Below are 115343 nucleotides of genomic sequence, written 5' to 3' on the forward strand. Positions count from 1 at the left end.
GATCCAAGACCATTTCTTGCGCTTCTCAGGTTCTCCTTTTGAAATGACCGAAACAATGATTTCGAGCATGGAGAATGCAGATGTTAACGCTGCGAACAAGAACAGAACAAGGAACGCAATAAAGAAGAACATCCCAAAAGGAATTTGACTGAAAACGGTTGGTAAAACATTAAACAGTAGTACAGGGCCAGCCCCAGGTTCTAAATCAAAGGCAAAGACCGCAGGGAAAATGGCCAATCCTGCTAACAGTACAATGAAAATATTCATAGCCACAATGGAAATGGCTGATCTGGGCAGACTCTGTGTTTTCGGCAGATAAGAACTGTATGTCACCATCACCGATACACCTACACTTAGTGTGAAGAACGATTGTCCCATCGCTTCCAAAATCGTTTGTGATGTCACTTTTGAAAAATCTGGTTGCAGCAGGAATGTGATTCCATCCACCGCATTATCAAGGGTTACAGCACGAACGACCAAGAGAATAAATAAAATAAATAATGCCGGCATCATGATTTTACTGGCCAGCTCAATACCTTTTTGAACCCCTTTAGCAACCACGAAGATGGTCATCAAGATGAAAAGGAATTGAACGAATACACTTGTTACAGGATTTGAGATCGTCGCACCAAATACTTCTGCGTATTGGTCAGAGGAAAGATTGTTCAATTGACCCGTAATGGCTTTAAATAAATAAACAACAATCCATCCCCCGATCACGCTGTAGAAGGAAAGTAAGATAAAGGATGTAACCATTCCAAGAATCCCGACCCAGTGCCAGTGCGTACCAGGAGCGATTTTTCGATACGAATCAACGGCATTGCTTCCGGCTGTCCGTCCGATTGAGAATTCTGCCAATAGTAATGGAAGTCCGAGTAATAAAGTAAATAGAATGAAGATCAGGAAGAATGCTCCACCTCCATTTTGACCAGCGATATAAGGGAATTTCCAAATTGCCCCCAATCCAATCGCAGACCCTGCTGCCGCTAATATAAAGCCAATCTTTGATGACCATTGTTCGCGTTGACTCATTCTCATTCTCCTTTCTGTTTTCTGTATTATTGACGTGTGGGGGGAGCCGATGCCAAACAAAATAAAAAAATCGCCCCTACATATCGTAGGGACGATTTGGATATCGCGGTACCACCCTAGTTATGAGAAAACAATTCTCATCACTCTTCACACATAACGGCCTTAACCGTCTTTTGATCTCGTCAAAAGAAGCTCCGGAATCGAAATTCACCAATCATCTTTGTACCGGTTCACACCAACCACCGGCTCTCTTTAACAGGGAAATGTATGCTACTTGTTTCCATCAAAGCTTATTCAATATTAGGTTATACAATTTTTATCATGAATCAAAACAACTTGTCAATCTATTTCGGAAAAAGTAGTGAGAATTGTCTGGAATTGTTGGTGGTTTTTGGTGTTGTCATGATGTATGTGTACCGCGGGATAGATGCTTTGAATTGTACCTGGTACAACTAAATCCACTCGCTGAAACCCGCACCTCCATTGAGTTCACCCTCCTTCTCAAGTAAAATAAAGAAAAAACGTAATGAAAAGGTGTTTTAAATGAAATCATATATTGTTGTGGGTGCGGGAATACTTGGTGCTTCTACGGCGTATCATCTTGCTAAGGCAGGGGCAGAGGTCACAGTGGTAGATCGTCAGGACCCTGGACAAGCAACGGATGCAGCGGCGGGGATTGTTTGTCCATGGCTGTCGCAGCGTCGGAATAAAGTGTGGTATCGACTGGCCAAAGGTGGGGCGAAGTATTATCCGAGCATCATTCAACAGCTGGAAGCTGACGGAGAATCAGAAACAGGGTATAAGCGAGTAGGAGCGATCAGTCTGCATACAGATGAAAATAAGCTTCGAAAAATGGTTGAGAGAGCGGAAAAGCGCAGGGAAGATGCACCTGAAATCGGTGAACTCACTATTCTTACGGCTGAGGAAACACGTCAACGTTTCCCGCTTTTATCTGAAGAGTATCAAGCTGTTCATGTAAGTGGGGCTGCACGAGTTGATGGAAGAGCGATGCGGCAGGCGCTTATTAATGGAGCCAAAAAGAACGGGGCGATATTCCGGCAAGGGGATGCCAAGCTTCTGAAAGAACAAAACAGGATCACAGGTGTCACGATAGGCGAACAAAAGCTTGCAGCAGATGAAGTGATTGTCACAGCAGGTGTTTGGGCGAAGGAACTTTTTGAACCGGTGGGAATAAACTTCTTGGTATCTTCGCAAAAAGCGCAAATTCTTCATTTACAGGTAAAGGGTGAAGAAACGAATGGGTGGCCTGTTGTCATGCCACCGAATGACCAATACCTTCTCGCGTTTCCTGAGGGAAGAGTTGTCGCAGGTGCGACCCATGAAAATGATGTCGGCCTCGACCGCCGGGTGACAGCAGGTGGTTTACATGAAGTTCTTCACAAAGCGATGGAAGTAGCACCCGGCATCCATGACAGTACAGTGATGGAAACAAGGGTGGGGTTTCGCCCGTTCACTCCAGGTTTTCTCCCCGTTTTCGGAACGATGCCTGGACTTCCTGGGGTGCTGGTAGCGAATGGACTTGGGGCATCCGGACTGACGGTCGGCCCATATCTTGGTTCTGAGCTTGCGAAGCTTGCACTCGGTGAACCTACAGAACTGGATCCTTCCGACTACGATGTAGCGGGTGCGATGGAGTAAAGGAAGAAAAAAGCATCAGCTCATTTCCCTCTATCTTCTAAGCAAAATGACCCTTATAATAGAGAGAGCGAAGTTTAGTATATAAAGAAAAGGTGTTTACTATATGAGTTTATTAACAGTCAAAAATTTAACTCACGGGTTCGGTGACCGTGCGATTTTTAATGACGTTTCTTTCCGTTTGTTAAAGGGTGAGCATATCGGCTTGATCGGTGCCAATGGAGAAGGAAAGTCTACATTTATGAATATCATTACAGGTAAGCTTGAGCCCGATGAAGGAAAAGTGGAGTGGGCGAAGCGGATCCGTATCGGTTATCTGGATCAACATGCACAGTTGAAGCAGGGCATGACAATCCGGGATGTGTTGAAGACAGCCTTTCAATACCTGTTTGATATGGAAACAGAAATGAATGAGCTCTTTGCCAAAATGGGGGAAGCATCTCCGGAAGAGCTGGAAGAATTGCTCGAGGAAACAGGGACACTACAGGATGCCCTGACAAATAATGATTTTTATATCATAGACGCAAAAGTAGAGGAAATTGGCCGTGGCCTTGGATTAGATGATATAGGGTTGGATAAGGATGTCCACGATTTAAGTGGAGGGCAACGAACGAAAGTCTTACTGGCCAAGCTTCTACTGGAAAAACCGGATATTCTTTTACTCGATGAGCCTACTAACTACCTTGACGAGCAGCATATCAATTGGTTGAGACGCTATCTGCAGGAATATGAAAATGCGTTTATCCTGATCTCACATGATATTCCATTCTTAAATAGTGTCATTAATCTTATTTATCATATGGAAAATCAAGAATTGAATCGTTACGCGGGAGATTATCATGAATTCAAACGGGTTCATGAAATGAAGAAGCAGCAACTCGAATCTGCATTCAAGAGACAACAGCAGGAAATTTCAGAGCTGAAGGATTTCGTTGCCCGCAATAAAGCGCGTGTGTCGACCCGTAACATGGCGATGTCACGTCAGAAGAAGCTGGATAAGATGGATATGATTGAACTGGCTGCCGAAAAGCCGAAGCCAGAGTTTCATTTCAAACAAGCGAGAACCGCTGGCAGGGTCATTTTTGAAACGAAAGACCTTGTAATTGGATATGATGAACCATTGTCGAAGCCACTCAATCTCAAGATGGAGCGCGGTCAGAAGATTGCCCTATCTGGAGCGAACGGGATCGGGAAGACGACTCTTCTACGCAGTATTTTAGGAGAAATCAAACCAATATCAGGCTCAGTGGAATTGGGAGACTATCTTCATATTGGTTATTTTGAGCAGGAAATCAAGACAAAGAATAATAATACGTGCATCGAAGAGGTGTGGAATGAGTTCCCATCCCTAAATCAAGCAGAAGTGCGTGCCGCCCTTGCAAAATGCGGACTGACGACAAAGCATATCGAAAGCAAGGTAGAAGTACTGAGCGGGGGAGAAAAAGCAAAGGTACGACTATGTAAATTGATGAACAAAGAATCGAATGTCCTGGTGTTTGACGAGCCGACCAACCACTTAGACGTAGAGGCAAAAGAAGAATTGAAACGTGCCCTTAAAGAATATAAAGGTACCGTCCTTTTAATCAGTCACGAACCTGAATTCTATCAGGATGTGGCGACGGAAGTATGGAACTGTGAAAACTGGACGACGAAATTATTCTAAATGAAAAAGCGGATTCACAAGCATTTAAAGCTTGAGAATCCGCCTTTTTATGTTAGTCCTCCAAAACATCTTCCAATGATGAATATCCATTATCCTCTAAACGTAAGTCATCAAAACTATGCTTCATATGAAGGTCGATTAATTCCAGCAGGGTTTGTTGATCGCGGTTTTCGATGGCTTTGACCATTTCTTCGTGTTCTCTGAAACGTACGTTTTCGCCGGGTTCCACATGATAAAATACATCAAATAAGAATAGATAGACGTTGGACTGAGTAAGCATTTCATCCATGTAGCGCATCAGGAATTTATTCCCGCTGACTTCGGCCAGGAATAGATGAAACTGCTTATTGAGTTCTACATATTTTAACAGGTCCTTTTGTCTATAGGTTTCCTGTTCATCCTTAAGAAAGGTGTAGAGCCTCGGCATGTCGGTTTTTTTAACTTTAGGCAGACCATACTTAACGGTAAGGTATTCAAGTTCCTTCCTTAACTCGAAGAAAGAGATGATCTCTTCTCTTGTGGGATGGACGACAAAAGCTCCCCGGTTTGGGATGATCTGAACCAGTCCTTCTAATTCAAGTCTTTTCAACGCATGTCGAATGGGGGTTCTGCTTACAGCCATCTTCATAGAGATGACTTGTTCGACAAGCTGGGTTCCCGGGGCGATCTTTCTGGCCAGTAAGGCATCCTTCAGTTGCCCATATACTCTAAACTCTGCGGTTTGTCTCTTCTTCACGTTCATCATCCATTCAATCTAATATTTCATAGTACCTATCATATACGAAAAAGAGGAGGATCCATAATCACGTGTCTTCAAAATCGGTTGAGATTTGAGAAAACACCTGACTGAATCATCCACTTAAAAACCTCTTAAGCGAAGGATTTAAAATTCTGTCCCCATATTTCATTCATGCTGTGTACGGTAATAAATGCTTTTTCATCGGTTGATTGAATATATGATTTTAATTTCGAGAAGTCTTTGCGATCAAGAATGGTCGTGATGACTTCTTTTTGATCATCTGAAAATGCGCCTTTAGCTGAATGCAGCGTTGCTCCTTTTTCCAGGTCTCCGACAATAAATTGCTTAATTTCCTCACTATGCTCGCTGATGATCACTACTTCTTTGTTTTCATTGAAAAACTGAAGAGTTCTGTCAATCATCATTCCCTTCAATAGCAATCCAAAGAATGCATACAAACCAATCTGAAGTCCGAATAAGTAGGCAGACGAAATGACGATCAGAATATCAGATGCGAGGACTGCGCGTCCCAGCTCAAGACCTGTGAACTTGTGAATGATCTTGGCAAGAACCCCCGTTCCACCGGCGGAAGCTTCTTGATTAAAGATCATTGCGACTCCAATGGCCCCAATGAGCGTACCAATCACAATTTGAATGAGAACATCATGACCAATGGGATTATGGAGGGGATGATACACCTCTAAAGCCCATACCATGCCACTTAGTGAGAGGCTTGCGAAGACCGATTTCAGACCGAAGCTGGGGCCGATCAGAAGTAAGCCGAGAATAAATAGAATCATATCGAGTGCAAACATAATCACTCCAACAGGTAAATCCATGAATTGTGATAGAACGATGCCTGCACCACTGGTCCCACCTGTGCCGATCCTATTTGGTGATAAGAAAAAATGTATATTCAGCGCAATCAAAAAAGCGCCCAAAGTTATATTTAGTAAGGATTGAACTTGTTTCATCTTGGAGCAAGCTCCTTTCAGTAACGGTAGTTTTAAAAACAATCAACCCGATTATAAAGAGTGGAAACTGGGATGTAAATGGAAAAATCCAATGTAAGCATTTACTTATAAAAGTTTTTATTATGGATTTTTTCTGACTTTTTTTAAGCAGAATACATGGAGAAAAAAGGATTGACTTTTTTACGTAACCTAATTAATATTTAAACAGGTTAAATATTAATGACATGAAAAGAGATGGAGGGGTAAAGTGGACTTAGAACATATTAAACATTCCTATATAGATCGTTTATTTACAGCTTTTCAAATTTCGAATCGTCATATTCAACAAGATCTGGCTTCCTCATTAAAAGAAATGAACTTAACAGGTCCCCAGTTTTATATTCTTTATCTCCTTTCCACATCGGAAGGAACAAAATCAACGGAACTTGCGGATAAGCTCGATGTAAAACCCAGTGCGATCACGGTGATGATCGACCGTTTACTTAAAAACAATTTTGTTATCCGGGAAAGAGATGAGAAGGATCGCAGAATTGTGAAGCTGGAACTAACCTCTGAAGGACATGAGGTTTTCGAGAAAGGAAAAGCTAAAAGGAAAGAAATTTTTTCAAAGTATCTCGCTTATCTTGATGAAGAAGATGTAAATCAACTGGTAACGATTTACGAGAAGCTCGCTGCAGCTGTTGAGAACAATACAGAAGAATAAGGAGAGAACACATATGTCAGTACAACCAGGGATTAATAAACGCTTAGTGCTAACCGGTTTAATTATCGGGATGTTCTTTAGTGCACTTGAACAAACCGTAGTTGGGACAGCAATGCCAACTATTATCGCTGAGCTAAACGGTTTTTCTATTTTTGCGTGGGTAACCACGGCTTATTTAATTACTTCCACCACTGTTACACCAATCGTGGGGAAACTATCGGATTTATATGGTAGACGTTTATTGTATTTGATTGGGGTCATCATTTTCATTATCGGATCGGGCTTGTGTGCAACGGCCACTTCCATGGAGCAGCTCGTTCTATATCGCGGTCTTCAAGGGATTGGCGGAGGAATGATCATGCCCCTGTCCCAAACGATTATTGGGGATATCTTCACAGCTGAACAGCGTGCAAAGTGGCAGGGGGTATTTGGAGCATTATTCGGATTAAGCTCCGTGATCGGTCCATTTATTGGCGGTTTCATTGTGGACACCATCAGCTGGCACTGGATTTTCTTGATAAACGTACCATTTGGTTTATTATCGGCACTCCTATTGTTCATCGGTTTGAAGTATGAAAATGTAGGACGCCCGACAGATAAGGTAAGCATTGATTACTTGGGGATCATCACCCTGATTCCGGCGTTAGTGCTATTACTGATAGGGTTGAATTTCGGAGGAGACAAATTCGAGAGGACGTCAGGAACTAGCTTTCTGATTTTTGGTGGTGCCATCGTGTTACTGCTTCTGTTTGGTTTCATCGAAAACAAAGCAAAAGAACCAATCCTGGATCTAAGCCTGTTTAAGAATAGAGTGTTTGCGACGACGAATGCGTTAGGTTTCCTTCTTGGTCTGGGAATGTTCGGAGCGATTATGTTTGTACCGATGTTCATGCAGGGTATTCTCGGAGTTACACCAACCCAGGCAGGTTCTACGATGACTCCAATGATGATCGCGATGATTATGGCAAGTATCATCGGAGGCAGATTATTGCTGAAACTGAAATACCGCACCGTCCTTACGGCAGGTATGCTCACTACTGTAGTCGGCTTTTTCTTGATGAGTACGATGGGTCCGGATTCTAAAGAATATACAGCATACTTTTTTATGGTGGTCATGGGATTTGGAATGGGTCTGGTGATGCCAACACTTATGATTGCTGTTCAAAATGAATTTCCTAAGTCCCGATTGGGGGCTGTCACATCATCGGCCACCTTCTTCCGCTCGATCGGTGGAACGATTGGGATTACAGTATTGAACGCCGTTATGAATCAGTCACTTCAAGAGAATATGAAGGAAGTGACGGCACAGCAGGATAATCCAGCTGCAAGTCAAATCCTTGCAGGGTTAAGTGAGAAAACAGATGCCCTGTTCGGCCTGCTTGTCACACCTGGTTTACTGGAAGTTCCGAAAGAGATTGGCAGCATCGTGATTGCTTCCATTGAAACAGCATGGTCTGATGCCTTCACAACTGTATTCTTGACAGGTTTAATCTTTATCGCGATTGGCGTGGGAGTGGCCCTGTCAGTCGGAAATGGAAGAATCAAACGAGATAAAGAGTTGCAGGAAGAAGCGATCAAAGAGGAGACAACGCTTAAACCGGCCACTGAATAATAAGAAAAGCCTGCTTTGGAGTGATTTCAAAGCAGGCTTTTTGTTGGTTTTTCCGGCCTCGGTTGGCATAAGTAAGAATCCTATGCGAGAAAATCGTTATTTTATAGAAAATGATATAATCTTTTTACTCACTTATCAAATAAAAGCTATATTTTACTTGGTTCATAGAAACCTCCGATAGGATAACGGCGAAATTTTCATTTTAACGGCGATATTCCAAATATAACGGCGAAACGGATTCTCACGCCCCTCTATGCCTCGCACCAGAAAGATACCTTTCCCCAAGATCTCTTCTCACTCAGCAGCCTATGAATGCGTTTTGATGAAATTTTCTGAAAATATATTGACAATTTCCAACAGACACGTTATCTTTTGAGTAGATAAATATAACACATAATTACATAAACGAATTAATAACGTTATATAAATATATTTTTATATAGTGACAGGAGGCCGATACGTTGATTTTGCATGAGATTGAAACTGCCAGTCGATCGCAAATGGAACGCCTTCAACTGGAGAGATTACAACATATTGCTGCTTATGTGTATGAACGAGTCCCTTTTTATCGTGAGCAATTTGATCAGAGAGGTCTGAAGCCACAGGATATAACGTCTTTGTCAAACCTAAAAATGTTACCGCTTACAAAAAAGAATGATTTACGGGAGCATTACCCTTTTGGCCTGTTCGCGGTCAAGCGTAAAGAAATGGTAAGGGTCCATGCTTCTTCCGGAACAAGTGGCAAGCCAACGGTTGTAGGGTATACCCAGAACGATATCAACATGTGGGGGGAAATTGTGGCCCGGGCCATTGCCATGGCAGGTGGAAAACCGGGGGACGTCCTGCATAATGCATACGGATATGGACTGTTTACAGGAGGTTTGGGACTTCATTATGGAAGTGAGAAGCTTGGGATGATCACGGTGCCGGTATCAGGCGGAAACATGTCCAGACAAATTACATTATTGGAAGATTTTCAGCCCACGGTCATATGCGGCACGCCATCTTACGTTCTCAATTTAGCAGAATCAATGGAGGCACAGGGGAAGGATCCGGCTTCACTATCCTTGCGATATGGAATATTCGGGGCCGAGCCTTGGTCTAATGCGATGAGAGAAACATTGGAGAGAAAGATGGATATTAAAGCGTGCGACATTTATGGCTTAAGCGAAGTCATTGGACCAGGGGTTGCGATGGAATGTCACCAAGTCCAGGATGGTCTCCATATTGCAGAGGATCATTTTCTCGTGGAAGTTATTCATCCTGATACATTAGAGCCTCTCCCAGAAGGGGAAATTGGTGAGCTTGTGTTTACAAGTTTAACAAAAGAAGCCTTTCCAATCATCCGCTATAGAACCGGAGATATCGCTTCGATTCAGAACGGAACATGCTTATGTGGGCGAACAACGGTAAAGATGTCCAGAGTGAAAGGAAGAGTGGATGACATGCTCATCATCAGAGGTGTGAACGTGTTTCCATCTGAAATGGAACACTTCCTGCTTCAAATAAATGAGCTTGCACCACATTATCAGGTTCACTTAAAGAAGAAAGGGGCACTCGATTTAGTGGAGCTGCAGGTTGAAGTCACAGATGAATGCTTTCAAGGAGTGTCTAACGATTTAAATCATGAACACTTGAATCAATTGGAAGCAAAAGTGAAAAGCCTCATGAAAGATCGTTGCTATGTTTCCATGGATGTGAAAATCAGGGGACCGAAAGAAATCCCCCGTTCAGAAGGGAAAGCCATCCGGATTGTGGATCTTAGAGGAGAAGCCATGTATCAATAAATTTTTTTGAGAAAAAAAGTTATCACACAATAAAGTTCCCGCGTAGTAACTGTGTGATAAAGGAGGAGATACAATGAGTGACGTATTATCAAATCAACAACTGACGGACGAAGAGCGTATGGCTCATTTTATGAGAAAGATTGAAAATGACGAAAAGATCGAAGCGGATGATTGGATGCCGGATGAATATCGAAATGCACTGATCAAGCTGATTTCCATGCATGGGATCAGTGAAATCATGGGGGCACTTCCCGAGAAGGAATGGGTACCGAAAGCACCTACACTAAGAAGGAAGCTTGGAATCATGGCGAAGGTTCAGGACGAGATGGGCCATGGACAGCTTTTGCTTCGTGTAGCAGAAGATTTAATGAAGCCTTACGGGAAAACACGTGAGCACATTATGAGAGATTTGTTTTCAGGAGATTTAAAGTTTCATAACGTCTTTCACATGGAGGCACCTACCTGGGGAGACGCTGGATTGATCGGCTGGCTTGTGGACGGGGCAGCGATCATCACACAGACGAATATGCTCCATGCTTCATACGGTCCATATGCCCGTGCGCTAAAGCGGATTTGTGCGGAAGAAGTGTTCCACGCACAGCATGGTGAAGCCATCATCATGGCCCTGGCAGAAGGAACTCCCGAGCAAAGGGCATTAGTTCAGGATGCAGTGGACCGCTGGTGGGAATCGCTTCTTATGTTCTTTGGACCGGGTGATGCGAAAACGACAGGTTCCTCTAAACAGGACATCACTATTAAATACAACATCCGGACGAAAACAAATGAACAGCTGAGACAGGACTTTTTCACGAAATATGTTCCAAGGATGCTGTCGTTAGGACTGACACTTCCCGATGAGACAATGTATTTCGATGAAGAGCAGGATTTATGGATCTATAAGCAGCCCGACTGGGACCGCTTCAAGGAAATCATTCGGAACAAGGGTCCGAAATCAAAGGATCGCCTTCGTTTAAGAGAACTATCCTACGACAATAATGCGTGGGTTCGGGAAGCATTAAGCCCTAGTGACCAAGTAAGCTAGAAAGGAATGAGTTGGATGTCTGACAAGGGGCAGAACTTTTATCAGGAATTTGAAGTGTTTAGTAAGAGGACGGACGGTGCGCAGATGCAGCATCAATTCAGTCTGTTGGCACCCAACCATGAGCTTGCCATGGTGATGGCTCAAGAGAATTTCATGAGAAGAGAGCCGGTCTCGGATATATGGGTTGTGAAGCGGTCGGACGTCCGGATGATGACACCCGAGGAAAGAGAGAGTGTCGGTCGTCTTGATAATAAAGATTACCGAAACGCCAAAGGCTACGGTTATCTGAAGAAGAAGTGGAGACAGTACGAACAGGAAATGCTGGATGAGAAAGAAATCATGTCATGGGGAGAGTTGGTGAAGAAGAAATGAAAGTGAAAAGTCCAAATGACCTTCCGAACGCAGATTATAAAGAAGCGCTTCTGAGCCTGCTCTATCAACTGGCCGACGATGATTTCATCCTTGCTTACCGCGGTTCTGAATGGCTGGGACTCGCTCCTCATATTGAAGAGGATGTCGCGTTTTCCTCCATTAATCAAGACACGATGGGGCATGCCACCATGTTCTATCAGCTCCTTGAAGAATTAGGGGAAGGGGATCAGGACCATCTGGCACATGGAAGGAAGGCGTCAGAACGCAGAAATGCCATCTTACTGGAAGAAGTGAATGGTCCCGGAAACTACTTACAAGAACCCCGTTACGACTGGGCCTTTGCTGTTGTAAGACATTATTTCTACAGCGTCGCCAAAAAGGTGCGAATTGACTCGTTAAAGAACTCCTCCTATGAACCACTTGCCGAAATGGCGATCAAAATCAACACAGAATTATATTATCACCTGCTGCACTGGAAAACCTGGTTCATTCAATTAATGAATGCCGGCGGGGAAGCAAGGGAGCGAATGAATAAGGCGATTGAACGAGTATTAAATGAATTCCAGGGAGTTCTGACCCTGGGGCCAATGGGGAAAGAAATGTCCCTTATGGCTCTGATCGAAGGAGAAGAAAGCTTAACGAAACGATGGGAGCTGGCCCTTCAACCTGTCTTCCAATCTACTCAACTATCCTTTCCTCCGAATGTAAACATGAAAAAAGGGAATGGTCGCTTAGGTGAACACACCCCTGAACTGGATACGGCACTTTCTACATTAAGCGAAGTCTATAACACAAATCCCGCAGCAAGCTGGTAAAGGATGAAGGAATATGACTGCAACCGTTTTAGAAGTTCTTCAAACAGTGAAAGATCCTGAAATTGATTCCATCAGCATTGTAGATCTTGGAATGGTCAATCGCATACATCACCAGGAAGATGCCCTGATGATTGAACTCCTGCCAACCTTTGTAGGCTGCCCTGCATTGGAAATAATTAAAGGGAATGTGGAGAAGGCGTGTCGGGATCAGCTTGGAATTCAATCCGTGCAGGTTCAGTTCGTTTATTCTCCTCCCTGGACATCAGACAGGTTAACCGAAAATGGCCGGGAGAGACTGAAGGAATTCGGCATTGCACCTCCGCCTGAACAATTCAATGGGGAAGAATATTGGGAGATTCATTGTCCATATTGCGATTCCCCCTATACCTCCATGGAGAATCTGTTCGGTCCCACCGCCTGCAGAAGCATTCTATACTGCAAGCAATGCCGCAACCCGTTCGAAGCCATGAAACCAATATCGACAATGATGTGAAGTATCTATAAAACTACTGAAAATCAAAGGAGAGATTCCACTATGGTAAAACTAATCGCATTGTATAAGCACCCTGAAAACAAAGAGAAGTTCGATGAACATTACTTCAAAACCCACGCTCCGATCACAGCAAAAATTCCTGGCCTTAAAAAGATGGATGTAACGAAAATCGTCGGTTCACCTATGGGCGGAGAAGGCAAATACTACTTAATGTGCGAAATGTATTATGACAATCATGAAGCGATGAAAGCAGCCATGAAATCCGATGAAGGCAAAGCTTCCGGGAAGGACCTTATGGGCTTCGCCGCAGAGTTAGTCACTCTTATGATCGGTGAAGAAGTGAATGAGTAAAGAGTACGAATATATCGTAGTGAGCGAGAGGGACGGACTTGGTTTTATTGAATTGAATAGACCTAAAGTTCTTAACGCCATCAATCGTCCTATGGTATCGGAGTTAGTCAATGCTTTCGAGGCATTCGACCGGAACGACAGTGTAAAAGCAATTGTTTTATCTGGTAGGGGCAGAGCCTTCGCTGCAGGAGCAGACATTGATGAAATGGCGGAAGACGGTGCCATAGATTTAGAGCTCTTGAATCAATTCACGGAATGGGACCGCCTTGCCTGGATCAAGAAACCGATCATCGGGGCGGTCCAGGGGTTTGCGTTAGGGGGCGGGTTTGAGTTAGCTCTTTGCTGCGACATTCTATTCGCTTCTGAGGATGCAAGCTTCGGATTCCCTGAAGTGAATCTTGGAGTCATGCCTGGAGCGGGCGGAACCCAGAGGCTCACCAAGCTGATAGGTAAATCAAGGGCGATGGAATGGTTGTTGTCGGGAGACATGTTTACAGCAACTCAAGCCCTTGAGTGGGGAGTCATCAACCGCGCGATTCCGAAAGAATTATTAATAGAAGAAACAGAGAAATTTGCGAAGAAATTAGCTGCCAAGCCACCGCTTTCCTTGAGATTGATCAAAGAATCTGTTCATAAAGCCGTTGATTCTTCGATTTATGAAGGGATGCAATATGAGCGGAAGAACTTCTATCTTCTTTTTGCCTCTGAAGATCAGAAAGAAGGCATGAAGGCTTTTGTGGAAAAACGCAGACCGGAATTCAAAGGAAAATAAGGGGGCTGCATCATGTTCGAAACCATTAAATATGAAGTGAAAAATAACGTAGCCTGGATTACCTTAAATCGCCCGGATAAACTGAATGCTTTCATTCGTCAACTCAATCTGGAAATCCAAAAGGCCATGAAGGACTCTTCACGAAATGAAGAAGTGAGAGCCATCGTGATTACAGGTGAAGGCCGGGCTTTTTGCTCGGGGCAGGATTTAAGTGAAGTAGATGAATCCATGGATCATGGAGAGGTGCTTAGAAATAATTACGGCCCTATGGTGAAAGAAATTGAGCAGTGTGAGAAACCGGTGATTGCCGCCGTCAATGGAGTGGCAGCAGGAGCGGGATTCAGCCTGGCCCTGGCGTGTGACTTCAGGCTCGTTTCAGAGAAGGCGAGCTTTGTGCAAGCATTTGTTCACGTTGGATTAGTACCGGATTCAGGTAACCTCTATTACTTATCGAAGATTGTTGGCTATGCAAAAGCGCTGGAACTGGCTGTTTTTGGCGAAAAAATAAAAGCAGAAGAGGCTGAAAAGCTTGGCTTGGTCACAAAAATCATCTCTCTCGACCAGTGGCAGGAAGAAACAGCTGCATTTGCCGAAAGAATCGCCGCCATGCCGACGAAAGCAATCGGCTTGATGAAGCGCTTATTAAAGGGAAGCGCGGATCTATCCTTTAACGAATACTTAGAAAAAGAAGCCTGTGCCCAGCGGATCGCAGGTCAGACAGAAGATCATCGCGAAGGTGTGGCAGCCTTCATGGAGAAACGAAGACCAGCCTTTCACGGAAAATAAATCAACCTAAAAGGAGATGGAGTTATGTCTACAGTTAAAGAGCAAAGCTTTGAAGTCCTTGAAATGAAAAGAGAGCATTATTCATTGGTGATCAACGGTCAACGTATGGAAAGCGTTTCGGGTGAAACCTTTACGACGTATAATCCAGCAACAGGTGAAGCCATTGCCACCGTATCACTTGCATCCGCCCAAGATGCTGAAAAAGCGGTTGAAGCAGCGAGAAACGCGTTTGACTACGGTAAGTGGAAGAAGTTCCCGATCAATAAGCGTTCCCGCGTGCTCAATAAAATTGCAGGCATTATGAGATCACGTTTTAATGAACTTGTCTCTCTTGAGATCATGGATAGCGGGAAATCACTATCCGCTGCACAAGGTCAAGTGATGCAAGCGATCGAAGACTTTGAATTCTATGCAGGAGCGATTGTGGGCCATCGTGGCACGGTCAATAATGTACCGGGTCAATTCATGAATGTTGCGGAGAAAGAGCCGGTCGGTGTATGTGCTCAAATCATTCCGTGGAATTATCCATTGATGATGGCAGCGTGGAAAATTGCACCGGCGATTGCTACGGGCTGCTCGGTTGTCGTAAAACCTGCAACTCTTACACCGTTGACAGCCATTGTACTTGGTGAAATTTGTATTGAAGCAGGAGTTCCTGAAGGGGTTGTAAACGTCATTCCTGGTGCAGGTTCCACTGTCGGGAATTACTTAGTTGAGCATGAAAAGGTTGATAAGGTTGCCTTCACAGGGTCAACACCTATCGGTAAAAACATTATGGAAAAAGCGTCCCAAACGTTAAAGAGAGTGACTCTTGAATTAGGAGGGAAATCACCTAATATCGTTTTTGAAGATGCAGATGTTGATGCAGCAGTGGATGGTTCCCTGTTCGGAATCTTCTATAATACAGGTCAGTCCTGTGAAGCACGCTCCAGATTGTATGTACACGAAGATATCTACGATGAGTTCATGGAAAAGTTCGTTGAAAAGACGAAGAAACTGAAACTGGCTGACCCCAACGATAAAGGAACTCATATCGGTGCGATCATCAACCAGGAGCAGCTGGATACGATCGACGGTTATGTTCAATCTGCCAAAGAAGAAGGAGCCACAATCCTGGTTGGTGGAAGTCCTGCAAAAGTAGAAGGTTTCGAAAAGGGCTATTGGTATGAGCCGACCATCATTACGGACGTGAATCACGATATGAAGGTTGTAAAAGAAGAAATCTTCGGACCAGTCGTTGTGGTAATGAAATTCAAAGATGAAAAAGAAGGGATCAAAATGGCCAACGATAGTGAATATGGTCTCGGTTCAGCTGTTTGGACTCAAAACCATGGCCGTGCGACAAGAGTATCGAAAGCGATCCAAGCCGGAATCGTGATGGTGAACTGCCCGTTCTCCGCATTCCCGGGTACTCCATTCGGAGGCTACAAGCAGTCCGGATTCGGCCGTGAGCTTTGCGTTGAAACGCTCGACCTTTACACAGAAACAAAGAGTATCATTTCTTACTTCGGTAACCGTCCGTTAAATCCATTTGGTGTATAAGAAGACATTAACAAGCAGGGGTTGTCCTATCAGGGTCAACCCCTTATTGCAAGAAAGGGGAAACAAAACATGACACAGCATATTGTGGTAGTAGGTTCCGGTGTAATGGGAAGAGGAATTGCCTATGTAAGTGCAGTTGGAGGCTTCCGGACCACACTGGTTGATATTAAACAAGAACAGTTGGATCATGCCAGGAATGAGATTCAGCATATTTTTCAAAAAGGAATAGAAAGGAATAAGCTCACTCAGCAGCAGTACGTAGAAGCAAAAGAGCTTATGAGTTATTCAACGAATCTTTTGATTGCCGTACGGGATGCCGATGTGGTCATCGAAGCCGTTCCGGAAAAGACAGACATCAAGCGTGGCGTATTTGAAGTGCTGGACGCGCATGCCCCGGACTATTGCTACCTGGCAACGAATACCTCCACCATGAGCCCGACTGAAATCGGCTCCTTTACAAAACGGCCTGACAAAGTCATTGCCATGCACTTTTTCAACCCTGTACATAAAATGCCACTCGTTGAAATCGTGAAGGGATTGGAAACAAGTGATGAAACGGCGGAGGTCATCCAGCAAGTTGCCCGCCTGATGGGGAAAGAAACGGTGGTCATCAATGAGTTCCCTGGTTTTGTCACAAGTAGAATCTCTGCCCTCGTTGGGAATGAAGCCTTTTACATGCTCCAGGAAGGACTCGGTTCTCCTGAAGAAATCGATAAAGCGATCAAGCTCGGGTTAAATTATCCCATGGGTCCGTTTGAGCTGGGAGATTTAGTCGGACTGGATACACGATTGAATAATCTTAAGTACCTTCATGAAAAGCTTGGAGAAAAGTATCGCCCGGCCCCTCTTTTAGAAAAGTATGTGAAGGCAGGACGTCTTGGCCGAAAAACTGGTAAGGGCGTTTACGATTACTCGGAAACAATGGAAAAGGAGCACCAGTCATGAGAGAGGTTGTGATTGTCGATGCTGTCCGTACTCCGATTGGAAAGTACAAAGGCTCTTTAAAAGAGGTGCGTCCTGATGATTTGGGTGCACATGTTATTAAAGCCCTCGTCGAACGAAATCCCCTCGTCCCGGTGGATACGATTGAAGAGGTGGTACTTGGAAATGCAAACGGTGCCGGGGAAGACAACCGGAACGTAGCACGGATGTCGACACTCCTGGCAGGCCTCCCAGTTGAAGTCGGGGCTACCACCATCAACCGTTTATGCGGTTCTGGACTGGACGCTGTGAACTATGCGGCTAGAGCCATTTTGGCTAATGAAGGGGATGTTTTTATTGCAGGCGGGACTGAAAGTATGACCCGTGCTCCCTACGTCATGGCAAAGCCTTCAAAGGATTTCCCAAGGGGCAATATGGAAATGTTCGATACGACGATAGGGTGGCGCTTCGTTAATTCCCGCCTGAAAGAAAAGTACGGAACCGATTCTATGCCGGAAACAGCCGAAAACGTGGCAAAACAGTTCGGCATTTCAAGGGAAGAACAGGATCACTTTGCTTACTGGAGCCAAATGAAAGCGAAACGTGCCATGGATGAAGAACGGTTTAAAGGAGAGATTGTTCCCGTCGAATTACGGGACCGTAGAGGGAATATCTCAATCTTCCAGATCGATGAACACCCAAGACCCGATACCAATAGTGACAAACTGCAGAAGCTTAAACCCTTATTCCAAGGAGGAACAGTGACGGCAGGGAATGCATCCGGAGTCAATGATGGTGCATCTGCTCTCTTATTAATGAGCAGAGAGAAGGCTGAAGAATTAGGCGTTACACCGCTGGCCCGCTACATGACATCAGCCACCTCAGGGCTTGAACCTTCAGTGATGGGACTGGGACCGATCTATGCCACACAGAAGGTACTGAAACGGTCTGGCCTTGCCCTGGACCAAATCGGCTTAGTGGAGCTCAATGAAGCATTCGCTGCTCAATCCATCGCCTGCATCAGGGAGCTTGGGCTGAAAGAAGAAATCGTCAATGTGAATGGAGGAGCGATTGCCTTCGGTCATCCCTTGGGAGCAAGTGGAGCACGTATCCTTACCACCCTTCTGTATGAAATGAAAAAGAGAAAGGTACGGTACGGCTTGTCTACCATGTGCATCGGTGTAGGCCAGGGAATCGCGACATTAGTAGAGAATATAGAGTCTTAAGAGCCCAGTTTGTCCAGGGCTCTTTTTGTGATTAGAACATTTGATTTTTAGAAAAGATAGAAGTGAGGTGAGAGAATGGAATTTGAAATCATGACAAAAGAAAGTGAGATTCCATGTCTGGTCGTCGCTGATGAGGACAACGGCAGGTTCATGGTAAGAAAAGCCGACACGAGCGGGGAAGTGTTCAACAGCCAGGAAGAGCTTGTGGAATGGATCGAGACGAATTGGTCAAAAGAGCAGGTTGTAAATACGTATGATTTTGTGAAAATGCTGGAGATGTTGAGGATGTATCATTGAGGGTCGGGCTCTGTAAATGAGCCTGATTTTTTTGTGCTGTAGAAATAGAAAAATCAAGAATATTCATTTATTTTCATAGAATGTTTATGATAATATATAAACTAAACGTAAATTAAACGTCATAAACAAACGGAATATATCTAAAGGAGAGGCACCGATGAATACACGATCAATGATCTTTACACTATATGGGGATTATATACGACACTATGGCAACAAGATATGGATTGGCAGTTTGATTCGCTTGCTTAATGAATTTGGTCACAACGATCAAGCGGTCCGGGCAGCTATTTCGAGAATGAATAAGCAAGGTTGGGTTCAGGCAGAGAAACAGGGGAACAAAAGCTACTACTCCCTGACTGAACGCGGAGTGACCCGTATGGAAGAAGCGGCAAAGAGGATTTTTAAGCTCAAACCCGAACAATGGGACGGTAAATGGAGAATCCTTATGTACTCGATTCCTGAAGAGATTAGGAGCATCCGGGATGAACTGAGAAAGGAACTGGTTTGGAGCGGATTCGGAACTCTTTCGACGAGCACGTGGATTTCTCCCAACAATCTAGAAGTACAAGTACAAACCCTAATTGGAAAATACGATATTAAAGAATACGTCGATTTCTTCATTGCTGGATATGAAGGGCCCAATGAGAATCAACGATTGATCGAGAAAAGCTGGGACCTTAAAGAAATCAATGACCGCTACCAGGAATTCATTTCTCACTACAGTCAAAAATACATGATTGATAAAAGTAAAATCGGAAAAGGACAGATGAGCGATGCTGAATGCTTCGTTGAACGAACGAAGCTTGTCCATGAATACCGCAAATTCCTTTTCGTCGATCCAGGCTTACCAGAAGAGCTGTTGCCTGAAAAGTGGCTGGGAGCACACGCAGCCTCCCTGTTCGGAGAATACTACAAAGAACTCGCAGAACCAGCCTCCCGTTTCTTCGAAAGTGTCTTCGAAGACGGAAACGAGCTAAAAAACAAAGACCAAAGCTACAACGTCATGACCCATCCATTATTACTAGACTGACAAAAAACCACTTGCTGCTTCGGCAAGTGGTTTTTTTGAGGGACGGACCTCCGGAATCTACAAAATATATACTTGTCTAACAATTCCAAAAAGTATAACATTAATTTAACGAAGGGGGATTTTTATGAATAACCTATCCGAACTATTACATATAAAATATCCAATTATTCAAGGGGGAATGGGGAACATCAGCAATGCCCAGTTGACCGCAGCCATCTCGGAAGCCGGGGCACTCGGTACGATCGGAGTCGGAACGATGAGTATGGAGGAAGTGGAAGGGATTGTTGTTGAAACCAAGAAACGAACAAACAAGCCATTCGCATTAAACATCCCGATCTCCATCACCCCACACCTGCAGGAAATGATTCGCATAGTGGTGACTCATCGAATACCAGTCGTTTCCCTGTCAGCTGGAAATCCCGCCCCACTCATCCCGTACTTTCATGAGCACAATGTTAAGGTGATTTGTGTCGTCGCATCTAAAAAGCAGGGAAAGAAAGCGGAAGACGCAGGTGCAGATGTGATCGTGGCGGAAGGTTATGAGGCTGCCGGGATCAACTCCAATCTGGAAACGACAACGCTTGCCCTAATTCCACAACTCGTGGATACCGTGGACATTCCTGTGGTCGCAGCAGGAGGAATAGGTGATGGAAGGGGACTCGCTTCCATGCTCGCGCTAGGTGCCAGTGGTGTGCAAATGGGAACGAGGTTCATTGCTACACAGGAAGCTCCTTTTCATGAAAACTATAAATCGACACTAGTGGAAGCAAAAGATGATAGCACGATCATCGTCGGGCGTTCTATCGGAAGGGTAAGAAGGGTCATGAAAACGCCTTATGCTGCACAACTGATTCAAAAAGAACAAGAGGGGGTCGAACTTGAAGAGTTCAGTCAAATGACCTCGGAGGATTATCATCGTGTAGGGGCACTTGAAGGCAAGCTGGATCAAGGCTTTATCAACGGAGGGCAGGTGTCTGGCCTTGTGTCAGATGTTCCGACTGTGAAGGAACTGGTAGAGAGAATGATAAATGATGCCCAGGGGATTTTTAGGAAGCTTTCGGGCAGCGGTGTGGAATCTTAATAGATTGTTGTGAAAGGCGCTTTTCCTTAATTGGGAAAGTGTCTTTTTTATGGTGGTGTTCACAATTTGGCACAAGTTTTGGTGAAAGTGGCACAAGTTTAGTAGATTTCAGCACAACAGTATGAAAAGAAGAGCGTGAAGTAGAAAAACTATAGCAAGAAACTATCGAATATCCAGGATAATTGGAGTCCTTCAGAAAAATTTCCCCCGAATCCCTCTAGAAATCACTGCTAATACCGACTATACTAGTATTAATTTTTAAATTTTCGGAATATTATTGACTATTTTGTGACAGGAGTGATAATATAACGTTGTATTTACGCTGAAGATCATTTTTATCATACTTGGGTTTGCTAGTCTACTAGACTACTGATCATAAATTAGGAAGAGAAAAAGGGGGATTTCTGTGAAGAAGAAGAGTTTATTACTTGTTGTCATCTCAATGATGCTGGGAATGCTGGTTTTAGCGGGCTGTGGTAGTGATACAAGCTCAGGTGGAGGAGATGGTGAAAAACAATATGTTATCGGGGTAACCCAAATTGTGGAACATCCGTCTTTAGATGCAGCGTTTGAAGGTTTTAAGAAAGCTTTAGCTGAAAATGGCCTTGAAGAAGGTAAAAATGTGAAGTTTGATGTTCAAATTGCTCAAGGGGATCCTACAAATTCACAAACGATTGCCAAGAACTTCGTTGGTGATGGCGTCGACCTCATCTTTGCAAACTCAACCCCAAGTGCTCAGCACGCATTAAATGCTACAAAGGAAATTCCAATCGTGTTCACGTCAGTGACTGATCCCGTTGGTGCTGAATTAGTGAAATCCTTCGAGGAGCCTGGTGAGAATATCACAGGAACCACAGATACTCATCCTGAAGCAATCTCTAAGACAATTTCATTTATTACAGATGAAATGAAAGCGAAAAATATTGGTGTTATTTATAACTCAGGTGAACAAAACTCCGTTGTACAGGCTGAAGAAGTGAAAAAGCTTGCTGAAGAAAAGGGAGCAAAAGTTGTTGAAGCTTCTGTATCTACGTCAGCTGATGTAAAGCAAGCGGCAGAATCACTGGTAGGTCGTGTGGATGCGATTTACGTTCCTACTGATAATACGGTAGTATCTGCATTGGAATCAGTCATCAGTGTCTCAAATGATAAAGATATTCCTTTATTTGTGGGTGAACTGGATTCAATGAAAAAAGGTGCGATTGCAGCTAGTGGATTCAGCTACGAAGATCTTGGGTACGAAACGGGATTGATGGCTGCAAAAATTTTAAAAGGTGAAAAGAAACCTTCTGAAATCAATGTTGAGTATCCAAAGAATTTTAAGTTAATGATCAATAAGCAAGCTGCTGAAGAGCAAGGTGTAGAAGTCCAGGATGCATGGTCTGATTTAGGAGAGTTTTACGAAGAGAAATAAGAGAGGATGATGATTCGTGCCAACAGCAATATTCGCATCCTTTGAATCTGGAATCATTTACGCTATTATGGCCCTCGGAGTCTACTTGTCCTTTCGGATATTGGATTTTCCTGATTTAACAGTCGATGGCAGCTTCGTTACGGGAGCCGCTGTCGCTGCCACCATGATTGTCAGTGGCGTAAATCCAGTCATCGCAACCATTACAGCGATTGTCATCGGATTTGTTGCAGGATGTATAACAGGATTACTTCACACATTTGGAAAGATTAATGCCTTATTATCAGGGATTTTAATGATGATTGCTCTTTATTCAATCAATCTCAGGATAATGGGACGATCGAATGTACCTTTACTTAGTCAGGATACTGCTTTTACAGGGGTGGAAGGATTCTGGTCACCACTCGGGATCGATGCCGCTCTCAATAAATTGTGGATGGCGGTCGGACTCGGGGAGCCTGTACCGGGAACATGGAGCATTTTATTCATCATGACGATCATTACCCTTGTCATTAAATTTTTAACGGATGGCTTTTTGAAAACGGAAGTTGGATTGGCCCTTAGAGCGACAGGAGATAATCAGCGAATGATCCGCAGCTTTTCCGCTAATACGAATCTAATGATCATTCTTGGCTTGGGAATCTCGAACGGGATGGTTGCACTATCCGGTGCGTTGATTGCTCAGTATAGCCGTTTTGCAGATGTTGGAATGGGTATCGGGATGATTATCATTGGACTTGCTTCCGTCATCATTGGAGAAGCCCTATTTGGAACGAAAACAATCGCCCGTACTACATTGGCTGTCATTGGAGGAGCGATCATCTACCGATTGGTCGTTTCCATGGCACTTCGTGTCGATTTCCTGGAAACGGGAGATATGAAGCTGATCACGGCGACAATCGTGATTCTTGCACTTGTGATGCCTAAAGTGATGGATCGCTACAAGGATAAGAAACGAAAAGCTCAGCGAATGGCAGAACGAATAAACAAGGCTCCTATCACAGATGGAAAGGGTGAGAGCGGTGTTACAATTAAATAGAATTCACAAAGTATTTAATGAAGGGACACCTGACGAAAAAATCGCCCTTGATGACATCCAGCTGACTCTGAAACCAGGGGATTTCGTCACTGTGATTGGAAGTAACGGAGCTGGGAAATCGACATTGATGAACATCGTTTCAGGTGTGCTTCTGCCAGATATCGGAAATGTTCTCATCGATGATCATGACGTCTCGAAGGTTTCCGAGTATAAACGATCAAAGCTCATCGGTCGCGTGTTCCAGGATCCCATGGCAGGAACGGCGCCTTCCATGACCATAGAAGAAAACCTGGCTATGGCGTATTCACGAAATCGTACGCGTACCTTTAAAATGGGGGTAACCAAAAAACGGAGAGTGTTTTTCAAAGAAGTACTGGAAACTCTTCACTTAGGGTTAGAAAACCGATTGAATGCAAAGGTAGGATTATTATCAGGCGGGGAAAGGCAAGCGCTCTCTCTACTGATGGCGACATTTACCGAGCCGTCGATCTTATTGCTGGATGAGCATACGGCGGCATTGGATCCTGCTAGAGCTGATCTGATTACAAACCTGACAAAAGAGATTGTAGAGAAGTATAAGCTCACGACCTTAATGGTTACCCATAACATGCAGCAGGCGCTTGACCTTGGCAACCGATTGATCATGATGGATAAAGGTCAAATCATATTAGAGGTAAATGAAGAAGAGAAGAAGCACCTCACAGTCGAAGGACTTCTACATGAATTCCAACGGATCCGTGGAAGCAAACTCGCAAGCGACCGGGCACTTCTTTCATAAGATTAACAACCTTCTACAAAAAGCAACGGGACTTTGTTCCGTTGCTTTTTTGTGTTTAGAATATTTTAATTGTTTATCTAGAAAAGGGAGTCGTCTAGCTCCGGCGGCTAGAGGCTCGAGGTCATAAGGTGAACCTGCCAAAAAGGCAAAGAACGCGCCTTTCCGGCAGGTTCACCTTATGCTTGTCGCCTCTGAGCAAGCCGCCTTCGCATTTGAGTGGGGGACGGACCTTCGGCTTCGCCGATAGGTCCGTCCCTCTGCATAAATTATATTAATATAATATTTTAAATTTTAACAATTTATTGACTATTTATAAAACAAAATGTTATTATATCGTTGAATTAACGTTATATAAAAATATATAATTTGTTGGTTTAAAGGGGGAAAGCAATGAAGTCTGGATTAGCAGAAGGACATACGGCAGTCGTCACGACAGAAGTAATCCCCAGCATGTATGCCCAGTTTGAAGGAAACGTCGTACATCCTGTGTATTCAACCGTCTCGATGGTTTACCACATGGAATGGGCATCGAGAAAAATCATTCTACCCTATTTAGAAGAACATGAAGAAGGTATGGGAGCCAAAGTGAACGTTGAGCATATGGCTCCGGCGAAAATCGGTTCCTCTCTTGAAATTAAAGCGAGCGTTATTAAATATGAACGAAATATCATCGTAACCGAAGTGACTGTCAGAGATAGAGAGAGTGACAGACTCATTGGAAAAGGTGAAGTAAAGCAAGTGGTCCTGCCAAAAGAAAAAATCAAAGAAAGAATAAAAGAAAACTAGTTTTGACCACTTCTTGAATAAGAATGTAAAAGGAGGAAGCTTTAGTGCCTAACGTAACGACAAAAATGAAAGCGGTTCCAACAAGAGAGCTTGTGGGGGGAATAGAAATGGATATGTTTCAGAAAATACAAAATCATGAGCAGGTTGTATTCTGCAACGATGAAGAAACAGGACTCAAAGCCATCATCGCCATACATAATACCACTCTCGGCCCTGCACTGGGCGGATGTCGAATGAGACCTTATGCATCAGTGGATGAAGCATTGGAGGACGTTTTACGTTTATCAAAAGGAATGACTTACAAATGTGCCGCGGCCGATGTGGACTTTGGAGGAGGAAAAGCGGTTATTATCGGGGATCCTGAAAAAGACAAACATCCGGAACTGTTCCGTGCCTTCGGTCAATTCGTTGAATCCCTTAACGGACGATTCTATACAGGGACAGACATGGGGACCACGCCTGAAGATTTTGTTTATGCATTAAAAGAAACGAATTGTATTGTAGGCGTTAATGAAGAGTACGGAGGTAGTGGAGATTCATCCATCCCGACTGCCATGGGAGTGATCTACGGCTTGCAGGCAACCAACCAAAACGTGTGGGGTTCAAAGGATCTTCATGGAAAAAGCTACGCCATTCAAGGGTTGGGAAAAGTGGGATATAAGGTAGCCGAGCGTCTACTGGAAGAGGGAGCGGACCTCTACGTAACGGATATTAGCCAGAAATCCATCGATCAGTTGGTTTCCAAGGCGAAAAGTATGGGAGCAGCGATCAAGGTCGTAGGCGGGGATGAAATCTACTCAGTTGATGCGGATGTATTCATACCATGTGCAATTGGCGGGATCATCAACGATCATACGATTGATCAGCTGAAAGTAAAAGCGGTTGTAGGATCTGCCAACAACCAATTATTGGACCTGTCTCATGGAATGCAGCTGCATGAAAAAGGGATTCTTTACGCACCTGATTATATCGTCAATGCAGGCGGATTGATTCAAGTAGCTGACGAATTATACGAACCTAACAAAGAACGCGTACTCCAAAAAACAAGTGCCATCTATAACAGCCTCCAGAATATTTACCTGCAATCAGAAAACCAGCACATGACCACAGTCGAAGCAGCCAATCGTTTCTGTGAAGACCGCATTCATTCACGCACAAGAAGAAACAGCTTTTTCTCCCACGCAAAACGTCCGAAATGGTCGGTTAGGACATAAAAAAGCAAATCAAGAGTTTACCGTAACGACAAAAAAGCACCACAAGAGGTGATGAAATGATCGAGGAATTTAAATTGGTTCAGGTAATTGATCAACAAGGAGAATTACTTCAATGGGAGTATGAAAAGGATATTTCAGAAGACTTGGCCCGTACATTTTATCGGCATTTAATCAGGATCCGTACCTTTGATAGGAAGGCGGTGAGTCTCCAACGTCAGGGAAGGATCGGGACGTATGCTCCTTATGAAGGACAGGAGGCGTCCCAGGTGGGGAGCGCACTTGCCCTAAAGGACAAAGACTGGTTATTCCCATCCTATCGTGATCATGGCGCAACCATGACATTCGGACATTCCCTGCTTCATATCCTCCTATTCTGGAAAGGCCGGAATGAAGGATGTGTGCCCCCGGAAGGAAAGAATATTTTCACTCCCGGTATTCCGATAGCGACCCAGCTTCCACATGCGGTAGGGGCGGCTTATGCGGAGAAGAGAAAAGGAACACGTAATGCAGCTATTGTTTATTTTGGAGATGGTGCCACTTCAGAGGGTGATTTCCATGAAGGATTGAACCTGGCAAGCGTCTGGGAGGCCCCGGTTGTCTTTTTTAATCAAAATAACCACTATGCCATATCCGTTCCCATGCACAAGCAAATGAAAACGAAAACCATTGCCCAGAAGGCTCTTGCCTATGACATTCCAAGTGTTCGAATCGACGGCAATGATATTTTTGCTGTTTATTTTGAAACGTTGAAAGCATTGGAGAGAGCGAGAAATGGGGACGGACCTACCTTGATCGAGTCCGTGACGTGGAGATATGGTGCCCACACGACTGCCGATGATCCGACCAAATACCGTGATCAGCTGGAAAGTGAGAGCCGTCGCAGGGAGAACGATCCTGTTGATCGCTTAACGAGATTCATGAAGCATAAAGGCTGGATCGATGAAGAGTGGATGACGTCTGTTCAAAAGGAATGTGCGAAGGAAGTGGATCTTGCCGTCGAGGAGTTAGAAGCCTATCCAGCAGCAGATCCGAGTGTGATCTTTGATTATGTGTTTGCCACCCCAACGTGGACGATTCAAGAACAAAAAGAAAAGCTCCTTGAGCTATTGAGAGGTGAGTAGAATGAGCACCTTAACAAAGATGAAGACGCTGACGATGGTTCAAGCCATCACGGACGGTATGAGGGTGATGCTTGAGGAAAACGAGGATGTCCTATTGATGGGTGAAGACATCGGAACGAATGGTGGTGTGTTTCGGGCAACGGACGGTCTTCAACAGGAATTTGGGGAAGACAGGGTTCTCGATACACCTTTAAGTGAAGCAGGGTTTATTGGAGCGGCTATTGGTATGGGGTTAAACGGTTTTCGTCCTGTAGCTGAGGTCCAATTTCTGGGGTTCATCTATCCAGCATACGAACAAATCATGACCCATGCTTCCCGGTTGCGTTCCCGTACTCTTGGTCATTTCACCTGTCCATTGGTGATACGCGCTCCTTATGGTGCTGGAGTCAGAGCCCCTGAAATTCACTCCGATAGCACGGAAGCGCTATTTACACATATGCCGGGAATTAAAGTCGTTTGTCCCGCAACACCGTATGATGCGAAGGGACTGTTGATTGCTGCCATTGAAGATCCGGATCCCGTTCTCTTCTTGGAGCCTATGAGATGCTACCGATCTTCACGTGAAGAAGTACCGGAGGAAAAGTATACGGTGGAAATCGGGAAAGGAAAAGTAGTCAAGGAAGGTGAAGATGTCACGATCATCGCATGGGGGGCCATGGTGAAGATAGCTGAGGATGCTGCTAAGGAAGCGACAGGTAAAGGCATTTCCTGCGAAGTGCTTGATCTAAGGACACTCTATCCCCTGGATAAGGACCTCATTTCAAGTTCTGTCCAGAAAACGGGAAGAACCGTGATCGTCCATGAAGCCCATGCCACCGGTGGAGTCGGAAATGATGTGCTGGCGATTATCAATGACACATCCTTTTTATATCAAAAAGCGCCGACTGAACGGGTGACTGGATTCGATACCCCTGTTCCTTATTTCGGATTTGAAGATTTCTATCTACCTGACAGCAAACGTGTATTAGCTGCAGTGGAAAAAGTAGCACGCTATTAGACAAGGAGGGAGTCCATGGAAGTTAAGCTTCATGATATTGGGGAAGGCATGACCGAAGCCAATATCAATCACTTTCTTGTAAAAGTGGGAGATGTCGTAAAAGCCGATCAACCATTAGTAGAGGTTCAAACAGATAAAATGACTGCGGAGATTCCGGCACCTTTTTCAGGTGTGATCAAGGAATTTACGGTAAGTGAAGGGGAAACGATTCCAGTGGGATCCACTGTTCTGTTAATGGATCATGAACAAGTGAAACAGACTGGAGGCGAGCGATCCATTTCACAAACAACTCAAGTGTTGAAGAAAAGAAGGATCCTTGCATCCCCGTATACGAGGAAAATAGCAAGGGAGAATGGTATCAACATAGAGGAAGTGGTTGGTTCCGGAGTGGGAGGCAGAATACTTGATGAAGACATTTTCCTTTATATGAAAGGAGAAAGTCATACATCTCAACAGCCAGTGGAAGAATCTAAATCCGTCACACCTGCAGCATCAAAAGAATCCGGCACAAAGACCATTCCTTTTCGAGGCAGACGCAAACAAATTGCTTCTAAAATGTCACAGTCACTCAGAACGATCCCGCACTGTACCCATTTTGAAGAAATCGATGTTACGAATCTGCTATCCTGGAAAGATACCATGAAAGTGAGCGGCGGGTCCATTTCCGTTGGAGCTTATTTTATCAAAGCCATTTCTATCTGTTTGAAAGAGTTTCCAATCTTCAATGCCCGTCTCAATGAACAGGAGGAGTGTGTCGAGCTCCAGTCCCATCACAATATTGGAATCGCTGTAGATGCAGACGAAGGACTGATTGTCCCCGTCATAAAACATGTTGAAGGGAAAACAATGAAGGACATCCACAGAGAAATGAAGACACTGACCATTAACGCACAGGAAGGCAAGTTAACGATGAAAGATATCAAAGGCGGAACCTTCACGGTCAGTAACGTAGGGCCCCTGAACGGGTCGATCGGAGCCACTCCGATCATTAACGAACCGGAAGTTGCCCTCCTCGCTTTCCATAAGACGAAGAAACGCCCTATGGTGAATGATAAGGATGAAATTGTCGTCCGCTCCATGATGAATGTGTCTATGTCGTTTGACCACAGAGTGGTAGATGGCGGAACGGCCGTGAAGTTTACAAATCGATTACGGGATTTGATCGAACAGCCCGAGTCCATGCTTTTGGAGTTGATGTAAATGGTAGTGGGAGAGATCACAGAAGATAAAGAGATTGTCGTCATCGGGGGAGGTCCAGGCGGCTATCATGCAGCCATTCGAGCTGCGGGTTTAGGACTGAATGTGACGCTGATCGAAAGAGAAGAGCTGGGCGGGACCTGCTTGAATAAAGGCTGCATTCCATCAAAAGTCTTTACCCATTTTGCCCAAGAATTCAAAAAGACGAAGCACCTGAAAGAGATGGGGATGGAGTTTGGGGAAGTAGAAGCAAATCTTTCTACTCTTCAAAGCTATAAAAATAAAAAAATCACACAGCTTCGAAAAGGTGTGGAATCCCTTTGTAAAGCGAATAAGATTGAGATCGTAAAGGGTTCTGCATCCTTCCTGTCAGAATCCCGCATTGGAGTTGAAAACGGTCATGAGTTTTCCCTCTTTAATTTCAAGCAGTCCATCGTCGCGACTGGTGGTGAATTTCATTACCCGGAGGGGATAGAATTTGATTCGACTCTTGTACTGAAGGAGAGAGAAATTTTTCAGCTGGAGGAAATACCAGAGGAACTCATCGTATACGGGGGCGATTATATTTCCTTAGAGATCGCGTCTGTTTTCTCCCTATTGGGCAGCAGCGTCACGCTTATTTTAAATGATGAATTTTCATTTGACTCTTCTATTTCAAAAGAGCTATTCAGGCAATTGAAAAAGCAGAAAATCAATGTGATCAAGAATTCGACCGTGCAAACTGCGAGCCAAACAGAAGGGAAAGTCATGGTGAGGCTGGACAAAGAGAACGGGGAAGTGGTTTCTTTGGAAGGCTCTCATTTTGTGGGGAGCGGAATAGTAAAGCCGAATATAAGCGACCTTGGCCTTGACCGTCTGGGCCTTGAGCTGACAGAAGAAGGCTATATCCATACGGATTATCAGGGAAGAACCTCCATTCCAACTATATGGGCGATCGGCGATGTAACGGAAGGTCCGTCCCTCGCAGTCAAAGCGATCAAACAGGGGAAGGCGGCTGCAGAGGCGATGGCTGGGCTAGAGGTGGAGGTAGATCTGCAGTTTGTGCCGACGGTGGTGCAGATGAGCCCGCCAATTGCGTGTGCGGGCCTTACCGAGGAGGAAGCACGAGAGGAAGGTTATTCGGTTAGAGTGAGTGAGAACCCTGTCAGAGGAAACGGGTACGCTCAGCTGACGGATGAAAAGGATGGATTCGTGAAAGTCGTGTCAGACAGTGAAACGGATTTGATTCTTGGGATTCATATAATGGGGATGGGAGCAGCCGAGTTGATCACCTCAGGGGTGCTTGGCCTTGAAATGGCAGCGAGAGATGAGGACTTTCGCTTTCCTGTATATCCTCATCCAAGTATGAACGAAAGCTTATTAGAAGCGGTTGAAGGATTAAAGGGAGACGCCGTGCACATGCCTCCCCGAAAAAAAGAGCTGGCGAGATAAAGTGAGGGACACGCTTTTACGCAGAGAAGCGTTTAAGCTTTACTAGCGACTCTTGAGAAGTTCTAGAAAACTATTTAATATAATATTCAGAATAAATTAACGTTTAATGGAGGGTTCAGGATGCAAGAGAATGTAGCAAAAAAGCAGGTTAAAGTAGAAGATGTCTTCCCGGTAAGAGATGTCGATTATTTAGAGTATTATACGGGAAATGCAAAGCAGGCCGCCCACTTCTTCTGTACGGCATTCGGATTTAAGACCGTTGCCTATTCAGGACTGGAAACAGGAAATCGTGACACAGTATCCTATGTACTGCAACAAAATAAAGTACGATTGGTGATTACAGGAAGCCTGCACGAAGGCAGCCGGGTGTCCCAATTCGTGAAGCATCACGGGGACGGCATTAAAGATATCGCCCTTGTGGTGGATGATGTTGAAAAGGCTTACACTGGAGCGGTGTCCCGCGGCGCGATTGAAATCATGCCCCCTTCTACGCTCGAAGATGATAACGGAAAACTGAAAAAAGCCATCATTGGTACATACGGGGATACGATTCACACCCTTGTAGAACGTAAAGATTATAAGGGGATCTTCATGCCAGGCTTTGAAAAGTATGATTCTTCGCTGAAAAATGAAGATGCAGGCATCATCGCTGTCGATCATGTAGTAGGAAACGTGGAGCGCATGGAAGAGTGGGTGGAGTATTACGAAAAAGTGATGGGCTTTAAGGAAATGCGTCATTTTACGAATGAAGATATTACAACAGAATACTCTGCCCTTATGTCGAAGGTGATGCATAACGGCGGTCGAATCAAATTCCCGATCAATGAGCCGGCCGAAGGAAAACGCAAATCACAAATCCAGGAATACCTTGAATTCTATGGTGGTCCCGGCGTTCAGCATATTGCCATCTTAACCGAAGACATCGTGAAAACAGTCGGTATTTTAAAAGAAAACGGGGTGGAATTCCTTAACACGCCGGATTCCTATTACGACATGCTTTCAGAGCGTGTAGGGGAAATCGACGAAGAGATTTCTAAAATCAAAGAGTTGAATATTTTAGTAGACCGTGATGACGAAGGCTACCTGCTTCAAATTTTCACAAAACCAATCGTGGACCGTCCAACCCTATTCATTGAAGTGATTCAACGAAAAGGTGCAAGAGGATTCGGAGAAGGAAACTTCAAAGCATTATTCGAATCCATCGAGCGGGAGCAGGAACGCAGAGGAAACCTATAAAAATAAAAAAATAGATAGATAGAACATATATAACGGGGGTCAAAGGACCGGTCAGGGGGTTAACTCATGAAGAGATTAGCTGCTTCTACTCATAATATCGTACAGATTGCGGGTACTATATTTGAACGAGAAGATAAGCTAACACGTGAGTCAACCCCCTTCATCCATGAGGAAGGCGGGGATTCATGTATGGCACTGAAGTTCAAAACAAGAGAAGCGGTCTCACATATCGCTCCATATGTGCTGGGGAAAACGCTCTCAGACTTACAGAAGGAGCATGGTCTGAGCTCTATCAGAAAGCTATCAGAAAATGAAAACATATATGGCTGCTCTTCAAAAGTGAAGCAGTGGTTTAAAGAAAACGGAAGCGACTTGTTTTTGTATCCAGACGGAGCTGCCGTCGACCTTAGTCATAAGGTAGCGACATTTTTAGGAGTGCCTAAGGAACAGCTCGTGTTTGGGAATGGCTCGGATGAAGTGATCCGATTATTGACGAGGGCCTATTTGAGTAACGGTGACGCAGCCATTATGGCGGACGTTACTTTTCCCAGGTATCAAACCAATGTGTTCTTAGAAGGGGGCACCCCGATTATCGTTCCTTTAGTCAACGGTACTCATGACCTGCAAGCGATGCACGACCAGATCACCCCGAGCACCAAGATGATCTTTGTGTGTAATCCCAATAATCCTACCGGGACCATCGTCGGAAAGAAAGAGCTCCTGGAATTTATCGGGAGGGTACCGTCGCATATATTGGTGGTAGTGGATGAAGCCTATATGGAATACGTCACAACCGATGATTATTTAGAAACCTTGCCGCTGCTGTCAACATTCGAAAATCTGATTGTTCTTAGAACATTTTCAAAGATATATGGCCTTGCGGGATTAAGAGTCGGTTTCGGCGTCATGAACCAAGAAATAGCTGAACAGCTCCGAAAAGTGAAAGATGTCTTCAATGTAAATACGGTTGCTCAGAAGTCAGCGGTCATCGCCCTTGAAGATCAGGCATTTATAAGAGAGTGTACTCATAAGAACGAGCAGGGTCGCCTCTTTTTAGAAGGGGAGTTTGACCGTCTGGGTGTATCCTATTTCCCCTCTCAATCGAACTTTATCATGGTGGATACCGGATTGAATGGTGACACGGTCTCATATGAGCTTGTGAAAAGGGGATTGGTCGTCCGTTCAGGAACTCTTCTTGGGTACCCAACGACCGTACGGGTCACGATTGGAACAGAAGAGGATAACAAGAGGTTCATACAAGCGTTGGAAGATATTTTACAAAGTGAAGGGGTGAAATAGATGGATATCAAACCGCATACTCTTCAGTGGCAGGATGCTTATAAATTAATGATTGGCTCGATTTTACCGCGTCCGATTGCGTTCGTTTCATCTCTTGATGAAGGAGGGAATGCGAATCTTGCACCATACAGCTTTTTTACGGCCATTTGTGCCGACCCGATGCTCGTCTGCTTCTCTCCCATGAGAAAGGGAAAGGATGGCAGCAAAAAAGATACCCTTGAAAATATCGAAAAGACGAAGGAATTCGTCATCAATATCGTCAGTGAAGAGTTCGTGGAGAAAATGAATAATTGTGCCATCGAATATGAATCTGGCGTTGATGAATTCGAACAAGTCGGTCTGACGAAGGAAGAGTCCATCATGGTAAAGCCTCCTGGAGTATCTGAAAGCAAGGTTCAATTAGAATGCGTTCTTCATGAGGTTCTCCACTTCGGCGATCATCCTGGTGCAGGGAGTCTTGTGATCGGGAAGGTAGAATGCGTCAGAATCGATGACGAACTCTATTACGACGGCAAAATAGATTCAGAGAAGTTAAAGCCGGTAGGAAGACTGGCTGGACAAATGTACACCAAACCATTATCCGATTCATTTGAATTGATCCGAAAAAGGTGATGACACGTGAAGCTGGTTAGCTTTTTAAAAGAAGGAGAAGTAAGAGCGGGAAAAGTTCAGGATGAACTTGTCGTAGACATCCATGCTGTGAGCGGAGGTTTGCTCCCTAAAGATATGTTATCCATCATCGAGCTTGGAGACGAAGGCCTAAAACGGATGAAGGAGCTCGGCACCTTTTCAGAAAAAGACAAAGGAGTGTATTCACTACGTGATGTCACCCTGTTGTCGCCGATTCCAAGGCCTGTCAGCATACGTGATTTCTATGCATTTGAAGAGCATGTGAAAACGGCACGTAAACGGAGGGGACTCGATGTGGTTCCAGAATGGTATGACATCCCCGTCTTTTATTTTACCAATCACTTAGCTATAAAAGGTCCTGGCGATCACATCGCAAAACCTGCTGGATGTGAGTGGCTCGATTATGAATTGGAAATCGCCTGCGTTATTGGCAGAGAAGGAAAAACCATTTCAAAAGAAAACGCAGAAGACCATATATACGGCTATTTCATCATGAATGATTGGAGTGCCAGAGACATCCAGAAGCATGAGATGAAAGTAGGACTTGGACCCGCGAAAGGAAAGGATTTTGCCACTTCTTTCGGTCCTTATTTAGTGACGAAGGATGAACTGGAAACCTATCGCAAGGGAAACCGTTTTGATCTTCCTATGTCGGCAAAAGTGAATGGGATACTTTTATCCGAGGGGAATTATCAGGACATCCATTATACTTTTGCAGACATGATCGAGCGCGCCTCGCAAGACGTCACCCTGTATCCCGGCGAAGTGATTGGATCTGGAACTGTTGGAACAGGATGTATATTGGAGCTGGGTCCTGAAACGCATCCATGGTTGAAGTCGGGGGACTTGGTGGAATTAGAGATTAGAGGATTAGGAGTCTTGAGTAATACGATTGCAAAGAAAAGAGAGGAGGAGAACCATGTACTATCGTCAACTGGGGAAAATACCTCACAAACGTCACACCATGTTTAAAAAGGATGATGGCACGCTCTACAGGGAGCAGGTCATGGGGACGAAGGGGTTCTCGGGAACACAGTCGATTCTGTATCATCATCATTTGCCGACGGCTGTGGCGAAGACAGAGTATTTAGGGAGTTATATGCCGGAGTTTGAGGAAGAGGGTGCTCTCCGTCATCGACATTTCTTTACAGACAGAGTCGAGAAAAAAGGCTGTGCCTTAAAGAGCCGTGAATATTTACTCGGTAATTCGGACTTATTGATTGGAACAGCCTATGTCACAGAAAAGATGACAAGCTTTTACCGAAATGGTGATGGAGATGAAATGCTATATATCCATTTTGGTAAAGGGCAGGTAGAGACGATGTTCGGAACCCTCACCTATGGAAAAGGGGATTATGTGGTGATTCCGATCGGGACCATCTACCGTGTCGTTCCTGAAGAAGAGACGAAGATGCTGATCGTCGAGTCCTTCAGTCAGATTACCACACCTCGCCGTTATCGAAATGAGTACGGACAATTACTGGAGCACAGTCCGTTTTGTGAGCGGGATTTACGAGGACCTGAGAGGCTTGCAACGATGGATGAAGAAGGAGAATTCGAAGTGATCACCAAATCAAGGGGAGCGCTTCATTCCCATGTGTTAAATCATCATCCACTGGACGTTGTCGGCTGGGATGGTTATCTTTATCCTTGGGTATTCAACATTGAGGACTTTGAGCCGATCACAGGGCGTGTGCATCAGCCGCCTCCTGTTCATCAAACGTTTGAAGGGCATAACTTCGTTGTCTGCTCATTTGTTCCAAGACTATATGACTACCATCCGGAATCGATTCCGGCTCCTTATAATCACAGCAACGTGAACAGCGATGAGCTGCTGTACTATGTGGAAGGAAACTTCATGAGCAGAAAGGGAATCAAAGAAGGATCGATTACCCTCCATCCGAGCGGGATTCCACACGGTCCACATCCAGGAACGACAGAAGCCAGTATCGGGAAAAAAGAAACCCTGGAGCTTGCCGTTATGATCGATACTTTCAAACCGTTGAAGATCGTTAAAAAAGCAAAGGATGTCGAAGATCCGAATTATATGTTTACATGGGTGTAAAGGAAGAATCAATCCAAAGACCGTCCGGTTACTTGGGTTGATTCTTTTTTATTTATATACAGTTTAAAATAGTGGCGACTGCTTTTTGGGAGAATATATTTCTTTATGAAAGATTATTCATTCCTGTAGAAAAAATAAAATTACATTCTGGTTTGAAAGGCATTACGGATTATGGGAATGAAAGGTTTTAATAGAATTCATTACATATTGGTGATCGTCTTACCAGATTAATAATCATTCATCCCTACAAATTAATAGAAAAATGAATTCTCAATTATGAAAAAGAAGTGAGAATATATCAGTCAGATACACACAGGTCTAAACTCCCCTAAACCCCCATTCCCATAGGATTTTGTCGAAAAATATCTGATTGGGCTCCTCATGGGATCTGAAGCGTCATTCACCCTGTTAATAAAAAAAATCCAAAATATTTTTTTCTCCCAATAAACTCTATAAGGACAAAGATGTAAGCGTTTACTTATAATCAGATAAATCTAAATAGTCAAAAAATTTACGAAAAGCCTGTTGACCTTCCCGGGAAACGGGAGTAATATTGTCCTCAATAAAAAAATATGAACCAGCAGGAAGCAACAACCACAACTTATTCCAAACTGCTGTTCAACAGGCTCCAAAGCAACTGGAGAAATCGTCCTTCAGTGCAAAAATAAAATTCGAAAAATTAAATAAATTCTCACCAGGAAAGGAATGATTAACATGAACGAACAATGGATCTACTTAGACGGGCAATACGTAAAAAAGGAAGACGCAGTTGTATCTGTGTACGACCATGGTTTTCTATATGGAGATGGAGTGTTCGAAGGGATTCGAATGTACGATGGGAATGTGTTCCGTCTAGAAGAACATGTTGATCGCCTTTATGACTCTGCGAAATCAATCATGTTGCATATCGAAGTATCGAAAGAAGAGATGTGTGACATTATCGTCGATACATTGAAAAAGAATCAACTAGAGAATGCCTACATACGTGTGGTCATTTCTAGAGGTGTTGGAAACTTAGGGTTGGATCCATTTACTTGTAGAAAACCACAAATCATTGTCATTGCAGAACAATTAGCCCTGTTCCCTAAAAGCTTATACGAAACAGGCATCGATATCGTTACAGTAGCAAGCCGCCGTAACCGTGCAGATGTTCTTTCACCAAAAGTTAAATCCTTAAACTACTTAAATAATATTCTGGTAAAAATCGAAGCCAATCTGGCTGGTGTAAGTGAAGCGTTAATGCTTAACGATCAAGGATATGTAGCTGAAGGATCAGCCGACAATATCTTCATTGTCAAAAAAGGAAAAATCTTAACCCCGCCCGGATATGTAGGGGCCCTTGAAGGAATCACCCGTAATGCAATCATCGAGATTGCCGAAAAGCTCGGATTCGAGATGAAGGAAGAAGTCTTCACCCGTCATGATGTATATACAGCGGATGAAGTGTTCTTAACTGGGACAGCCGCAGAAGTCATTGCCGTTGTAAAGGTTGATGGCCGCGTAATCGGTGAAGGGAAACCTGGAAAGTATACAACCCAATTATTGCAGGAGTTCAGAAACACTGTCACGCAAGATGGAAGAAAAGTTTACAAACAAAATGCTCAAGTTGGCTAAGTTGGAGGTGATGACGTGCGAAGTGACATGATCAAAAAAGGAATCGACCGGGCTCCTCACCGCAGTTTACTGTACGCTACGGGAGTGAAGCTTGAAGACTTGGAAAAACCATTCATCGGGGTGTGTAACTCATACATTGATATCATTCCCGGTCATATGCATTTAAACGGATTTGCCCAAGTGGTAAAAGAAGCGATCCGGGAAGCGGGCGGCATTCCATTCGAATTCAATACAATCGGTGTTGACGATGGGATCGCCATGGGACATATCGGGATGAGGTACTCATTACCAAGTCGGGAACTGATCGCCGACTCAGCAGAAACCGTCATCAATGCTCACTGGTTTGACGGAGTGTTCTACATTCCAAACTGTGACAAGATCACACCGGGAATGCTCATGTCGGCAGTCCGGACGAATGTCCCTTCTGTCTTTGTATCGGGAGGCCCGATGGAAGCGGGGGTTTCGAGCGAAGGGAAGCCATTATCACTCGTATCCGTTTTCGAGGGAGTTGGGGCCCATCAGTCAGGAAGGATGACGGCTGAACAGCTTCTTGACATAGAAGCCAATGCATGTCCGACTTGCGGATCATGCTCGGGGATGTTCACAGCGAACTCCATGAATTCCCTGATGGAAATGCTCGGGATGGCTCCTCCGGGAAATGGAACAATCGTTGCCACCTCTGATGAGCGACATCAGTTAATCAAGGATGCGGCCAAATATTTAGTGGAAATGGTAAAGAAGGATATTAAACCAAGAGACATCATTACGGAAGATACAATCGACGATGCATTTGCTTTAGATATGGCTATGGGAGGTTCCACCAATACCGTCCTTCATACACTAGCCATTGCGAATGAGGCGGAGATTGATTACGACATCAACCGTATCAATAAAGTCGCAGAACGAGTACCTTATTTATCCAAGATAAGCCCAGCCTCTGATTACTCCATGCAGGACGTTCATAATGCTGGAGGGGTCAGCGCCATTATTAAAGAATTATGTGAAATGGGGGCTGTACACAAGGATCGAATCACGGTAACAGGAAAGTCCCTTTATGAGAACGTACAAGATGCTCATATTCAAAATGACGATGTCATCCGTCGCAGGGACAACGCTCACAGTCCAGTCGGAGGATTATCCGTACTCTTTGGAAATATTGCTCCAAATGGTGGGGTCATCAAAGTCGGAGCAGTCGACCCGTCCATCAAAACCTTTATGGGTGAAGCGATTGTATACGAATCCCAGGATGACGCCCTTGCTGGAATTGAAAGTGGAGAAGTGAAAGAAGGGCATGTAGTGGTGATCCGTTATGAAGGGCCAAAGGGTGGTCCGGGGATGCCGGAGATGCTGGCACCAACGGCAGCCATTGCAGGAAGAGGCCTGGAAAAGAAAGTGGCACTCATGACAGACGGTCGATTTTCAGGAGCATCACGAGGCATTTCAATCGGTCATGTCTCACCGGAAGCTGCTGAAGGAGGACCAATCGGTGTTGTTGAAAATGGAGATCCCATCTTCATAGATTTAACGAATCGAACGATTTCCCTCATGGTTTCAGAAACGGAACTTCAGTTCAGGCAAAAGGAGTGGGTACAGCCCCCTCCGAAGATCAGAAAAGGTTACTTAGCACGATATGCCAAGCTTGTAACATCAGCTAGTACAGGTGGAATTTTGAAAACGGAATAAAGTAAAGCGTTGAAGAGGTAAAAGGGTTGGAAATCGTATTTTCAGAGAGCTGGTGGTGCTGCAAACCAGTAATACATCCAATACCGACATCCCCTCTGAGTATCGTTCTGAACCTCTAAAAGTAGGAACGATCGAGTAGATGCTACTCGTTACAAAAACAAAGGCTGGTGAAACCGATCAGCCTGCAAAGGGAGATGATATCCGTTATCTCTGAATTAGGGTGGTACCGTGGAAAGGATGAAGACCTTTTCGCCCCTGCGAAAGATGAACTCTGTCGTAGTGGGTGAAAAGGTCTTTTTTGTTTGGGAAATTGGATTGATATAGCTCAGGCGGTTCCCCGCCGGTGCTTTTAATATATCCAGCTCCGGCGGCTAGGCCCTCGAGGTCATAAGTCAATCTCGCCAAAAAGGCAAAAGGCGCCTTTTCAGCGACCTTGCCTTATGCATGTCGGGCCTGACCAAGCCGCCTGTGCTTTTAATAAAAGGAGGAGATAGGAAATGAGAGCGAAAGTAGAGGCAGAACCGGCTTCACAGACACTAACAGAAAACGTCAACGGTGCTGATATGCTCATGAAAGCTTTAAGGGAGGAAAAGGTTGAGATTCTGTTTGGATATCCTGGGGGAGCGGTCTTGCCGATTTACGATGCTCTTTACAAAGCCCCGATCAAGCACGTACTTGCCCGCCATGAGCAGGGGGCCATCCACGCGGCGGAAGGATATGCCAGGGTGTCAGGGAAACCGGGTGTGGTGATTGCCACATCGGGACCGGGAGCTACGAATCTTGTGACAGGGATTGCAGATGCCATGATGGATTCATTGCCTCTGGTGGTCTTTACTGGGCAGGTGGCTTCAGGGGTGATCGGAACTGATGCATTCCAGGAAGCGGACGTTGTTGGCATTACGATGCCGATCACAAAGCATAATTATCAGGTTCGGGATATTAAAGACTTACCGAGGATTGTGAAGGAAGCCTTTCATATCGCATCAACCGGAAGGCCTGGACCCGTACTCGTCGACATTCCGAAAGACTTGACCCTGCAGCAAGCGTATCCGGCACACGAAGTAGAAATGGACTTACCGGGGTATCAGCCTAACTTTTATCCAAATCCCCTCCAAATCAAGAAACTGGTGGATGCCATTAAGGTTTCCAGACAGCCGGTCATCTTAGCCGGGGCAGGAGTACTTCACGGAAAGGCAACAGAAGAACTGAAGAGTTTCGCAGAGCAATATGACATTCCTGTGATTCATACCCTTTTAGGTTTAGGCGGATTTCCTGCTGATCATCCGTTGTTTCTAGGTATGGCAGGGATGCACGGATGCTATGCAAGCAATATGGCCATTCATGAATGTGACTTGCTCATCAATATCGGAGCAAGATTTGATGACCGGTTAACAGGGAATCTTGCTACCTTTGCACCACGGGCCAAAGTGGTCCATATCGACATCGATCCAGCTGAGATCGGGAAGAATGTTGAAACACAGATACCAATCGTTGCCGATGCGAAACAGGCACTTGCTAAACTCCTTCAACATGAAACGGAAAAGCCCGATTTCGATGCCTGGCATCAGCATCTTAAGTCATATAAACGGGAATATCCTTTCTGGTATAACCAGGCTCACGATGTGCTCTCTCCTCAACGCTTGATTGAACAGGTATACGAAATGACGAACGGGGAAGCGGTTGTCACCACGGACGTGGGACAGCATCAAATGTGGGCGGCACAATACTACTCCTTCAAAAAGCCGAATAATTGGGTCACATCCGGAGGGCTTGGCACGATGGGATTCGGATTTCCGGCAGCAATCGGAGCCCAGTTAGCAAACCCATCAAGTACGGTGGTTGCCTTTGTAGGAGATGGCGGATTCCAAATGACTCTGCAAGAGCTGATACTGCTAAAAGAGCTGAACCTTCCCGTTAAGGTGGTTATTCTTAATAACGGTACACTGGGAATGGTGAGACAGTGGCAGGAAACCTTCTTTGAAGAAAGATACTCTCAATCGGTGTTCTCCACCCAGCCTGATTTTGTGAAACTGGCTGAATCGTACGGAATCAAGGGGTATCAAGTGAAAACCCAGGAGGAAGTCGATTCTGTTTTAAAAGAAGCCTTAACGAGTGATGAACCAGTGCTCATTGATTGCTGGGTGAATCCAAAGGAAAATGTCTACCCGATGGTAGCTCCAGGTAAGGGATTACACGAAATGTTAGGAGTGAAACCATGAGGAAACGGATTGTAACGGCTCTCGTTCATAACCGGAGCGGTGTATTAAATCGAGTAACCGGATTGTTTACAAAGCGTCAGTTCAACATCGAAAGCATTTCAGTCGGCTATACAGAAGTCGAAGGAATTTCAAGAATGACTTTTGTCGTCAATGTAGAAGACGATCGCAAAATCGAACAGCTTTTAAAACAGCTGCATAAACAAATTGATGTCCTCAAGGTTTCAGACATCACCGATCAAGGAGTCGTCGCAAGAGAATTGGCACTCATCAAAGTGTTAAGTACAGGGCAGACGAGATCCGAAATCAATGGGATCGTAGAACCCTTCAGAGCCGCCATCATTGATGTGGCAAGAGACAGCGTAACCGTCCAGGTAACAGGTGAAACATCCAAGATAGAAGCCATCATTGATCTATTAAGACCTTATGGCATCAAAGAAATCGCCCGAACAGGCATCACAGCTTTCGCAAGGGGCAATGGGAAATCAGTTACGGAAATAAAACAGTATTCAATCGTGAATTAGAAGCTGTAGCGATGAAAATCACATTTAAAAAAAACTTACTATTCAAAAAATGGAGAGGATGAGGGAAATGGTAAAGGTATATTATAACGGAGATGTGAATGAAGAGGTTTTAAAAGGGAAGAAGGTAGCGGTTGTTGGTTATGGCTCACAAGGTCACGCACATGCTCAAAACCTGAAGGAAAGCGGATTTGATGTTGTAGTGGGATTGAGAAAAGGAAAGTCGTGGGACCAGGCGGAAAAGGACGGATTCGATGTCTACTCCGTCCGCGAAGCAAGTGAACAGGCAGATGTCATCATGGTTCTTCTGCCGGATGAGCATCAGCCGAAAGTATATGAAGCAGAAATCAAACCGGCCCTGTCACCAGGTAAAGCACTGGCATTTGCACACGGATTTAATATCCATTTCCATCAAGTCGTTCCTCCGGAAGATGTAGATGTATTCCTGGTAGCGCCGAAAGGACCGGGACACCTGGTAAGAAGAACATTTGAAGAGGGAGCCGGAGTACCAGCACTCTTTGGGGTTTATCAAGATGCTTCAGGTCAAGCAGGTGAACTGGCCCTTGCGTATGCAAAAGGGGTAGGTGCCGGACGTGCAGGGATTCTTGAAACATCCTTCCAGGAAGAAACAGAAACCGATCTATTCGGGGAACAGGCGGTTCTGTGTGGAGGAGTGACATCCCTTGTAAAAGCAGGATTCGAAACGCTGGTCGAAGCCGGTTATCAAAAAGAGGTCGCCTATTTCGAGTGTTTACACGAATTGAAGCTGATCGTTGACCTAATGTATGAGCAAGGATTAGAAGGAATGCGTTACTCGATCTCCGACACAGCCCAATGGGGAGACTTCGTTTCAGGTCCGCGAGTTGTGAACGAAGAAACGAAAGCCCGCATGAAGGAAGTATTAACGGATATCCAAACAGGGAAATTTGCGAAGGGATGGATCTTGGAGAATCAGGCGAACCGTCCAGAGTTTAACGCGATCAACCAGCGTGAAAGTCAGCACCCGATTGAAGTGGTTGGAAAAGAGCTTCGTAAAATGATGCCTTTTGTACAGAAACCTTCTACTAAAGAAAAGGAAGTGGTTGCGAGTGCGAACCATTGAGATTTTTGACACAACCCTACGAGATGGTGAACAGTCAGCGGGCGTAAATCTGAATACGATTGAAAAAATCGAGGTTGCGAAGCAGCTTGAAAGGCTGGGAGTAGACGTCATTGAAGCCGGGTTTCCTGCAGCTTCCAAAGGAGACTTCGATGCCGTGCAGCGGATCGGTTCCACGATCAAGAACAGCTCTGTTACGGGGCTTGCTCGTGCTCAACAGCGGGACATCGATGCGGTATGGGAATCGCTTAAAGGAACGGCAGAACCAAGGCTGCATGTGTTCCTGGCCACCTCTCCCATTCACATGACTCATAAGCTGAAGATGACACCGGATCAGGTCATCGATACAGCGGTCCAGGCCGTTCAGTACGCGAAGAAATTTTTCCCGGTGGTTCAGTGGTCGGCAGAAGATGCGTGCCGGACAGACTTGAATTTCTTGGTGAAGATCATGGAGAGAGTCATTGCAGCAGGGGCTTCGGTCATTAACCTTCCTGATACGGTAGGGTATATTACCCCTCATAAATACGGTGAATTGTTTCGGTACGTAAGAGAAAACGTTCCGAATATCAACGGAGTAAAGCTATCTGCTCATTGTCATGATGATCTGGGAATGGCCACAGCCAATTCACTGGCTGCCATTGAAAACGGAGCGGATCAAATCGAAGGAACGATCAATGGGATCGGGGAAAGAGCTGGGAATGCTGCTCTGGAAGAGATCGCAGTCGCTCTTAGAATCCGGGAAGATTTTTACGGTGCGACAACCCGCCTGAAGCTGGATGAAATTAAGAAAACAAGCTCTCTTGTCAGTAAGCTGACGGGGATGAGAGTACCGGCTAACAAAGCGGTTGTTGGTGATAATGCTTTCGCTCATGAATCAGGCATTCATCAGGACGGAATGCTGAAGGAAAAAACTACGTACGAAATCATCACCCCTGAACTGATCGGAGTGAATGCAACCCGACTGGTACTGGGAAAACACTCAGGACGTCACGCCTTTAAAAATAAAGTGGTTGAATTAGGATTTGAACTTTCAGATGAGAAGCTTAATGAAGCATTTCATGCATTCAAGGATCTGGCTGATAAGAAGAAGGAAATCGTCGATGAAGATCTCTTCAGCATCCTGACGAATAAGCAAACTGAAATGGCCGAAGCTGTCGGATTTACATTAGAAAGAATGCAGGTCCAATACGGCATGGGCAATATCCCGACGGCTACGATCGAATTGAAGTTTGAAGACGGCAGCGTAACCCAGCTCGCTTCAACGGGGTCAGGAAGTGTAGAAGCCATCTACAATACAATCGAAAAGATCCTGCCGAGTCCTTCCAGATTATTAGATTACAAGATCAACTCAGTCGGAGGGGGCCGGGATGCCCTTGCAGAAGTATATGTCCGACTCGAATATAACGGAGAAAACACTAGTGGACGAGGAACCGCCCAGGATGTATTAGAAGCATCGGCACGGGCTTATTTAAATGCCGTGAATCGCTCAGCTCAACGGAAATCACACTCCAGGGAGCCCGAAGCGGTGGAAGCGAGCTTATAAACTATGGGAGCCTTGTCATTCTAGGCTCCTCATACAAACCAAAAACAGGAGGTAATTCTAATGAAGAAAAAAATCGCTGTACTACCAGGAGACGGTATCGGTCAAGAGATCATGGACGGGGCATTAGAAGTACTGAAAGCAGTGGGTGATTGGTTCGGTCATGAGTTCGAGGTAGAAAAGGGTCATATCGGTGGCTCTGCCGTTGATCGCTTCGGTACACCATTACCTCCTGAAACAATCAAGCTTTGTAAAAATAGTGATGCCGTATTGCTTGGGGCTGTAGGAGGACCAAAATGGGAGCATCTTCCGAAAGAGCTTCGTCCTGAAAAAGGGCTCCTGGCCATCCGTAAAGAGTTCGACTTATTCGCGAACCTGCGCCCGGTTAAAGCATTTGAAAGTTTACTTGGTGCTTCCCCGTTAAAGCGTGACATCGTTGAAGAAGTAGACTTAGTGATTGTCCGGGAACTGACAGGGGGATTGTACTTCGGTCAGCCGTCGGGTCGTCAAGGAAAAAGGGATGAAGTAGCCGTCGATACACTGGTCTATGAAAAAAGTGAAATCGAACGGATCGTTCATAAAGCCTTCAAGCTGGCTCAAAAACGCAAGAAGAAATTAACGTCCGTTGACAAGGCAAATGTTTTGGAAACAAGTCGAATGTGGCGCGAAGTCGTGAATGAAGTGGCGGCTGATTACCCGGATGTGGAAGTGGAGCACATGCTGGTCGATGTCGCTGCCATGAAGCTGATGTATCAGCCGAAGCAATTCGATGTACTGGTGACTGAGAATATGTTCGGGGATATCCTGAGTGACGAGGCCTCCATGATCACAGGCTCACTGGGAATGCTGCCTTCCGCCAGTTTAAGAGGAGACTCCTTCGGTCTTTACGAACCGGTACACGGGTCTGCACCTGATATCGCTGGAAAAGGAAAAGCAAATCCACTGGCTATGATTCTATCGGTTGCCATGATGCTGCGTCATTCCTTTGGCTTAAAAGAAGAAGCTGAAATGATTGAAATGGCCGTTCAGGAAGTATTGAATGCCGGATACCGTACAGGAGATCTTTGGACGATGGGTCGTGGAACCGTTGTAGGAACGGGTGCCATGAGTCAGCTGGTTGTGGAGAGGTTGGAAGCGGATCATGCGCTGTCTTCGATCTTGGCGGCGTACTTGTAGGATAGAATTTGCTGGGATTGCTTTTGTGTAAGCAATTAGATAATAAAGAAGTTGATTGGAGCGGAAAGCAATCACTACTCACTCAGCAACCATTCAACCAAAACAGTCTTAACTGAATAATAATCTTACGAAACCAGGAGGGAGTTCATGGCAGGGAAAAATATCATCGAAAAGATATGGGAAAAACACATTGTGCACAGAGAAAAGGGAAAGCCGGATTTATTGTATATTGATCTGCACCTTGTACATGAAGTAACGTCTCCCCAAGCATTTGAAGGTCTTCGCTTAAAGAATCGCAAGGTGAGAAGACCGGATTTAACGTATGCCACGATGGATCATAACGTACCGACGAGAGAGCGTCACATCATCAGAGATGAAATTGCTCGGCTGCAAATGGATACGTTGAAGAAAAATTGTCAGGAATTCGGCGTCACTCTAGCCGATATTCACCATCCTGATCAAGGGATTGTCCACGTTATCGGACCTGAGCTCGGTTTGACACAGCCAGGAAAAACGATTGTATGTGGAGACAGCCATACTTCAACACACGGAGCGTTCGGAGCACTGGCCTTTGGGATTGGGACGAGTGAAGTGGAACATGTATTGGCAACCCAAACCCTCTGGCAATCGAAGCCAAAAACACTTCAAGTCGAAGTGTCCGGAGAGTTGGGATTCGGTGTCACGGCCAAAGACGTAATCTTAAACATCATCTCTACCTACGGGGTAGGATTTGGAACCGGTTATGTCATCGAATTCACGGGTGACGTGATCCGCAATCTATCAATGGAAGAAAGAATGACCGTCTGTAATATGAGCATTGAAGCAGGAGCCAAGGCAGGTTTAATCAGTCCCGACGAGACGACCTTCGAATATTTAGAAGGAAGAGAATATCTGCCTAAGGATAAACCGTTTGAACAATGTAGAGAAGAGTGGCGATTGCTAACGAGCGACAGTGACGCAACTTATGATCACAAAATTGAGGTGAAGGGTGAAGAAATCGAACCTCATGTAACTTGGGGAACGAACCCTGGAATGGGCGCGGGGATTTCAAGGTCCGTCCCTCACCCAGGGGAGTACCGGGATCCTTCTGAGAGAGAAGGGGTTGAAAGGGCGCTTCAATACATGGGGCTCGAGGCGGGAATGAGAATCGAGGACATTGAGGTTGACTATGTGTTCATTGGTTCGTGTACGAATTCACGCTTGAGTGACTTGAGAGCGGCGGCTGAGGTGGTAAAAGGGCATACTGTAAAGCAGGGCGTGACCGCTTTGGTTGTTCCGGGCTCGTTTAAAGTGAAGAAAGAGGCTGAAGAGCAAGGCATTGATACCATTTTTAAAGAAGCAGGATTCCAGTGGAGGGAAGCTGGCTGCAGCATGTGTCTGGCTATGAATGATGATATCGTGCCCCCAGGCAAACGCTGTGCATCTACTTCCAACCGGAACTTTGAAGGCAGGCAAGGTAATGGCTCTAGAACGCATCTACTCAGCCCATCCATGGCCGCTGCGGCTGCCGTGACCGGAAAACTGACAGATGTACGAAAGCTTGAAAAAATGCCGATTTCTTAGGAGGTGAAAAGATGGCAATCAATCATGTGGAAGGAAAAGTGTTTCCTCTTAGGAGAGACAATGTAGATACCGATCAAATCATACCAAAACAGTTCTTAAAAAGGATCGAGCGTAAAGGCTTTGGTCAGTATTTGTTTTATCATTGGCGGTTTGAAGACGACGGGAAATCGCTAAGAGACGACTTCTCATTAGATACACCTCAGTATCAAAACGCCGAGATTCTCCTTGGCGGAAAGAATTTTGGGTGCGGTTCTTCGAGGGAACACGCCCCCTGGGCCCTTCAGGACTATGGGTTTAAAGTGATCATAGCGAAAAGCTTCGCAGATATTTTTTATAACAATTGTTTGAAAAATGGGATCCTTCCGATTCAACTGGATGAAAAAACAGTGGATGCCCTTTTGAAAAATGAGAGCCATGTAGATTTATATAAAATTGAAGTGTCCCTTGAGCATCAGACGATTTGTGATTCAGAAGGATTACGCGTCTCTTTTGACATTGATCCTTACTGGAAGACGATGCTTCTGAAAGGACTGGATGAGATTGATTTGACGTTACATTACGGAAATAATATTGAAGAATACGAAAAAAATTATGAGGTGAGTAGCTTGGGAATTTAATGGATAACACTGAAGTTGTAGAAGCGATGGAAAGAATCAGTCATCAGGTGCATCGAACACCGTTAAAGCAATCATCGACGCTGAATACGTTCACTGGTGGAGAGATCTATTTGAAAATGGAGAACCTGCAGCGAACAGGTTCCTTCAAAGTAAGAGGCGCAATGAATAAAATCATGTCATTGTCTGAAGAAGAAGCGGGAAGAGGCATCATTGCCGCATCTGCAGGAAATCATGCCCAAGGTGTGGCACTGGCTTCCTCCCTGCGCGGAGTTCCGTCGAAAATCTTCATGCCGAAACGAACACCTTCCACAAAAATAGCGGCAACGAAACATTACGGAGCTGAAATTGTCCTGACTGGAGACACCTATCAGGAAGCTTACGGGGCAGCACTTGAAGAGAAAGTCAAAAATGGCTCAACGTATGTTCATGCATTTGATGATCATAAAGTGATGGCTGGGCAAGGGACAGTCGCACTGGAAATGCTTCAGCAACTCAGTGATTTAGACATGATCCTGGTACCTGTTGGCGGAGGCGGTCTGTTGGCCGGAATGGCACTGGCCGTTAAAACCTTTAACCCGCGAGTGAAAATCGTTGGCGTACAGGCACTGGGAGCACCGGCTACGTATAACTTTTTTACAGGCAGAAACAAAGGATCCCTGGAGCATGTGCACACCATTGCCGATGGCATCCTGGTGAAGAAGCCTGGAGAACTCACGTTTCCGATCATCCGAGAACTTGTAGACGATATGGTCACCGTTACGGATGAAGAAATCTCCTATAGCATCATGTTTATGCTTCAACGGGAAAAAACGCTGGTTGAAGGAGCAGGAGCAGCATCCTTAGCGGCAGCCATGTGCCAAAAGCTCAAGGTACATGGAAAGAAAGTCGGCTGTGTCATCAGTGGCGGTAATGCCGATCCAAGCAAGATTCCTGTGTATCGGGATCTATCCAAAATGGCCAGACAGCTGCATCATATTGTGTAAAAGAAGGGCGGCTCTTAACTGCGTGTTAGTTAGGAGCGGTCCTCTGTTATTAATAGGGGTTTTTACTTTGTTCACAATTTGGCGCAACAAAGTCGGAAAGTGGCACAAGTTTGGCGGGAAGTGGCACAACAACCGAGGGATAGCACTCTAAGGCGTACAAAATCAGCTCAAATTTTGCCTGAAGTTCCCTACGAAACACTGTTCATGTCACAAAAGAGTGAAAATAGAAAGATTTATAAACAAAACAAGCTTATAATCTACCGGAATTGAAAGCTCTTACATTCTAAAAATACGTAAATACCTATTGTAATAGGTAATTTTTTCTACTATAATGTCCACTATAAAAGAACAAATGTACATCAGAAATAAACAAATGGAGGTTTTCGGCTTATGGAATCAATTTCAATCGGACTTTTAGGACTCGGAACGGTGGGAGCCGGAGTGGTGAAGATTGTAGAGAATCATCAGGATAAACTGTCCCATCAAATTGGCTGCCCTGTAAAGGTAAAGAAAGCCCTTGTTCAGGATTTAGAGAAAAATAGAGGGCTGGAAATGGAAAACAACATACTGACCTTAAATCCTGAGGAAGTCCTGTTTGATCCTGAAATTGATATTGTGGTCGAGGTAATGGGAGGAATTGAAGAAACGAAGGAACACCTCCTCCATGCGCTGCACCAGAAGAAGCATGTCGTAACGGCAAACAAGGATCTTATGGCGCTTCACGGACCGGAATTATTGAGAGCAGCCTCAGAAAACGGCTGCGACCTATTCTACGAAGCCAGTGTCGCAGGCGGTATCCCGATTTTAAGAAGTTTAGTAGATGGCCTCGCCTCGGATCGAATCACTAAAATGATGGGAATCGTCAACGGAACAACCAACTTTATTTTGACGAAGATGACGAAAGAGGGACGGACCTTCGATGATGTCCTCCGGGAAGCCCAGGATTTAGGCTATGCAGAAGCGGATCCGACGGCAGATGTCGGCGGTTTGGATGCGGCGAGAAAGATGGCCATCCTTTCAACGTTAGGGTTTTCCATGAACGTTGATTTAGCGGATGTGAAAGTGAAAGGCATTACAGAAGTGACGGGTGATGATATCCAATATGCCGAGCAATTCGGCTACACAATGAAGCTCATCGGCTATGCTCACCGTGAAGGGGAAAGTGTCGAGGTGAGTGTGGAGCCTACCTTGCTACAAAATGAGCATCCACTGGCATCGGTTCATGATGAATATAACGCAGTCTACGTATACGGGGAAGCGGTTGGTGAAACGATGTTTTACGGCCCGGGAGCGGGAAGTCTTCCGACTGCCACAGCCGTTGTATCAGATATGGTAGGAATCATGAAGAATATGAGATTGGGAGTCACTGGTAAGAGTGCCGTGAATCCGCAATTCCCTAAAAAATTAAAAGAACGGAATGAAATTCATTCAAAATATTTCTTGCGGCTGCACGTTCAGGATGAAGTAGGCGTCTTAGCAAAACTCACTTCCATCTTCTCCAATCATGGCGTCAGTTTCGAAAAGATTCTTCAGAATCCGTTAGACAGTGACGAATTTGCTGAAATTGTCCTTGTGACTCATAAAGCATCTCTTGATCATTACGAAGATATTCTTATGGAGCTTAAGGATTATGAAGCCATTCATTCGATTGAAAGTTCATACCGTGTAGAAGGGGGAGACAAAGGATGAGGTGGAAAGGGTTATTGGAGCAATATGGGGAACATCTTCCATTAAATGATGACACTCCTCTTTTAACTTTAAATGAAGGGAATACTCCCTTAGTTGAATTAAAGACGTTGTCCCGGGAATGGGGCATCGAATTGTATGCAAAGGTAGAGGGTGCAAACCCTACCGGCTCCTTTAAAGATCGCGGAATGGTTCTCGCCGTTGCCAAAGCGGTAGAGTCAGGCAGTTCGACGGTCATTTGCGCCTCTACTGGAAATACCTCTGCTTCAGCCGCAGCCTACGCAGCAAGGGCAGGAATCAAATGTATCGTGGTCATCCCCGAGGGGAAAATCGCTCAAGGGAAATTAGCTCAAGCTGTCATGTATGGTGCCGAAGTTATTTCGATCGAGGGAAATTTTGATGAAGCTCTGGAAATCGTCCGTGAGTTAAGCAAAACCGAATCTGTCACTCTTGTGAATTCAGTGAATCCGTATCGTTTGGAAGGACAGAAAACGGCCGCTTTTGAAGTCATTGAAGGATTAGGTGAAGCCCCTGATGTGCTTGCGATCCCTGTCGGTAATGCAGGAAATATTTCAGCTTATTGGAAAGGATTCAAAGAATATCACCATCTTAAAGCTTCAACTTTACCACGAATGTTTGGCTTCGAAGCATCTGGAGCAGCAGCTCTGGTCCATGACAGGGTCTTTCCTCAGCCTGAAACGATTGCCACTGCGATCCGAATCGGGAACCCGGCAAGCTGGTCATTAGCTGTAGACGCTCTGGAGGAATCAAACGGACATATTGATGAAGTAACCGATGACGAAATTCTAGAGGCCTATCAGCTGCTTGCAAGTAAAGAGGGGATCTTTGCCGAGCCCGCTTCATGTGCATCGATTGCAGGACTAAAGAAATCATTAGATAAAGGATTGATTAAAGAAGGATCAAAAGTAGTGGCGGTGCTGACAGGTAATGGCTTAAAGGATCCGGTTACGGCCATGGATTGCAGTCCGGTCACACCGGCGAAGTTGCCAAACGATCGTGAAATCGTGAAGGACTACATCAAAGGGACAATCGGCGTATGAAAAGACGTGATCCCCGCTCCTGGAAGATCATTGTCCCGGGAAGCACAGCCAATTTAGGCGCTGGATTTGATTCTCTGGGCTTGGCGTTAAATGTATTTTTAACGGTCGAGGCACATGAAGCAGAAGATTGGCAAGTGATTCCCCTTTCTTCTGCCCTTGAGGTCTTTCCTGCTGATGAGACACATTTTATTGTTGAAATCGTGAAAGAAGTGGCAGATGACTATGGTAAGAAGCCGTCTCCTTGTCACCTCTACGTGTCGAGTGATATTCCTTTAACGAGAGGGTTAGGCTCCAGTGCAGCAGCGGTTGTGGCGGGCATTGAACTTGCCAATGCCCTGTGTGAGCTGAATCTCACACAAGAAAAGAAACTGGCACTTGCGAATCGATTTGAAGGTCATCCCGATAATGTAGGGGCGTCACTCTATGGTGGGTTTGTGGTCAGCTGTCAGCATGAAACGGGTGTGAGTCTCTTATCGGTGCCTGATCTTCCTATTGATGTGATTTGTGTAATCCCTAAAGCTGAACTGAAAACATCGGAATCCAGAAATGTACTTCCGGCCAGTCTTTCCTTTGAAGAATCCGTGGAGGCAGGCGCGATTTCAAACGTATTGGTGGCTGCGTTCCTGACCGGTGACTGGGAAACGGTTGGGAAGATGATGAAGCGAGACAGGTATCATCAGCCCCACCGGAGAAAGCTGCTTCCTCACTACGATGCAGTAGAAGTGGTAGCGGGCCGGTTCGGGGCATTCGGTGTCGCCTTAAGTGGTGCCGGGCCGACGATTGCCTGTTTTGTGGAACGGGAAGCAAGTGGTTGGCTCGCACGGCAGCTGGAACAGTCCTTCCCAAGCATGGACGTCCGGAAACTATCCATCTCCTCATCGGGAAGCAGCATCACCACCCAACAACCAAAGGTCCGTCCCTCATCGCTTTAAACGAGTGAGGGACGGACCTTGTTTTGTGTTGTTTTTGCGCACTGTTCTTCCAGGTCCTGGGGTCTTTGTTGAGCAGTCTTGAGCTTTATTTGTTTTATTTCTCCAGGGTAATCATAAAGCAATTCTCTGTTTCATTTACGATCAGGTAGTAGGATGATTGATGAGTCATGCCCATTTCTTCACGGATTTCCTTTGGGATGTGGACGGTACCTTTTTCTGAGATGTATCGCTTGTTATGTGTGGAGTCTTTGAACGCTCTCTTAATATAGATGCAGTTGTTTTGATAGACGAGTTCCGCAAGTTTTCCGGGTACTAGTCCAAACTGTTGTCTCCATTTATGTGGGAGGGTGATTGATCCGCTCTTACTGAATGTTTTGCTTCCATACATCATGCTCAACATGTCGCATCACCTGCTTTCACTATCATTGCTTCTCTATTTTCCTTTTAAATGAAAAATAAACACAATTTTGAAAAAACAGGAAGATGGTTGGGTACGTTTAATAGGAGGGGGACAGAGGAATAAAAAGGTATAACCCATTGTTTGGAGGTGCTACCCATCGAACCAATCCACATCCTGTTCTTGCTTGTAATCGGCTACAGTGTATATACCATTGATAAAAAGAAAAAGAATGTTCCTGTTCCGGTTGTTTTACTTCTGCTTGGAATCGGACTGTCGTTCATACCTGCCTTTTCTGACGTCACCCTAACGAAAGACATTATCTTTGAATGGTTTTTACCCGCACTATTATTTATTTCGGCATACCAATTTTCACCAAAAGCCTTAAAAAAGCATGCGGGAATCATCTCTCTCTTAAGTACGATCGGCATCATCATCACGATCCTTTTAATGAGTGTGCTTTTCTATTACGGTTTACATCCGTGGCTCTCTATTTCATATGTAGAAGCTCTCTTGATCGCAACAATCCTAACGCCTACTGATCCAGTTTCCGTTGTGTCGATATTGAAGGAATCTTCCAGTCGCCAAGACATAGCAGATATAGTAGAAGGGGAGTCAATGATCAATGATGGTACAAGCATCGTTCTCTTTACGGTCGTGGCAGGTATCTACTTTGGGGAACAAACTTTTTCAGCTTCTTTGTTCCTTTGGGAGTTTCTTTTAGTTTCCTTAGGAGGAGTCGTGATTGGTGTTACACTCGGCTGGCTGGCGAGTAAGGCCATCCATTTCACAACGGACTCCAGGTACCAGATCATGCTTAGCATCATTCTTGCTTACGGAACCTTTTACATAGGGGAAGAGCTTGGCGTTTCAGGTGTGCTGGCTACAGTATCCTCAGGGATCGTGCTTTCTTATGAATACGGAAGAACGATTAAAGAAAATCATTTCAGGAAGGATCTGGATGGTTTCTGGTCCGTCATTGAACCGACCATTCTAACCTTTTTGTTCCTACTAATCGGGATCCAGGCGACACAGTATTTGTCTTTCTCATTATTCGGGTGGATCTTCTTCCTATTTATACTCTCCTTACTCGTGCGCTATGTTATTATTATTGGTGTTGTCAAAATGAAGAAAACGTGGAGAAAAACGTACGGATGGAAGGAAGTATTCATATTAACCTGGTCTGGCATCAAAGGCACCATGTCTGTTGCCTTGTTACTTGGCATGGATGGACAAGGACCCCAGCTTCTGAACTCCTTAACATTTGGAGTCATCCTGCTTTCTCTCATCATTCAAAGTGTAGGAATTTACCCTTTGTCTACTTTCTTTTTGAAAAGAAAATAAGTCGTCAAAGAATTTATGATAAATTGGTAAGAACTGAGAAACCATAGGAGAAAGACTATTTTGAATTTAGGTGAAACCTCCAAAATGAAACAAGCAAAAGACATTGCCTTAAGAATTTCTGTCACCTATGTGCTATTAGGCGTTGTGTGGATTATATTGTCCGACTATTTTTCCATGATTCTCGCTCATGAAAAGCTAAGTATGTATATATATTTTCAGCGCTATAAAGGCTGGTTATTTACACTTGTAACAGGTATGATTATTTTTCTATTGGTATACAGGAGAACCTATGAATTAATACTCTCCAATGAAAAATTAAAGAAGAAAGAGAAACAACTCCAAATAAGGAATCAGCATTATCATTCCTTATTTGAACAAAATCCTGACGCGGTATTGGAGCTGACCCTGGATGGAAATGTGGTGTCCGTGAATTCTGAAGCAGAAGGATTGCTTGAATCCACCCATGAAGAGCTGAAAGAAGTGAAATTCAGCAAATTTTTGGATGAAGGCGAGATGAAACGAGTAACTGAGTACTTTTTTCAGACCTTCAAAGGCTGGGCGTCAACCTTTGAAACGACCATTCATTTAGCCAATGACAAACGGAAAATCCTGCGATGTTCTCTTGTCCCGATTATCATTAATCGAAAAGTGACAGGAATTTTTGCCATTGCAAGGGACATCACTCTTCATCGTGAAAATGAAGAAATGGTGGTCGCTTCCGAAAAGCTTTCTGTCATTGGACAGCTTGCGGCTGCCGTAGCGCATGAAATCCGCAACCCCCTCACATCTTTGAAAGGGTTCATCCAGCTTATGCAAACAAGCAATAGAATCAACCATGATCATTTGGACATTATGCTCTCTGAAGTGGATCGGATTGACCTGATCTCAGGGGAGATGCTGATACTTGGTAAACAGCAGGAAGTCCATTTTCGTCATGAAAAGCTGGATGACATCCTCAGACAAGTACTGGTGCTAATGGAAGCCCAAGCCCATCTTGATAATGTATCCATTCAATATGAAAACAAGGTGGAAAAACCGTTATATGTGTTGGGGGAAGGAAATCAGCTTAAGCAGGTGTTCATTAACATTATTAAAAATGCGGTTGAATCCATACCTGACTATAAAGATGGAATCGTTTCGATCACATTGGAAGAGCGGGCATCGGCTGCCCATGTAATTGTGACGGATAATGGAGTCGGCATGGACCCTGAAAGAATCGGGCACCTTGGAGAACCATTCTATTCAACGAAAGAAAAAGGGACGGGCCTTGGACTGGCCGTTTGTCAAAAGATTATTGAACGACATAAAGGACATTTACACTTTCAAAGTGAAATAGAAAAAGGAACCGCAGTGGAAATCAGCTTGCCAATCGTGGATCAAGAGATTCTGACCGCCTCTCGCGGATTAAGAAAGGACTAATAGCATGAACTCTATATCAACCATTATTAAGACACCGTCAATCCAGAAGAACTGGGAAGAATCCGGCTTCACCTCATTAACCCCTGTACAGGAGCGTGTAGTACCTCTCATCATGGAAGGGAGAGATGTTGTTTGTGAATCTCCGACGGGAACAGGGAAGACGCTTGCGTATCTGCTTCCGATCATCCAAGCCATTGATCCATCAAGAAAACAGGCTCAAGCTGTCATCCTTGCTCCATCACGAGAGCTTGTCATGCAAATCCAGCAGGAAATCCAGAAATGGGCGAAGGGTACCGACGTCACGAGCGCGGCGTTCATTGGAGGAGCGAACATTAAGAAGCAAGTAGAGAAACTGAAGAAAAAGCCACATATCGTAGTGGGAACAACGGGTCGCTTGATCGAATTGATGAAAATGAAAAAGCTGAAGATGCATGAAGTGAAAACCATCGTCGTCGATGAGTTCGATTTAATGATCTCATCAGAACATATCCGTGAAGTGAAGGATATCATCAAAGCCACCTTAAAAGAGCGTCAGGTTCTATTCTTCTCGGCCACTTTATCAGACGAAACCGAGAACGTAGCAGAATCATTATTGCAAAACCATGAAATCGTCAAAATGGAAGCCAATCTCGATAACCCGAAAGTGGATCATGTGTATGTATACAGTGAGCTGAGAGACAAAATGGAAGCTCTAAGAAGCATTTCATATTTCAAAGGAATCAAAGCACTTGTATTTTTCAATCAACTGGAGAAGCTCTCTGAAATAGAAGAAAAGCTGAAGTATAAGGGAGTCGAGCTGGAAGTATTGGCAGGGGAATCAAACAAGATGGAGCGTAAGCAATCACTGGACCGCTTCCGTTCAGGAAAAGTTTCCATGCTTCTGACAACAGACGTGGCAGCACGCGGCCTTGATATCACAGACGTCACACACGTTGTCCATTACGACTTCCCAAGCGATACAAAACAATACATTCACCGCTCAGGAAGAACCGGTCGCATGGGAGCGGAAGGAACCGTCATCTGTCTCGTATCCAAACGCGAGCTGAGCTTCCTCGAGAAACTGAGCAAAGAACTCAACCTCCCATTCCAAGAAAAAACCATTCGAGGCGGGGGACTTCAAGCACCGGAACAAAAGTAAAATAAATAATTAGAGGTCCGTTGAGGGACGGACCTCTGTTTTTTAACTGGATGTGGTGATGTCTACCCATCCCAAATAATAATCCTAACTTCCAAACACAACGTTTCCATCCATCAATGTCATCCAAACACCAGTCTCCAGCATTTCCTCTGCTTCCACATCATACAAATTCCGGTCCAAGACGACTAAATCCGCTTTCTTTCCGACTTCGATCGTTCCTAAATCATGCTCTCTGAAGTTTCCGTAGGCAGGGGATTTCGTATAATGAATCAATGCATTTGCTAATGAAATCTTTTCATGAGGATTCCAGCCGCCTTGAGGAGTTCCGTCCTCATGCTTTCTGGTAACCGCCCGGTAAAGACCAAGCATGGGATTCAGGTCCACAATCGGAAAGTCCGTTCCGAAAGCGATACTGGCCCTATGATTCTGCAAGGATCCAATCGGCCAGGTGAATCGAGCCCTTTCCGGACCAAGCCTGTCTAAGTAGGCATGTGTATCCATAGACCCTGATGTCAGATGTTCAGGCTGAATGGATGCAATGACGCCTAACTTCGCAAACCGATCGAAGTCACTTGGACTGCATACTTCAATATGCTCGATTGTATGGCGTGAATCCCGCACCCCGTTTACACTCCGGGCATGCTCATACAAATCCAGTCCCAACCGGACCGCAGCGTCGCCACATGCGTGCAGGCGGATCCTGAAACCTTCCCGGTCTGCGTCTTCAATCCATTTTTGGTAAACGTGAGAATCATAAATTGTGCCGCCGGTTTCAGAAGGACGGTCCGAGTACGGCTGAAGCAAAAAGCCCGTATAGGTGAGGGGGACACCATCCAGGAACTGCTTCGAGCCGGAAAATTGAAGTTTATCGGATTGATACTTTTCCCTGAATCTGATACCACGCTCAAGGTTTCCGTTCAAAACATCCAAAAAATGAATTCTCGTCGTCAGTGTTCCCTTTTCCTCAAAGGTCCTATAAAAAGCTGGATCCCCCAAAGTATATCCGGGAAGAGGAAGCATATCAGAAACAGAGGTTATGCCGTAGGATGAAGTCTTAGCCAACATCCCGTTCATCAGCCTGGTTTTCTTTTTTTCATCAAACTTAAAAGCTTCAATGACATACTGAACAGCGGTCTCATACAAAAAGCCGGTCGGCTCCCCATGCTCGTCTTTTTCAATCTTTCCAAAAGGGGGTTCAGGAGTATCCCGATGAATTCCCAATTTCTGAAGAGCAGCTGTATTCAGCCATGCACTATGAGCTTCTTCATTCAGAAGCACAACGGGACGGTGGGACATGTACTGATCCAGAGAGTGACGGGAGGGAAGAGTATGCCCAGGCCAGCGTACGTGATGCCAGCCGAATCCAAGGACCCATTCTTCATCTGGATGGTCCTTTGCATACTCCGCAACCATTTTTGCCGTCGCTTCTTCTGAATGGCCGAATGTCAGCTGACAGAATCCCTCGAACATCGCCCCTAAAAACAAATGAAGATGAAAGTCATGAAAACCTGCCATCACCAGGCGGTTTCCAACATCCCATGTTTCTGTCGATGGTCCTGTAAAGCTTATCATCTCTGTACGGGGACCAACTCCAATAATACGGTCATCCCGAACGGCCACGAACCCATCAAAAGGGAACACAGCATTTCCCGTAAATATGGATTTACTTACAATGATCTTATGAGCTTTATGATCCATCCTCGCCTCTCCAATCTTTTTCAAGATGCTAAATCGATTGTAACCAGAATAAGGAAAAAATACAAACGAACGTTTCTCATCACGAGTATAAGGTTTTATGAAAAATTCAATTTTCAAGAAGGCATTAAAAAATACAATGTTGAATAGTAAAAGAGAACAAGAAGAAAAGGAGAATGATTATGCTGACAAGAACCTTCCCTGTACTTGAAACAGAAAGATTCCGCTTAAGACAGATGGAAGAAGGGGATGCTCCCCAAGTATTTGATTATTTTTCAAAAGATGAAGTTACACGATATTATGACTTAGAATCGTTTCAAGAAGAAAAACAAGCTGTTGAGATCATCAATAAATGGAGCGAGAGGTTTCAGGTGAATGAAGGGATCAGATGGGGGATTGCTCTAAAAGAAACAGACGAAATCATCGGAAGCTGCGGTTTTCATCAATGGGAAAAAGAACACTTCAAGGCCGAGGTGGGATTTGAAGTTCATCCAACGTATTGGAAACAAGGGGTTATGACCGAGGTTTTAAGACCGATCCTGCAGTACGGGTTTGAAGAAATGTCTCTTAATAGAATAGAAGCGTTTTATGATCCGGAAAATACAGCTTCAAAGAATTGCCTTGAAAAAGCGGGGTTTACGTTTGAAGGAGTATTGAGAAAAGCGGCATTTGAAAAGGGTATCTTTTGCGATGCAGCTGTTTGTTCCCTGTTAAAAGAAGAGTTTTAAACAAAATTTAAGACGCTGCTTATGTCTATATCACATAAACAGCGCCTTAACTTAAGTAAACCTTATTCAATTAACTTTACTATCCTTTCTTACTAATACACATACTTAACATTGTTTTTGAATTAATGGTATTGCATGTATTATTTAGTTTATTTTCTCTTGCCGCTGATTTCCCCACACGCCCACATGTTACGAAGATAGTTTTCACGGGCTATCTTCTTGCGTACCATGATGTTAGCATGCTTCGCTTACACTCTTCATTGGAATCATCTCCTGAAATAAGATTGCGCATTCCCGCATATCCACACATCTTGAAATCAGTTTTCACGGGCCGATCTCAAAAGCGAGATGTGATGCTGACATGCTTTGCTAGCTTACTTCATTGGAATCACGCCTTCCTTTAAAGTTTGTGTTTGTTAATCATTTATTAATTATATATTAACAAATTATAAAATTAATGCAAATGTTCAGAATAATCAATATAATGGGATCTGGGCTGTTTTTAACGATGAAATAGTGGGTTATCTCACTTTATCTCAATCTTTCTTATTTTTAAAAAGCTTTTTCTAATAAAGCGAGTAGTAGTTGATTTCCGCTACAGGTGCTCGCTTTCCGCGGGGCGGGCGGATAGCATCCCCAATATAGGCTGCAGATTCTCTCCCGTGGTTTTTATATAGCTTCTGAAAAAAAGTTCAATATAATGTTGACCGTTCCTTTCCGCTCCAGGCACTTTCTTTCCGCGGGGAGGAAGTCGAGCCTCGGGCTTTGCCCTGTGGGGTCTCGACTTTTCCTCTATTTCCCGCAGGAGTAAAGTGCCTTCCGCTCCAATCCACTCTATGCAACTACATTTTTATTGCCTATAAATATGGACAGACAAAAACATTAAAGCTCATTTTGAAAATATGAAATGAGAAAAAACAGAGCCATTAATCTAATCTTCTATTAAGATAATATTTTTCCAAGTCCAATTCCCTATTCACTAGCAGTTCCATTTGTTCTAGATGATGTGTTTCCACGACGGGATCGAGGTGGGACCAGTGAACTTTATTGACGAAGTAATAGTTTCTGATTTTCCTGAGGATGACAAGGGAGTGGGGGAAGTGATCGAATTCTGCTTTTATACTGTTGAAGCGGGTAAAGCCCCATTTTGTTAGATTCATCATTTATCACCTAATGTTTTATTACCTTTTCTTTCAATATGTTAATCCTCAAGGAGCATATCCGATTTAAACAAACGTTTGATTAGTTCTACAAAACATTTATTCTACTAGGGTTCAAGGGATTAAACAATCGTTTAACAGTATTTACATATCTAGTAGTCTATCCCTATCGTCCTGAGATTGTCATTGCTATTTTTGAAGGGCTCTTGTTATGATGAGAAGGTTATGAATCGTAAAGGAAAGCTAGGAGAATGAGCTTTGAATAAAGTATTGACGAACTATTCTATTTACCCATATGAAGCGGAAAAGAAGGAAATTCCGGTAGCGCCACTACATAAAGGCGAAACGACGAAACAGCTGATATCCTCTCATGAAGAGGACGCTTTTTTCTTTCGGACGATGGAGGAGGCAGGCATTCATTTGAATGCTTCTCAGATAGAGGCTGTGCGTCATGTGAAGGGACCGTGCTTAACCCTTGCTGGAGCCGGGACTGGAAAGACAACAGTTCTCGTTTGCCGGGCAGGCTACTTGATGACCGTGAAAGATATTCAGCCGAGGAATATTTTACTTGTGACATTTACAAAGAAAGCGGCAGAAGAAATGAAGCAGAGGATTTCAAGCCTGCCGGGGACGGAAGCGGGCGGACAGGTTCATGCCAGTACGTTTCATGCTCTGTTTCTTTATTTATTGAGATCCCGTCATTACACACAAGAAGTGATCGGGAACGAGCGCTATAAACAAATTATCTTGAAGCAAATTCAGAGAGAAATGAATATATATGACCCTTATGATGCGGAGACGCTCCTCGCAAAACTCTCTCATTATAAGCTGAATCAAAAAGATATCAGGGACCTTCCACAGAAATCCAAATCAGAAAAAGAAGTGCGAGACATTCTCTTAAAATATGAAGAGTGGAAGCGAATGAATCATAAGATGGATTTTGATGATATTTTGACAGAGGCATATCAATTATTACTTTCGAATCCCAACCTTTTGACCTCTCTTCAGCATCGTTTCCAGTACGTGATGGTAGATGAATTCCAGGATACGAATCTTGTACAATATGAGCTTATGAAGTTGATTGCCGCTCATCGGAATTTGTTCGTAGTAGGGGATGATGATCAAACGATCTACACCTTTAACGGCGCAAGAAACGAATTTATTTTGGATTTTGATGAAGAGTTCCCGGATGCAAGGGTTGTAACATTGAAGGAGAACTACCGATCTGATGCCTATATTATAGGGCTCGGGAATGAAGTAATTGGAAGGAATGATCACCGCCGGAAAAAAGAGCTCATTGCCACGAAAATAGAAGGGCAGAAGCCTCTTTATTCAAGACCGGCAACTGCTGATGAAGAGGCCGTTTGGATCACAGAAGAAATCCATCGGTTAATAGAAGAAGGCTATACGTACGGGGATATGACGATTCTTCACCGCACGATGAGCAGCGGGCGGGCGGTCTTTGAGCAACTGCTATTAAAGGAAATTCCTTTTACGCCATATAATCAAAAGGATTCCCTCTTCTATGAAAACTGGACGGTGAAACCGGTGGTGGATTACTTACGGCTATCGATGGTTCCAAGGAACTTTTCAGCCATGGAATCACTACTGCCGACTCTTTTTATAAGAAGGGACCGGGGGATGGCTCATATTCTGGAGGAAGATCGTAAGGAGAGAAAGAAATATCCTCTTATCCATTTAACGACATTATCAGGATTGAAGCCGTTTCAGATAAAGAATATAAAAGAACGGATGAAATTTCTAAAGTCGATCGGAGACCAGTCACCGGAAGCTGCAATCAAACGGATCAGGAAGGAATTCTATCATCAATACATCGATGCCCAGGAATCTCATGTGGTAACAGAACAGAAGGAACTCATTAAAGAAATGCTGGACGAGCTTGAAGGATCGGCGAAGCGTTTTGATACGATTTCCAGTTTTATTACTTTTATTGATGAAATGAAAGCAAAGTATGAGGAAATCTATACAAATCAGAGTCAAAAGAAGAACACGAACAGCGTTTCCCTCATGACGATCCATCGTTCCAAAGGTTTGGAATTCCCCGTCGTGTTTTTAATCGGGGCCATTGAAGGGAACCTTCCTCATAGCTCAGCCCTGAATGCCAATAAGCTTGAAGATAAGGTATACAAAGATCCGAATCAAAGGGAAAAGGCTTTGGGTGCAGTAGAGGAAGAAAGGCGGCTCGCTTATGTGGCCATCACAAGAGCAAAAGAAAAATTATTTATTTCTTCTCCTGCTTATTATCAAGGGGAGACGCGGAAGTGTTCACGCTTTATTGCGGACTTATTTAGGAATGAACCCCACACGGATCAGCCGAAAACATCTAAAAAGGCGAGGAGTGGGAAGGTGAGTAAAATCTTGGCCTGGGTTTGCACAAATACCAAGTGCATTGCCTGGCAGAGACCGGAAACCCATGAGGATACGGAATCCAAGGTTTGTCCCCTTTGCTCGAGTCCCATGAAGCTTGGTGAAAAGGAAATCACTGAATAAAAAAAGAGCCCGGGCGTCCTGGAAGACAGGACGTCCGGGCTTTTTGATTTACTGACCGTAAAGATGTCAACCGTTATACGAATTTATCGGCCTTTATAGAAAGATATCAACCTTTATTAGGATTTATCAATTGTTCTTTCAATTTATCCACCGTATTTTCAAACTATCGACCGTTCTACAAAAAATGACGAATTTCACTAGCGGTCATTGAAGGACCAAACCATCATTGTGAAAAATGATCATGATCATGAGAGTCGATTTTTTTCGCATCATTTGAATCCAAAGCTTGTCTTAAGAAATAAATAAGAATACCCAAAATCATCCCAAGCATTACGACTAAACCCAAAGTGATTGTAATTCCCATTTTGCCGCCTCCTTTTTAACATAACTATGGTCCAATTTCCATCACTTTAAACCTCTATATCGTTAGTCTATGAATAGGAGGAGGCAATATATGCGATTTAATATCATTTATAGGCAGAATCAATTCAGTAAAAAGGAACTATTTTCTAAATATGCTCATAATTATAGAACATATGTTCGTTTTTTTATGTTAAAATATATGTACGGTGTACATAGCTGGGTGGGCAAGAGGCAGCTCCCTGAAGATGGGAGGTGATGAGCAGGAATGATCGAAACGGCAGACGTACTACAATTGATGATTGCCTTTGGTACATTAACAGTAGCAATAATCGCAGTCACGCAACAAAAAAAGAAGTAACCCACCCACTATGACAACTGCAAGGGAAAGGTTACTTCTATTTTATTAAAGGATAAATTGCTCACGGCAATGTATACTGTCAGAGTTCTGGTGGCAGCCAGGACTCTGTATTTAATCAATGAACTTTTCTCTTATATTATACAAAATGTAGGGAAAACCTGTAAAGGAATCTTATCATGTCAGGTCCATTAATATTGCTCGAACGGGAGATCCATCTCCTTCTTTAAGAGGAAGGGGAAGAGCCACCAATTCATATCGTCCAGGCTCTACATGGTCAAGAACAATCCCTTCCAATATTCCGATGTCATGATGCCGTAATGAATGGTGAGCAGTCAGCTCCTTACTATCCAATGGATCGACTGAAGGAAGATCTACTCCAATCAAATCAATCCCTTTTTCCTTCAAAAAAGGTGCGAGCCCTTTCGCAATGTGAGGAATGCGTTCAGGAAACTGCTCGGGATTCTTCCATGCATTCGTCTTGAAAAGTACCTTCTTAACTCCTGACAAGTCGACCTCTTCCAATCGTTCACTGCTTATCTCTGCAGCATCCTCCACCGATACAACGATGGCCGGCCCCATAAACCTCTCTAATGGCAGGTCCAATATTCTCTTTCCTTCATTGTCAAAGTGGAAGGGGGCATCGACGTGTGTTCCAGTATGAGAACTCATGGTAAGCTGACCGACATTCACGGATCCCGATTCCTCCTTCGTCCAATTCAAAGAAAAAGAAAAGGGAGTGTCCCCTGGCCAAACAGGAGTATCATGGTGCAGCGGGCGGGAAATATCAATGATCTTCAAGCGGCTTCATCCTTCCTAAAAGAAGTTACGCTACAACATTCCGCGTATTTTCAAACTTCTTATATTCTTCCTTGTCCATGATCATTTTCAATATTTGGATGGTCTCCCACACATCTTCATACGAAGAATAGAGAGCGACGGGAGCCAGTCGGATCACATTTGGAGAACGGAAGTCAGGTGTGACATTGTTCACCTTCAAGGCTTTACAAATTCTTGCCGCCTCTTCATGCTTTAAACTAATGTGCCCGCCTCTCTGATCATCTTCACGTGGGTTACAGATTGTAAACCCATACTGTGAAAGTTCTTGTTGAAATAAATCCATCATAAATCGTGTAAGAGAAAGGGATTTTTTTCTCAGGTTCTCAATACCGGCTTCTTCAAATAACTCAAGCGAGCCAAGTAATGGAGCACTGCTTAATATATGCGGGGTCCCAATTTGGAAGGCACCTGCAGAATCTGCATGGGTCAGCGTATGATCCATATCAAACTGCTTATCCTTACGGGAGCTGAACCATCCGGAAAGGCCAGGCTTCTTCCCTTTATGCCTGTTATGAACAAATAATCCACCTACACCACCCGGTCCGCTATTTAAATATTTGTAATTGCACCACACGGCAAAGTCCACTCCGTCATCATGTAATTGATGAGGAAGAGCTCCTATCGAATGGGCCAGATCGAATCCAATCACAATTCCACGTTTATGGGCTTCGCTCGTCAATCGCTTCATATCCAGGAGCTGTCCGCTTCGATAGAGAACGGATGGTAACAGAATTAGAGCAATATCATCCGTCATATCCCTGATGATGTCCTCTTCACTTAATGTGTATCCGTCTCTGCTTTTTACCTGAATCAGATGTTCATCAGAGGTGTAGCCTTTTAACTCCAGCTGACTTTGGATCGCGTAAATATCCGAAGGGAAAGTCAATTCATCTGCAAGGATTTTGGTGCGGTTTCCATCTGGTTTATAGAATGTAGCGAGTAACTGATGAAGGTTCGTCGTAATGGAACCCGTCACAATCACTTCTTCCTTTTCTGCCCCAACTAAAGGGGCTGTCATTTCGCCAAGTTTCTCAGAATAATAGAACCAGGGCTCCTCGCCATCCATCCAGCCATCAATCCCATGTTCCTTCCAATCTTCCAATGACGTCAGTAACGACTTCTCAGCCCGTTTAGATAATAAACCTAAGGAGTTCCCATCCATATAATAGTGATTTTTCTTTATGTAAAATTCATTCCGGAATTGGGCCAATGAGTCCTGCCTGTCCAGTTCCTTAGCGTGTTCCAACGTCAACTTCTCTCCATCTGTCATCCCTATCCCACCTTAAACAGTCTTACCAAAATGATAATCGAAATGATTTGAATAGTAAAATAATTATTAGGTCTGTCATAGTATAATGGTTTTTTAGTAGGTTCTATTCACCAAAATTTGTGGTTTAACGTCATTAAAATTGCTATGAGTCCTGTCAACCAGAGTGTGCTAGATGGTGAGGGGAACTGCTCCGCTTTCCGCGGACGTACGGCCGAGCCTCCTCAGCTTCGCTTCCGGGGTCTCGGCACGCCCGTTCTTCCGCAGGAGTCTGCGCAGTTCCCCTCACCATCTATAAGAGTATCTAATGACAGAGTTTAAAAGTGGTGAAAAAACAACCTTAAGAAAATTGAATACTAGTAATTAACAAAAAAGAAATAGAGAAGTGATTTCCTCAAATATTTTGGTTTTATTTAGCTATAATGAAAATTCATGCTTAAAAAGTTGATTGGAGTGGAAGGTGCTCGACTCCTGCGGGAGAAGCGGGAAAGTTGAGACCCCACAGGGCAAAGCCCGAGGAGGCTCAACTCACGCCCCGCGGAAAGCGAGCACCTGTAGCGGAAATCAACTACTGCTCTCTTGAATTTAAGTAATAGCTTTTTACACATCAGTTAAGCAAAAATATTTATTTTTGAATAATTTATTCAAAAATGTATAAAAAGTCAAAAAACTTTGGTATAAATGAATTAATATAAAATTAATCAGGATAATTATTCATTATTGAATAATTTCAAGACTGGCAAAGGGGATGCTGTCTGTGACTGTAAAGAAAAAAAGTTGGAATGAAAATGAGGCGATTCTTCATTCGCTTCAAGATGATATTTTAGTAACCAATACAGATGGGATCATCTTGAAAGTAAGTGACGCAACCGGGGATATTTATAATGTGAACTCGGCAGACATGGTAGGGAAATCTGTATATGATCTGGAAAAAGAAGGCGTTTTTTCTCCGATATTAACTCCGATCGTTCTAAAAGAAAAGAAAAAAATAACGTTGGTCCAGACGAGTAAAGAAGGCAAGAAACTGCTGGTTACAGGGATCCCGGTATTCAATGAAACGGGTGAATTAGTGAGAATCGTAAGCTATTCCCATGATGTAACGGAATTATTGAATATGAAAAAGTATTTAACAGAAATGGAAGATGAGATGGAGAGGGTGAAAAGCGAGCTTGAAATCCTTAGAAGCCGTCATTATTATTCGGAGGGGATCATTGCCACAAGTAATGAGATGAAAAAGGTGTTACAGGTCGCCCTGCAAGTAGCAGAAGTCGATGTGAACGTCCTGCTCCTAGGGGAATCCGGTGTCGGCAAGTCCCATATCGCGAAATTCATACATAACAAAAGTCAGCGAAAAAGGGGTCCGTTCATTGAGGTCAATTGTGGAGCAATACCAGACTCATTATTTGAAGCAGAGTTCTTTGGCTATGAACCCGGATCTTTTACGGGTGCGGACCGCAAAGGGAAAGTAGGATTAGCAGGACTCGCTGAAGGCGGCACTCTATTCTTGGATGAAATAGGGGAGTTATCTCTATCGAACCAGGTCAAAATTCTAAAGTTCATCCAGGAGAAACAATTTTATCGCGTAGGCGGTACAAAGCAAAGGAAGGTTGACTTCCGGGTTCTGGCAGCTACGAACAAGGATTTAGAGGCAGCTGTTGAGGAGAAAGAATTCAGGAGGGATTTATTCTTCCGTTTGAATGTGGTTCCTATTACGATTCCTCCATTGAGAGAGAGAACATCAGACATTATTACGTTGATCGATTACTTTGTAAATCATTTTTGTGATAAATATCAGCGCCAGAGAGAGCTGGATGAAGGGGTTGTTCACCAGTTGTTGATTCAAGATTGGAAAGGGAATGTCAGAGAGCTAATGAATATAATTGAAAGGCTGATTGTGACATCATCCAAGCCATTAATTGAAATGGAAAATCTCCCTGGTCCATACATAAAGCATAGTGCTGATATTTCAGGATTTGAGTACAATGGTCAATCATTAAAAGACATTCTTGAGTCAGTCGAAGAACAAGTATTAAAGAATGCGAGGGAGAAGCACAAGACTACTATTCAAATGGCTCAAAACCTGGGAATTAGTCAGCCTTCAGTAGTCAGAAAACTTAAAAAATACAAAATTAAATAAAATATTGGCATGGAACTTGCATGTACTAAGGTGAAAAGAACTGGAAGGTGTAGAAGGGGGATATTCATACGACGCATAAGTGATTCTCGAATGGTTAGGGGTTATGGATAAATTATAAAGGGGTGTTTGACAATGGAAGTCGGAAAACAAAATGTTAGTCAATTAGAAGCCCGGTCAGGCAGAACGGCAAGAGAAGCAATGAAGTTTATCATACCGTCCTTGTTAGGGGTACTTTTGTTCCTTGTGCCTGTTACGTATGAAGGAAATATGACTATCGGGGTCGGGATATTCGCTTCTTATTTTCAAGGGTTGCTGGAAGGTGTACTGCCATTATTCATGACTGTGGTTTTTGGTGTATCGGCTCTTATGGCTATTTATACGAAAATGTTTAAACCTCAGTGGATTGTCAATCAATCATTTTTAAAAGGACTATTCGACGTAGGATACTTTTGGATCGCTGTTCGTGTCCTCGGTTCGATATTTGCGGTGATGACGGTAAATGGGAGTGGTCCCGAGTGGATTATTTCTGACTTTACGGGAGGAACCGTATTGTATTCGTTAGTTCCTGTCTTAGCCACTTGGTTTTTATTTGCAGGCTTATTGATGCCCCTGCTTTTAGATTTTGGATTGATGGATTTCTTCGGCACTCTGCTGCAGAAAATCATGAAGCCGCTTTTCCAATTGCCGGGACGATCCTCTATCGATGCTCTTGCATCCTGGATGGGGAGTGGCACCGTCGGCGTATTGATTACAACGAAACAATTTGAAGAGGGCTACTATACAAAGCGGGAAGCAGCAGTCATTGCGACAAACTTTTCCGTTGCTTCGATCGCTTTCAGTCTTGTGATTGTCAGCTTCATCGGATTGGAATCAATGTTTGTTCAACTGTATGGGACAGTGGTGATTGCAGGGATAGCAGCTGCGGTCATATGTCCGCGTATCCCGCCTCTTTCCCGAAAGAAAGACACCTATTATGAGCCGGTTGGCATGCAAATATCCGAAACCGTTCCTGAAAATGTTTCCCGTTTTCAGTGGGGGTTTGAAAAAGCAGTAGAAAAAGCATCAGAAGTGAAAAGTGTCGGAGAGGTAACGAAAAAAGGATTCCAGAACGTTCTGGATATCTGGTTTGGTCTTATTCCTTTAGTCATGGCCCTTGGAACGATCGCTTTAGTGGTAGCGGAATATACTCCAGTGTTTGACATATTGGCTTATCCAATTGTTCCACTATTAGAGTTATTACAAATTCCCCAGGCGGCAGATGCGGCTCCTGCCATGATCGTTGGTTTTGCAGACATGTTTTTACCTGCTGTAGTAGGGAGCGGAATTGAGAGTGAGTTAACAAGATTCATCATTGCTGCCATGTCTTTGACTCAATTAATCTACATGTCCGAGATTGGTATTCTATTAATCAAATCCAAGATTCCGATCAGCTTTTTAGATTTATTCATCATTTTTATCCAACGTACGATAATTACATTACCTATCGTCGCTTTATTGGCTCATTTCTTCTTTATGTAAGAAAATTAATATAAAACAAATTTGTCAGCCACATATATGGAGGTTACTAGAATGGAACGAACGTTTGAACAGCTTATTCAAAATATGCCTAATCGTCTGGCACCCAGTATGGCAAAGGATCACCCGAACTTACCGGTAGTAAAAGAAGAGGGGTGCTATTACTACGGGTTGGACGGAAAGAAATATCTTGATTTCACCTCTGGAATTGCCGTAACGAATGTTGGACATCGTCACCCAAAAATTGTACAAGCGATTAAAGATGCAGCAGATGGGCTTATGCACGGCCCATCAGGTGTCATAATGTATGAATCGATCCTTCGATTGGCTGATGAGCTTGCGGAGATTCTTCCGGGAGACTTAGATAGTTTCTTCTTTGCCAATAGTGGCACGGAAGCGATCGAGGGAGGAATCAAACTTGCGAAATATGTAACGAAGCGTCCTTATGTCGTTTCCTTTACCGGCTGTTTTCACGGGCGTTCACTTGGTGCGTTAAGTGTCACGACTTCTAAAAGTAAGTATCGAAAGTTTATGCAGCCATCTGGCCTGACGTATCAGGTTCCATATGCGAACGAAAGAGAGTGTCCCGAGGGACTTGACTCAGTCCAATATGTTGTTGAGAAGCTTGAAAAGGATTTCGAAACTCTCTTTAATCATCAGGTCACTCCTGAAGAGGTAGCGTGTGTCATATTAGAACCTGTCCTTGGTGAAGGTGGGTACATCGTTCCTCCGAAAGCATGGCTCAAAAAAGTAAGGGAGATTTGTAATCGTCACGATATTTTACTGATTTTCGATGAAGTCCAAACAGGCTTTGGACGTACGGGAAATTGGTTTGCCGCTCAAACCTTTGATGTAACACCGGATATCATGGCGATTGCAAAAGGGATTGCCTCGGGGCTGCCCCTGAGCGCGACGGTCGCATCGAATAAGCTCATGAAACAATGGCCACTTGGGAGCCATGGGACCACGTTTGGTGGAAATCCGATTGCGTGTTCCGTTGGACTTGCTACATTAGAAGTTATGAAGGAAGAGAATCTTCTCGATAATACGAAAACGATGGGGGCTTATGCAGTATCAAGGCTTGAACTCCTGAAGGAAAAACATAACGTAATCGGCAGTATTCGTGCTGTGGGGTTGATGATTGGAATTGAAATCGTTCATCCTCAATCAGGGAAGCCGAATCGGGAAGGTTTGATGAACATCCTTGACCTGGCTCTTGAAAAAGGAGTGTTATTCTACCTGTGCGGCAATCATAGTGAAGTGATACGTATGATTCCGCCACTTACTGTAACGAAAGAACAAATTGATGATGGACTGCGAATGTTGGATGAAGCTATAACGGAGTACGAAGAATCGTTAATGAGCCATCTTGATTAAATTCCCATAGCATAAGGAAAGGTTGATCAGTTTCACACTGATCAACCTTTTTTATAGTCTTTTAACCGAAATAGCCTTCCTCATTTTGCGGAGTGCATCCTGACCTTCCATTTCCCTTCTCATCATCAGGTTTACATAGAGAGCATCAATTAACGTTAATTGCGCAATACGGGAAGAGAGGGCCTCGGAGCGATAGTCGGTTTCTTCGGATACGGTGAAGAGTGATGTATCGACTCTTTGGCTCAATGGTGATTTTGCAAAATTGGTGATGCAGATCGTCTTTGCCCCGGTTTCTTTGACGATGTCCAGAACCTGGAGGATATCTTTCGTTGAACCGGAATGGGAGATGAATACAGCACAATCTTCACTCGTCATTTGGGAAGCGGTCATCAACTGGATATGACTGTCGCTCGCGGAATGCACACGTAAGCCGGTTCGAATGAATTTATGATAGGCGTCAAGGGCGATGACACCGGATCCACCACTTCCGAAAAATTCGATTGAGCGTGCGTTGATCATGATGTCCACGGCTTTCAATAGTTTCTTTTCATCAACGACCATTAACGTGTCTTCGATGGTTTTGATGTTCGATCGGAATACTTTTGTGGCAATCGTTTGAGCCGTGTCCCCTTCATCGATGCGCTCGTGAATGTCCTTAAGTCCCGTCACAATTTCTGAAGCAAGAGCGATTTTCATCGCTTGATATCCTTTAAAGCCGATTCGTTTACAAAAGCGGAATACAGTGGAGTCCGCGACCCCTAAATCTTCTGCTAAACCATTAATCGTTGAATGAATAATCTCAGTTGGATTTTCAAGTATATAGTCGGCAATTTTCTTCTCGGTCACGCTAAATTGAGGATAGTGTGAGCGTATACTGGCTAAACAATGCTGGTGTTGACTCATAGATATCACTCCTGTAAGGGTTTTCATAGTTTTATTATACAAGAATAATAGAAAAATAAAAATAATTTCTGTAAACGGTTGCAAAAAGAAAAATATTTTTTATAATAGAGGTATACAGAAAAAAATTTTCCTGATTATCTTAAACGACGAAATGAACTTCCTTTAAGCCATTTCCGTTTAGTAGATCAGAGAGTAGAAGTTACATAGAGTGAATTGTAAACGTTTTACTTTCTAATTAGTCAGGATCAACCGTTATAAAAAATCTGGCAGCCAAGCTGTCGTCATGAAAGAAAGGTAGGGATAGAGATGTCTGATCAAATGCTTATTTTAGTTGCATTAGCCGGAATTTTTCTTCTATTATTTTTAGTTATTAAAACAAAGCTTCATGCTTTTGTTGCCTTATTATTAGTGAGTTTGATTGTGGGGATCGCCGCTGGAATGCCGCTGCAGGAAGTGGTTACCTCCATTCAAAATGGAATGGGCGGGACCCTTGGATTTGTCGCTGTCGTTGTTGGTTTAGGTGCGATGTTCGGTCGTATGCTTGAGGTTTCAGGGGGAGCGGAACGATTAGCTCAAACATTGATTAATAAATTTGGTGAAGATAAAGCGCAATGGTCCCTTGGTATCACAGGTTTCTTGGTTGCCATTCCTGTATTCTTCGATGTAGGATTCATCATTCTTGTACCGATTGTATATGGTTTGGCAAAGAAAACCGGAAAGTCTCTACTATACTATGGGATTCCATTATTAGCAGGTCTTGCTGTTACACACAGCTTCATTCCGCCAACTCCAGGACCGATTGCTGTTGCTGATTTAATTGGAGCGGATCTTGGCTGGGTTATCTTATTTGGTACTCTTGCTGGTATTCCATCCATGATCATCGCTGGTCCACTTTTTGCAAAATTCATTTCGAAACGAATTCATGCTGTGGTTCCGGATTATATGCAAGTGGAAGAGATCGAGTATGATAAAGAGCTTCCGAGCTTTGCAATGATTGCGTCACTTATCTCGATTCCTTTAGTGTTGATCTTATTGAATACGCTTTCGGGTGTTCTATTAGATGAAGGAAATACCATTCGTTCAATCTTGACGTTCCTGGGTCATCCGTTCGTAGCGTTAACGATTGCGACGCTATTGACGTTTACATTATTAGGAACGAGACGTGGATATTCCCGTCAAGACGTTCAGGATATTGCGACAAAAGCACTTGAGCCGGCTGGGATCATCATCCTTGTTACAGGTGCCGGTGGAGTGTTCAAGCAGGTTCTGATCGACTCAGGTGTCGGTGAAGTCCTTGGTGAAATGATGGCCGGTTCAAGCTTGCCTCCGATTGCCCTTGCTTTCTTAATTGCAATGGTCGTACGTGTGGCACAAGGTTCAGCGACTGTATCCATGGTCACGGCAGCAGGATTAATGAGTCCATTAATTTCCACTCTTGGTTTAGAAGGGCCGGTCCTTGGTTTAATGGTTATTTCCATTGCAGCAGGAGCAACTGTCTTCTCTCATGTGAATGACAGCGGATTCTGGCTAGTGAACCGTTATTTTGGATTAGATGTGAAAGATACGTTAAAATCATGGACAATGATGGAAACGCTCATCGGTTTTGTAGGATTTACCGTAGTATTCATTATAGGGATATTCATCGGATAAAATAGGATAGAATAATAGTGGAAGAGGGAAGAGCCATGTCGCTTCTTCCTTTTCTCTATTTATTTTGGGAGGAACAAAGATGTCAGAATTTATGATTGGTGTCGATATCGGGACAACCAGTACAAAAGCGGTACTTTTTAATGAAAAGGGAAAAGCGATATATCGTCACGGGGTCGAATATCCATTACATACACCAGCACCGGGAACGGCTGAACAGGATCCCGAAGAAATCTTCCGGGCAGTCATCAGTTGTATAAAGGAAGTGACCTCTAATACAAGTGAGAATATCTCGTTTGTGTCGTTCAGTTCTGCTATGCACAGCTTGATCTTAGTGGATGATAAGGACCAGCCATTGACTCCTTCCATTACCTGGGCTGATAACCGCAGTGCCGAGTGGGCAGAGAAGATAAAAAAAGAAATGAACGGATTGGAGATTTATCGTAGAACCGGGACTCCCATCCATCCCATGTCCCCACTCGTGAAGCTTGCCTGGCTGCAGCATGAGGAGCCGGAATTGTTCGGGAAAGCAGCTAAGTTCATTTCAATTAAAGAATTTGTGTTCCATCGCTTTTTCGGAAAATATGTTGTGGATTATTCAATTGCATCTGCAACAGGTATGTTCCATCTGGAAAACCTGGCCTGGGATGAAGAAGCGTTGAAGGTGGCAGGTGTCACCAATGATCAACTTTCGGTTCCTGTCTCAACAACTGAAAGCTTAGTCGGATTGAAATCCGAGTACACGGACATGTTGGGCTTATCAGCGGACACACCGTTTGTCGTCGGAGCAAGTGACGGGGTTCTATCGAATCTTGGCGTCAACGCCATTGAACCCGGTGTCGTAGCCGTTACGATCGGAACGAGTGGTGCGATCCGTGCTGTAACGGACCGTCCGGTAACGGATCCGAAAGGACGTATTTTCTGTTATGCCTTGACGGATAATCATTGGGTGATTGGAGGGCCTGTCAATAACGGTGGCATGATTTTCCGTTGGGTGCGGGACGAACTGGCTTCTGCAGAGGTGGAAGTGGCGAGCCGGTTAGGGAAAGATCCTTATGAAGTCCTTACGGATATTGCTTCTAAAGTAGAACCGGGCTCGGAAGGGTTACTCTTCCATCCATATATGGCCGGGGAGCGTGCGCCTCTTTGGAACGCAAAAGCACGCGGGTCTTTCTTCGGACTCGGCATGCATCACAAAAAAGAGCATATGATACGTGCTGTATTAGAAGGAATTGTCATGAATTTATACAGCGTTCTTCTGGCGCTGGAAGAATTAATCGGAACACCGAAAAGGGTCCAGGCAACGGGTGGATTTGCCCGCTCGGAAATTTGGCGTCAAATGCTCGCTGATGTATTTGATCAGGAAGTGGAAGTGCCGGAAAGCTTCGAAAGCTCATGTCTTGGGGCGGTGGTGCTCGGAATGTATGGCAGCGGAATGATCGACTCACTTGAGGAAGTAAGTGAAATGGTCGGTTCTGTACATTCTCATCAACCAGATCCACAGGCTACAGAAGCATATCGTAAGCTCATGCCGATCTTTATTCGTGTACCGCGTTTATTAGAAGCCGAATATGAAGCGATCAGTGCTTATCAGGAAGGGAGCTGACTCATATGAGTCGGCTTTTTTCAGGTGAGGGTGGCAAGGAATCACTTAGCCAAAAATAGTTTTTTTCATGTATAATAGAAAGGAAAATACCTTTTAAGATTGAAAGTATCTATAGATAAATGTGAAAGAGAGTGAAACAATATGGGACGTAAGTGGAATAATATTAAAGAAAAGAAAGCGTCTAAGGATGCGAATACTAGTCGTATTTATGCGAAGTTCGGTCGTGAGATCTATGTTGCTGCCAAGCAAGGTGAGCCGGATCCTGAGCTGAACCAAACGCTGAAATTTGTTCTTGAGCGTGCGAAAACATACAGCGTACCGAAACATATCGTGGACCGCGCCATTGAAAAAGCAAAGGGTGGTTCAGAAGAGAACTATGACGAATTACGCTATGAAGGCTTCGGACCGAATGGTTCCATGGTCATTGTGGATGCACTGACGAACAATGTAAACCGAACTGCATCCGAAGTGCGTGCTGCTTTCGGCAAAAATGGCGGCAACATGGGTGTGAGTGGATCTGTAGCGTATATGTTCGATGCCACAGCCGTCATCGGTATTGAAGGAAAATCAGAAGAAGAAGTAATGGAAATTCTGATGGAAGCGGATGTAGACGCACGTGATATTATCGAGGAAGATGATGCTGTGATCGTATACGCTGAACCAGATCAATTCCATGCGGTTCAAGAAGCGTTTAAAGGTGCAGGTGTGACTGAGTTTACAGTAGCGGAACTGACTATGCTTGCGCAGAATGATGTCGAACTTCCAGAAGATGGTCAAGCTCAATTCGAAAAAATGATTGATGCGATCGAAGATTTGGAAGATGTTCAGCAGGTATATCATAATGTTGATTTAGGTGAATAACAGAAGAAAGGACCCCTTATGCTGAGCGCATTTGGGGTTTTTTATTGGAGAACATCCCCGCTGATTATGTCACTTTACCACTTTATTTGTCGAATAGATTGAAAATTCAGCAAAATACTTCATTCTTCCTATCTGCTTTGTTATGCTAAAGAGGAATCTGAATAAATACGTGACAAGGGGAGAGGAAAATATGGGACTAGATCAACTTGAATTACAGCAAGCAGAACAGAACGTGGATCGAAAGGAAAAAACCAAACCCTATCTAACGGCATTGATCGGTTGGAGTCTGCCGGCAATCGAAGCGTGTACGAAGCTTAACAGGCCTTTCGTGGTTGTTGGCCCCCCTGATTTTGAGGCATATGCAGAAAAACATGATATTGCCTTTATCGGTTGGGACTTCGATCGGTTAAATGAAGGTTCAGATCATCTTTATAAACAGCTGAAAGCAATGGGTGCGGAAGTGGCTGTTCCTTTGTATGAAGAGTGTGTGGAGTGGTCCGGGGCATTAAACTCCCGTTTCCGTAACGAACCACGCGTCTTCAACCGTTCTCTTCTATTAAGAGATAAAGGGATGATGAAGCGTAAAGCGCAAATTGCCGGAATCAAAGTAGGTGTATTCGAAGAAGCAAGGGATAAGGAAGATGTAAGAAGGTTCTTGAAACGTGTGAATGAAGCCCTTCTGAAAGTCGAAGGAGATAAGAACGACCCCATTCACGTAAAACCTCTTGATAAAGCAGGGTCTGTCGGACACCGTGCCATTGAGAATCCGGAAGATATCGATGCTCTCACCGAGTCGGAGTTTCCGCTTCTGATGGAAAGTCATTTAGACGGACAGGAATTCTCGTGTGAAGCTTTTATTCATAATGGAAAGATCCAATTTTTAAATATAACGGAGTATGTGCGATTAGGCTACTCTAATTTCGTACCGGCATCTCCAAGCCTTGAGGAAAAGCGTCCGATCATCCGTGAGGCGATTCAACAGCTCATTGATGCGTTTGAGATTGAATACGGTGTTATTCATCCCGAATATTTCATTACATCAGATGGTACTCTTCATTTCGGCGAAGTCGCAGCCAGAGTCCCCGGCGGACATATCTTTGATTTGATTGAACGTGCTTATGGATTTAATGCATATCAAGCTCAAATCCTTTGCAGTGACCCCAATACAACAGAAGAAGAGCTTAGAGAGTTTTTCCCTTCTACAGGTGAAAAAGCAAAAGCCCATGCAGGTTGTTTAATGGTCCATCCTCATGTTAATTATGTGGAGAAGCTGGAGGTACCCGATGAACTGGAGAACCATGCCTATTTTGAAAAACATGATATGTTCAGTCCTGCCCAAGGGAAGGTAGCTCAGCGAATCGGCTTCGGTAATCATTACGGAACGATCTTCTTCTACGGGGAAGACAGTGAAATCATGAGGGATCTATTAAAGGAATACGAACAGTTTAACTTCTATATTTAATTCTCTCATCCACTGGTATTTTGATTGATAAAGGAGTTTTGAAATGGCATTTGAATTAACGTCTAAGCTGGAAGATCGTTTTCTGCAAGCGCTTAATGAACTGGAGAGCGCAGCTTCATTTGCGAAATCAATGTATCAAACTGACGTGTATCAGGAAGCGCAAAGATTGTTGGATACGGATGAAGGATTGGAGATTCTATATCGAAGCGCAAGCCGCTTTGAAAAGGCCGGGGTCTTCCAGGACGGCCCCTGGGAAAAGGCGTCCAAGCTTCAACCACCTCTTGTGGCCGGGTCACTACAAGCAAAGGGGCTTCCTTCGATCATTGAAATTCTTAGTGAGTTAAGAATGCTATCCATCGCAGAGGGTCAATATGAACATCCCGATGTTTCGACTGAAATGGCAGAGGATTTCCTCAATGAAGTAATGGTTCTGAATCTGAACCTGCTTTTTCCTGAAGCAACGGAAGCAGCACGGATTGAAGGTGGAGAGCAGAGTGAAAGGGCAACGGAATTATTTCGATTTCTATCGGATAAGCTTTCCTATCAAGCACTTACAACTACACTGATTAAAGAAATCGAACGTTTGACCGCACAGCGTCCGATTATGGTGAAGCGGACAGTGTCAATGATTGAAACAGCGAAAAAGATGCTCCATTCAGACTTAAGTGTAGCGGAACGACTTGTTTTAGAAAAGTATGTGTCTGCTATTGAAGGTCCGTCCCTCATAAGCAAAAGCATTGTCCAGCCGGGTGAATACCGTAAGAAGCTTATGAGTCTGTCTAAGGAAGAACTGGAGAAGGAAGCTGTTGCCTTTGCGCAGTCCATGCGTGAAACGGGGCTTGTCGCTCCCCAGCATGCGATACTACTAAGGTTCCTGAGCAGAAAGGTTCAAGAGCTTGTTCCGGCTGCCCTTCAGTTAAACGACAAAGGAAAAGCAAACCTAGACGAACATGCGGAGCTCGTATTCCAGCTGATTAAAGTGGCGATCTATCCAGCCACAAAGCAATCGGTTTATGGACTCGCCCTTATGCTTGAGCGGGGTGTATTATCTTCCTCTCCTGTATCACCGGGATTGAAAAGGCTGATAGAGCTTGATATTCGACCGGAAGTACGGAAGACGCTCCTTAATTCGTGTAAAGCTGGAGACGGAATTACAGCAAATTCTGTCCTTCTGGCCGGTGTCATCAATGTCCTCGGTCAACCGATCGGGATTGGCCAAGGCTTAAACCCGACTTGTCAAACAGCGCGGGGGATCAGCCTTTGGGCACAGCATGCTCCTGGGTACTTACTCGAACTGATTCCACGGGCAGCGAGGGACGGAGATATCGATATAATGTTTGAAGGAACGCCGGTCCATTCGAAAGAATTAAGTGGAGGGCTGGCGCCTGAGCTTCATCAAGAGCTTGATCCTGTGTCACTTGTTCTCGTTCCTCATCTTGACCGTATTTATAGTGAGATGATGAGACGTGTATCGCTTAGAGGGGAAGATGGACACCGCTGGGTGAATCCGGAATTTTATGGAGATTGGGTTCAAAAAGGGTTTAGCACAGTCATTGATTCACTAACAGGCCTCATTTCTGACTATCCGGGATTCGTTCGCCTATTCTATGCCACTCACCACCCGGAATACAATGATGACTACGGATTGATCTATCCGAATCCAGTCGGGATCTTCATCACAAATGTTCATGGAAAGCTCCTTGGCTTCCATGCCGTTTCGATTTTGAGAATCACCCAGGATCCCAAGGGCGAATACCGGATCTATTTTTATAATCCGAATAATGATGGATCACAGAACTGGGGGCAGGGCATCGAACCTTCCGTCATGGAAAACGGGGAACTGGAAGGAGAATGCTCACTTCCGTTTCACGAGTTTGTTTCCCGCCTATACGCTTTCCACTACAACCCTTATGAACAGGGAGATGCCTTTGCTGTGGAAAATGAAATTGTCGATGAAATCAAAGATCTTGCCCGGGATAGCTGGGGAAGGGATTATACGTGGGTTTGAATCAGTTTCATGGCGTTAAGCACCGTTATTGCTTAACGCTTTTTTTGCTGCCCGATGCCAGTCGATTTTTCGTGTTTTGCATGATTATGTATTCAGTAGCCATACTAAATACTGGAGGTGGAATAGATGAGAGATCATAAGAAACCTGAAGAGTTACGAATGGACACGCCGTTAAACCCGGAATTCACTTTGAATAATGAGGTTCGAAATCCCAGTCAAGTCTATGTTCCGGGAGAGTCTGTGGAGGAACATCATGCAGTAGAGGAAGGAAACGGGTTCATGGCAGAAAAGGAAATCGGACAATCCAATGAAAATGGGTAGGAGATGATAAGAATGAATACGAAAGAATTTCCCGTAGCGGACCTGTCTGAAGATACCTTGAATATAGTGAGAAACATGGAAAGTGAACTTCGCCAGCAAACGGAAGAGGATATTATTCTAATCGCTTATAAGAATGGTGGTGAAACGATTGAAGGAAGAAGATAAAGTGAAAAAAGGAAATAAAGACATGCCCGATTTCAAACAGTTAAACGACCGTGTCATCGCAGAGGAACCGAAAGGACCATTTCTCGCCATCAAAACAAATATGGATACAGCAGGAGTCAAGGATAATCCGTATGCGTCTGAAAATGCAGATCCTGAACAAGATGAGAAATTACAGCAATTTTTCGAGGATGAAGAATTATAAGCAAATAGTGTCATGAGCAGTACATAAAAAAGCGCCAATCCGAAAGTGACTGGCGCTTTTTTGATATGATTATTAATTGAAAATTACATCTTTTCAATAAAGGAAAAAGGACTATACTAAAGAGGAAGAATAAAACAAACTGAAAAAGGCAAACTTGTTGAAAAGCAAGGACTGAAAAAGCTATCGGCCTGCCCGTCTTTCGAATGGCCGCCAAGCTGCCAGGCTCCTCACAAGAGTCAAGGCTCAAGAAGAGGAGAATGAAAGATGAATAGAATATGGAAGATGAGTATTTGTCTGATCCTGTTGAGTATCAATTCTTACCAATCAAATGAAAAGGCAGCTGGTATGGACGTGAGAGGGAAAAGCACGTGGCTTTGGAATACGGTTGACATCGTCGGACATAAAGAAGAAATCATCGGATTTTTTAAAGTTCATGGAGTAGATGAAGTGTATCTGCAAGTGAACCCGAACATAGAGAAGGAACACTATCAACTATTTATTCAAATGGCGACTTTAGAAAATATACACGTGTACGCCTTGGACGGGGCTCCAAAATGGGCGACCGTAAAAGGACAATCCGCCCTCATTGCTTTTTTTGATTGGCTGGAGGAATACCAGTTTGAAACGAGTGAGGATCAAAGATTTACCGGTGTTCATTTGGATGTGGAGCCTTACCTTTTATCCGGATGGTCAACCGCCTACGGCAAGACGGTGTTGAATTATCAGAAGATGGTGAATGAAGCAGTGATTCGATCTGATTCGCTTCAGCTTCCATTAGGGATGGATATTCCATTTTGGTTTGATGGGAAAACATTTAACAATGAATTAGGAAAAGGTAACCTTGCTCAGTGGGTGATTGGGAGGACGGATGAAGTTGGTGTTATGGCATACCGGGATCTGGCGAATGGGGAGAATGGAATCATTGAACTTGTCAGGAATGAGATGGAATTTGCCCAGGCTGCAGGGAAAAAGGTGAAGGTAGGAGTGGAAACAGCTCCATCTGCTGAAGGGGAATTCCTGACATTTCATGAAAATGGAGAGCAAATCATGCTTGCTGAACTTGCTCTTGTTGATGCCCAGTATGGTACATATTCTTCCTATAATGGAATCGCAGTTCATCATCACAGAAGCTGGAAGGATCTATCTGAATAGAGACAAAGAAGAAATGAGGAATGAAAGATGCCGAAAGTAGCCTTGGTTGAAGGATCCACTGGATTGGTTGGTTCACACCTGATTGAAATACTCATCAAGAGTCCCGAGTATAAAAAAGTGATTTCGTTCGTGAGAAGAAGCAGCGGGGTGAAGCATGAGAAGTTGGATGAACGAATCATCCCATTCGATCAGATGAAGCTCCTGCCCCACGAGGAAATCGACGATGTATTTTGTTGTCTTGGAACGACCATCAAGAAGGCGCAGACGAAGGAAGCATTTAGAAAGGTAGATTACGAATACCCCGTTCAGCTAGGAAACCTCGGTAAGGACCATGGGGCCAAACAATATATGGTCATATCAGCTATTGGGGCGAGCTCCGGTTCACCGTTCTTTTATAGTAAGGTGAAAGGGGAGCTCGAGGAAGACTTAATAGCCCTGAATTATCCTGCCCTGCACATTTTCAGGCCATCCCTTCTTTTAGGGGAAAGAGATGAATTCCGCCTTGGGGAAAAAGCGGGAGAAATCTTTTCCAGAGCCATCCGCCCGGTAATGGTAGGTAAGTTAAAAAAGTACAGAAGCATCTCAGGTGGTCAAGTGGCTTATGGAATGTACCGTGCCGCCAATGGCCATGTCAGTGAAAAAGTAACCTTCCATGAATCGGATCAAATTCAGCAGCTGTAAAAAGAGGAGGATAAAATGAAGAGAGTACTTAGGGGACATCATCTTCTTTGCACCCACGGATTTAAAGGCATGGGGTATAGTCCTGATTTTGTAAACGTTATGACGGAAATAGTGGGAGAAATACGAAATGATGAAAGGGATCTTCCCATTCAGGTCGTTCAAGCCTTTGATGACGCCTGTCAAGCATGTCCACATAAAGGGAAAACAGTATGTGAAAAAAGTGAAAACTCCAATGATCATGTTCTATCATTAGATAGCCGTGTCCTCCGGCATTTAGAGCTGAAACACGGGGAAACCTATATGAAATCAGATCTGATTATCCGAACGGCTAATAAAGTGAAACCTGAGGATCTTGATCATCTATGTAAAGGCTGCTCCTGGCTTGAATATGGGGTCTGTAAGGAAGGGATCGGGAAGCTGAGAGAAAAAGTTCTGGCTTAAGAGAAGGCTCTCTTACTACTTTCTCCTATAAAATAAAAAAGACCCGCATTTGAGCTAAGCGGGTCTTTCGGGTCAGAATGCATAAAAATGTCTCAAGGCATTCACGAGATGCTTCAGCGATGGGTCCTCTTCAAGATTCACAATCATTCCTTTAATGACGACCTGCCGGGTTTCCTCTTTTTGAATTTCCTCTTGAATGACTTCCAGAGAAATTTTGGTATTTTCATCCTCTGCTACTTCACGTGCATCCTCGATCATATGAACAAGTGTAGACTCATTGATCCTGTTAGATAAAGTGAAATCCTTCACCAGATCCTCCACTTTTTCAAAGGAAAGAACAGGCTGATCCCCGCTTTTTAGTAAGCCTTCCACTAAATCATCCGTACGTTTCAATATGAATCGGGACAAATAGGCAAAATCCAATTCGATTTTATCAAGCATCACCAATTCTAAATAAGAATGGAAAAAACCTTGAATCATCATAGTGATATCCCAGAAGTAGGGTTCGATTTTTTTTCCGTAAATCCCATATAATCTTTTTTTATAATAACGATGGGTGTCCATTTTCATTTCACTGAGGAGATCATGGATTTCATCGTTAAACGGCATGGCGTTCTCTCTGATCTGCATAATGATAAACTCTTTATGTTTACAGATTTCAATAAGCTGGCATTCTAATTGCTTTTGGAATTTTTCATAAGGAGGCAGATCCTCGTTTTCAATCTCATTCACTTTAGCTGTGATCATTTTAAAATAGTATTTCATGATAGCCAATAGAAGGGCTTCCTTTGACTTGAAATACAAATAGAATGCACCTTTAGATATTTCACACTCGTTCACGATTTCTTGCACCGAGGTGGCGTTAAACCCTTTCGTGGCAAACAGCTTAATCGATGTTTCAATAATTAATTTCTCTTTTTCCTTCATGCTTTCCTCTCCTTGATAAACTCCTTGACTCTATTATGACCGATTGGTCACAATAAATAAACCTTTAATTTTATAACTATATTGACTTATGACTGTACGGTCAGTTATATTAGATTGTGTTATGACTAGTCGGTCAGAAAATGAGAGAAGGGACGAATAAAGAGTGAATAGTATTATTAATTTCGTACTCAAGAATAAGTTTGCCGTATGGTTAATGACCATCATCGTCATTATTGCTGGCTTATATTCAGGATTTAATATGAAACTCGAAACCTTGCCAAATATTAATACACCGATTGTAAGTGTTACGACGGTGTACCCTGGAGCTACGCCTGAAGATGTAGCAGAAAAGGTATCAGAACCAATTGAAAAACGTTTGAAGAATTTAAATGGAGTTAATGTTGTCAGCTCCACGTCTTATCAAAATGCTTCAGCCGTTCAGATAGAATACAAGTTTTCGAAAGATATGGACGAAGCAAAGACTGAAGTGGAAGATGCTCTTTCGGATCTCTCTTTTCCAGAAGGGGTCAATGAACCGGAAGTCTCAAGACTGAGCTTTAACGCTTTCCCGATCATTGCGCTGAGTGTTGCAAATGAAGACCAATCTTTAGCTGAATTAACATCAACAGTTGAAGAAGCCATCGTACCACAACTTGAAGGAGTGGACGGGGTAGCATCTGTTCAAGCTTCAGGTCAACAAGTTCAAGAAGCACAAGTCGTTTTCGATCAAGAAAAGCTTGCTCAATACGGCTTAACCGAAGAAACGGTCCAAAATATGATCAAAGGGTCTGATGTGACAGCACCATTAGGGCTTTACACGTTTAAAGACAGTCAGAAATCTGTGATGGTTGATGGAAATATCACAACGATCGAAGATTTGAAAGAGATGAAGATCCCTGTGACACCTTCAGCTGGGAGTATGGAAGCGCCGCAAGGACAACAGCCTGGTGGTCAAGCTTCTCAAGGTCCACCTGTAGAAACGCCTCAGGCTCAGGAAGCACCTGCGGGGATGAAGATCCCAACCGTACAACTATCAGACATTGCTGATATCGAGCTGAAAGGGAAAGCCGAATCCATTTCCAGAACCAATGGGAAGGAATCCATCGGACTTCAAGTGGTGAAAACAGCAGATGCCAATACAGTAGACGTTGTGAATGCCGTAAAAGAAGAAGTGAAAGCTTTTGAAAAAGAGTTGGACGGGGTTGAAATCATCTCTACCTTTGACCAAGGAGAACCGATTGAAGAGTCTGTCAGCACCATGCTGAATAAAGCTTTATTCGGTGCCATATTTGCCGTCATCATCATTCTGTTATTCTTGCGGGATATTAAATCGACGTTAATCTCGGTCGTATCGATTCCATTATCGCTGTTAATCGCGATATTGCTCTTAAAACAAATGGACATTACATTGAATATCATGACCCTTGGAGCGATGACTGTAGCCATCGGACGGGTAATCGATGACTCCATTGTAGTAGTAGAAAATATCTATAGAAGAATGTCACTGAAAGGTGAACTGCTTAAAGGAAAAGAATTGATCCGGGAAGCAACAAAGGAAATGTTCGTTCCGATCGCGTCTTCCACGATTGTAACGATCGCTGTGTTCCTTCCGTTAGGATTGGTTCAAGGGATGATTGGGGAACTATTCCTTCCATTCGCCTTGACGATCGTGTTTGCCCTATTGGCTTCACTTCTTGTGGCAGTAACGATTGTACCGATGCTTGCTCACTCGATGTTTAAAAAAGGTGTCGGGAAGAAGCATGTGGAAAAGCAAAGCCGTTTAGCGATTTGGTACAAAGGCGTATTAAATTGGACGCTGAACCATAAAATCATCACGTCACTCCTGGCTGTCGCGATGCTTGTCGGAAGCTTGTTCCTGGTGCCGCTCATCGGTGTGAGCTTCCTGCCATCAGACGAAGAAAAAATGATCATGGCCACGTATAAACCGGAACCTGGTCAAACTGAAGAAGATGTAAATCAAATCGCTCAAGAAGCTGAAAAGTATTTCCAAGGACGTAAAGGGACTGAAACGATTCAGTACTCGGTTGGCGGGGAAAACCCGATGAGTCCGGGAAGCTCAAACAATGCAATATTCTATGTTCAATACAGCGATGATACAGAGAATTTCTCTGAAGAAAAAGAACAAGTCATTAAAAAACTTCAAGAAACAACAGATAAAGGGGAATGGGCTTCACAAGACTTCTCCGCAAGTGCCGGCAGCAATGAAATTGTCGTGTACGTGTACGGTGAAACCCTGAAAGAAATCGAACCTGTCGTAAACGATATTCAAGCTATGATGGAAGATAAAAAAGATTTCAAAAAAGTAGGATCAAGTATCTCTGAATCGTACGATGAGTATTCGTTCATTGCAGATCAGGAAAAATTGAGTGAGCTTGGCCTTACAGCAGGTCAAATCGCCATGGAACTTGGTCAGACACGTCAACGTCCCGTCCTCACCACCATTGAAAAGGATGGAGAAGAGGTAAATGTCTATTTAGACGTTGAGAAAGAAGAGTACGAAAGCATCAACGACTTGACGGACAAAACGATTCAATCTCCACTGGGCATTGAAGTTCCGATTAAAGACGTCGTTGAAGTGCAGGAAGGTAAGACATCCGATACTGTTTCACGACGCGACGGAAAAGTATTTGCTCAAGTAAGCGGAGAATTAAAATCGGATGATGTATCAAAAGCTTCGCAAGCCATTCAAAAAGAAGTCGAAGAGCTTGATTTGCCAGCCGGTATCAACGTAGACATGGGTGGAGTAACAGAAGATATCCAGGAATCCTTCACACAACTGGGATTAGCGATGCTTGCAGCCATTGCCATTGTGTACTTGATCCTCGTGATCACATTCGGCGGAGGGCTTGCACCATTTGCCATTTTGTTCTCGCTGCCATTTACGATCATCGGGGCATTGGTTGGACTATTGATCGCAGGAGAAACAATCAGTATTTCCTCCATGATTGGTGCCCTCATGCTGATTGGTATCGTTGTAACCAACGCAATCGTCCTGATCGACCGGGTGATTCATAAAGAAAACGAAGGTCTATCCACAAGGGAAGCTTTACTGGAAGCCGGCGCCACCCGACTTCGCCCGATCCTTATGACAGCAATTGCGACAATCGGGGCACTGTTCCCATTGGCATTAGGTCTTGAAGGAAGTGGATTGATCTCGAAAGGACTTGGCGTAACCGTGATTGGCGGTCTGACAAGTTCGACACTATTAACACTTGTCGTTGTGCCGATCGTGTATGAAATCCTGATGAAAATGAAAGGGAAGATTGGTCGACGGAAGCGAAAGGCAGTAAAAGAGTAAGTTGAGGAAGGCAGTCCTGTTGCGGGGCTGCTTTTTTGTAGTTTTTTTATATGGGGTTTGGGGTATTTTTGGGGGTTTGTTCACAATTTGGCACAAGTTTGATGGAAAGTGGCACAAGTTTTGCCGAAAGTGGCACCAGTTTACCCCAAACTGGCACAACAAGCACCTGTCATACCTTCCAAAAAAGAAAATACCTGCGTTGTTTACGTAGAAGAGAGGCAATTCTTGATGAAATGACAAAAAAACCACGTCATCATCACGATTGCAAAAACTTTCCGGCACTTTTTAAACTTTTCTAAAAATTGTATTGATTCCATCAAAAGTCTGGACTATAATAACATTAACGAAAGCGCTTTCGATGAAGAGGAGATAACAATGGTTACAATCTATGACTTAGCAAAACGGACTGGTTTTTCCAGTACGACAGTTTCTAAAGCTCTCAATAATTACACAGATGTGAGTCAGAAAACGAAACAAAAAATCCTGGAGGCAGCAGCTGAAATGGGGTATTTACCAAATGCCCACGCCCAGTCTTTATCGACAAAAAAATCCTGGACGATCGGAGTAATGTTCGCTGAGGACAACGAGGTCGGGATGAAACATCCTTTCTTTAGCGCCCTCATTGAAAGTTTTCGAAAGCATGTAGAACGGGAAGGCTATGATTTAATCTTTGCTTCTCGGAATCTACGAAATCGGGATACTAGTTATTTAGAACATTTTATGTACCGTGCCGTGGATGGTATCGTCGTGATTTGTTCAGATCCTAACGACCCGCAGGTTCAAGACATGATCAATAATCATGTGCCGATTGTCGTGATTGATATGAGCAATCAGAACTGCAGCGTCGTCTATTCCGATAACATCGAGGGAGGAAGGCTTGCCGTAAACTATCTTCATTCATTGGGCCATACAAGAATCGCTCATATATCAGGAGATCCAAAGATCGATGCAGGAGCACAAAGGATTAAAGGGTTTTCTAAGGCCATGAATGATTTAAACCTTCCGATTCATCAAGAATACCTTGTGAATGGCGGATTATTTTCCATTCAAGAAGGTAGGGCAGCAATGGAGTCCCTCCTGGAACTGGAAACCACACCTACCGCTGTTTTTGTAGCAGGTGACCATATGGCCATTGGAGCAATGGAAGCCATTAAAGAAAAGGGATTAAAAATACCGGAAGATATCTCGATCATCGGGTATGATGACATTGAAATGTCAGCCTATGTCACTCCGAAACTAACCACAGTCAGACAAGACACGGATAGAATCGGTGCTCGGGCAGGACAGTTACTAATTAAACAGATGATTCAAAAAAAGAAACTCATAACAACGGAAATCATTCCAGTAGAACTAATCATCAGAGAATCATGTACATCACCAAAAAAAGAAAAAAAGAATTAATTTTTATTTTTTAGTAATTCCGAAACCGGTTTCGGAATTTTTATAAGAAATGAATCGAAACCGCTTTCGAAACTATATTGTTGAAAAAGAACAAAGGGGGATAATGATGAAAAAGTTTTTAGCAATATTTATGACGCTTGTACTGCTGGCAGGGGTGTTGTCAGCTTGCTCCGGAGATTCCAAATCATCAGGTGATTCTAAATCAAGTAAAGATGTAGATTTGAAGATTTGGTCATTCACGGATGAATTAAAGAAACCCATTACGAAATTTGAAGAGAAAAATGGTGTGAAAGTAGAGTTGACGATTGTTCCGATTGCCGACTACCCGACAAAATTAAAGCCTGTTCTTGAAAGCGGAGTAGGGGCGCCGGATGTATTCACTGGCGAAATTGCATTCCTTAAGCAATGGGTAGATGCAGGGTATTGGGAGAACTTATCAGAGGACCCATACAATGTAGACGAAATCAAAGATAAATATGTTCCTTACGTATTTGACTTAGGTAAAGATAAAGACGGAAATGTAAGAGCTCTATCATGGCAAACGACGCCAGGGGGAGTTTTTTATAAGAGAAGTATCGCTAAAGAGGTACTTGGTACAGATGATCCAACTGAAGTAGGCAACATGCTTAACTCCATGGACAATGTATTCAAAGTAGCAGAGAAGATGAAGGAAAAAGGCTACAGCATGTTCCCTGATGAAGGGTCCATCCGCTGGTTCTCGCAAGGAGACAATCCACAACCTTGGGTGAACGACAAGAATGAGTTAAAGCTGACTGAACAGAAGATCGAGTTTATGGATTATGCTAAAAAACTCCGTGAGAACAGCTATACGGCACTTGCTCCTGAGTGGTCTCCATCGTGGTTCGAAGCAATGGATAAGCCAATCAAGGTAAAAGAAAACGGTAAAGAGAAAGAAACCCAAGTATTCTCGTATGTTCTTCCTACATGGGGTCTTCACAGCGTTCTGAAAACAAACGTGAAGGAATCTGCTGGGGACTGGGCAGTAACGAATGGACCAAGCCCATACTTCTGGGGTGGAACATGGTTAGGGGTTTACGAAAAGTCAGAGAACAAAGAGCTTGCGTATGACTTTGTAAAAATGATGACTCAAGAAGATGAGTTCCTGACAGATTGGGCAAAAGAAACAGGGGATGTTCTGTCCTACCTGCCTGTAACAAACGAAATCAAGGATGATTTCAGTGACGAATTCCTTGGCGGTCAAAATAACTATCAATTCTTCCTTGAGCAAGCGAAAGAAATCGAGCCTGGCATTGTAACAAAATACGACCAGCAGCTTGATACGTTCTATGGAAACGCTGTTCAGCAGTACGTAGACGGGAAGAAATCCAAAGAAGAAGCCATTCAAGAATTCTATAAAAAAGCACAAAACGCATATCCGGACATAAAAGTACCAAAAAATTAACACGTAAAAATCAAGGGCAAGTGGCATGGACCATGCCACTTGCCCAATCTACTAACAACTAAGGGGGGCTGGGGAATGAAGAAATTAGACCGATATGGTTATGTATTTATTGCCCCGTTTTGGATCATCTTTTTGATATTTAGTATTTATCCCGTTGCGCTTACTTTCTACTACAGCTTTACGAACTATTCAGGGAGCGGGACAGCAGAGGTTGTCGGTCTTGCAAACTATACCCGTTTACTCTCGGACAGTTATTTTGTGGAAGCATTTTTTAACACATGGAAAATATGGGGAATAAACTTTGCCCTGCAAATTGGTCTTGCCCTTGTACTCGCATTAATCTTCTCTGATATGAGAATGAAGTTGAAAGGTTTGGCATTTTTCAGATCGATCTTTTATTTACCTAATTTAATCACGATTAGTTCAGTCGCTCTGCTGTTTGGTATCTTGCTGGACTGGCAGCATGGATCATTAAATATGATTCTATTAAATATAGGTCTTATATCAGAACCGATTAATTGGCTGAACGAGCCCGCGACTGCCCAGCTTTCTGTATCCCTGATCCTAACCTGGATGTGGTTCGGCCATTCGTTCATTGTTGTCATGGCGGGTGTTTCCGGTATATCGAAAGACTATTATGAGGCTGCATTGATCGATGGAGCCAACAGGTGGCAGACGTTTACGAAAATCACGATACCTTTATTGAAACCCATCTTACTCTATATCATGATCACATCCCTGATCGGCGGCCTTCAGCTGTTTGATCTGCCGATGCTTCTGACAGACGGAATCGGTTCCCCGGATGGATCACTGAACACGATGGTTCTGTATCTGTACAATCAAGCGTTCAAGTTTAACAATTATGGATATGCATCAGCTGTTGCATATGGATTGTTTGTCATCACCCTGATCTTTTCAGCGATTGTCTTTAAAGGGATGTACGGAAATGAACGCAAACAAGCAAGGAGGGTGTAAAGCATGTTGGGAAAAACAGCCGTTGAAAAAAATGTACAGTCCCAGAAGGCAGAAAAATCAAAGCCTGAACTTCTGCCACATGAGTCCAAACTAAAGACCAGAAATACCATTGTGAAGAGCATCATTTATACCCTGCTTGTGTTGATGGCAATTGTTTGCTTCATCCCATTCCTGATGATGCTTGTGAATGCAACAAGATCAAATGAAGCAATTCTTTCAGGATTCACCTTGCTCCCAGGCAGTTCCTTAGTCGAAAACTATGCCAATATGATGGAGTACGTAAATATTTGGTCGGGTTTCAAGAATAGTCTGATCATCTCTGTCCTCACAACCGTATTATCAGGATATTTCTCAGCGTTGACTGCATATGGATTTGCATTTTACACATTCAGAGGGAAAAATTTCTTATTCGTCTTCATGCTTGTGATGATGATGGTTCCAGGACAATTGGGTCTTATCGGCTTTTATGAATTAAGTAAGAACCTTGGGATATTAGATACCTTCATCCCGCTGATCGTACCTACCATTGCAAGTCCGTTTGTTGTGTTCTTCCTAAGACAATACATCAAAACGACCCTGCATCCGAGTTTAATCGAGGCTGCCCGTATCGACGGTGCAAGTGAGTTCAAGATTTTCCATACAGTGGCGATTCCGATCATGATGCCGGCTGTTGCAACGATGTCGATTTTCACGTTCATCGGCTCATGGAATAACTACATCATGCCACTCGTGATACTGTTCTCACCTGAGAAATATACGTTGCCAGTATTAATGGGATTCTTGAAAGGATCTCAAGTGGCACAAAATTTAGGATCGATGTATTTAGGTATCGCGATTTCAGTGGTCCCTATCATGATTGCATTCCTATTTCTATCAAAATATATCGTCAACAGCATCTCAGCAGGATCGATCAAAGAATAAAGGAGAGAAAAACATATGCATTTCGATAAAACATTTACCTTTGGAACCGCAACATCATCGTATCAAATTGAAGGGGCACATCAGGAAGGGGGAAGAACACCGTCCATTTGGGATATGTTCTGTGACATTCCAGGGAAAGTATACAAGCAGCATAATGGTGATGTCGCGTGTGATCACTATCACCGGTTTGAAGAAGACATCCAGCATATTAAACGCCTTGGAGTGGATACGTATCGTTTCTCCATTGCCTGGCCGAGGGTCTTTCCTGAAAAGGGGAAATACAATCAGGAAGGTATGGATTTTTATAAAAAGCTCGCGAGAAGACTTCAAGAAGAAGGAATCAAACCTGCTGTTACGTTGTATCATTGGGACTTACCGGTTTGGGCTCATGAAGAAGGCGGATGGGTGAATCGTGAATCCGTACAATGGTTCTTGGAATATGCAAGAGCATGCTTCACAGAACTTGATGCGGTCGTTGATTCATGGATCACCCATAATGAGCCTTGGTGTGCAGGTTTCCTAGGCTATCATCAAGGGGTCCATGCTCCTGGTCATACCAATATGGATGAAGCAGTAAAAGCGGTCCACCATATGCTGCTATCTCACGGAAAAGCGGTTGAGATGCTGAAGAAAGAATTCCAGTCCCAAACCGATATCGGTATTACACTGAACCTATCACCGGTGTATCCAAATACGGATTCCGTGAACGATGCTTTAGCTGCCAATAATGCAGATGGTTATTCGAATCGCTGGTTCCTTGACCCTGTATTCAAAGGCGAATATCCAAAAGACATGATGAATTTGTTCTCAAAATACGTCCATTCCTATGACTTTATCAAACCAGGGGATATGGAACTGATTTCAACGGAATGTGATTTCTTCGGGATCAACTACTACAGCCGTGGGATCGTGGAGTTCAGTGCAGCCCATGACTTTATGCACAAAGGAGCCTACTCCGATTATGAGAAAACAGGGATGGGCTGGGATATCGCGCCCAATGAATTCAAAGACCTCATCCGCCGCCTGAGACAGGAATATACGGATCTGCCAATCTATATCACGGAAAACGGAGCGGCGTATGACGATGTATTGGAAAATGGAAGAGTTCATGATCACGAACGTGTTAATTATTTAAATCTTCACCTTCAAGCAGTTTCTGACCTTAATGAGGAAGGCATGAACATCCAGGGTTATTATTTATGGTCACTGATGGATAATTTTGAGTGGAGCTTTGGTTATGATAAGCGGTTTGGCATCCTTTATGTCGACTTCGATACACAGGAGCGAATTTGGAAGGACAGCGCCTTCCGATACGCTGAAATCATCCGGGATCATAAAGAGAAGCATGGCCATCATACAAATGCTGAGGAAGTTGCACAATGAATGCGAAGCAAGTAAAGGTAATTTTGACAGCCAAAGAAACAGGAGATCGGTTCTCTGAAAAAGAACCGGTTTCTTTTTCTGCAGGTCAGGCTTCTACCCATATACAGCTTGATCCAGAATGTAAATATCAGGAAATGTTGGGGTTTGGCGGTGCATTCACAGAAGCGGCGGCTCACAGCCTTTCCCTCATCAGCCCTGAGAAAAGGAAAGAGATCATTCACCGCTACTTCGATCCGATAGAAGGCTTGGGCTATCGCTTAGGAAGGACACATATCAATAGCTGTGATTTCTCATTAGGGAACTATTCGTATGTGGAAGAGGGAGATACGTCGTTAGAAAGCTTTTCCATCGAACGGGAGAAGAAGCTTGTGATTCCTCTTATTCAAGAGGCGATGGAAGTGGCTGATGAAGAGCTTTCCATTGTAGCTTCACCCTGGAGTCCGCCGTCATGGATGAAGACGAACGGCGAAATGAACAATGGCGGAAAACTTTTATCAGAATATGAATCTGTTTGGGCTGATTATTATTCAAAGTATATAGAGGCGATGGAAGAAGAGGGGATCCGGATCTGGGGAGTAACGATCCAAAATGAACCCGAAGCAAAGCAGGTTTGGGATTCTTGTCTATATACGGGAGAAGAAGAGCGCGACTTCATCAAAAACCATTTAGGTCCGTCCCTGGCGGAAAATGGCCATGATGATGTGAAGGTCATCATATGGGATCATAATCGTGATGTGATTTATGAGCGTGCCCATGCTGTGTTATCTGATCCTGAAGCAGCTAAATACGTCTGGGGAACAGGTTTGCACTGGTATGTATCCGAGGAGTTTGAAAATCTCTCTAAAGTGCATCATGCTTTTCCGGACAAGCATCTGATTTTTACAGAAGGGTGCATGGAAGGAGGGGTCCAAGTAGGTTCATGGGATACCGGTGAGAGGTATGGCAGAAATATCATCGGTGACTTGAACAATTATCTTGAAGCCTGGATCGATTGGAATCTGGTATTGAATGAAGAAGGCGGACCCAATCATGTAGGGAACTATTGTGATGCGCCGGTCATCGTAGATACCACTAAAGATGAAGTTCACTATAACAGCTCTTATTACTACATCGGTCATTTTAGTAAATATATCAAAGCGGGAGCGAGACGTATTGGGTGTCATGTTTCAAATGACTCTGTATTGGCTACTTCCTTTGAAAATCCAGATGGGGAGATTGTAGTGGTTGTGATGAATGCGAATAGTGGGGATGAAGAAATTTCACTTTCCTGTGCCGAGGGATCGATGACTACTACGCTCCCTTCTCACTCTATAGCTACATTCATTATTAGATAAAAGATTGAAAGCAGTCCTGGAGAGGGCTGCTTTTTGTTTTGAAAATAGATAGCCTAGTGGTTGTTCGGTTTGTTCACAATTTGGCACGAGTTTCCCCGAAAGTGGCACAACAAATCGAAAAAGTGGCACGAGTTTGCCTGAAAGTGGCACAACAAACGGCCAAACTGGCACAACTTTGCTTGAAAGTGCCGCAACAAACGCCAAAAATGCCGGAACAAACGCCAAAAGTGCCGCAACAACCTCACAACCGTCCCCTCACCCTCAAAAAATACCCCTCAGGACCATTCTAAAGCGAATGACAAAACCGATAAAAAAGCACTAACTCCATCATCGACAGGCACCCCTTCACATATTACCGGGACAACCATCATAGAATAGACCATCTAAAACAAAGGCAGGGTGCAAACATATGAGTTTGTTTTTAAGGGGTACGTTGGTGCTGGTGGTGACGGCTTTTTTAGGTGAGTGTTTGGAGTTTGTGATTAATATGATTTTGGCTCGTGAGCTTGGGGAAGCAGGTCTTGGCACATATATGTCGATCCTGCCGACTGTGTTTCTGATTGTGATTTTATCAAGCATGGAGCTGCCGATCAGTCTTTCCAAGTTCTTTGCCGAACGGGAAGAAAAGTATCATCGGGGCATGCTTCATTATGCTTTTCGATTTGCAGTCATCACGACGTGCATGCTCTTAATTCTTATGGTCCTTATATATGCCTGGACTCCTTTGTTCGAGGGATACCATCCAGGGATTCGCTGGCTCATCTTGATTGTGATTCCCATTGTTGCGTTTACCTCGATTACGAGAGGGTATTTTATGGGGATCCAGCAGATGGGCAAAATTGCAGTGGCTAATTTTCTGCGTAAAGGCATTCAGCTATTTTTATTAGTTTCGATCTATAATTTTCTCTCGTTTGGTATCAACACGTCAATCTTCATAGCCCTTGGGACACTGATTGCCAGTGAAGCGGTCGTTTTTGTTTATTTAATTCATGCTTACGTTCTCGAGATTAGGGGTAAAAGAAAGAAGAGCCATTCTACATTATCAACAATTGAAATGAGAAAGTCAGTATTATCTGTATCGATACCGACGACCGTGTTGCGAATTTTCCACGCTCTCACCCATGCGGTTCAGCCATTTTTGATCAAATGGGCGCTAGTTCTTTCAGGTATGGGAGCTCTGGAAGCGAATGAGCATTTCGGGATGCTGGCTGGTATTGCCCTTACCATCGGCTTCTTCCCATCATTTATTGCCTTTTCGATGTTAATCGTGTTAATTCCGACTGTATCGGAAAAAGTATCATCAAAGGACTTTGATGGGATCCTGACCCATCTTAAGCAAGTCATGTGGATTACATTAGGATATGGGATTCCTGCCGTATTCATATACTATTTGCTTGGGGATTATATTACAGAAACGTTCTTTCATTCTATGGCATCGGCCTATTATTTGAAGCTGCTCTGGCCGTATTTTCTGTTTCATTTCCTGGTGTTTCCACTCCAAGCCTTTTTGATCGGACTGGGATTGGTGAAAGATGCCCTCCTTCATACCATATGGTCGAGTGTATTTTCTTTTACACTGATATACTTGCTCGGATCCCGTTATGGAATGGAAGGAGTCATTCTTGGCATGAATGCGGGAGCCGTTCTGATCACCATGCTTCATTATTTTACGATCTGCAGAGAATTGGAAACGACTCTCTGGTTAAAATCGGCAATTAAAATGTAAACTATAAAAAACACAATGTGCCCTTTTGAACCTCTTTGTTTTGCACAAAGAGGGACAAATCTTTTATCCTGGAAACACGTACATACTATCTACTGTTATGATGGCTGATTTCATAACCTTCAAAGGAGAAAGCTATGATCGATTCTATTTTATTCAACATCATGTTAGTCGGAGTACTCGGGATCGCTTCCCAGTGGATCGCCTGGAGATTCAGGCTTCCTGCCATCGTCGTCATGTCGATTGTCGGATTGCTGGTGGGTCCTATATTTGGTCTCATTAATCCAAAGGACGATTTTGGTGAAGTCTTTAAACCCATTATATCCATGGCAGTTGCCATCATCCTTTTTGAAGGAAGCTTAAATCTTAATTTTCGAGAGGTAAAGGGATTAGGCAAGCCTTTATTTAGAATTGTGACCTTTGGAGCTTTACTCGCTTGGATATTAGGTTCACTCGGTGCTCACTATGTAGCCGGTTTGTCCTGGGCTGTGTCCTTTGTGATTGGTGGATTATTCATCGTAACCGGTCCAACCGTTATCCTGCCGCTGCTCAGACAGGCGAAGCTGAAACCAAGACCGGCAGCTATCCTGAAATGGGAAGGGATCGTCGTAGATCCTTTCGGTGCACTGCTTGCCGTTTTTGCTTTTGAAATTATTAATTTTCTTATAAGCGATGATGTCACGGGATTAACTTTATTACTCTTCTTTGCAGCTTCCCTATTTGCAGTGGTCTTTGGATGGGCCCTGGGGAAATTCACAGGATTTATATTTGAAAATGGACATGTGCCTGAGTTCCTGAAATCACCTGTTGTCTTTGCACTTGTACTTGCCTGCTTCACGATTTCAGATCAGATCACCCACGAGACAGGACTGTTAGCGGTGACCGCCATGGGGATGACGCTTGCGAATATGCATATCTCATCCATTGACGATATGCGTCACTTCAAAGAAAATATTTCGGTTCTGCTCATTTCTACGATTTTCGTCATGCTGACAGCATCGTTAACCGTAGATACGCTATTACGAATCTTTAACTGGAACATCGTCGCGTTTGTGCTTCTTATGTTATTCATTGTCAGACCATTATCGATTTGGTTATCTACGATAGGGACGGACCTCTCTAATAAGGAGAAGTTACTTGTTGGGTGGATTGCCCCAAGGGGAATTGTCGCACTGACGGTCTCAAGTTATTTTGCTTCAGTCCTATTAGAGAAAGGCTTTGAAGATGCGGCTATACTGACGTCCCTAACTTTTGCACTCGTTTTCTCTACAGTATGTGCACATGGCTTCTCCATTAAATGGCTGGCGAAGAAATTGGACCTTGCCATTGATGAAAGACCGGGGGTTATGATTGTGGGAGGAAGTAAATTCAGTACTGAATTTGCCAAGACCCTTCAAGACCTGAAGATTCCAGTCTTAATTTCGGATTCATCCTGGCAGCGATTGTTTTCAGTCAGAAAAGCGGGAATCCCATTCTACCGTGGTGAAATCTTATCCGAACAAACGGAATACTATCTCGATATGACGCCGTATGAATACATGATTGCGGCTACGGAGCTGGATTCATACAACGCTCTGGTTTGTACGACATTTGTTCCAGAGATTGGCCGTAATAACCTGTTCCAACTGAGTCTGCGGAGCCAGAGGGACGATGATCTTGAAGACATGGTTCATACGATTGGGGGACGGATTTTATTCCAAAACCACGTAACGTGGGAAGAACTGAACAAGCGTGTTGAGAGGGGAGACGTATTCAGAAAAACGAATATTACTGAAAAGTACACCTTCGAATCTTACCTGCAGGAGCGGGATGAAAATACGTTATTGATGTTTGCCCTTAAACCTACAGGAAGAATCGAGTTCTTTACTGAAGGGACTTCTCCTAAGATTGAGCAGGGAGATGTGATAGTCAGTCTCACCCAGCCGTGTAAGGAAAAGAATAAAATTCAGGAGAAGCTTACGGTTCAACGTGAAAAAGAAATCATAAAAGCTCAAAATGAAACGAATCAAGAAAGCGCCGACTAAGTCGACGCTTTCTTTTTGCAATCCTTTATTTCTTTCCACTATATTGCTCCCCTAATAACTGTTTCACCTGATTATATGTCAGCCCTGAATGCTGATTGAGTCGTTTGACTTCATCAATATCCGTTCCGGAACGAGTGACATTCTTCTTCTGCTGGTTCATACACTACACCCCCTATCACTTAATGTAAGTCATCGGAAGGCTTCCTATACAAAAAAAAGGCCCGAGGGACGGACCTTCGTGCACATTAGGATTGTCGTGTTCTCTTGTAGACCAGGTCAAGAATGAGGATGATAACGGCGAGTGCGTAGGCAGTATAGGCATAGGTTGAGTGTTCTGCCAAGTTCTTTACTCCGATACCGACAAATGCCCAAACAAATACAAGTGGATAAAGCAAGTCATGCTGCCCGATGCGGAACCAGAACGCGAGTACCGTAGCGACAAGCAGTCCAAGATAAGCCCACACCCATTCAGAAATGCCGAACCCATTCCAGCCAATATCCGTTAAGTAATACGTGATATTGACAATCGTGGCAATGGAAATCCATCCTAAGTAAATGGAAAAAGGGGCTCTATCCAAGAGGGACGGACCTGTGCTCTTCACCCGTCTATAAAGGGCAATGAGAGTTGATAGGAGTCCGATCATGATAAATACGGAAACGAGAAAATAATTGTAATGCCAAACGAATATCCATGCTGAATTCAATAAGCAGCTAAGGATGAAAAGTCCGCTTGTTTCCTGATAAAGAGGGAGATCTCTTCTGTCTTTAGGGAATTGTCGGATGATCCATATCGCAAGCAGCAGATAAATCAGGCTCCAAATGGAAAAGACATACCCTGCAGGAGTAATCATGATATCAAGCCTGTCACTGATTTCCCCTGTCGATTGATTATTCAAAGGCAAAGTCACAGCCAGCGTATTCATCACGATCACTAAAGCGAATGCTAACATATTCAAGATCAGTTTCATTGCGTGTAACCCCCTGTAAGTAGTGGTGTTATATACTATTCCACTCTTATCATATTAAAAACCAAATGAAGAGAGTTAGGAAAAAAGGATTAGTGAAAGATCAGGAAGGATTTAAGGGATTTATCGAGAATTAGAAATAGGATAGGGACAATGAGAAAATTTATTAGGGGGACATTATGGACCGTACAAATCATACATATTCGGATGTTTGGGATTTGGATGTTTTTTTTCAAGGAGGAAGTGAATCACCGGAATTCAGAAGGCATCTCGATACGTTAGAAAAAAAGAAAAATGACTTTGAAGAAAATGCACTCGCTTTCCATCCGCCACAATCGGCTGGTGATGCTGACCTGGTATGGAAGCTTATAGAAGAAGCAAAAGAAGTGATGCTGTATTTGCGTCAGGCAGGTGCTTTCGTGAGCTGTCTTGAAGCTCAAAATATGCATGACAGAAAAGCAGATTCTCTCCGCGGGGAAGTCACAAGCCTGAGTGCGGACTTTTCTTCTACTTTTACAAAGTTTCAGCAGCAGCTTTCGGATTGCAGAGAGGAGGTCTGGAATGAACTGCTTCAACATGATCAACTGAGTGAAATTACATTCGTCCTCAATGAGTGGAGACAAAAAGCGAAAGATAAGTTATCCAGCACAGAAGAGTCACTTATCCAGGCGTTAGCTGTCGATGGCTATCACGGCTGGGGACAGATGTATGACACGATCGTGGGGGCCATGGAGATTGAACATGATGGAAAAAAGCGATCGGTTGGTCAGGCGAATAATCTGCTCTCCAGTCCAGACGCCAATACGCGCAAAGAGGTTTTTGAAAAATTAGAGAATGCCTGGGAACAAAATGAGGAACTCTTTGCAAGGACGCTTAATCACCTGGGCGGCTTTCGCTTGAATGTTTATAAGAAGCGTGGCTGGGACGAATTGATGAAGGAGCCCCTCGAATATAATCGTATGAAGCAAGAAACGCTGGATGCCATGTGGGGAGCTATTTCAAAGCACAAACAGCCTTTCGTCCAGTACCTGGAGAGAAAAGCAAAACTAATCGGGAAAGACCGACTCGATTGGTATGACCTTGACGCACCCGTGGCAGAGTCGACGAGTACCATGTCATATGACGATGGGGCAAAATTCATTCTAAAGCAGTTCTCCCGATTCGGAGAAGAGATGGCCCAGTTTGCTGAAAAAGCATTTGAGAACCAATGGATAGAAGCGGAGGACCGATCCGGAAAACGTCCGGGTGGATTCTGCACATCCTTCCCGTTAAGTGATCAATCCCGTATCTTCATGACGTATTCAGGCTCAATGTCGAATGTCTCCACCCTTGCACACGAGTTAGGGCATGCGTTTCATTCTTATGCATTAAAACCGATGCACACATTGAATCGTAACTACGCCATGAATGTGGCGGAGACGGCATCCACTTTTGCTGAAATGATCGTGGCGGATGCTGCCGTAAAAGAAGCGGCGACGAAGGCCGAAAAGATTGCCCTGGTGGAAGATAAACTGCAGAGGAGTGTCGCGTTCTTCATGAACATCCATGCCCGTTTCTTATTTGAGACACGTTTCTATGAAGAACGTAAGAAGGGGATTGTATCTGCTGATAAACTCAACGAACTGATGGTGGACGCTCAGAAGGAAGCATTCTCAGACTCCATAGGAGAGGTTCATCCGCGCTTCTGGGCATCGAAGCTCCATTTCTATATTACAGGAGTGCCGTTCTATAACTTCCCATACACCTTTGGATACTTGTTCTCACTGAGTATTTACGCCAAAGCACTGGAATCGGATGAAAGCTATGAAGAAAATTACATGGCATTACTCCGTGACACAGCGGTCATGAATGTCGAAGAACTGGCCATGAAGCACCTCGGTGAAGACATCACCAAAGAAGCCTTCTGGGAAAAAGGGATCAAGCTATGCATAGCCGATGTGGAAGAATTTCTTGAGTTAACAGAATAATGCTGGTAGGGTCCGTTCCGTTTTGGGGACGGACCTTATTTTTGTAGTGGAACGACTGTTGTTGTGGTTTATCGACCGTTCTATAAAAAGGACAAACTTCTCAACCCCTCCGTCAAACACCAACAAACGACAAACTTCGCGATCCCTCCGCCAAAACATCAATAAAACGACAAGTCCTACCACTCCTAAGCCTCAAGTCTGATACGAAAATAAAGCTCAGGCTCGTTATGGGAAATCCGGAAAATAGATAGGATAGAGACATGAAGAAGAAAGGAGGCAACAACAAATGAAAAAATTCGGATTGCTCTTAGCTGGAGGGATTGCAGCCATTGTCCTGCTTGCCAATTTGGGACCGATCGTAGGGCTCGCCATCTCTTTAGTGATCATGTATTACAGCTTTAAAGGGTTTGTGAAAACAGATTCCACAATGAAGAAGATCTTATGGGCATTGATCGGTCTTGCGGCATTCAGTGCTTCGATATCCAACTTCCCGGCGATCATCGGATTGGTTGCTCTATACGTTCTGTATGTGATCTACAAGAACTGGAAAAAAGAAGAAGTCATTATAGAAGAAAAATCATCGGATCCATTCACTAATTTTGAAAGAGAATGGTCTCAATTAAAAAACTAAAGGAGAGATTTCACTATGGCAAACCTATTTCAAAGAATTAAAAATACAGTCATGTCCGACCTGCACGAAGCATTAGATAAAAAGGAAAAGAAAAATCCAATAGCTGTGTTAAATCATTATTTAAGACAGTGTGAGCAGGAAGTAGAAAAAGTAAGTAAGCTTGTGGAAAGACAATATCTATTAAAAGAAGAATTTCAAAAAGAGTATCAGCAGGCTTCTGCATTAGCTGACAAACGAAAATACCAGGCTGAGGTTGCATCGAAGGCAAATGAAGAGGGTCTGTATGAATTTGCCCTGCAGGAACAAAAATACTATGAAGAGCGTGCCGTACGCATCCAGGAATCCAAGTTGAAAGCGACGAAAGAGCTTGAGGAACTTGAGAGAAAATATGAAGAGATGAAACACAAGCTAAAGGATATGTACATCAAGCGGATGGAGCTGATGGGAAGAGAGAATATTGCCCGTGCCCATAACAAGGTGAATTCTGTGCTTGAATCTTCTTCCGGTTATAACAACCAGGCGTTCTCTAAATTCGATGAAATTGAAACATACTTAGATCATTTAGAGCATGGTGTGAACTCCTCTTATTATCGAAATACGATCGATGCAAAGATCGCTAAATTAGAAAAAGAAGTAAAAAAAGAGGAAACGGAAGCCATTCCTTCATAAAACATGGTATTCTAGGTTAAGAAAAACATAATAACGATAAAAAAGGGGGAGCCCAACCGGGTTCACCCCGTTTTATCATCAAATAATATGAACCTCTTGTCGGATAATCTTCATTCATAAAAAATACATAACCAGAAAGGAGGAACCCCCTTGTTCAATCGTTTACGCTCAGATGGGATCAGCTGGATCATTTTAATAGGAACCCTTTTAATACTGTTGGAAGTATCATTCTACGATGGGGGGGTTCTCGTCTTTCTCTCGATTGCGGCCTTCTGTATCTATATTGGAAGAAAGAAGCTTCCGAGTACTCTTGGAAAGCTCCTGCTGTGGTTTGGGATCATCAGCTTAGCGGTCAATCTCTTTAATACCGTAGCATTTAAATTTTTATTGTTTGCCATTCTTCTATTTATCATTGTCCGTTTTGCTGATTCGAAGAAACATCCTAAATACATCACTCCGGCGATTAAGGAAACGTTCACCCACACAAGTGAACCACTCGTCATGAAAAAGTCCGCTCTTCAAAACGAATGGTTCGGGCCGAAACGGACTCCGGAAGACGTATATGAATGGAATGATATCAACATCCAGGGTGTGATTGGAGACTCGGTCATCGACATTGGAAATACGGTGCTTCCTAAAGGGACGTCCGTCGTTTCAATTCGAAACATTTTAGGCAATATTGAAATATTGATTCCGTATGATGTGGAAGTGAGTGTTCATCACTCGGTACTTGCCGGTTCGATTGAGGTTTTTGAAGAAGTGGAGCCGAAAGCGATCAATCAGTCCCTTTATTATCAAACGCCAGGCTATGATACGGCTGTCCAGCGGGTGAAGATTGTAACCTCTATGTGGATTGGTGATTTAGAGGTGAAGAGAATATGAGTACAGTCAGTAAGCAGATCGCAGCAGGCATTCTCTTTTCTCTTGGTTTGGTGGTCTTTTTATCTCTTTCATTCTTTTATTTGTATCCTTTAGAGGATTGGTCCCTGCTATGGGAAGTGGAAATCATGGATATACCGGGAGCAGGGTTTATCCTCGTTGTAAGTATCCTTATCGGAATCGTGTTTGGCATCCGGACAGGGGTGAAGGATAAACGGCAGCTGAGGGAGATAGAAGATGCCCTTATGAATGTAGAGCAGGGCCGCTCGATCACACTCCCTGAAACGGCAACCACGGAAGTTCAGCAGGTTTGGAAAAAGGTCGATGCGTTAGGAAAACATTTAACGGATCAAGCGCGATATTCCCAGAAGCTTGCCAATGAAAAGGCAGAGGAGCAGGAAAAGAGAATCCAGGAAATCGTTTCCCAGGAGCGGAACCGCTTGGCGAGAGAATTGCATGACTCGGTCAGTCAGCAACTGTTTGCAGCATCCATGCTGATGTCGGCCATCACGGAAACACCATCATCCGGCCGAACTCCACATGAAGAGAAGCAGCTTGGAATGGTGGAGCAGATGATTCATCAGTCTCAGCTTGAAATGAGGGCACTCCTCCTTCATCTTCGCCCCGTTGCGTTAAAAGGAAAGAATCTTCAAGAAGGAATGAAGGAATTATTAGTCGAATTAGCTCAGAAGGTCCCCCTTGATATCGAGTGGAAAATAGAAGACATGAGCCTTGATAAAGGAATCGAAGATCATCTCTTCAGAATTCTGCAGGAGTCGGTGTCAAACACCCTGCGACATGCGAAGGCGACTTCCTTGGATATTCGATTGATTAAAAGGGAATCGATCATTATTTTACGGGTAGTGGATGATGGTCAGGGCTTTGATGTGAATGAATCAAAAGTAACAAGCTCCTATGGGCTTCAGAATATGAGGGAGCGAGCCATTGAAATCGGTGGTACGTTTAAAATCATCAGTGTACCGAATAAGGGAACACGCTTGGAAGTAAAGGTTCCCGTTGTGGAGAATGAAGGTGAAAATAATGATTAAAGTGGTATTTGTCGATGATCATGAAATGGTCAGGATCGGGGTCTCTTCTTATTTATCTGCTCAGGCGGATATCGATGTTGTGGGGGAAGCGTCAGATGGAAAAGAAGGCGTCCAGCTTGCTCTGGAGCTGCGCCCGGATATTATTCTCATGGATCTTGTGATGAAAGAGATGGATGGCATTCAAGCGACGAAGGAAATCATTCAAGAGTGGCCAGAAGCGAAGATTATCATCGTCACAAGCTTCTTAGACGATGATAAGGTATACCCTGCCCTGGAAGCGGGGGCGGTCAGTTATATGCTGAAAACGTCGAAAGCAAGTGAGATTGCAGAAGCGGTTCGTAAGACGTATAACGGCCAATCGATTCTTGAACCGGAAGTTACAGGGAAAATGATGACCCGCATGAGACAGAAGACCGTTTCTCATCCCCATGAGGAACTAACCAATCGTGAACTGGAAATCCTTCTCCTGATGACGCAAGGGAAAACGAACCAGGAAATTGCCGATGAACTATTCATCGCCCTGAAAACAGTGAAAACCCATGTGAGCAATATCCTCTCGAAGCTGGGTGTACAAGACAGAACACAAGCTGTAATATATGCCTTTAAACATGATTTAGTTAAATAATCGTGCAAAGTGACCCAAAAAGAAAACTTTTTGGGTCACTTTTTCGTATAGAGAAGGAGAAAGCAATTCTACCTTTCATCTTCAAAGGAAAAGCATCAGAATTCCAACGTGAAATATATATCTATTAAGGCTTGATGTTTTTGGGTAACAAGTATGAAAGAAATACAATTCTTTCATCAACGGAAGGAGGAATAATGGTAGAATAAGCGATATATTGTCAAATATTGAAAAATAACCTGTAGGGGGATATAACGTGAACGCAAAATTCAGTAAGCCTAAAGGGTTCGGTGAAATACTGGACCACACATTTCGATTAAGCAAGAACCGCTTTAAAGACTTTTTTCTTATTTTCCTTATTCTGTTAGGGCCGGTTTATTTACTGCAGGCACTCATTGAACTGGCAGCAGGAGTCAGTTTTTTTAGAACCGTCGGTACAGGGGAAACCTGGTTCGATGGGATAGTCAACAGCTTTTCAGGCGAGTTTACTGCTGAAGAGGTACAGGAAGTAAATCTGGCAGCAGAGCTTGGTACAGGTCTTATTGGACTCATCAGTATAATTCTGGCTCCAATCGCTCAGGCGGCGATTTTATTTGCCCTTAATCATATGAGGAAAAATGAAGAATTTACGGTGAAGCTTGTGATCAAGGAAGCATTCATCCGTTTTTGGCCGATTATCGGAAGCAGTCTCCTATTCGGTGTGATCGTATTCGGTATCGTTTTTGTTCCGATTTTCATATTTGGTTTTGCCGGAGTATTCGGTGCTGCACTTCTGGAGCCGGGCGTCGGGATTGTGATCGCAGGGGTTGTCCTGTTGCTTGCATTCGCGGTTGCAGTAGCTTACCTATTAACGCGTTGGAGCTTCTACTTTGGAGCGGCAGCCATAGAAAATGACGCACCCGGTCTCGGCAGGAGCTGGAGGCTGACGAAGAAACGTGGATGGACCCTTCTTGGATTATTCATTGTTTTCGGCTTGATCATTGGAATCGTAAGTTCTGCCTTCGAATTGACGTTTGGACTGGTCTTAGGGAATAGTGTCCTGTACGGCATGATTATAAACGTTGTAACTTTATTTACGTCGATGCTGTTTGCCGTCGGATTCGGGGTTATGTTCCTTGATCTTAAAACGAGACATGATGCAGATGATTTGAATGAAATGATCGATGATTACAACGGAATCCAATAGCTTTGTTGAAAAATCGAAGTAACCAGTCTGGGTCCGGAAACCTCATGCTTCCGGGCTTTTGATCTGAAAGCTAGGTGAAAAAGATGTTGAATGAAAATAGAGCAAGAGATCAATTAGAAGAAATCTTGGATGGGGAGGAATATAAGGCCTATCGTGATGGATCTCAGGGGCTGCTGGCCAGCTGGTGGGGGAAGGCAAAGGAATGGCTTTCAGAACAGCTGGGAAAACTGTTCCCTTCCCTTGAACCGACAGACGGGGCGGCATCAGGCATCCTGATCATGTTGATTGTCATTGCAGTGGCCATTCTCCTCGTTGTTGCATTCTTTGCCATTCGGAATGGAGTCCGAAAGCGGAAATTCCGCTCGAATAAACCACTGCAGTCCATGAATGAGATGGAGTGGTCTTACGAGAGACATTTAGACGAAGCTCATAAACAAGAGGGGCTCGAAGATTATTCGAGGGCAACCCGTCATATGTTCCTGGCCCTCCTTTTATACTTTCATGAAAGAGACTATCTCGAAGCAAAGGTCTGGAAAACAAATTGGGAGTATTATGATGAACTGCGTAAAGTGAATCGGGATTGGGCAGAGCGATTCTACAGGCTGGCCCTCCTGTTTGATGAGGTGACCTACGGTGAGCGGGAAGTGGAGGAAGAAGAGTATCTTCCCTATAAACAGGAAGCTCTAAGCTGGTTGGAACATGAAACGGATTCACAGCCTTACGCATAAGAGAAAGGAGGTAGGAACGAGCATTGAAAACAAATAGAAAGGCGTGGGTCTGGCTCACCACACTTTTAAGCTTATTTATCATCATCGGTGTATTTCTTTCTCCTGAAAAGCCTAAGGAGTATCCAGCTTATGTTTCCGAGTCTCCATCCCCGTCAGGAATCAAAGCCCTCTATACCTATTTGGAAAACGAAGGTGCGTCTATACAACGGTGGTCTTTTTCACCAGATGGGCTGCCTGCAACTGAATCTGATCAATTACTGATTATGGTAGAACCTTTTTCAATCCCTGAGCAAGAAGAAATGGAAGCTTACGAGAGTTTCATGAGGGCAGGCAATACCATACTATTATTAAAAGATAATCCAAAAGGAATGTTTGGCGCAAAGACGGTCCTATTAGGGGAAGGGCTCGATAATCCTCTTATACGTGATGGAAAAGGGAATACATATCAAACGGATATTTTATCGGACATAAGACTGGAAACGACGGATGAAGATACCATCTTATTAGATGATCGGGAGGGGACGATTGCCTACAGCTCTCCTATGGGTAAGGGTCAATTGATTGTCTCTACTTCACCGGGCTGGGTGATGAACGGGAATATCCTTGATAGGGATCATCTACCGCTGATTCTCAGTCTATTAGAAAGCGGTCTCGCTGCCCGGAAAACGATCCTCATCGATGAATATCTTCACGGAGGGGAGAGTCAGGCGACCCTGGCTTCACTTTATCCCCAGTGGCTGCTGCTTATTTTACTTCAATTACTGATCTTCACCATCCTATGGCTCTGGATGCGGGGCAAGCGGTTTGGAAGTATTCTTGTTCCAAGAGAAGAGACGGTCCGATTCAGTGATGAGCGAATCAAGGCGCTTTCAGCCTGGTACTTAAAAGGGCGCCAATACAAAGAATCCTTAGTGATTCAAGCCGAGTATGTCAGAGTTCTGTTCCAAGAACGGTGGGGGATCCCGACAAGCAAGGAATGGTCGGAATTGAACGGGACGTTGGAAAGAAAATTAACCACCGTTTCTAAAAAAGAAATCGATTCGTTTTTATCAGGAATAAGGGTTGTATTAGAAAAAGAGCGCATCAGTAAACAGGAATACGTACTGTGGTCGAAAAAGATCGAACTATTCAGGAAAGAGGTGGAGGATCGTTGAAACCAGAAATCACATCCTTAATGGAGAAATATGAAGAGCGTATAGTAGGACAGAGCACGAATCTCAAACTCTTGTTATCTTCCATCCTAGCAGGAGGGCATGTGCTGATTGAAGGAGTACCCGGCACTGGGAAAACCCAGATGGTGAAGACTCTTTCCAGGTTGCTCGGGGGAAGCTTTAACCGGATTCAATTCACACCGGATCTGTTACCGAGCGATATCACGGGAAGTACGATTTACAACATGAAGGATAGCAGCTTCCAGACGATCAAAGGGCCGATTTTCACGAATGTATTATTAGCCGATGAAATCAACCGGACACCGGCCAAAACCCAAGCGGCCCTGCTTGAAGCCATGGAAGAAAAGCAGGTGACGATTCAAGGATCAACGTATCCACTTGAAGAGGTATTTTTTGTGGTGGCCACCCAGAATCCGATTGAATTTGAAGGAACCTACCCACTGCCTGAAGCACAGCAGGATCGATTCCTCTTTAAGCTCGACATTGACTTTCCTTCCTTTGAGGAAGAGAAAAGCGTTTTAAAACAAGTGATTGAGAATCATTATGATTCAAGTGAAGTGGGAGCGGTTCTAGACATTGAAACCTTCCTTTCCATCAGAAGGGAAATCGACGAGGTCACACTTAGTGACGCGGTGCTGGATTATATTATGCAGATTGTGAGAAAGACCCGTGAAACGGAGTCGATCCGCTTCGGGGCAAGTACAAGGGCAGCGATTTCGATTGGGAAAGCTGGACGTGCGTGGGCCTATCTGTCAGGGCGTGATTATGTCACACCGGATGATATCAAGATCGTCGCAAGACCGGCCCTAAGACACCGCATACAACTATCCCCGCATGTAGAATTGGAGGGAGTGACCATTGACCAAGTCATCCAAGAGCTTGTTGGGTCGATTCCTGTTCCAAGATAAGGGAATATTGCCGACTGCGAAGTTATTGATCTCGTACCTTCTATTTTCCGGTATCCTTCTGGCAGGAACGTTTATTGGACTATCATGGACGATGATTTTTATAATGAACGGCTTATTTATCGTCGTGAGTCTCATTGACCTGACCCTATCGCCACCCAAAAAGGAAGTAGACATCAAGCGCAGTATCCCTGATCAAATGGAAAGGGGACTTGATTATCTCGTCGATCTGGAAATCATAAACAGATCTAACCGTGAAATGGAGTTTCGGATCCTGGATGGTACCCCTCAAAGCTTTCAAACATCCTTTCCCTTAGAAGGGAAGCTTGAACAGGATTCAGCCGGGACCCTTACCTATGATGTGGTGACACCGGTAAGAGGAGACTATAACCTGACGAAGCTGTATCTTCGCTATCGAAGCTCCCTCGGGTTATGGGAAAAACAAAAAACAATGGAGCTCCAGGATGGGGTGAAAGTCATTCCGGATCTCACTGAAACGAAGAAAGTATTGGAGAGTGCACAGCAATTCTTACTGTATGAAGGGGTAAAGATCCGTAAGCAGCAAAGCGGTGCCGGAGAATTCTCCAAGATTAGAAATTATGTACTCGGGGACGATCCCAGAAAGATTAACTGGCGTCAAACCGCTAAGCTTCGTGAAGTGATGACCAATGAATATGAACCTGAGCATGGGAAGTACATCACGATTCTCATCGATTGCGGAAGAATGATGGGAGCAGAAATGAAAAAAGCAAACCGGTTGGAAAAATCCCTGGAGGCGGCCCTGACCGTGACGGCAGCAGCCCTTCAAAACGGGGACTATGTGTCTGTCCTTGCTTTCAGTAAAGGTGTTAAGGTATATATCCCTCCGGCAAAAGGGATGGCGCATCTGCAAACGATCCTTCACCGCATTTATAATTTGAAGGTAGACGCAGCCGAATCCAATTATGCAGCAGTTCTTCATTATGTACAGACGGTTCAAAAGAAAAGAAGTCTGCTGTTATTATTTAGTGATGTACACACATTTCTTCATGAAGACAGTGCCCTGTTTTATTTACAGCGCCTGCGGAAACAGCATCTCTTTTTAACGATTGGGATAGAAGACGAAACGTTGGTCAAGAGGATCAAGACAGAGCCTGTTGATTCAGAGCAGGCGATGATGAAGAGTATGGCCCAGAAGCAGATGCTCGTGAAGAAAAGGGAGAAAGCCAAGTGGGAAAAACAGGGCCTCCTGATGGTGGAGGCCCGTGAAGAGAAACTGGCCGCTACGGCTGTTTCGTACTATATTGATATGATGAATCGAGGGTTACTGTAGGCTTGCCTTTAGCCGAAGCCTTCCGATCGTCATATAGAGAATCAGACCGATAACCGTTAAAAAGGCAACCATATATTTTGCGAGTAGCGGTATGGCAGCAGGCGTTATGAATCCTTCGATGATCCCGGCGATCACAAACAGGGGTACCGTTCCGAGGAGCAGCTGGACGGATCGTTTCGCTTGCTGCTTTAATTGGTAGCCTCGTGTGAATCGTCCAGGTACAAAGAGCTTATAGCCCATTAAGAGTCCCGCACCGCCTGCAATGAAGATGGCTGTAAGCTCGATCATTCCATGGGGGACGATGTAAGCCCAGAATTCATAGCTCATACCCTGGTGCCAGAAGACAGCGGCCAGGGCACCTACAATGATTCCATTGTACACAAGCATATAGACAGTCAAAAGACCAAATGTCACCCCGCCGGCAAAGGCAAGGAAGGCGACTTTGATGTTATTGGTCATAATGGCAGCCGACATAAGTGAAGAATCCACCTTTCCGTCACTTTTTCCCAGATTAGGGGGATCCACCCCTTGAGACATCTCAGGGGGTAAAATGGAATAAAGATGAAGAGGGTCATTCACGACAGAAATGAAGGCACCGAGTGCACCGATCGTAAATAAAAGCATCGCCGTTACAACGAACTTCCACTGTTCAAGCAGTAATCCGATAAAGGTAGTGGAGAAAAAATGTCTAATTTGTTTTCCACTTGAGATTTGGTCTTTATATAATAGATTGTGAGACTTTGATACGAGGCCGTTCAAATAATCGGTTACTTCTTCACCGGGAAAATAGGTCTGACTGTACGATAAATTCTGGGCAGCCTTTTGATAAAGACGGTTGAATTGATCAATGGCAGGACCCGTTGTGTTCTTCCTCTTGCGAAGAGTCCCGAGGAGATCTTCTAACTGCTTCCAGTCGTCCCGGTGCTGTTTAACGAATTGCTTCACGTTCATTTTGACACCTACTTGTTCTATTGATTTCTTATCTCTTATTATAGTAAGTTAAGAAAAAAATAGAAACCATTAAAGGTAAATTCATCCATAAGGGAGGGGATTGTAATGCATGAAGAACAAGTCGATATTAGAACCCCCGAATATGTTTCCCTGCAATTTCAGCCTGCAGGTTTAGGGAGCAGGGCTGCAGCCCTGATGATTGATCAGCTGCTGTTAACAATCGTAAACATCCTGATCCTTGTGCTCCTGTTTTTTGTGACGTCGGGGAATAATGGCATATTTAGTATGTTGGAAATCAACTCGACACTGTGGGGGATCGCCATCATCGCCATCTTCTTTCTCAACTGGGGGTATTTCTTTGCTTTAGAATTCTTCTGGGGTGGAAAGACGGTAGGGAAGCGATTATTGGGAATCCGGGTGATGCAGGAAAACGGACACAGTGTTACTCTCTTATCCTGTTTTATTCGCAATCTATTAAGAATCATCGATATGCTTCCTGTTTCCTATTTCATAGGTATGGTCATGATCTTCCTTCATTCTAAACATAAGAGGGTGGGGGATCTTGTAGCCGGAACCATCGTTGTTCATGAGCGACGCGTCAAAGGGAAACGAAAAGAAAAAGCCATCGTGAAGGAAATCCGCCGACGCGGCTTGAGGAAAGAGGATTTAACGGTGGAAGAGTGGGAATTAAAGCAGCTCGGTGCGAAAGAATGGAATCTGATTAAAACGTACAGTAACCGATTCGTTCAGCTCCCCCTTTCAGAACGAAACCAATTAACCAAAAAGCTTGCTCTGATCCTCTATCCGAAACTGGGATTAGAAATACAGGATAAAACCTATGAGGAGCTTGAGGATACCCTTCTCCTTTTATACCTGGCATTAAGCGAAGAGTGGGAATTTGAATGGTAGAAAGCAGCAGAGTCTGGAGAGGGCTTTGCTGTTTTTTTATTTGTCAGATGACAAGGACTTTATACCTGATAAAGATTCCTTGTGGCTATTAAAGCAATCTTTCAAGAAATTAGATAATGACATAGAAAATTAATTAAATATAGTAGGATAATGGTGATAGAGGTTTACAATCACTAAACGTAATTTACAAAATAATTAGAAAAATAGTGTCCATTATCCCATTACATTACAAAATGCGACAAAATATACTTGTACTGTAATCATATAAATATATTTGTTATTTGCATTGAAAGGGGAAAGGGTATGAGGACGAAAAAGATATCTTTATCAATTGTCAGTATATTGTTTTTACTTACTGGAGGTTTCATCCAGCCTCAGGAATATATGGACAAGAGTATGGCGGCCGCACCCGGGTCTGCTGTCATCAATGAAGTGGCCTGGATGGGGACAACGGGATCCTATAACAATGAATGGATTGAATTGCACAATACAACCTCATCAGATCTATCCATAGATGGATGGGTGCTTGGAGCCCAGGATGGATCACCGAGTATCGGGTTAAGCGGTACAGTATCGCCAAACGACTATTTTCTTTTGGAAAGAACGAGTGATGGAACGATTTCAAATGTCGCAGCGGATCAAATCTATACAGGAAGCCTTGGGAATTCCAATGAAGTTCTGTATTTGAAAGATACCTCCGGCTCCATCATCGATGAAGTGAACAGCTGGTACGCTGGTGACAACACCACGAAAGCCACGATGGAACGAAACGACCGTTCTATCAGCGGTACGGATCCGGCCAACTGGAGCACAGCAACGGCTTCCTATGAAGGTGGATTTGGTACTCCTAAAGCAGCTAACTCACCGGCTCCAAGCAGTAATGGCAGCGAATCCCTCACGAATGTAAGCGAGGAACTTGGAGCCATCAACGTTTATTTCAACAAAAGCGCCTCCACTCAATACGCAATGCCGGGCAACGAAGCAAACTACAACGTGAACCTAGAAGATCGTCTCATTGAACGTTTGAATGAAGCAACCACGTCAATTGACTTTGCCACTTATGAAATCAATTTGCCCAGAGTGGTCGATACGCTGATGGCAAAAGCAGCACAAGGTGTGGACGTTCGAATCCTGGCTGATGCCAAGGATGGATCGGATCCTCATTACGCTGAACGCTATGAAACCATGCGTCTATACTTGGAAAAGCTTGTCCGAGGTCAGGATGGAGTAGTGGGATCAGCGGATGACGCTCATATCTTATCAGATTCCCCTATGTTTGTAGTCGAAGATACCGTGAAGCGGGCAGCTTATAATTTACCTGCAAGCTTCAGTGATTTCCCAGAGCGAAACGTGGCGGTTGGCAGCACGGTGACAACGGGCTATATGTTTGTAGAAGGAGAATTGAAAGGAACGGACAACTATTATTCTCCTGGGAATCAAATGCATAATAAATTTGCCGTGGTAGATGGAAAGTGGGTCTTCACAGGAAGTTGGAATTTCACCGTAACAGGCTTATATGGTTCTGAGGAAAACATGAACCAGGGGATCCTCGACGGAAACCAGCAGCATGTCGTGGAGGTTCACTCTCCGGAACTCGCTTCTATTTATAAGACAGAGTTTGACGAAATGTGGGGAAGTGGAACCACGACGCCAAATAACACGGTATCCAACTTTAGCACACGGAAAGTAGATAACACGCCTCATACGGTGACGATCGGAGGGGATAGGGTGGAAGTATATTTCTCATCCGGGGACGATGCCGTTGGACGTATGACAGAACTTGTAAAAACAGAGGCAGATGAAAATGCCTACTTTACGATTTTCGCTTGGAGCGACCAGGCCCTTGTGGACGAATTAAAGAACAAGTGGGAAGGTAGCTATGTGGATAACCAGGGGGCGCTGACAGGCTTTGATGTGAAAGGTCTATTCGATGCAAGCTTCTGGAATCAATGGTGGTCGGCGAGCATTGAAATGACAGGAAGAACGGCTACGCAAACGAGCACTAACAATCCAAACACGCGCTGGGCAAACCCTGCACCCGTGTACCAGGCAAATGAAAGCCGGAAGCTCCATGCCAAAACCATGCTCATTGATGCCGGCACAAACAGCGACCCGACCGTCATCGTAGGATCGACCAACTGGAGTGAAAACGGTAATAATGTGAATGATGAAAACATGCTTATCATCCATGATGATGCCATCACGAATCAATTCCTGCAGGAGTTTAACGCGAGGTATGTGAATGCTGGTGGGGTTGTGCAGTAAGGGTTGGAGAATAAAAATGTGAAGATGTGGGATGGGTTTTATAAATGAAAACGGATGGTTCTCATGGGAGAATCATCCGTTATTCCGTTGGTGCCAGTATTTACTCCATCCCCGGAGCCTTCTGAATTTCAAAAATAAGTACAATTGCAGTGATCGCATGGGCAATCAATCGGATGACCGGGAAGAAGTTTAAGAAGGAAGCAAGGATACCAAGGGCACTTCCAAGGATCGGCTGATCTTCTGATCTTGAGATATACAACACGCTCGCATGCCACAGAGCCACTAAACACAGGAGAAAAGGGATAGCATCTCCAGCAATATTGCCAAAGATAGGAACAGCTAAAAACAATTCGATTGAAAAGGACAACCATTTAATTCGTGAAAGCACGGACACACACCTCCTTATTTCAGTGTATGAATGAATGGGGGGCGTGTGCCTGTTTGAGGGAATTGTTTTTGGGGGAGGGGAAGATTGGTGGAGGAGGGCATTGGGCTGAATTTGTCTATGTATATAGAATGGCATATATAATGAAAAATATGGCATGGAAATCCCGGAAATGGCAGTTCGAAATACCCAGCGGAAAGCAACTCTCACCTAACTTGTTCTCTAACCAATAGAGCCCGCCTTCTCATTCTAAGAAGGTGGGCTCTACGATTATGCCAGAAGTTTCTCTATAACCTTATGTTCATTCTCATTCAGCAAGTTTTTACCGATTGTTTCGTGAACCTCTTTATTCATGCTATCTTCCAATACAGCGGCTTCTTCTTTATCCCCGACGAGGACGATTCGTTCCCATTTTTCATCGGCGGCCTTTTTGTCCAGGATGCTGCCGAGGCTTTTCCACCAGCGTTGTTGGTTGGCCTTGAGGCGATTTTCGAATTCTTCCTGCTGATTGGCTTTTCCGCCGCCGCTTCCCATGCTGACGTCTGCGTGGTGAGGACCTTCATGCTTTCGCCAATCATCTGTTTCTAAATCGAACTCCATAAATTCGCTGGACTGAATCTCTCCAAAGGCAGAGGTGAGGATTTTGATTTGATTTTGCTGAAGAAGCACGAGTCCTGTGTAAGGATAATCTTTATGCAGGGATTTTAATTGATCCAGATGAGGGTTCTCCTCCCAATAGAAATTCGTTTCAACGGGTACTTGAAGTTCGAAGGTTTCCCAAATACCGCTATCTGCTGAGGCGAAGATGATAAAGCTTCTTGGCAGTTCACG

104 protein-coding genes, 1 riboswitch and 2 other annotated features (2 of these 107 cut by a window edge) are annotated in these 115343 nt (G+C 44.0%); of the genes, 88 read left to right on the top strand and 16 right to left on the bottom strand.

What is annotated here, in order from left to right; genetic code table 11:
- Positions 1–1032: the 5' portion of a sodium-dependent transporter gene (locus ACFQWC_RS16865; RefSeq protein ID WP_299741389.1), read on the bottom strand. It extends 312 nt beyond the left edge of the window; only the first 1032 of its 1344 coding nucleotides appear in the window; its start codon is at positions 1030–1032; the stop codon falls past the left edge of the window.
- An 84-nt stretch (positions 1033–1116) separates the two neighbouring features.
- Positions 1117–1328 (bottom strand) — a binding site (T-box leader).
- Between the two features lie 247 nt (positions 1329–1575).
- On the opposite strand from ACFQWC_RS16865, the gene ACFQWC_RS16870 reads away from it, so the two are divergent.
- Together ACFQWC_RS16870 and ACFQWC_RS16875 are read left to right on the top strand one after the other, a co-directional pair.
- Positions 1576–2691, top strand: coding sequence for an NAD(P)/FAD-dependent oxidoreductase (locus ACFQWC_RS16870; protein ID WP_299741390.1), 1116 nt, complete (start codon positions 1576–1578; stop codon positions 2689–2691).
- 103 nt (positions 2692–2794) lie between these two features.
- Positions 2795–4351 (top strand): ABC-F family ATP-binding cassette domain-containing protein, encoded by a 1557-nt coding sequence (locus ACFQWC_RS16875; RefSeq protein WP_299741391.1) that lies wholly within the window; start codon positions 2795–2797, stop codon positions 4349–4351.
- A gap of 52 nt (positions 4352–4403) precedes the next feature.
- Here ACFQWC_RS16875 and ACFQWC_RS16880 read toward each other — a convergent pair whose 3' ends face one another.
- Complete coding sequence (locus tag ACFQWC_RS16880; RefSeq protein ID WP_299741392.1) at positions 4404–5087, bottom strand: GntR family transcriptional regulator; 684 nt, start codon at positions 5085–5087, stop codon at positions 4404–4406.
- Between the two features lie 134 nt (positions 5088–5221).
- A complete protein-coding gene (locus ACFQWC_RS16885; RefSeq protein WP_299741393.1) occupies positions 5222–6064 on the bottom strand; it encodes a YitT family protein in 843 nt (280 codons plus the stop codon).
- 247 nt (positions 6065–6311) lie between these two features.
- On the opposite strand from ACFQWC_RS16885, the gene ACFQWC_RS16890 reads away from it, so the two are divergent.
- The 43 genes from ACFQWC_RS16890 to thrB all read left to right on the top strand — a co-directional run bounded on the left by ACFQWC_RS16890 (position 6312) and on the right by thrB (position 52792).
- The gene (locus tag ACFQWC_RS16890; protein WP_299741394.1) at positions 6312–6767 is read left to right on the top strand and encodes a MarR family winged helix-turn-helix transcriptional regulator; all 456 of its coding nucleotides are present in this window, start codon (positions 6312–6314) and stop codon (positions 6765–6767) included.
- A gap of 13 nt (positions 6768–6780) precedes the next feature.
- Entirely contained in the window at positions 6781–8379 is a 1599-nt protein-coding gene (locus ACFQWC_RS16895; protein ID WP_377108611.1) for an MDR family MFS transporter, read from the top strand.
- Between the two features lie 461 nt (positions 8380–8840).
- Positions 8841–10166: a phenylacetate--CoA ligase family protein gene (locus ACFQWC_RS16900; RefSeq protein ID WP_377108613.1), complete on the top strand. Its 1326-nt coding sequence runs from the start codon at positions 8841–8843 to the stop codon at positions 10164–10166.
- A 73-nt stretch (positions 10167–10239) separates the two neighbouring features.
- On the top strand, positions 10240–11208 hold the full coding sequence (paaA, locus tag ACFQWC_RS16905; RefSeq protein WP_299741397.1) for a 1,2-phenylacetyl-CoA epoxidase subunit PaaA: 969 nt from the start codon (positions 10240–10242) through the stop codon (positions 11206–11208).
- A 15-nt stretch (positions 11209–11223) separates the two neighbouring features.
- On the top strand, positions 11224–11580 hold the full coding sequence (paaB, locus tag ACFQWC_RS16910) for a 1,2-phenylacetyl-CoA epoxidase subunit PaaB (protein ID WP_113968566.1): 357 nt from the start codon (positions 11224–11226) through the stop codon (positions 11578–11580).
- On the top strand, positions 11577–12395 hold the full coding sequence (paaC, locus tag ACFQWC_RS16915) for a 1,2-phenylacetyl-CoA epoxidase subunit PaaC (RefSeq protein ID WP_299741398.1): 819 nt from the start codon (positions 11577–11579) through the stop codon (positions 12393–12395). Before paaB ends, paaC begins: the two co-directional genes overlap by 4 nt.
- Before the next feature lie 13 nt (positions 12396–12408).
- Positions 12409–12888, top strand: coding sequence for a 1,2-phenylacetyl-CoA epoxidase subunit PaaD (paaD, locus tag ACFQWC_RS16920; RefSeq protein WP_299741399.1), 480 nt, complete (start codon positions 12409–12411; stop codon positions 12886–12888).
- A gap of 42 nt (positions 12889–12930) precedes the next feature.
- On the top strand, positions 12931–13239 hold the full coding sequence (locus ACFQWC_RS16925) for an EthD family reductase (protein WP_377108617.1): 309 nt from the start codon (positions 12931–12933) through the stop codon (positions 13237–13239).
- The gene (locus ACFQWC_RS16930) at positions 13232–14011 is read left to right on the top strand and encodes an enoyl-CoA hydratase/isomerase family protein (protein ID WP_299741400.1); all 780 of its coding nucleotides are present in this window, start codon (positions 13232–13234) and stop codon (positions 14009–14011) included. The genes ACFQWC_RS16925 and ACFQWC_RS16930 overlap by 8 nt, the downstream gene beginning before the upstream one ends.
- A gap of 12 nt (positions 14012–14023) precedes the next feature.
- Positions 14024–14797, top strand: a complete 774-nt coding sequence (locus tag ACFQWC_RS16935; protein ID WP_299741401.1) for an enoyl-CoA hydratase-related protein — start codon at positions 14024–14026, stop codon at positions 14795–14797.
- Between the two features lie 24 nt (positions 14798–14821).
- Positions 14822–16339 (top strand): aldehyde dehydrogenase family protein, encoded by a 1518-nt coding sequence (locus tag ACFQWC_RS16940; RefSeq protein ID WP_377108619.1) that lies wholly within the window; start codon positions 14822–14824, stop codon positions 16337–16339.
- A 69-nt stretch (positions 16340–16408) separates the two neighbouring features.
- Entirely contained in the window at positions 16409–17284 is an 876-nt protein-coding gene (locus ACFQWC_RS16945) for a 3-hydroxyacyl-CoA dehydrogenase (RefSeq protein WP_299741403.1), read from the top strand.
- Positions 17281–18486 carry a thiolase family protein gene (locus ACFQWC_RS16950; protein ID WP_299741404.1) on the top strand — a complete coding sequence of 402 codons (1206 nt, stop codon included), beginning with the start codon at positions 17281–17283 and terminating at the stop codon, positions 18484–18486. The genes ACFQWC_RS16945 and ACFQWC_RS16950 overlap by 4 nt, the downstream gene beginning before the upstream one ends.
- Positions 18487–18561: 75 nt before the next feature.
- Positions 18562–18783, top strand: a complete 222-nt coding sequence (locus tag ACFQWC_RS16955; protein WP_299741405.1) for a hypothetical protein — start codon at positions 18562–18564, stop codon at positions 18781–18783.
- Between the two features lie 157 nt (positions 18784–18940).
- Entirely contained in the window at positions 18941–19816 is an 876-nt protein-coding gene (gene paaX, locus ACFQWC_RS16960; RefSeq protein ID WP_299741406.1) for a phenylacetic acid degradation operon negative regulatory protein PaaX, read from the top strand.
- 124 nt (positions 19817–19940) lie between these two features.
- Entirely contained in the window at positions 19941–20897 is a 957-nt protein-coding gene (locus ACFQWC_RS16965; RefSeq protein WP_377108623.1) for an NAD(P)H-dependent flavin oxidoreductase, read from the top strand.
- A 442-nt stretch (positions 20898–21339) separates the two neighbouring features.
- Positions 21340–22311 carry an ABC transporter substrate-binding protein gene (locus ACFQWC_RS16970; RefSeq protein WP_044339235.1) on the top strand — a complete coding sequence of 324 codons (972 nt, stop codon included), beginning with the start codon at positions 21340–21342 and terminating at the stop codon, positions 22309–22311.
- Between the two features lie 16 nt (positions 22312–22327).
- Positions 22328–23347, top strand: a complete 1020-nt coding sequence (locus ACFQWC_RS16975) for an ABC transporter permease (protein WP_299741408.1) — start codon at positions 22328–22330, stop codon at positions 23345–23347.
- Complete coding sequence (locus ACFQWC_RS16980; RefSeq protein ID WP_299741409.1) at positions 23331–24125, top strand: ABC transporter ATP-binding protein; 795 nt, start codon at positions 23331–23333, stop codon at positions 24123–24125. The genes ACFQWC_RS16975 and ACFQWC_RS16980 overlap by 17 nt, the downstream gene beginning before the upstream one ends.
- Before the next feature lie 390 nt (positions 24126–24515).
- Entirely contained in the window at positions 24516–24911 is a 396-nt protein-coding gene (locus ACFQWC_RS16985; RefSeq protein ID WP_341357304.1) for a thioesterase family protein, read from the top strand.
- Positions 24912–25018: 107 nt separating this feature from the next.
- The gene (locus ACFQWC_RS16990; protein ID WP_299742626.1) at positions 25019–26125 is read left to right on the top strand and encodes a Leu/Phe/Val dehydrogenase; all 1107 of its coding nucleotides are present in this window, start codon (positions 25019–25021) and stop codon (positions 26123–26125) included.
- A 56-nt stretch (positions 26126–26181) separates the two neighbouring features.
- The gene (pdhA, locus tag ACFQWC_RS16995; protein WP_299741411.1) at positions 26182–27246 is read left to right on the top strand and encodes a pyruvate dehydrogenase (acetyl-transferring) E1 component subunit alpha; all 1065 of its coding nucleotides are present in this window, start codon (positions 26182–26184) and stop codon (positions 27244–27246) included.
- A 1-nt stretch (position 27247) separates the two neighbouring features.
- Positions 27248–28243 carry an alpha-ketoacid dehydrogenase subunit beta gene (locus ACFQWC_RS17000; RefSeq protein WP_299741412.1) on the top strand — a complete coding sequence of 332 codons (996 nt, stop codon included), beginning with the start codon at positions 27248–27250 and terminating at the stop codon, positions 28241–28243.
- Positions 28244–28258: 15 nt separating this feature from the next.
- The gene (locus ACFQWC_RS17005; protein ID WP_377108626.1) at positions 28259–29443 is read left to right on the top strand and encodes a dihydrolipoamide acetyltransferase family protein; all 1185 of its coding nucleotides are present in this window, start codon (positions 28259–28261) and stop codon (positions 29441–29443) included.
- Positions 29444–30871 carry a dihydrolipoyl dehydrogenase gene (gene lpdA, locus ACFQWC_RS17010; protein ID WP_341357306.1) on the top strand — a complete coding sequence of 476 codons (1428 nt, stop codon included), beginning with the start codon at positions 29444–29446 and terminating at the stop codon, positions 30869–30871.
- A 120-nt stretch (positions 30872–30991) separates the two neighbouring features.
- The gene (gene hppD, locus ACFQWC_RS17015) at positions 30992–32107 is read left to right on the top strand and encodes a 4-hydroxyphenylpyruvate dioxygenase (RefSeq protein ID WP_341357307.1); all 1116 of its coding nucleotides are present in this window, start codon (positions 30992–30994) and stop codon (positions 32105–32107) included.
- Between the two features lie 66 nt (positions 32108–32173).
- Entirely contained in the window at positions 32174–33406 is a 1233-nt protein-coding gene (hisC, locus tag ACFQWC_RS17020) for a histidinol-phosphate transaminase (RefSeq protein WP_377108629.1), read from the top strand.
- Positions 33407–34018: a flavin reductase family protein gene (locus ACFQWC_RS17025; protein ID WP_299741416.1), complete on the top strand. Its 612-nt coding sequence runs from the start codon at positions 33407–33409 to the stop codon at positions 34016–34018.
- Positions 34019–34024: 6 nt separating this feature from the next.
- Complete coding sequence (locus ACFQWC_RS17030; protein WP_341357309.1) at positions 34025–35008, top strand: fumarylacetoacetate hydrolase family protein; 984 nt, start codon at positions 34025–34027, stop codon at positions 35006–35008.
- Positions 34956–36101: a homogentisate 1,2-dioxygenase gene (locus ACFQWC_RS17035; protein WP_341357310.1), complete on the top strand. Its 1146-nt coding sequence runs from the start codon at positions 34956–34958 to the stop codon at positions 36099–36101. Before ACFQWC_RS17030 ends, ACFQWC_RS17035 begins: the two co-directional genes overlap by 53 nt.
- A 714-nt stretch (positions 36102–36815) precedes the next feature.
- Positions 36816–37715: a branched-chain-amino-acid transaminase gene (gene ilvE / locus ACFQWC_RS17040; protein WP_299741419.1), complete on the top strand. Its 900-nt coding sequence runs from the start codon at positions 36816–36818 to the stop codon at positions 37713–37715.
- A 15-nt stretch (positions 37716–37730) separates the two neighbouring features.
- Complete coding sequence (gene ilvD, locus ACFQWC_RS17045; RefSeq protein WP_299741420.1) at positions 37731–39398, top strand: dihydroxy-acid dehydratase; 1668 nt, start codon at positions 37731–37733, stop codon at positions 39396–39398.
- Positions 39399–39658, top strand: a binding site (T-box leader).
- Between the two features lie 237 nt (positions 39659–39895).
- The gene (gene ilvB / locus ACFQWC_RS17050) at positions 39896–41617 is read left to right on the top strand and encodes an acetolactate synthase large subunit (protein ID WP_299741421.1); all 1722 of its coding nucleotides are present in this window, start codon (positions 39896–39898) and stop codon (positions 41615–41617) included.
- A complete protein-coding gene (gene ilvN / locus ACFQWC_RS17055) occupies positions 41614–42138 on the top strand; it encodes an acetolactate synthase small subunit (protein WP_299741422.1) in 525 nt (174 codons plus the stop codon). The genes ilvB and ilvN overlap by 4 nt, the downstream gene beginning before the upstream one ends.
- A 67-nt stretch (positions 42139–42205) precedes the next feature.
- Positions 42206–43237 (top strand): ketol-acid reductoisomerase, encoded by a 1032-nt coding sequence (ilvC, locus tag ACFQWC_RS17060; RefSeq protein WP_299741423.1) that lies wholly within the window; start codon positions 42206–42208, stop codon positions 43235–43237.
- Positions 43224–44777, top strand: coding sequence for a 2-isopropylmalate synthase (locus ACFQWC_RS17065; RefSeq protein ID WP_377108633.1), 1554 nt, complete (start codon positions 43224–43226; stop codon positions 44775–44777). Before ilvC ends, ACFQWC_RS17065 begins: the two co-directional genes overlap by 14 nt.
- A 60-nt stretch (positions 44778–44837) precedes the next feature.
- Positions 44838–45950, top strand: coding sequence for a 3-isopropylmalate dehydrogenase (gene leuB, locus ACFQWC_RS17070; protein ID WP_377108635.1), 1113 nt, complete (start codon positions 44838–44840; stop codon positions 45948–45950).
- Between the two features lie 147 nt (positions 45951–46097).
- Positions 46098–47513, top strand: a complete 1416-nt coding sequence (gene leuC, locus ACFQWC_RS17075) for a 3-isopropylmalate dehydratase large subunit (protein ID WP_299741426.1) — start codon at positions 46098–46100, stop codon at positions 47511–47513.
- A gap of 11 nt (positions 47514–47524) precedes the next feature.
- Positions 47525–48130: a 3-isopropylmalate dehydratase small subunit gene (leuD, locus tag ACFQWC_RS17080; RefSeq protein ID WP_377108637.1), complete on the top strand. Its 606-nt coding sequence runs from the start codon at positions 47525–47527 to the stop codon at positions 48128–48130.
- The gene (gene ilvA / locus ACFQWC_RS17085) at positions 48130–49113 is read left to right on the top strand and encodes a threonine ammonia-lyase (protein ID WP_299741428.1); all 984 of its coding nucleotides are present in this window, start codon (positions 48130–48132) and stop codon (positions 49111–49113) included. The genes leuD and ilvA overlap by 1 nt, the downstream gene beginning before the upstream one ends.
- 390 nt (positions 49114–49503) lie before the next feature.
- On the top strand, positions 49504–50802 hold the full coding sequence (locus ACFQWC_RS17090; RefSeq protein ID WP_299741429.1) for a homoserine dehydrogenase: 1299 nt from the start codon (positions 49504–49506) through the stop codon (positions 50800–50802).
- Entirely contained in the window at positions 50799–51860 is a 1062-nt protein-coding gene (gene thrC, locus ACFQWC_RS17095; protein ID WP_299741430.1) for a threonine synthase, read from the top strand. Before ACFQWC_RS17090 ends, thrC begins: the two co-directional genes overlap by 4 nt.
- Positions 51857–52792 (top strand): homoserine kinase, encoded by a 936-nt coding sequence (gene thrB, locus ACFQWC_RS17100; protein ID WP_377108640.1) that lies wholly within the window; start codon positions 51857–51859, stop codon positions 52790–52792. Before thrC ends, thrB begins: the two co-directional genes overlap by 4 nt.
- Before the next feature lie 94 nt (positions 52793–52886).
- Here thrB and ACFQWC_RS17105 read toward each other — a convergent pair whose 3' ends face one another.
- Entirely contained in the window at positions 52887–53192 is a 306-nt protein-coding gene (locus ACFQWC_RS17105; RefSeq protein WP_299741432.1) for an AbrB/MazE/SpoVT family DNA-binding domain-containing protein, read from the bottom strand.
- A 147-nt stretch (positions 53193–53339) separates the two neighbouring features.
- Here ACFQWC_RS17105 and ACFQWC_RS17110 point away from each other — a divergent pair, with 147 nt between their 5' ends.
- Genes ACFQWC_RS17110 through ACFQWC_RS17120 form a run of 3 tightly spaced genes read left to right on the top strand, consistent with a single transcriptional unit; the run spans position 53340 to position 57090 of the window.
- Positions 53340–54533, top strand: a complete 1194-nt coding sequence (locus ACFQWC_RS17110) for a cation:proton antiporter (RefSeq protein ID WP_341357962.1) — start codon at positions 53340–53342, stop codon at positions 54531–54533.
- Positions 54534–54593: 60 nt separating this feature from the next.
- On the top strand, positions 54594–55952 hold the full coding sequence (locus ACFQWC_RS17115; RefSeq protein ID WP_341357316.1) for an ATP-binding protein: 1359 nt from the start codon (positions 54594–54596) through the stop codon (positions 55950–55952).
- A gap of 4 nt (positions 55953–55956) precedes the next feature.
- A complete protein-coding gene (locus tag ACFQWC_RS17120; protein WP_341357317.1) occupies positions 55957–57090 on the top strand; it encodes a DEAD/DEAH box helicase in 1134 nt (377 codons plus the stop codon).
- Positions 57091–57174: 84 nt separating this feature from the next.
- On the opposite strand, the gene ACFQWC_RS17125 is transcribed toward ACFQWC_RS17120, so the two are convergent.
- Positions 57175–58788: an amidohydrolase gene (locus ACFQWC_RS17125; RefSeq protein ID WP_377108643.1), complete on the bottom strand. Its 1614-nt coding sequence runs from the start codon at positions 58786–58788 to the stop codon at positions 57175–57177.
- A 179-nt stretch (positions 58789–58967) separates the two neighbouring features.
- On the opposite strand from ACFQWC_RS17125, the gene ACFQWC_RS17130 reads away from it, so the two are divergent.
- Positions 58968–59513, top strand: a complete 546-nt coding sequence (locus ACFQWC_RS17130) for a GNAT family N-acetyltransferase (protein ID WP_299741437.1) — start codon at positions 58968–58970, stop codon at positions 59511–59513.
- Positions 59514–60439: 926 nt separating this feature from the next.
- On the opposite strand, the gene ACFQWC_RS17135 is transcribed toward ACFQWC_RS17130, so the two are convergent.
- Positions 60440–60673, bottom strand: coding sequence for a hypothetical protein (locus tag ACFQWC_RS17135; protein ID WP_377108645.1), 234 nt, complete (start codon positions 60671–60673; stop codon positions 60440–60442).
- Between the two features lie 258 nt (positions 60674–60931).
- Here ACFQWC_RS17135 and ACFQWC_RS17140 point away from each other — a divergent pair, with 258 nt between their 5' ends.
- Complete coding sequence (locus ACFQWC_RS17140; RefSeq protein ID WP_299741439.1) at positions 60932–63184, top strand: UvrD-helicase domain-containing protein; 2253 nt, start codon at positions 60932–60934, stop codon at positions 63182–63184.
- Between the two features lie 223 nt (positions 63185–63407).
- Here ACFQWC_RS17140 and ACFQWC_RS17145 read toward each other — a convergent pair whose 3' ends face one another.
- Positions 63408–63548 carry a hypothetical protein gene (locus ACFQWC_RS17145; RefSeq protein ID WP_299741440.1) on the bottom strand — a complete coding sequence of 47 codons (141 nt, stop codon included), beginning with the start codon at positions 63546–63548 and terminating at the stop codon, positions 63408–63410.
- Positions 63549–63812: 264 nt separating this feature from the next.
- Here ACFQWC_RS17145 and ACFQWC_RS17150 point away from each other — a divergent pair, with 264 nt between their 5' ends.
- Entirely contained in the window at positions 63813–63905 is a 93-nt protein-coding gene (locus ACFQWC_RS17150; protein ID WP_220154057.1) for a putative holin-like toxin, read from the top strand.
- Positions 63906–64079: 174 nt separating this feature from the next.
- Here ACFQWC_RS17150 and kynB read toward each other — a convergent pair whose 3' ends face one another.
- Both kynB and kynU read right to left on the bottom strand, forming a co-directional pair.
- Entirely contained in the window at positions 64080–64703 is a 624-nt protein-coding gene (gene kynB, locus ACFQWC_RS17155; RefSeq protein ID WP_299741441.1) for an arylformamidase, read from the bottom strand.
- Between the two features lie 25 nt (positions 64704–64728).
- Positions 64729–66012 (bottom strand): kynureninase, encoded by a 1284-nt coding sequence (gene kynU, locus ACFQWC_RS17160; RefSeq protein WP_299741442.1) that lies wholly within the window; start codon positions 66010–66012, stop codon positions 64729–64731.
- A 754-nt stretch (positions 66013–66766) separates the two neighbouring features.
- On the opposite strand from kynU, the gene ACFQWC_RS17165 reads away from it, so the two are divergent.
- The 3 genes from ACFQWC_RS17165 to ACFQWC_RS17175 all read left to right on the top strand — a co-directional run bounded on the left by ACFQWC_RS17165 (position 66767) and on the right by ACFQWC_RS17175 (position 71038).
- Positions 66767–68146: a sigma-54 interaction domain-containing protein gene (locus tag ACFQWC_RS17165; RefSeq protein WP_377108649.1), complete on the top strand. Its 1380-nt coding sequence runs from the start codon at positions 66767–66769 to the stop codon at positions 68144–68146.
- A gap of 132 nt (positions 68147–68278) precedes the next feature.
- Positions 68279–69664, top strand: coding sequence for a YjiH family protein (locus ACFQWC_RS17170; protein ID WP_377108651.1), 1386 nt, complete (start codon positions 68279–68281; stop codon positions 69662–69664).
- Positions 69665–69715: 51 nt separating this feature from the next.
- Positions 69716–71038, top strand: coding sequence for an aspartate aminotransferase family protein (locus ACFQWC_RS17175; RefSeq protein ID WP_299741448.1), 1323 nt, complete (start codon positions 69716–69718; stop codon positions 71036–71038).
- Between the two features lie 51 nt (positions 71039–71089).
- Here the strand turns inward: ACFQWC_RS17175 and ACFQWC_RS17180 are convergent, their stop codons facing one another.
- The gene (locus ACFQWC_RS17180) at positions 71090–71941 is read right to left on the bottom strand and encodes a MurR/RpiR family transcriptional regulator (protein ID WP_377108653.1); all 852 of its coding nucleotides are present in this window, start codon (positions 71939–71941) and stop codon (positions 71090–71092) included.
- Between the two features lie 306 nt (positions 71942–72247).
- Here ACFQWC_RS17180 and ACFQWC_RS17185 point away from each other — a divergent pair, with 306 nt between their 5' ends.
- The 11 genes from ACFQWC_RS17185 to ACFQWC_RS17235 all read left to right on the top strand — a co-directional run bounded on the left by ACFQWC_RS17185 (position 72248) and on the right by ACFQWC_RS17235 (position 82487).
- Positions 72248–73591 (top strand): GntP family permease, encoded by a 1344-nt coding sequence (locus ACFQWC_RS17185; protein ID WP_299741452.1) that lies wholly within the window; start codon positions 72248–72250, stop codon positions 73589–73591.
- A gap of 91 nt (positions 73592–73682) precedes the next feature.
- Entirely contained in the window at positions 73683–75194 is a 1512-nt protein-coding gene (gene gntK, locus ACFQWC_RS17190) for a gluconokinase (protein ID WP_341357963.1), read from the top strand.
- A gap of 141 nt (positions 75195–75335) precedes the next feature.
- Complete coding sequence (locus ACFQWC_RS17195) at positions 75336–76055, top strand: YebC/PmpR family DNA-binding transcriptional regulator (protein ID WP_044339151.1); 720 nt, start codon at positions 75336–75338, stop codon at positions 76053–76055.
- A gap of 190 nt (positions 76056–76245) precedes the next feature.
- Positions 76246–77517, top strand: coding sequence for an ATP-grasp domain-containing protein (locus tag ACFQWC_RS17200; protein ID WP_299741467.1), 1272 nt, complete (start codon positions 76246–76248; stop codon positions 77515–77517).
- Positions 77518–77560: 43 nt separating this feature from the next.
- Positions 77561–79525 carry a hypothetical protein gene (locus tag ACFQWC_RS17205; RefSeq protein WP_299741469.1) on the top strand — a complete coding sequence of 655 codons (1965 nt, stop codon included), beginning with the start codon at positions 77561–77563 and terminating at the stop codon, positions 79523–79525.
- 126 nt (positions 79526–79651) lie between these two features.
- Positions 79652–79846, top strand: a complete 195-nt coding sequence (locus ACFQWC_RS17210) for a hypothetical protein (protein ID WP_299741471.1) — start codon at positions 79652–79654, stop codon at positions 79844–79846.
- A 12-nt stretch (positions 79847–79858) separates the two neighbouring features.
- Positions 79859–80011 carry a hypothetical protein gene (locus ACFQWC_RS17215; protein WP_377108657.1) on the top strand — a complete coding sequence of 51 codons (153 nt, stop codon included), beginning with the start codon at positions 79859–79861 and terminating at the stop codon, positions 80009–80011.
- Positions 79995–80213, top strand: a complete 219-nt coding sequence (locus ACFQWC_RS17220; protein WP_299741475.1) for a hypothetical protein — start codon at positions 79995–79997, stop codon at positions 80211–80213. The genes ACFQWC_RS17215 and ACFQWC_RS17220 overlap by 17 nt, the downstream gene beginning before the upstream one ends.
- Positions 80214–80350: 137 nt before the next feature.
- Positions 80351–80436: riboswitch (cyclic di-GMP riboswitch) on the top strand.
- A 41-nt stretch (positions 80437–80477) separates the two neighbouring features.
- Positions 80478–81365: an amidase gene (locus ACFQWC_RS17225; RefSeq protein WP_377108659.1), complete on the top strand. Its 888-nt coding sequence runs from the start codon at positions 80478–80480 to the stop codon at positions 81363–81365.
- Between the two features lie 27 nt (positions 81366–81392).
- Positions 81393–82046, top strand: coding sequence for an NAD-dependent epimerase/dehydratase family protein (locus ACFQWC_RS17230; protein WP_377108661.1), 654 nt, complete (start codon positions 81393–81395; stop codon positions 82044–82046).
- A 15-nt stretch (positions 82047–82061) separates the two neighbouring features.
- Positions 82062–82487 (top strand): DUF1284 domain-containing protein, encoded by a 426-nt coding sequence (locus ACFQWC_RS17235; protein WP_341357325.1) that lies wholly within the window; start codon positions 82062–82064, stop codon positions 82485–82487.
- Positions 82488–82559: 72 nt separating this feature from the next.
- Here the strand turns inward: ACFQWC_RS17235 and ACFQWC_RS17240 are convergent, their stop codons facing one another.
- Positions 82560–83414 (bottom strand): TetR/AcrR family transcriptional regulator, encoded by an 855-nt coding sequence (locus ACFQWC_RS17240; protein WP_377108663.1) that lies wholly within the window; start codon positions 83412–83414, stop codon positions 82560–82562.
- Between the two features lie 163 nt (positions 83415–83577).
- On the opposite strand from ACFQWC_RS17240, the gene ACFQWC_RS17245 reads away from it, so the two are divergent.
- The 10 genes from ACFQWC_RS17245 to ACFQWC_RS17290 all read left to right on the top strand — a co-directional run bounded on the left by ACFQWC_RS17245 (position 83578) and on the right by ACFQWC_RS17290 (position 97917).
- Positions 83578–86733 (top strand): efflux RND transporter permease subunit, encoded by a 3156-nt coding sequence (locus ACFQWC_RS17245; protein ID WP_377108665.1) that lies wholly within the window; start codon positions 83578–83580, stop codon positions 86731–86733.
- 375 nt (positions 86734–87108) lie between these two features.
- On the top strand, positions 87109–88134 hold the full coding sequence (locus ACFQWC_RS17250) for a LacI family DNA-binding transcriptional regulator (RefSeq protein WP_341357328.1): 1026 nt from the start codon (positions 87109–87111) through the stop codon (positions 88132–88134).
- 106 nt (positions 88135–88240) lie between these two features.
- Complete coding sequence (locus ACFQWC_RS17255) at positions 88241–89557, top strand: ABC transporter substrate-binding protein (RefSeq protein WP_299742635.1); 1317 nt, start codon at positions 88241–88243, stop codon at positions 89555–89557.
- Positions 89558–89632: 75 nt separating this feature from the next.
- Positions 89633–90532, top strand: coding sequence for a carbohydrate ABC transporter permease (locus ACFQWC_RS17260; protein WP_299741488.1), 900 nt, complete (start codon positions 89633–89635; stop codon positions 90530–90532).
- A 144-nt stretch (positions 90533–90676) separates the two neighbouring features.
- Positions 90677–91453: a carbohydrate ABC transporter permease gene (locus ACFQWC_RS17265; protein ID WP_299742638.1), complete on the top strand. Its 777-nt coding sequence runs from the start codon at positions 90677–90679 to the stop codon at positions 91451–91453.
- Between the two features lie 15 nt (positions 91454–91468).
- Entirely contained in the window at positions 91469–92836 is a 1368-nt protein-coding gene (locus tag ACFQWC_RS17270; RefSeq protein WP_377108668.1) for a GH1 family beta-glucosidase, read from the top strand.
- On the top strand, positions 92833–94170 hold the full coding sequence (locus tag ACFQWC_RS17275) for a glycoside hydrolase family 30 protein (protein ID WP_377108670.1): 1338 nt from the start codon (positions 92833–92835) through the stop codon (positions 94168–94170). Before ACFQWC_RS17270 ends, ACFQWC_RS17275 begins: the two co-directional genes overlap by 4 nt.
- 101 nt (positions 94171–94271) lie before the next feature.
- Positions 94272–94460 (top strand): hypothetical protein, encoded by a 189-nt coding sequence (locus ACFQWC_RS17280; RefSeq protein WP_341357332.1) that lies wholly within the window; start codon positions 94272–94274, stop codon positions 94458–94460.
- 119 nt (positions 94461–94579) lie between these two features.
- Positions 94580–95896 (top strand): oligosaccharide flippase family protein, encoded by a 1317-nt coding sequence (locus ACFQWC_RS17285; protein WP_299741494.1) that lies wholly within the window; start codon positions 94580–94582, stop codon positions 95894–95896.
- A 134-nt stretch (positions 95897–96030) separates the two neighbouring features.
- Positions 96031–97917, top strand: a complete 1887-nt coding sequence (locus ACFQWC_RS17290) for a cation:proton antiporter (RefSeq protein ID WP_299741496.1) — start codon at positions 96031–96033, stop codon at positions 97915–97917.
- 25 nt (positions 97918–97942) lie between these two features.
- Here the strand turns inward: ACFQWC_RS17290 and ACFQWC_RS17295 are convergent, their stop codons facing one another.
- On the bottom strand, positions 97943–98077 hold the full coding sequence (locus tag ACFQWC_RS17295; protein ID WP_262371838.1) for a hypothetical protein: 135 nt from the start codon (positions 98075–98077) through the stop codon (positions 97943–97945).
- An 85-nt stretch (positions 98078–98162) separates the two neighbouring features.
- Positions 98163–98885: a TspO/MBR family protein gene (locus tag ACFQWC_RS17300; RefSeq protein ID WP_377108674.1), complete on the bottom strand. Its 723-nt coding sequence runs from the start codon at positions 98883–98885 to the stop codon at positions 98163–98165.
- 176 nt (positions 98886–99061) lie between these two features.
- Here ACFQWC_RS17300 and ACFQWC_RS17305 point away from each other — a divergent pair, with 176 nt between their 5' ends.
- From ACFQWC_RS17305 to ACFQWC_RS17355, 11 genes are all read left to right on the top strand, one after another.
- Complete coding sequence (locus ACFQWC_RS17305) at positions 99062–100849, top strand: M3 family oligoendopeptidase (RefSeq protein ID WP_299741502.1); 1788 nt, start codon at positions 99062–99064, stop codon at positions 100847–100849.
- A gap of 286 nt (positions 100850–101135) precedes the next feature.
- On the top strand, positions 101136–101480 hold the full coding sequence (locus tag ACFQWC_RS17310) for a lmo0954 family membrane protein (protein WP_148967341.1): 345 nt from the start codon (positions 101136–101138) through the stop codon (positions 101478–101480).
- Positions 101481–101495: 15 nt separating this feature from the next.
- Positions 101496–102149: a PspA/IM30 family protein gene (locus tag ACFQWC_RS17315; protein WP_149154424.1), complete on the top strand. Its 654-nt coding sequence runs from the start codon at positions 101496–101498 to the stop codon at positions 102147–102149.
- 150 nt (positions 102150–102299) lie between these two features.
- Positions 102300–103031 (top strand): cell wall-active antibiotics response protein LiaF, encoded by a 732-nt coding sequence (gene liaF, locus ACFQWC_RS17320; protein WP_377108677.1) that lies wholly within the window; start codon positions 102300–102302, stop codon positions 103029–103031.
- The gene (locus ACFQWC_RS17325; RefSeq protein ID WP_299741509.1) at positions 103028–104077 is read left to right on the top strand and encodes a sensor histidine kinase; all 1050 of its coding nucleotides are present in this window, start codon (positions 103028–103030) and stop codon (positions 104075–104077) included. Before liaF ends, ACFQWC_RS17325 begins: the two co-directional genes overlap by 4 nt.
- Positions 104070–104702, top strand: coding sequence for a response regulator transcription factor (locus ACFQWC_RS17330; RefSeq protein WP_299741511.1), 633 nt, complete (start codon positions 104070–104072; stop codon positions 104700–104702). Before ACFQWC_RS17325 ends, ACFQWC_RS17330 begins: the two co-directional genes overlap by 8 nt.
- A 253-nt stretch (positions 104703–104955) precedes the next feature.
- Positions 104956–105885, top strand: coding sequence for a hypothetical protein (locus ACFQWC_RS17335; RefSeq protein ID WP_299741514.1), 930 nt, complete (start codon positions 104956–104958; stop codon positions 105883–105885).
- Between the two features lie 83 nt (positions 105886–105968).
- Positions 105969–106613, top strand: coding sequence for a DUF4129 domain-containing protein (locus ACFQWC_RS17340; protein ID WP_299741516.1), 645 nt, complete (start codon positions 105969–105971; stop codon positions 106611–106613).
- Positions 106614–106636: 23 nt separating this feature from the next.
- Positions 106637–107767, top strand: a complete 1131-nt coding sequence (locus tag ACFQWC_RS17345) for a DUF4350 domain-containing protein (protein ID WP_299741518.1) — start codon at positions 106637–106639, stop codon at positions 107765–107767.
- The gene (locus ACFQWC_RS17350) at positions 107764–108693 is read left to right on the top strand and encodes an AAA family ATPase (RefSeq protein WP_299741519.1); all 930 of its coding nucleotides are present in this window, start codon (positions 107764–107766) and stop codon (positions 108691–108693) included. Before ACFQWC_RS17345 ends, ACFQWC_RS17350 begins: the two co-directional genes overlap by 4 nt.
- Positions 108644–110002 (top strand): DUF58 domain-containing protein, encoded by a 1359-nt coding sequence (locus tag ACFQWC_RS17355; RefSeq protein WP_299741521.1) that lies wholly within the window; start codon positions 108644–108646, stop codon positions 110000–110002. The genes ACFQWC_RS17350 and ACFQWC_RS17355 overlap by 50 nt, the downstream gene beginning before the upstream one ends.
- On the opposite strand, the gene ACFQWC_RS17360 is transcribed toward ACFQWC_RS17355, so the two are convergent.
- Entirely contained in the window at positions 109994–110953 is a 960-nt protein-coding gene (locus tag ACFQWC_RS17360) for a stage II sporulation protein M (RefSeq protein WP_377108680.1), read from the bottom strand. The two genes, ACFQWC_RS17355 and ACFQWC_RS17360, sit on opposite strands and share 9 nt — an antisense overlap.
- Positions 110954–111058: 105 nt before the next feature.
- Here ACFQWC_RS17360 and ACFQWC_RS17365 point away from each other — a divergent pair, with 105 nt between their 5' ends.
- Positions 111059–111862 carry an RDD family protein gene (locus tag ACFQWC_RS17365; RefSeq protein WP_299741524.1) on the top strand — a complete coding sequence of 268 codons (804 nt, stop codon included), beginning with the start codon at positions 111059–111061 and terminating at the stop codon, positions 111860–111862.
- Positions 111863–112165: 303 nt separating this feature from the next.
- Positions 112166–114127 carry a phospholipase D-like domain-containing protein gene (locus ACFQWC_RS17370; RefSeq protein ID WP_377108682.1) on the top strand — a complete coding sequence of 654 codons (1962 nt, stop codon included), beginning with the start codon at positions 112166–112168 and terminating at the stop codon, positions 114125–114127.
- A 100-nt stretch (positions 114128–114227) separates the two neighbouring features.
- On the opposite strand, the gene ACFQWC_RS17375 is transcribed toward ACFQWC_RS17370, so the two are convergent.
- Positions 114228–114515 (bottom strand): hypothetical protein, encoded by a 288-nt coding sequence (locus ACFQWC_RS17375; protein ID WP_044339178.1) that lies wholly within the window; start codon positions 114513–114515, stop codon positions 114228–114230.
- A gap of 267 nt (positions 114516–114782) precedes the next feature.
- A protein-coding gene (locus tag ACFQWC_RS17380) for a VLRF1 family aeRF1-type release factor (RefSeq protein WP_377108685.1) crosses the window boundary here: on the bottom strand, positions 114783–115343 show its 3' portion. It continues 240 nt past the right edge of the window; 561 of the gene's 801 nt are visible here — the last part of the coding sequence; its start codon lies beyond the right edge, outside the window; its stop codon occupies positions 114783–114785.

Source organism: Rossellomorea sp. GCM10028870 (genome assembly GCF_042666755.1).
GTDB lineage: Bacteria > Bacillota > Bacilli > Bacillales > Bacillaceae_B > Rossellomorea.

Bases quoted from the DNA above. Each gene is read 5' to 3' on its own strand.
- ACFQWC_RS16870 (WP_299741390.1), top strand. From the start codon at position 1,576: ATGAAATCATATATTGTTGTGGGTGCGGGAATACTTGGTGCTTCTACG.
- ACFQWC_RS16875 (WP_299741391.1), top strand. From the start codon at position 2,795: ATGAGTTTATTAACAGTCAAAAATTTAACTCACGGGTTCGGTGACCGT.
- ACFQWC_RS16885 (WP_299741393.1), bottom strand. From the start codon at position 6,064: ATGAAACAAGTTCAATCCTTACTAAATATAACTTTGGGCGCTTTTTTG.
- ACFQWC_RS16895 (WP_377108611.1), top strand. From the start codon at position 6,781: ATGTCAGTACAACCAGGGATTAATAAACGCTTAGTGCTAACCGGTTTA.
- paaA (WP_299741397.1), top strand. From the start codon at position 10,240: ATGAGTGACGTATTATCAAATCAACAACTGACGGACGAAGAGCGTATG.
- paaB (WP_113968566.1), top strand. From the start codon at position 11,224: ATGTCTGACAAGGGGCAGAACTTTTATCAGGAATTTGAAGTGTTTAGT.
- paaC (WP_299741398.1), top strand. From the start codon at position 11,577: ATGAAAGTGAAAAGTCCAAATGACCTTCCGAACGCAGATTATAAAGAA.
- paaD (WP_299741399.1), top strand. From the start codon at position 12,409: ATGACTGCAACCGTTTTAGAAGTTCTTCAAACAGTGAAAGATCCTGAA.
- ACFQWC_RS16925 (WP_377108617.1), top strand. From the start codon at position 12,931: ATGGTAAAACTAATCGCATTGTATAAGCACCCTGAAAACAAAGAGAAG.
- ACFQWC_RS16930 (WP_299741400.1), top strand. From the start codon at position 13,232: ATGAGTAAAGAGTACGAATATATCGTAGTGAGCGAGAGGGACGGACTT.
- ACFQWC_RS16935 (WP_299741401.1), top strand. From the start codon at position 14,024: ATGTTCGAAACCATTAAATATGAAGTGAAAAATAACGTAGCCTGGATT.
- ACFQWC_RS16940 (WP_377108619.1), top strand. From the start codon at position 14,822: ATGTCTACAGTTAAAGAGCAAAGCTTTGAAGTCCTTGAAATGAAAAGA.
- ACFQWC_RS16945 (WP_299741403.1), top strand. From the start codon at position 16,409: ATGACACAGCATATTGTGGTAGTAGGTTCCGGTGTAATGGGAAGAGGA.
- ACFQWC_RS16950 (WP_299741404.1), top strand. From the start codon at position 17,281: ATGAGAGAGGTTGTGATTGTCGATGCTGTCCGTACTCCGATTGGAAAG.
- ACFQWC_RS16955 (WP_299741405.1), top strand. From the start codon at position 18,562: ATGGAATTTGAAATCATGACAAAAGAAAGTGAGATTCCATGTCTGGTC.
- paaX (WP_299741406.1), top strand. From the start codon at position 18,941: ATGAATACACGATCAATGATCTTTACACTATATGGGGATTATATACGA.
- ACFQWC_RS16965 (WP_377108623.1), top strand. From the start codon at position 19,941: ATGAATAACCTATCCGAACTATTACATATAAAATATCCAATTATTCAA.
- ACFQWC_RS16970 (WP_044339235.1), top strand. From the start codon at position 21,340: ATGATGCTGGGAATGCTGGTTTTAGCGGGCTGTGGTAGTGATACAAGC.
- ACFQWC_RS16985 (WP_341357304.1), top strand. From the start codon at position 24,516: ATGAAGTCTGGATTAGCAGAAGGACATACGGCAGTCGTCACGACAGAA.
- ACFQWC_RS16990 (WP_299742626.1), top strand. From the start codon at position 25,019: ATGGATATGTTTCAGAAAATACAAAATCATGAGCAGGTTGTATTCTGC.
- pdhA (WP_299741411.1), top strand. From the start codon at position 26,182: ATGATCGAGGAATTTAAATTGGTTCAGGTAATTGATCAACAAGGAGAA.
- ACFQWC_RS17000 (WP_299741412.1), top strand. From the start codon at position 27,248: ATGAGCACCTTAACAAAGATGAAGACGCTGACGATGGTTCAAGCCATC.
- ACFQWC_RS17005 (WP_377108626.1), top strand. From the start codon at position 28,259: ATGGAAGTTAAGCTTCATGATATTGGGGAAGGCATGACCGAAGCCAAT.
- lpdA (WP_341357306.1), top strand. From the start codon at position 29,444: ATGGTAGTGGGAGAGATCACAGAAGATAAAGAGATTGTCGTCATCGGG.
- hppD (WP_341357307.1), top strand. From the start codon at position 30,992: ATGCAAGAGAATGTAGCAAAAAAGCAGGTTAAAGTAGAAGATGTCTTC.
- hisC (WP_377108629.1), top strand. From the start codon at position 32,174: ATGAAGAGATTAGCTGCTTCTACTCATAATATCGTACAGATTGCGGGT.
- ACFQWC_RS17025 (WP_299741416.1), top strand. From the start codon at position 33,407: ATGGATATCAAACCGCATACTCTTCAGTGGCAGGATGCTTATAAATTA.
- ACFQWC_RS17035 (WP_341357310.1), top strand. From the start codon at position 34,956: ATGTACTATCGTCAACTGGGGAAAATACCTCACAAACGTCACACCATG.
- ilvE (WP_299741419.1), top strand. From the start codon at position 36,816: ATGAACGAACAATGGATCTACTTAGACGGGCAATACGTAAAAAAGGAA.
- ilvB (WP_299741421.1), top strand. From the start codon at position 39,896: ATGAGAGCGAAAGTAGAGGCAGAACCGGCTTCACAGACACTAACAGAA.
- ilvN (WP_299741422.1), top strand. From the start codon at position 41,614: ATGAGGAAACGGATTGTAACGGCTCTCGTTCATAACCGGAGCGGTGTA.
- ilvC (WP_299741423.1), top strand. From the start codon at position 42,206: ATGGTAAAGGTATATTATAACGGAGATGTGAATGAAGAGGTTTTAAAA.
- leuB (WP_377108635.1), top strand. From the start codon at position 44,838: ATGAAGAAAAAAATCGCTGTACTACCAGGAGACGGTATCGGTCAAGAG.
- leuC (WP_299741426.1), top strand. From the start codon at position 46,098: ATGGCAGGGAAAAATATCATCGAAAAGATATGGGAAAAACACATTGTG.
- leuD (WP_377108637.1), top strand. From the start codon at position 47,525: ATGGCAATCAATCATGTGGAAGGAAAAGTGTTTCCTCTTAGGAGAGAC.
- ilvA (WP_299741428.1), top strand. From the start codon at position 48,130: ATGGATAACACTGAAGTTGTAGAAGCGATGGAAAGAATCAGTCATCAG.
- ACFQWC_RS17090 (WP_299741429.1), top strand. From the start codon at position 49,504: ATGGAATCAATTTCAATCGGACTTTTAGGACTCGGAACGGTGGGAGCC.
- thrC (WP_299741430.1), top strand. From the start codon at position 50,799: ATGAGGTGGAAAGGGTTATTGGAGCAATATGGGGAACATCTTCCATTA.
- thrB (WP_377108640.1), top strand. From the start codon at position 51,857: ATGAAAAGACGTGATCCCCGCTCCTGGAAGATCATTGTCCCGGGAAGC.
- ACFQWC_RS17105 (WP_299741432.1), bottom strand. From the start codon at position 53,192: ATGTTGAGCATGATGTATGGAAGCAAAACATTCAGTAAGAGCGGATCA.
- ACFQWC_RS17120 (WP_341357317.1), top strand. From the start codon at position 55,957: ATGAACTCTATATCAACCATTATTAAGACACCGTCAATCCAGAAGAAC.
- ACFQWC_RS17125 (WP_377108643.1), bottom strand. From the start codon at position 58,788: ATGGATCATAAAGCTCATAAGATCATTGTAAGTAAATCCATATTTACG.
- ACFQWC_RS17130 (WP_299741437.1), top strand. From the start codon at position 58,968: ATGCTGACAAGAACCTTCCCTGTACTTGAAACAGAAAGATTCCGCTTA.
- ACFQWC_RS17135 (WP_377108645.1), bottom strand. From the start codon at position 60,673: ATGAATCTAACAAAATGGGGCTTTACCCGCTTCAACAGTATAAAAGCA.
- ACFQWC_RS17145 (WP_299741440.1), bottom strand. From the start codon at position 63,548: ATGGGAATTACAATCACTTTGGGTTTAGTCGTAATGCTTGGGATGATT.
- ACFQWC_RS17150 (WP_220154057.1), top strand. From the start codon at position 63,813: ATGATCGAAACGGCAGACGTACTACAATTGATGATTGCCTTTGGTACA.
- kynU (WP_299741442.1), bottom strand. From the start codon at position 66,012: ATGACAGATGGAGAGAAGTTGACGTTGGAACACGCTAAGGAACTGGAC.
- ACFQWC_RS17170 (WP_377108651.1), top strand. From the start codon at position 68,279: ATGGAAGTCGGAAAACAAAATGTTAGTCAATTAGAAGCCCGGTCAGGC.
- ACFQWC_RS17175 (WP_299741448.1), top strand. From the start codon at position 69,716: ATGGAACGAACGTTTGAACAGCTTATTCAAAATATGCCTAATCGTCTG.
- ACFQWC_RS17180 (WP_377108653.1), bottom strand. From the start codon at position 71,941: ATGAGTCAACACCAGCATTGTTTAGCCAGTATACGCTCACACTATCCT.
- ACFQWC_RS17185 (WP_299741452.1), top strand. From the start codon at position 72,248: ATGTCTGATCAAATGCTTATTTTAGTTGCATTAGCCGGAATTTTTCTT.
- gntK (WP_341357963.1), top strand. From the start codon at position 73,683: ATGATTGGTGTCGATATCGGGACAACCAGTACAAAAGCGGTACTTTTT.
- ACFQWC_RS17195 (WP_044339151.1), top strand. From the start codon at position 75,336: ATGGGACGTAAGTGGAATAATATTAAAGAAAAGAAAGCGTCTAAGGAT.
- ACFQWC_RS17200 (WP_299741467.1), top strand. From the start codon at position 76,246: ATGGGACTAGATCAACTTGAATTACAGCAAGCAGAACAGAACGTGGAT.
- ACFQWC_RS17205 (WP_299741469.1), top strand. From the start codon at position 77,561: ATGGCATTTGAATTAACGTCTAAGCTGGAAGATCGTTTTCTGCAAGCG.
- ACFQWC_RS17210 (WP_299741471.1), top strand. From the start codon at position 79,652: ATGAGAGATCATAAGAAACCTGAAGAGTTACGAATGGACACGCCGTTA.
- ACFQWC_RS17215 (WP_377108657.1), top strand. From the start codon at position 79,859: ATGAATACGAAAGAATTTCCCGTAGCGGACCTGTCTGAAGATACCTTG.
- ACFQWC_RS17225 (WP_377108659.1), top strand. From the start codon at position 80,478: ATGAATAGAATATGGAAGATGAGTATTTGTCTGATCCTGTTGAGTATC.
- ACFQWC_RS17230 (WP_377108661.1), top strand. From the start codon at position 81,393: ATGCCGAAAGTAGCCTTGGTTGAAGGATCCACTGGATTGGTTGGTTCA.
- ACFQWC_RS17235 (WP_341357325.1), top strand. From the start codon at position 82,062: ATGAAGAGAGTACTTAGGGGACATCATCTTCTTTGCACCCACGGATTT.
- ACFQWC_RS17240 (WP_377108663.1), bottom strand. From the start codon at position 83,414: ATGAAGGAAAAAGAGAAATTAATTATTGAAACATCGATTAAGCTGTTT.
- ACFQWC_RS17250 (WP_341357328.1), top strand. From the start codon at position 87,109: ATGGTTACAATCTATGACTTAGCAAAACGGACTGGTTTTTCCAGTACG.
- ACFQWC_RS17255 (WP_299742635.1), top strand. From the start codon at position 88,241: ATGAAAAAGTTTTTAGCAATATTTATGACGCTTGTACTGCTGGCAGGG.
- ACFQWC_RS17260 (WP_299741488.1), top strand. From the start codon at position 89,633: ATGAAGAAATTAGACCGATATGGTTATGTATTTATTGCCCCGTTTTGG.
- ACFQWC_RS17265 (WP_299742638.1), top strand. From the start codon at position 90,677: ATGGCAATTGTTTGCTTCATCCCATTCCTGATGATGCTTGTGAATGCA.
- ACFQWC_RS17270 (WP_377108668.1), top strand. From the start codon at position 91,469: ATGCATTTCGATAAAACATTTACCTTTGGAACCGCAACATCATCGTAT.
- ACFQWC_RS17275 (WP_377108670.1), top strand. From the start codon at position 92,833: ATGAATGCGAAGCAAGTAAAGGTAATTTTGACAGCCAAAGAAACAGGA.
- ACFQWC_RS17285 (WP_299741494.1), top strand. From the start codon at position 94,580: ATGAGTTTGTTTTTAAGGGGTACGTTGGTGCTGGTGGTGACGGCTTTT.
- ACFQWC_RS17290 (WP_299741496.1), top strand. From the start codon at position 96,031: ATGATCGATTCTATTTTATTCAACATCATGTTAGTCGGAGTACTCGGG.
- ACFQWC_RS17295 (WP_262371838.1), bottom strand. From the start codon at position 98,077: ATGAACCAGCAGAAGAAGAATGTCACTCGTTCCGGAACGGATATTGAT.
- ACFQWC_RS17300 (WP_377108674.1), bottom strand. From the start codon at position 98,885: ATGAAACTGATCTTGAATATGTTAGCATTCGCTTTAGTGATCGTGATG.
- ACFQWC_RS17305 (WP_299741502.1), top strand. From the start codon at position 99,062: ATGGACCGTACAAATCATACATATTCGGATGTTTGGGATTTGGATGTT.
- ACFQWC_RS17310 (WP_148967341.1), top strand. From the start codon at position 101,136: ATGAAAAAATTCGGATTGCTCTTAGCTGGAGGGATTGCAGCCATTGTC.
- ACFQWC_RS17315 (WP_149154424.1), top strand. From the start codon at position 101,496: ATGGCAAACCTATTTCAAAGAATTAAAAATACAGTCATGTCCGACCTG.
- ACFQWC_RS17325 (WP_299741509.1), top strand. From the start codon at position 103,028: ATGAGTACAGTCAGTAAGCAGATCGCAGCAGGCATTCTCTTTTCTCTT.
- ACFQWC_RS17330 (WP_299741511.1), top strand. From the start codon at position 104,070: ATGATTAAAGTGGTATTTGTCGATGATCATGAAATGGTCAGGATCGGG.
- ACFQWC_RS17340 (WP_299741516.1), top strand. From the start codon at position 105,969: ATGTTGAATGAAAATAGAGCAAGAGATCAATTAGAAGAAATCTTGGAT.
- ACFQWC_RS17360 (WP_377108680.1), bottom strand. From the start codon at position 110,953: ATGAACGTGAAGCAATTCGTTAAACAGCACCGGGACGACTGGAAGCAG.
- ACFQWC_RS17365 (WP_299741524.1), top strand. From the start codon at position 111,059: ATGCATGAAGAACAAGTCGATATTAGAACCCCCGAATATGTTTCCCTG.
- ACFQWC_RS17370 (WP_377108682.1), top strand. From the start codon at position 112,166: ATGAGGACGAAAAAGATATCTTTATCAATTGTCAGTATATTGTTTTTA.